Origin of the sequence: Undibacterium sp. Tian12W, from assembly GCF_049339405.1 — a bacterium.
Taxonomy (GTDB): Bacteria; Pseudomonadota; Gammaproteobacteria; order Burkholderiales; family Burkholderiaceae_D; genus Undibacterium.
This window is the reverse complement of the sequence record NZ_JBMPPK010000024.1, coordinates 1-111,887: the sequence shown is the minus strand read 5'-3', so window position 1 is coordinate 111,887 and position 111,887 is coordinate 1. Positions and strand designations below refer to the sequence as shown.

Sequence of the window (111,887 nt, the reverse complement as noted above, 5' to 3'; positions counted from 1 at the left end):
CGTCAATACGGCACGGTCATCCGTCGGCTTGCGTCCTGCATATTGTCTATGGCGAGACGCTCTCTTCGGTAACAAAGGCTCGATTCTGCTCCACAGTTGGTCATCTATCAGTTCTTTTGGCATCGCTTTCCACCCTGACAAAACAAGATAGAAAGTTAACACTACTCATGAAAAGTTAACAGCACTTTTTTTCAGTCGTTTTAATTTCGCAACAGCCTCTTAGATTGCAGGTGGAATGCAATCTGCCAGGCGGCGGGCGCTGGTAGAAGCGAGTTCGGCGTCTTCTGCTTCTACCATCACACGTACCAAAGGCTCGGTGCCGGATGCTCGTATCAATACCCTGCCCCGGTCTCCGAGTTCAGCCTCGACCTTTTGCTTTTCTGCAACCAGCTTTTCATTTTTTTGCCAGTCGAAACCGGCTGGCACTTTGATGTTCAATAAGGTTTGCGGGAACAGTTGCAGATCATCGAAGCAGGCATCAAGGCTCTTGCCGTTGCGCCTCAAAGCCGACAATACCTGCAGTGCCGAGACGATGCCGTCGCCGGTAGTATGTTTATCCAGGCACAGGAGATGACCAGAACCTTCACCGCCTAGCAACCAGCCACGTTCCTGCATTTGCTCCAACACGTAACGGTCGCCGACTTTGGCACGGGCGAAACCCACACCGAGTTTTTTAAACGCAACTTCAACTGCCATGTTCGTCATCAAGGTGCCGACCACGCCCTCAATCTTGCCTATCGCCATGCGGTCCAGCACCATCAGGTACAAGAGCTGGTCACCGTTATAAATCTTGCCGTGTTTATCTACCATCAGGAGGCGGTCAGCATCGCCATCTAGGGCGATACCCAGATCAGCATGATTGGCGCGCACTGCCAGTGACAAGGCATCTGGTGAAGTAGCGCCAACCTTGTCATTGATATTCAAGCCATTCGGTTGATTACCTATGGCGATAACGTCTGCACCCAGTTCATGGAAAACATGCGGGGCGATGTCATAAGCTGCACCATGAGCGCAATCGATAACGATCTTCAGGCCACGTAAATCCAGCTCTGCCGGGAAGGTGCTTTTACAGAATTCTATATAGCGACCATTCGCATCACTCAGACGACGGGCTTTACCAAGTTTCTCAGAGCTCACGCATTGCATGGGGCGTTCGAGCTCAGCTTCGATAGCCAGTTCAACTTCATCAGCCAGCTTGTTGCCGTTGGCCGAGAAAAATTTGATGCCATTGTCATCAAACGGATTATGCGAAGCCGAGATAACGACACCTGCCGACAAACGCAATGCCCGCGTCAGGTAAGCTACTGCGGGTGTTGGTGCCGGGCCAGACAGCATGACATCGACACCTGCGGCGGCAAAGCCGGCCTCCAGCGACGCTTCCAGCAAATAACCTGAGATACGGGTGTCTTTGCCGATCAGGACTGTGGGGCGAGCATCGCCAGTGACATTGGCTTGCGCCAGCACTTTACCTGCCGCATAGCCCAGGCGCATGACGAAATCAGGCGTGATCGGTGCGACACCCACTTTGCCACGTATGCCATCTGTACCAAAATATTTTCTGCTCATATTCTTCCTGCTCATCAAGGGGATAATGCATCCCAGATTTTGTATGCATCGACAGTTTCTGCAACGTCATGCACACGGATAATGTTTGCGCCCATCTGCTTTGCGAGCAGGGCTGCTGCGATACTGCCTGCCATGCGTTCAGGTGCTGCTCTGCCAGTCAAGCCACCGATCATGGATTTGCGGGATACCCCGACCAACACAGGCAAGCCCAGCTCTTGCTGGAATTGCGGCAAGTGCTTGAACATGGCTGTATTATGTTCCAGAGTTTTGCCAAAGCCAAAACCAGGATCAAGACAAATACGATTGGCTTCTATGCCAGCATCTGTCAATGCTGTCAGTCTATCGCGCAAAAATGTCTTCACGTCCTGATTGACGTCTATATATTCGGGACTGACTTGCATGTCTTCTGGCGTGTTCTGCATATGCATGACGCATAAGGCAGCTTCTGCATTTTGTACGGCGGCGATAGACTCAGGCGAACGGAAGCCCTGGATATCATTGATCATATCGACGCCCGCAATCAGCGCTTCGCGCATGACCTGAGGCTTGTAAGTGTCTATGGACAAGGGCTTGCCGCAGTCACGCAAGGCATAGATGACAGGCATAACGCGGCTCAACTCTTCATCCAGCGGTAAAGGAGCAGAGCCAGGGCGGCTTGATTCACCGCCGATATCGATGATATCAACACCGTCTTCTATCATCTGTTCAGCATGGGCAATGGCGCTTTCCAGGTTCAGGTATTTACCACCATCAGAAAAAGAGTCAGGCGTGATGTTGAGCACACCCATGACCAGGGTTCTGGACTGGGCTCCACTTAAGGGATAGCGGAAACGGCCACATTGGAAATATTTCATTTTTTAAAAAGACTAAGGGTGAGGAATAACCCCCACCCTTGTACAAGAAATTCAAAAATTAATTGTGTGTTTTTTGTACGTCAGCTCAGGCTGGCGCTGTCGCACTAGGAGATACGCCACCAGAAGACTTGTCGGATGGAGAGCGGTTAATCGCCTGACTTTGTTTTGGCGGACGTGGGTCAACACCATTCATGATGTCACTGACCTGATCTGCATCGATGGTTTCCCAATCCAGCAAGGCCTTGGTCATGATTTCAACTTTGTCACGATTCTCTTCCAAAAGTCTGCGTGCCAAAGCATATTGCGCATCCAGGATATTACGGATCTCAGCATCCACTTTCTGCTGCGTCACTTCGGAAATCGTTTTGGATGAACCACCAAAATAGCCATCATTCTGATTGTCTTCATACACCATCACGCCCATGCTGTCAGACATACCCCAACGTGTAACCATCGCCCTGGCGAGTTTGGTCGCATGAGAAAAGTCACTTTCCGCACCGGATGACATTTGACCAACGAAAATTTCTTCAGCGATACGGCCACCAAACAACATTGAAATTTTGTCGAGCATTTTATCTTTGTACAAGCTCACAGCATCATGTTCAGGCAAAGACAGAGTCACACCCAAAGCAGAGCCGCGTGGCATGATCGTCACTTTATGAACAGGATCAGACGTAGGCAGCAATTTTGCCACTACAGCATGACCAGACTCATGATAAGCCGTAGCTTTGCGCTCTTCCTCACGCATGACCATGGAGCGGCGCTCAGGACCCATGTAGATTTTGTCTTTGGCATCTTCAAAATCGATCATTTCGACCAAACGTTTATTGCGTCTTGCAGCAAACAAAGCTGATTCATTAACCAGATTAGCCAGGTCAGCACCAGAAAAACCAGGTGTACCACGTGCCAGGATGTCAGCTTTTACGTCAGCAGAAATAGGTACCTTGCGCATATGGACGTTAAGGATTTGCTCACGACCACGTACATCCGGCAAACTAACGGAAACCTGGCGGTCAAAACGACCTGGGCGCAGCAAAGCTTTATCCAGTACGTCAGCACGGTTAGTTGCAGCAATCACAATAACACCTGAGTTCGCTTCAAAACCATCCATCTCCACCAGCATCTGGTTCAGGGTCTGCTCACGCTCATCATTACCACCGCCCATACCAGCACCGCGATGGCGGCCAACAGCATCAATCTCATCGATAAAGATGATACAAGGTGAATGTTTTTTAGCATTCTCAAACATGTCGCGGACACGGGAAGCACCCACACCAACGAACATTTCAACGAAATCAGAACCGGAAATCGTGAAGAAAGGTACCTTTGCCTCACCTGCAATAGCGCGTGCCAGCAAAGTTTTACCAGTACCTGGAGGGCCAACCATCAACACGCCGCGCGGGATACGGCCACCAAGTTTCTGGAACTTGGTAGGATCACGCAGAAAATCAACGATTTCGCTGACTTCTTCTTTGGCTTCATCGCAACCGGCGACGTCAGCAAAGGTCACATTATTGTTGGTGTCGTCCAGCATTCTGGCCTTGGACTTGCCAAAAGAGAATGCCCCACCCTTGCCACCGCCCTGCATCTGGCGCATGAAGAATACCCAGACGCCGATCAGCAACAGCATCGGGAACCAGGAAATGAAGACTTGCGACAAGAAAGACTGCTCTTCAGGCTGTTTGACATCAAACTTTACGCCACTATCGACCAGATCGCGTATCAGGCCCTTGTCCAGCACAGTGATCTGGGACTTGACTTTTTTACCTTCAGAATTGGTCGCCACAATGGTACGGTTGGCTTCATCAATGGTCGCTTCCTTGATGTGCTTGGACCTGACCTCATCGAGGAATTCAGAATACGGAATTGGTGCAGCACTGGCGCCGACACCTTTCGTGCCAAACTCTTTAAACAGCATAAAGAGCACCAGGGCAACAACTACCCAGACGGCAGCTTTTGAAAACATATTATTCACGAGAACTCCTTGGAGGCAGGATGCGCCATTTGATACTGTAAACGTTCATTCTACCCCCATTGGGTAGAGCTTGCTAGCCAGCATATGTTGGCAATATTGATGATTATCAAGAGGTAAATTCAATTATTCGGGGTTTTTCAAGCCTTTTCCAAGCAAAAATATCTCGGAAGACTTGTCTTTGCTGGCTTTTGGCTTCTTGTTGATCACTGTTTTGAATTCATCTTTAAATAGTGTGAAAATATTGTTATAACTAGGCCCGTGGAAGCATTTCACCAATAAAGCACCGCCTGGTTTCAGATGTGCCTTAGAAAAAGTAACTGCCAATTCGATAATATATTCGACACGGGCAGAGTCAACGGTTGAGTTACCAGAAAGATTTGGGGCCATATCCGATAAAACCAAGTCAACTTTGCGCCCTAACAATTTAGATTCCAATTGATCAAGCACTTCATCCTCGCGAAAATCGCCTTGTATGAATTGCACGTCAGCGATAGGGTCCATGGGTAAAAGGTCCAAGGCAAATATTTCGCCCGTGATACCGCCACCCTCTTTACCTGCGAGTTTATTCCTTACATACTGAGACCAGCTACCAGGTGTTGCACCCAAATCAACAATAATCTGTCCTGGTCGTATCAGTTTTTCTGATTCATCTATTTCTTTTAGCTTGTAAACGGCGCGCGCACGATAGCCTTCCTTTTGTGCAAGTTTCACATAAGGATCATTAATATGGTCGTGAACCCAATTTTGATTGAATTTATTCTTTGCCATTCGCGTAAAATACTGCTTTTAAAGGAATTACTATGTTAAAACTTACGCCCGCTGAAAGAAGCGAACTCCGCTCCGAAGCACATGCACTGAAACCTATCGTATTAATCGGCGAAGCTGGATTGACTCCTGCTGTGATCAAAGAAATTGATGCTGGCCTGAATGCCCATGGCCTGATCAAGGTACGCGTATTTGGCGATGATAGAGAAGCACGTATCGGTATGTACGATACCATCTGCGCCGAGCTGAATGCAGCTCCAGTACAACATATTGGAAAACTTTTGGTAGTTTACCGTCCAAAACTGGAAGGCACGAAAGAAACCAAACTGGTTAAAAAAGGCAAAGGCATGCGCGAAGTCACTATCGTCAAACCTAGCCCAAGTGGCACCAAAAAACCGACTGTATCCAAAGTCATGGTTAAAGGCAATGAACGCGTTACCCAAGGTGGCAACATCAAACGCGCCAAACCACGTCAAAGCAGTGCAAAAAAATCATCTCTGGCCAACAGCTAAGCCTGAATACTTCTGATATCTGATCAGTACTCAACCCGGCCAAACCAGGCCGGGTAATATTTTTGCCAGAAAATACATCCTTCTAGTCACTCTACATCGCTTTCTACTTCACTTTACAGCTATTCATATTCATTGACTGAATATGAATTTAAAACGTCATATCAGACGTACAGTACATCCAGCACTTCATATTCACGCACGCCTGCGGGTGCCTGCACACCAACCACGTCACCAGCATACTTGCCAATCAAGGCACGTGCGATAGGAGAAGTGATGGAGACTTTGCTCAATTTCAAGTCTGCCTCGTCTTCGCCAACGATCTGGTAGCTGACTTTTTGTGAAGTTTCCAGGTCTTCCAGATGTACGGTAGAGCCAAATACGACACGGCCTTCTGCATCCAGTGTAGTTGGGTCGATGATTTGTGCAGAACCCAGCTTGCCTTCCAGCTCAGCAATACGGCCTTCGATAAATGCCTGGCGTTCTTTGGCGGCATCGTACTCGGCATTTTCAGACAAATCGCCTTGTGCGCGTGCTTCTGCAATCGCATTGATAACATCCGGGCGTTCTTTGGTCTTCAAAAGATGCAATTCTTTTTTAAGCAATTCTGCGCCGAACTTAGTGACAGGTACTGTACTCATATCATTCACACTCATAAAAGTAAAAATACAGAGGCCACGTCAGACACCAGCATTACCGATGCCTTTTGTGACCTCTGTATCGAAGTTCAAGCTTCCCTGGGCTTGCAATCAGTACTCAGGGACACTGTTATTTCTATCAGTTTAAGGTTTTATGCAGACCTTGTAAATCATAAACGTGCAATTCATTGAGATGACGCATGCCTTCTACCGCAGCCTCAGCACCGGCGATGGTAGTGAACGTTGTTGCGCGGGCAATCAATGCAGAGGTACGGATAGCGCGTGAATCAGTAATGGCGTTACGCTTTTCTTCTACTGTATTGATGACCATGGCAATATCATTGTTCTTGATCATATCAACAACGTGTGGCCTGCCTTCGACAACCTTGTTCACGATAGAAACCGGTATGCCTTCAGCCGCAATCGCCGTTGCCGTACCACGTGTAGCAACGATGGAGAAGCCCATCTCCACCAGATCACGTGCCACTTTGACGCCACGTGGTTTATCGCTGTTCTTGATACTCAGGAATACCTTGCCAGACGTTGGCAATTTCACGCCAGCACCCAGTTGCGACTTCACGAAAGCTTCACCAAAGGTTTTCCCCACACCCATGACTTCACCAGTCGATTTCATCTCAGGGCCGAGGATGGTATCGACACCAGGGAACTTCACAAACGGGAATACCGCTTCCTTGACGCTGAAGTAAGGCGGCACAACCTCCGCGCCTATACCCTGTGAATCAAGAGACTGACCAACCATGCAACGGGCAGCAATCTTCGCCAATTGCAAGCCAGTGGCCTTGGATACATAAGGGACGGTACGCGATGCACGTGGGTTCACTTCCAGTACGAATACTACGTCCTTGCCATCTTGCTGCTGAATCGCAAACTGTACGTTCATCAGGCCAACAACATTCAAACCTTTTGCCATCAGCGCAGTCTGGCGCTTGAGTTCAGCAATGGTTTCTTGCGACAGGGAATATGGCGGCAAGGAACATGCAGAGTCACCAGAGTGTACGCCAGCCTGCTCGATATGCTCCATGACGCCACCGATGAAGGTGCGCTCGCCATCAGACAGGCAATCAACATCGACTTCAATCGCATCATTCAGGAAGCGATCGAGCAAGACTGGAGAGTCATGCGACACCTTGACGGCTTCACGCATGTAACGCTCAAGATCACGCTGCTCATGCACGATTTCCATCGCACGGCCACCGAGTACATAGGATGGACGCACCACCAGCGGATAACCAATCTCTTGCGCCAGTGCCAGCGCATCAGTTTCAGTACGCGCAGTGCGGTTAGGCGGCTGACGCAAGCCCAGGTCTTGCAGCATTTTCTGGAAGCGTTCGCGATCTTCAGCAGCATCAATCATGTCTGGTGAAGTACCAACGATAGGCACGCCATTGGCTTCCAGATCCAGTGCCAGTTTCAAAGGTGTCTGACCACCGTATTGCACGATCACGCCAACTGGTTTTTCTTTATCAACGATTTCCAGTACGTCTTCCAGCGTCAGCGGTTCAAAGTACAGACGGTCGGATGTATCGTAGTCGGTAGAAACGGTTTCAGGATTGCAGTTGACCATGATGGTTTCATAGCCATCTTCGCGCATCGCAAATGCCGCATGTACGCAGCAATAATCAAATTCAATACCCTGGCCGATACGGTTAGGGCCACCGCCCAATACCATGATTTTTTTCTTGTCGGTCGGATTCGATTCGCATTCTTCTTCGTATGTCGAATACATGTAAGCTGTATTCGTCGCGAATTCGCCAGCACAAGTATCCACGCGTTTGTAGACTGGGCGCACGTTCAAAGCCTTACGCTTTTCACGGATCGCTGTATCAGTGGTTTTCAACAATTTTGCCAGGCGGCGATCAGAGAAACCTTTTTGCTTCAGTTGCAGCATGAGGGCTTTATCAACACTGTCGAGTGACTGTTCATCGAGCCACAATTCGATATCGACGATGTCCTTGATCTGCACCAGGAACCATGGGTCGATATGCGTCAGTTGATGGACTTCTTCCAGCGTAAAGCCTTGAGCGAAAGCATCGCCGACATACCAGATACGGTCAGGGCCAGGCTCACCAAGTTCTTTTTCCAGAGTCTCGCGGTCCTGGGTTTTTTCATTCATGCCATCGACACCAACTTCGAGGCCACGCAGGGCTTTTTGGAAAGACTCCTGGAAGGTGCGGCCTATCGCCATCACTTCACCAACAGATTTCATCTGCGTCGTCAGGCGGTTATCTGCCTGCGGGAATTTTTCAAATGCGAAACGCGGGATCTTGGTAACGACGTAATCAATCGAAGGCTCGAAAGAAGCAGGCGTAGCACCACCGGTAATTTCATTACGCAATTCATCAAGCGTGAAACCAACTGCCAACTTGGCAGCGATTTTCGCGATAGGGAAACCTGTTGCCTTGGATGCCAGCGCAGATGAACGCGATACACGCGGATTCATCTCAATGACGATCATGCGGCCGTCAGCAGGGTTGATGGAAAACTGTACGTTGGAACCACCGGTATCCACACCAATTTCACGCAACACTGCCAAAGAGGCATTACGCATGATCTGGTATTCTTTGTCAGTCAGTGTCTGTGCTGGTGCAACCGTGATGGAGTCACCGGTATGCACGCCCATAGGGTCCAGGTTTTCGATGGAGCAGACGATGATGCAGTTGTCGGCCTTATCGCGCACGACTTCCATCTCATATTCTTTCCAGCCTATCAGCGATTCTTCGATCAATAATTCATTGGTAGGCGATGCCTCCAGACCGCGTTTGCAAATCGTTTCGAATTCTTCCGGGTTGTAGGCAATACCACCGCCAGTACCACCCATGGTAAATGACGGACGGATGATGACCGGGAAGCCGACATCCTTTTGCACGACCCATGCTTCATCCATATTATGGGCAACGCCGGAACGTGCAGAACCCAGACCGATCTTGGTCATGGCGTTCTTGAATTTCAGGCGGTCTTCAGCCTTATCGATGGCTTCTGGTGAAGCTCCGATCAGTTCGCAATTGTATTTGGTCAATACGCCATGGCGATGCAGGTCAAGTGCGCAATTCAGCGCAGTCTGGCCACCCATGGTCGGCAAAATCGCATCCGGTTTTTCTTTATCGATGATGCGTTCAACAACTTGCCAAGTGATAGGCTCGATGTAAGTTACATCGGCCATTTCCGGATCAGTCATGATGGTTGCCGGATTGCTGTTGACCAGAATCACGCGGTAACCTTCTTCACGCAAAGCCTTGCAAGCCTGTGCGCCGGAATAATCGAATTCGCAAGCCTGGCCGATGATGATGGGGCCAGCGCCGATAATTAAAATACTTTTTATGTCGTTACGTTTTGGCATTCTCTTATTCTCCTGTCTTTGCCTTGGCCATCATCGCGGTGAAGCGATCAAACAGGTAGGCAATATCATGCGGACCTGGTGAGGCTTCAGGGTGACCCTGGAAGCAGAAAGCTGGTTTATCAGTACGGGCAAAGCCTTGCAGCGAGCCATCAAACAAAGACACGTGGGTGACACGGCAGTTGGCGGGCAAAGTTGCCGCATCCACTGCGAAACCGTGGTTTTGGGATGTGATCAATACCTGCTTGGTATCCAGATCTTGCACTGGATGATTGGCACCGTGGTGACCAAATTTCATCTTCAATGTTTTTGCACCGGATGCCAGCGCCATGATTTGATGTCCAAGGCAGATACCAAAGGTAGGAACGCCCTTCTCTATCAACTCTTTAGCAGCAGCAATCGCGTAATCGCAAGGCTCAGGGTCACCAGGACCATTCGACAAAAACACGCCATCCGGGTTCAGCGCCAGCACATCAGCAGCGCTGGATTGCGCAGGCAATACCGTCACCTTGCAGCCGCGCTCTGCCAGCATGCGCAGAATATTGCGCTTGACGCCAAAGTCGAAAGCAACAACATGGAATTTTGGATTTTGCAACTGACCATAACCCTGGCCCAGCACCCACTCAGCTTCTGTCCAGTCATAAGCCTGTTTCACAGACACAACCTTGGCCAAATCCATGCCAGACAGGCCAGGGAAAGACTTGGCCAGTGCGATGGCTTTTTCAGCATCAGCACCTACCAGGATAGCGCCGCCCTGCGCACCTTTTTCACGCAAAATACGTGTCAGCTTGCGGGTATCAATACCAGCAATAGCAACGATGTTTTGGGATTTGAGGTAATCAGAAAGGGTTTGTTCAGAGCGGAAATTCGATACCAGCAAAGGCAGGTCTTTAATAATCAAACCAGCTGCATGGATTTTGTCAGACTCTACGTCTTCGGCATTGACGCCGGTATTACCAATATGCGGATACGTCAGGGTAACTATTTGGGAACTATAACTGGGGTCAGTCAGAATTTCCTGGTAACCGGTCATTGAGGTATTGAAGACAACTTCACCTATGGTTTGACCGGCAGCGCCAATCGAATATCCAGTGAAAATGCTTCCATCGGCGAGGGCAAGTATAGCGATGTCCTGGCCGGAACGAAGAAGGGACTGCGGAATGGGCAGCAAGGGCAACTCCTGTATTGTTACCGCCGCTGCGACGCCCCAAGCTGTCGTTTCCCTGGCCGCGCAAGAATTGCCGCGTGGTCTGGAAAGATGATGGAGCGATGTGAATTTGGGTAGGCGCTACGGCGAGATTTCGGATTAGTTAAACCCTCGAATTATAGCGCGAAACGGCCCATCAGGCAAATACGAAATGCCTGACGGGCCGTGAAATTGCTTGCAAACTCAATATTGTACGAGCGTTCGCTAATTATTCAGCAATGAATTTCTGGAAATTATCTTGCGCGCAATCCCGTAAAAAAGAATGTGTTATTCAATTTGAATATTTTGAATCACAGTTGAATCGTATTTGAATCGCATTTAAACTAAACGCCCAGCGCAGCAATGCCCGCTTTGGCAATTTGCGCGTCTTCTGCCGACTTGACACCAGAAACACCAACTGCACCGACGCATTGACCATCAACAATAATAGGCACGCCGCCCTCAAGCATGCCTTCCAGAGGTGCGCTCAGGAAAGAGAAACGGCCATTATTGATAATATCTTCATAGATTTTTGATTCACGTTTGCCCAGCGCCGCAGTAGTCGCTTTTGCAGGGGCGATTTGCGCAGAAATTGGGGCAACACCATCCAGACGCTGCAACCACATCAAATGGCCACCATCATCCACAATAGCGATCACGACAGGCCAGTTATTGGCTTTGGCTTCTGCCTCGGCGGCGGCAGCAATTTTTTTGACATCATCCAATGTCATCACAGGTTTTGTTTGCATAAATACCTCTCCATTAAAGTCAGCGGATTGTACGCCAAGCAATTGCGCTTAGGTATACAAACAGTTTTTACCAATTTAGCGGACTCGCGATTAACAAGTTCGAACAAGTTTGAACGAGTTCGACTATTGAGTTTGATCAGGCAGCTCATTCGACCCGCTCATTTGGTTCACTCATTCAGCCCGCTTAACCATACCCAAAAATTAAAATTTATACAAAACCCCTGCCTACATTCATCAGAATTGTCTTTATTTCAATTGAATGGCTGAAACTTATTGTTACGCAGAAAGGTATCCCAAATAGTTTACATTTTTTCAGAGTTCGCTTACAGTTGAGCGGTTTTTCCAACCAGGTGCAAAGATGCTAATAACCGTTTCCAGACTTTCAAGGAAAGCCAAGTTAGTGCTTATCTTGACTATGCTGCTTGCCGCAGCGGCCAACCCAGCCTGGAGCGCAGACAATCCCTTCCCCGAATCATCGACCGCCTACACTAAACTACAGGAAATCAAGCAACGCGCATCTGACCTGACAGTCAAAGCCATGGATTTGATGGGCATACGTTACAAGCGCGGTGGCAACTCCCCGGAAAATGGTCTCGATTGCAGCGGTTTTGTCAGGTATGTATTCAAGGATGTGGTCGCCGCCAATTTGCCGCGCACCTCAGCAGAAATCAGTAAAGTAGGCGAACACGTAGAGCAAAAAGATTTACAGCCGGGTGATCTGGTTTTTTATAACACGCTCAAACGCGGTTTTTCTCATGTAGGTATTTATCTGGGTGACAACAAATTCATCCATTCCCCTTCAGCAGGCGGCCAGGTTAGAGTAGAAAGCATGGACATCGCTTACTGGAAAAAACGCTTCAATGGTGCCCGCCGCATCAATGATGATGACGCCAAATAAGTTATAAATAAGTTATAAATAAATTATTTAGCTCAAAGCCAACTTAAACCCGCACTTACTGCACGCTTCCCCATCCTCAAAAAACAAAGGCAGAGCAATAATGCCCTGCCTCAGATTACTACCCATCAGTAAGATCAGCGCTCCTGCATCGCTTTAATTTTTTGCTTAATCTCTGGCATCATCGCCATTGTCGCTTTTTCACCCGCCAGGATAGCCAGGTTGCGTCCATTAAAATCGTTACCCTTCATACCCGGCAATTCCGGGCGTATGACTATCTCGGCCTGCTTCAATTCAAACTGATTGATGCTCTGCCCCATGATGGCTACGGTTTGCAGTAACACATCGAGGGTCGCATTGGAAACCAGCGGCTCAGGCGGGGAAGAAATATTCACGGCAATGACCAGGTCAGCCCCCATTTCGCGGGCAAAACGCACCGGCACCGGCGATACCAGACCACCATCGACATACAGGCGATCATTGATTTTCACCGGTTGAAATACACCAGGCACAGCGGATGAAGCACGTACTGCCGCACCAGTATTACCGCGCTGGAAAAGCACCGCATGGCCAGTTGCCAGGTCGGTCGCCACAGCACCAAATGGCTTACGCAGTTTTTCTATCGGTGCTTGCACCACCAGACGGTTTACATAGGCTTGCAGGGCATCCCCCTTCAATACACCACTGGACTTGGAAAATAAAGGCAGTGACCAGTCAGAGATCGTCACTTCATCCATGTCCAGGGCCATTTTTTGCAGGGCAAAACCATTGTTCCCAGCCGCATACATGGCCCCAACCACACTGCCCGCACTGGTACCAACCACAAGATCAGGATTAATGCCTTGCGACTCCAGCGCCTTGATGACGCCTATATGGGCAAACCCACGTGCAGCACCACCGCCAAGCGCCAGGCCTATGCGTATGGGCTTGAGTGTCTTGGCCACAGGTATGACGGGCGTCACGGCAGGTGTCGCCTGTTGGGGTGAGGTATTGCAGGCAGACAAGCCAAATGCCAGCATGACTGGCAAGGCGAGGCGAACAAGAACAGAGTTTTTACCAGCAGCCAAAGCTGATGGACGGGAAAATATACGCGACATGTGATTTCTAAGTTCCAACGGTAAATAAGGTGCAAATTCCGGCGAGCGGGATTATTTTTGCAGGTGCGTGATTATATTTCTAAAAGAGCCATAGCACCGGGCATGCTGAAAAAAACTGCTGAACCAGGCAAACCATCATAGACAACTATAGATTTGATGAAGTCAATGCTAAGTCAATGCCAAATCAAATATCACAAAATCATGATACACACCATTCGTATACCTATATGTCATGCCATAGAAATAATTAGTATTGATAATCCCGCACTTGTCGCGTAATTACCGACCCAATTATCCGGAAAGTCCCGCAGCTTGCGGAGACGCCATTCGTTAAACATTTGATGTCTGAAGCTACTTGAAAGATTTTATGAAAAAAATTTCCTGGTTACCGCCACTCACCCCAATCGCGGCACTGGTAGCTATTGCTCTGGCAGGCTGCGGCAGCAGCAATCCTGCCACCACAACCAATGTGACACCTGCTGTCGATCCTAACAGCATCCCCGAGGGAACCATCGTCAAACTGGCCTTGCTGGAAACCACGGATATTCATCAAAACATACTCAGTTACGATTACTACGGCCTGAAAGCCGACACCAGCCTGGGCCTGGAAAGAACGGCAACGCTGATCAATGAAGCGCGTGCAGAAAATCCCAATAATATTTTGCTCGACGATGGCGATGTCATACAAGGAACTTTGCTAGGCGATTACCAGGCGCTGGCCGCCCCCGTCACCTGCAGCGGCACACTGGCCATCTATAAGGTCATGAATGCCTTGAAATATGATGGTGCAGGTTTGGGTAATCATGAATTCAATTATGGCCTGGGCTTTTTGAGCCAGATCACCAATACCGATTTTGGCTTGCCCGATGTCAGCAAAGCCGGCACTTGTGGCGCCCCCAACTTCCCGCTGGTTTTATCCAACGTTGTCGGTGCCACCAGCCAAAAACCTATCTTCAATCCGACATCCATCATCAACAAACAATTCACTGCTACCAAGCCAGATGGCAGCAGCATGAATGTCAAACTCAATGTTGGCATCATGGGCTTTGTGCCACCACAAATCATGGATTGGGATCAAAAATCCCTGGCGGGCAAAGTTGTCGTCAATGGCGTGCAAGAATCTGCCAACAAATATGTGCCTGAGCTGCGTGCAAAAGGTGCGGACCTGGTCGTTGCACTGTCCCATGGCGGGCTGGATGCATCGCCATATAGCCCAAAAATGGAAAACGGCAGCCTGCACCTGAGCACGACTGGTATCGATGCACTGATGCTGGGTCACGCCCATTTGATTTTCCCGGCACCAAAAGAAGTTGGCGCACCAGCGATAGATGCTTCGCTGGCTGCCCTGCCCGCTGCGATTGTCGATACCAAAAAAGGTTTGGTGAATGGCGTGCCAGCCGTCATGGCACAAAGCTGGGGACGCCGTCTGGGCATCATACAAATGACACTCAAATACCAGAGTGGCAAATGGGTAGTGCAAAAAGACCTGACGAATGTAGAAGCGCGCGGCTTCAAATATAAAGATGGCACCAATATCATTGATGCAGATGCTTCCATCGCATCCCTGGTTGATACTGAACACAAAGCTACGATTAACTACGCAACACAAGCACTGGGCACGACGACAGACTTTGAAATGTCCGCCTATTTTTCTCTGGTCGGCGATGTCTCTGCCATACAAATCGTCAATCAAGCTCAAATCGATTACGTAAAAAACTTCATCGCCACTTCAAATGATGCGACGATAGTCAGCTACAAATCCATCCCCGTCATTTCATGCAGCGCGCCATTCAAGGCAGGCCGCAATGGACCAACAGACTTTACTGACGTTGCTCCCGGCGCCAGCCCAGCATCACCATTTGGTTTGCAAGTACGCAACCCTGGTGATCTTTACCTGTATGGCAATAACAATCTGCAAGCCGTTAAAATCAAGGGCTCTGATCTGAAGAACTGGCTGGAAACTGCTGCAAAACAATTCGGCCAGATAGACCCTACCGTGACGACTGAGCAAGACCTGGTACCGTCTTATTCAACCATCTATAACTATGATGTGTTTTATGCAGACAATAATGCACTGATCTACCAGATCGATGTTACCCAGCCAGCAGGCAAGCGTATTGTCAACCTGACGTATGCTGGCAAGGCCATAGGCGACAATGATGACTTTATCGTTGCAACGAATGACTATCGCGCAGGTGGTGGTGGTAATTTCCCTGGCATTGATGGCAGCAAGACCATTATCAAATCGCCAGACGCCAATCAGGCTGTGGTGAGCAATTTTGTCAAAAAACAAGGCAAGATCACCAGCGCCGCCAATGGCACAGGCCAAAGCTGGAGTTTTGTCAAAGTAACGACCAAGGGACCAGTGATTTTGCGCTCTGCACCAGGCAAGATTTCGGTTGCACAAGCCCTGGGCCTGGGCCGTGTCAAATCTGAGGGCGCTTTGGATGCCAGCGGTTTTGCCAAATATGCGATAGATTTAAGCAAGTAAATACGCTGAAATTTAGCAAGAAAGTTTAGCAAGAAGAATAAGCACGCACTTTAGACTGAAGTGCGTGCCTACCATGATGACAATATGCTCCACAAATTAAGAATCAGTGCAGGCCTGTTATTGATATGCAGTCTCTGCGCCTGCGCACCGGTGCCAACCACGGCAGAAATAGAATCTGCCGGCATACAGGCTTTGCACGCACAACTGCCCTCCGCCATCGCTGCTCTGCAAAAATGGGCAAATGCTGGCAATGCAGTAGCCCAGCGCGAACTGGGGCTGGCGTATGCAATACATCCTGAGCAACAAGCCCAGGCTTTGCTGTGGCTGGAGCGTGCCGCAAAAAATCAGCATGGTGATGCTGAAGCGCAGTTCCAACTGGCAGAAGCCAATTACAAAGGCCGTTTGGGATTGACAAAAAATGAGTCGCAAGCCTGGAAATGGTATGAGCTTGCAGCCAACAATGCTTATGGCAAGGCCAGTTTCATGCTGGCACGCATGGCAAAATATGGTCAAGGCGTGCCGCAAGATCTTGCCTTATCTGTCAAATGGCTGGAAAAAGGGAGTGAGCAAGGCAATGCACAAGCCATGTTCTTGCTATCGAACGCCTATGCAGCCGGTGAAGGCGTTCAGCAGGATCAGGCATTAGCCAGAAAATGGCTGGAAGAATCTGCAGAGCTTGAATACCCAGTCGCAATCCAGGCCCTGGCCATGGAACTGGAAAGCGGCAGCAAGCATGTCGAAAAAGACCCGTTAAAAGCCAGGCACCTGATCAAGGAAGCCTCGGACGAACGCCTGATGCGCTGGAACCGCTATCAATAAAAAAACGTCGCCAGCATGGACACAACTGCAAGCGCCATCATGCCAGTGGCCAGCCAGCCTAATATCTTCAGCCTGCGGGTAATCACAAATTTACCCATGATGTCGGCCCTTGCCGCCATCAACATCATGACCACCATGATGGGAACAGAAATCACGCCATTGATGACTGCACTCCAGTACAAGGCCTTGATGGGGTCAATCGCAGTGAATCCAAGCGCGATGCCTATCAAAGTAGAAAGCGCGATGATGGCGTAGAACTGCCTGGCCTGCATGGGCTTATCTTCCAGGCTGTTTTTCCATTTGAATGCGCCAGCCATGGCATAGGCAGATGAACCTGCCAGCACAGGTATCGCCAGCAAACCCGTGCCTATGATACCCGCACTGAACAGCATGAAAGCCAGGTCGCCGGCGATGGGTCGCAAGGCCATTGCCGCCTGCGCAGAAGTCTGGATATCGGTCACCCCATGCAAATTCAGCGTAACAGCGGTAGTCAATATGATGAAAAAAGCCACCAGATTGGAAAATGCCATGCCTATGTAGGTATCAAGCTTGATACGCTTGAGATTGGCTGGCGCCTGTTCAGGCGCCTGAATCAGTGGACGTGCCTGATGATCAGCGCGCATATCTTCCACCTCTTGCGAGGCTTGCCAGAAAAACAGATAAGGGCTGATGGTGGTACCGAACAATGCCACTACCGTCGTAATGTATTCTTTTTTCCAGGACAGCTGTGGCATGACCGCACTCCTGGCGACTTCCAGCCAGGGCGTATGTACGACAAACACAGTGGCAACATACGCCAGCAAGGCCAATGTCAGCCATTTTAAAATGCGCACATAGCGCTGATAAGGAATAAACACCTGCAACAACAAGGACAATATACCGAAACCAATTGCATACAAATGCGCCTTGCCACCGGTCAGCAACTTCAAGGCCTCGCCCATGGCAGAAATATCAGCCGCAATATTGATGGTATTGGCGATCAGCAAAAGACCCACCACTGCATACAATAACCAGGCAGGATAATGGCGGCGTATATTGGTGGCAAGACCATGGCCACTGACCCGGCCTATGCGGGCACTGACTACCTGTATCCCCACCATCAAGGGATAGGTAAACAAAACCGTCCACAGCATATTAAAACCGAATTGCGCACCTGCTTGTGAATACGTAGCAATGCCACTGGGGTCATCATCAGCGGCTCCCGTAATCAGGCCAGGTCCCAGTTTTTTTAACAGGGATGGTTCCCTGGCGTCTGCTGGTGAACCTGAAATCGGTTTATTCATGGCGTGGTTCTTGAATGCGAGTGATTGCTTTTGATCTTATGGTCTTGTGGTCTTATGGACGCCTATGAGTGACATCCATACCGACGCCGCGGTATCCGGCAAAACGGCTGGCCGAATCAAAAAAAGGTTCACCACTAACTTGCAGATATTGTATTGTGCCATCCGGCTTGCTGCGCCGGTAAATGAAATCCAGAAATGGCCGGCGATTGGCAATATTGTCGTCGAGTTGTTCACGCTCATCGACATCCCAGCCTTCCATTCCCCCCTTGGGTGCATCACCCAGCATCTCTTCTGCCTGTATGCCCAGCATTTCAAATACAGGCCCGGATACACTGGTGAAATTGCCGAACTGATCCTGCTCCCAATACCAGTCAGATGAGAGTTGGGTAAAACTTTTAAAGCGTGCCTCACTGACGCGCAACTCTGCAGTGCGCTCCAGCACGGTTTGCTCCAGGTGCCTGTTGTAAGTATCCAGTTGCTGGTACAGCAAGCGCACTTCCAGCATATTATGTATGCGCGTTTGCACTTCCTGCAGGTCAAAAGGTTTACTGACAAAATCCTTCGCACCTGCCTGCAAGGCACGGATCTTATGCCCCGGCTGAGCGGTGATCACCAGTACTGGCAAATACGCATCAGCAGCGATGTTCTTCAACTCTTCCATGACTTCAAAACCATCCATGCCCGGCATTTGCAAATCCAGTAATATCAGGTCGTAGTTATGCTCCATATGTAAGGCACCAACGGTGCGTGCATCCATGGTGGTCGTGATCGCGGTGTAGCCTATGTTGCGCAACATTTGCTCCAACAACATCACATTAGCTTTTTGATCATCGACGATCAGGATGCTGGCCTTGAGAATTTCAACTGTTTCAAGCATTTCACTCTTTCAAAATCGTTCCCACCGCAATACTACATTTTTAACTCTGGTACTTTTTCTTTTGCCCTGGATTCGGTTTCGCTCTTCTTGCGATCCAGTCCATGCTCTTTGGCATAGTGCAAAGCCAGATCCAGCGCATCCATAAATTCATTGACCTTGATGGGCTTGGTCAGATAACGAAAAAAGCCCGCATCCAGGCCTTTTTCTATATCACGCGGCATGGCATTTGCAGACAAAGCCATGACAGGTATATGTGCCGTCAGCGGATCATTGGCTAAAATCTTGAGCGCGCCAAAGCCACTGAGGCCAGGCAGATTAATATCCATCAAAATCACATCTGGCTTGCATGCCTTTGCTGTTGCAATGCCTAGATGTGCATCCACAGCCGTCAACAATCTGAGATCGTTACGGCGAGCAATTAATTGCTCCACCAGTGCCAGGTTGGCTGGATTATCCTCCACATACAATAAGCTGGATTGCGATGAAGCCCGACCTGGCAATTGCCCAGCCGATTGATCACTCACAAAATCATCATGCCCATCATCATGCAAAGCCGGTGCGGCAGCCAGGGCAAGCTCTATCCAAAATACACTGCCAACTCCAACATTACTCTCGACACCAATCGCACCACCCATGAGTTCGACCAATTGCCTGGTGACTACCAAGCCAATGCCGGTGCCTTCTTCATTACCGGCATCCTGCCCCAGACGATTAAAAGGCTGAAACAACTGCCCTACCTGCTCAGGCGACAAGCCCTTGCCCACATCTTTGACGCTGATGCGTATGCGGTTATCGTCACGCACAATATACTCAACCGTCACCGAGCCTTCTTGCTGATTGTATTTAATCGCATTTGACAGCAAATTCACCATGACTTGCTTGAGCCTGGTACGGTCGGCCAGCACATACAGCGGAACATCAATGACTGGAAAGATCATGGTGATGCCACGGGTCTGCGCTTGCGGCTCTATCATGGACTGGCAATCCAGCAAGACATCGGCAAGCGGTATAGATTCTTTTGAAATACTGACCTTGCCTGACTCTATCATCGCCAGATCAAGGATTTCATTGATCAGGCGCAGCAGATACCAGCCAGCTTGCAATATCTGGTCTATCGACAATTTCTGGTTATCCGTCGGCGGGGGATTATCTGATGCCATCAATTGCGCGAAACCCAGCACTGCATTCAAAGGTGTACGCAATTCATGGCTCATGCTGGATAGGAATTCTGACTTCGCCAGATTCGCTTTTTCAGCAACCGCCTTGGCCAATTCCAGTTCGACATTATTATTCTGCAGTCTTTGCTCGAATAATTTATATTCAGTGACATCACGGGCAGATGCAAACACGCCCTGCAATCTGCGTTCACGGTCATATATCGTGCTGGCATTGTAGGAAATCTCAGTTTCCTTGCCGTCTTTTGCTATCGCTGTCAGTTCACAATTACTGACCTTGCCGGTTTGCAGCGCGCGCTTCATCGCCAGTTCTGCAGCAGCGGGCTCGGTAAAATAATTTTTGAATGGCGCACCGATCAATTCATCGCGCGTACATCCTGTGATCGCTTCCATCTGATGATTGACGTCGCTGATGACACCATTCAAATCAGTGGTGATCAAGGCATCAATATTGGCTTCAATTAAAGAGCGAGTATAAAATTGCTGATCACGCAAGCGCTGATCCAGCAATGCCTGCTCTGCTTCCACTTGTTTGCGGGCGGTGTTATCTGTGCCTATCAAGAGGCTGCCGATAACCACACCCTGCGCATCACGCAATGCAGTGACAGAAACGATAGCCTGCAGACGGCTGCCATCACGACGGATATAGGTCAGCTCATGAATATCCTCAAGACTACGCATGGCCTTAAAGATCAAGGCATCAAAACCTAAAGCAACCGGTGTATTGAATTCGGCACTGAGCGCCGCCGCCCTGGCAGCCAGTTCATCAGCATCAGAGATATCGGCAGGACTGATCAGGTTGACGACATCAGCCGCGTCATAGCCCAGCATGTGCTCGGCTCCGACATTAAAAATCTGGATAAGACCTTGAGCATCTGTCGCAATGATGGAAAAGTTCGGACTATTAAAGATGGCGTCCTGCAATGCTCCCATCTTGAGTAACACTTCACGTACCTTGAGTGAGGTTTGCTCACCTTCCAGACGCCCGAGTGTGGCGCGACGAATCTGCAAAGCCCAGAGCAATAAAAACACCAGCAAGAAACCAACGCTACCGACCACAAGTTTGATGCGAAATGCGGCCTTTAATTTACGCTCATCAAGCAAGACCTGCTCATCAACGACCGCTTCAGTCAGAATATTCTGGATTTTGGAAGATGCCAGCAAACCCGCATGAAACAAAGCTTTGGCGGCAGGAAAGCCATGCGTATCAAATTGTTTTTGGCTTTCTTGCATGATCGTCACTCGCTCTGCAATAGCCTCTTGCAACTGCTTTATGCGAGCCTGCTGCTGAACATTGTCGAGTGTCAGCCCCTGCAAATGTTGAATGACTAGCGCAATGTCATCAAACCGACTATTGCGCTGTTTGATGAAAGCGTCTTCTTTTGTCAGGAAATAAGCTTTTTGCCCATTCTCCGCCTCAGACAGTCTGACACTCAGTTCACTGAGATCATCTATTACCTTGCGTGTATGGTCTATGGATTTGACTGCATCAAATGGAACGGCAATATTCCAGGCAATCCCACCTATCATCAACAAGGCCAGCAAGGTAATGCCAAAGCCGATTAAGGTAAGACGCTCTACCGAGATTGCCTTCATATATTTTTATTCACAGCAATCCTTCAATAAATTTCGAAATTCACGACAGCATTTACAAACCGATATTGCCTGGCATGCCGCCTTGCATATAGCCAATTTTTCTGACACCCGTAGCCGGAGCAACGGGCACAGACGTGCCCTGACGCTGCAAGACATCTGACAACAAGCGGGCAAACTCTTTCTTGACCACGCCATAGCATTCACACACGTGGTCTTCCAGCCCTGCCCTGTTTACCACCGTAATATGCCCGCGACGATAGCTGATAAAACCATGGTTTTGCAATCTGCCAGCCGCTTCCGTTACCCCTTCGCGCCGCACACCCAGCATATTGGCAATCAACTCTTGAGTGATGGTCAGGTCATTGCCCTTCATGCGATCCATAGTTAATAGAAGCCAGCGACATAGCTGTTGCTCAACTGAATGGTGGCGATTACATACCGCCGTTTGGGACATTTGCGTAATCAATGCCTGGGTGTAGCGCAGTAATAAGCGCAAGACTGGGCCGGCGCGGTTAAATTCTTCCAACAAGATATGCGCTCTCAAGCGATATCCTTGCCCACCAGTCTGCACAATTGCGCGGCTAGGTGTGGTGTCACCACCCATAAATAGCGAAATACCGACCAGGCCTTCATTGCCGACACCGGCAATTTCTGATGAACCACCGTTTTCCAGCAAATAATGCAGTGAAACAATTGCCGTCACGGGGAAATACACGTACTGTAATTTGCCACCCGACTCATACAAAACATCACCCAGCAACATAGACACCAATTCCAGATGCGGTGCCAGTCGATCAAACTCTGTATCCAGTAATGCCGCTAGCAAATGGTTTTGATTCGGGTCTATCTGACTGTCCATATCGAATTCCTGCCTATTTTAGAATGAAGGACAAGGCACAAAATCTACCCAGAAAAATCTGTTTAGCATGCCCGCGCCCGACTCTATGGCATTTATGCTTATAGTGTCTGTTCGATATCACACATATAGAAAAAATAATGCGAAAAAAACTCAGTGGCTCTCGCCTGCTCAGTTTATTTCGCATGCATAACCAGTCAGAATCCCGACTCTGCATTAGAAGCTGCAATATGCCAGCTTCGAGAAAATAGTTACGTACGTTAGCGCACATACAGTCGCAAAAACAGATCTTAATTTTCTCGACATTGCTCCTTAGGTTTAATTGAGAAAGCATTGACGGCAAAACACTTGCATCAATTTTGAATTTAATTATCTTTTCGTCCCTGGCCTTGCCCGGCAACAGGACGAAGTACGGCTGCCCGCCGGTCTGACTCCCCCAATATATGCAAGGGATCACCACGAGGAATGTCAGCAAGCAGGCGATCGAACTCCAGTTTAACGACGGCATAACATTCACAGACTACCTTCTCCAGTCCGGGGCGATCGATTACATCAATACGCCCGCGACTGTACCGTATCAAACCCAGCCTTTGTATATTGCCCGCTGCAGACGTCACACCTTCACGCCTGACCCCAAGCATATTGGCAATCAATTCCTGCGTCATGGAAACAGAATCTGAAGGCAAGCGATCCAGACTCAGCAACAGCCACCGGCACAGTTGCTGCTCTATGGAATGATGGCGATTGCAAACAGCGGTTTGCGTCATTTGCGTTATCAGCGCCTGGGTATATCGCAACAAGAGACGCAAAAATGGGCCGGCGCGATTAAATTCATCCTTTAAATACCGCGCTTTGAGACGATAACCATAACCAGCACATTGCACCACAGCACGACTGGGCGTGGTTTCACCACCCATAAAGAGAGAAATACCAAGTATTCCCTCATTCCCAACAATGGCTATTTCAGCAGAAGCGCCACTTTCAAGCACATACAGCAGGGAAACGATAGAGGTGGTTGGAAAATACACGTAATCCAAGGTGCCGCCTGCTTCATACAGAGCCTGCGCCAACGGCATTTCCACCAATTCCAGATGCAGGAAAAGGCGATCAAACTCTGCTTGCGGCAAAGCGGCGAGCAGGTGATTTTGCAGAGGGTTATGCGGAATGATCATGGGTAGGGCTCTGAACAGCCAACTCAATTGCGAGTGACAGGGATTGTATAGACTGGATTATCTATCCACAGAGTAGCAGGTATGAGACTGACGTATGTGCGGCATCGCGCATATACGTTCGATTTATATCAACTTATTGATCAAACAAGAGGGCAGGTTTGCTTTGACAGTGAATATGCTGGTCAGCAACAATGTATTTGCAACTGGAGCAGACCAAACTCATTATTGAAAAGGGATGGAAGTAAGCAGCCGCATATATTCTTTTTGCACGACGAAATAACATTCACAAACCACTTTTTCCAGTCCCGGCCTGTCCAGCACGGTAATGGCACCACGGCTATAGAAAATCAAGCCGGCGCGCTGTAAATTACCTGCCGCCTCTGTTACTCGCTCACGACGCACACCGAGAGCATTGGCAATTCTTTGCTGGGTAATATTCACCGACTCTGAAGGTAGCCTGTCCAGGCTCAACAATAACCAGCGGCACAATTGTTGCTCTACCGTATGATGAAGATTACAAATGGCGGTCTGCGTCATTTGCGTGATCAGCGCTTGGGTATAACGCAATAACACCCTCAGCAAAGGGCCAGCGCGATCAAACACTTGTTTCAGCAATTGCCCCTGGAGTCGATAGGCAAACCCTGCACTTTGAACGACTGCACGGTTAGGCGTAGTATCGCCACCCATAAACAGAGAGATGCCGACCACGCCTTCATGGCCGACTGCGGCAATCTCGGCAGACACGCCATCTTCCAGCACGTACAGCAATGAAACAATGGCAGAGGTAGGAAAATACACAAACTGTTGACGCACACCAGATTCATACAAGACATCACCAACCGCCATGATGACCAGCTCAAGACCGTCAGACAATGATGCAAACTCTGCTGCAGGCAAGGCCGCAAGCAGATGATTGTGCAAAGGACTGGGGGATGTGTGCATTAACGTTTTTGGCCTCAAAACTCCACCAGGGATTTTGTCACACAGACAAACACGGCTAGCGGAGCGCAAGCCTATCATGTCATGCAAAAATTTTATGCGCGCTTGCGCACACATACCATCAGTAATAAGTGATTTAGCGAAATATTATCTAAATCATCGCTAGAAACCTGATATCCATCAAAATATGCACGGAACATTTTCAGTATCGAGGCCAGGCGAACGCTGACATTTGAATAGAAACCGGGAAAACAAAAAAGCCCGGTAATGAACCGGGCTTTTTGAAGCTAAGCTTTGATTTGCTTCGCGAAATTTTGGGGTGACCGATGGGGTTCGAACCCACGACAACAGGAATCACAATCCTGGACTCTACCAACTGAGCTACGGCCACCACTGTATCGAGCACAAATATTGCAGTGCAAGAGAGCTACGCATTATACGAGGAATTTGGCTTGCTGGCAATAGCATTCTTGGTAATCAGGCTCATTGCCACTTAAGCCATCAACCTCACAAATCCTCGCGAAACCATGTTACGCCCTGCCGCATGCGATAGATTGATCAGAATTTACCACCACCACCCGCGCCCTCACGCTGGCGCCCCATACCGCCTTTGCGCTGTGGAGCCTCGCCGCTATCCGGGCGCTTGGCTTTAGGCGCATCTGCGGTGGTACCGGTGGTACGCAAGGATGCATTGATAAACAATTGCAAGGCCTGGCGTTGCTTGTCATCCAGCGCATCATTGAGCGTCAACACCAGTTCACGCATTTGCTTGTTTTCTTGCAAGCTAGTTTGCTCTTCCTGCTCTATCTGCGGGTTCAGCTCACGCAATTCGATATTATTTTGCTCCAGACGCAACTCCAGCTCGGATTGCAGACGGTTCCGGCGGACATCGCGCTGATGCTGCATGGACTTCAGCTTGTTTTCCGTCTGCTGCCATAGCAATTGCTGATTGGCATTCAGGTTTAATTCTTTCTTCAACTCTCCTGCTTTGGCGAGCAAACTATCCAGGCGAACTTCCATGACTGGCGTTGCGTGTGCGAGGGAGGTAAACAGGGTGAAACAAGCGGATAAAGCTATCTTGCGTAAGTTGATAGTGTGCATATCATTCCTGCCAATAAAAGTAGCGGGCATAAAAAAGCCCACGCAAATAAATGCGTAGGCGAAATCTCACTGAGGTAGTGAGTTGAAGGAGCGTGCAATGAAACATAATCAATATATTCCGACAAGAACCCAACTCCACCATGTATTACAAATTCTTACGAATACTCGCGTTTCATTTACAAATTAGCTCATGTATCAGACTTGAATTTGGCACTCTCAAGCACATTCAACCATGATCATGCAGCAGAGGCTTGGACTTCTTGGCCGCGGTCGAAGGTAGTTACACTTTTCATGGCTAACGCAGCCTCCAGCAGCAACTCTGGTTGACCAGATGCAAGCCTTTTACTGTCTGACAGTATCTGGCGGAAAACACGTGCACCGACCAGACCCATCATAAGCCCCAGCATGTGCCGGATAACCGTATTCAGGCGCAGGCCTTTGCCGCCATTGCCATACAATTCCAGTTGCTGATAGATGTAGGGAATCATGTGCTGCAGAATTTCTTCCCTGCTTTTCACCGGAGTAGCGTCGCCATAATAGCGCTCGTCAAAACTCGCCATGAAGTAAGGGTTATGATAAGCCTCGCGACCTATCATGACACCATCAACATGCTGCAAATGCAAGTCCATGTCTTGCAGGGTCTTAATGCCACCGTTGAGAATGATTTCCAGATCAGGAAATTCTTTTTTCAGGCAATAGGCATAGTCATATTTAAGCGGCGGGATTTCACGGTTTTCTCTTGGCGAGAGGCCTTTGAGTATCGCATTGCGGGCATGGACAATAAAGGTCTTGCAACCCGCATCAGCAACGGTGCCCACAAAGTCACGCATGAACTCATACGAATCGACTTCATTGATGCCTATACGGTGCTTGACCGTGACATCAATCGAGACCACGTCTTTCATCGCCTTGACGCTATCAGCAACCAGTTGCGGCTCTGCCATCAGGCAGGCACCAAATGCGCCTTTTTGCACACGTTCAGACGGGCAACCGCAATTAAGGTTGATTTCATCATAGCCCCACTGCTCACCCAGCTTGGCAGCATGCGCCAGATCAGCCAACTCACTGCCGCCTAGTTGCAGGGCAACGGGGTGTTCGCCAGGATTAAACTCAAGATGACGTTGGACATCACCATGCAAGAGTGAACCGGTTGTCACCATTTCGGTATAGAGCCAGGAGTTGCGGGTGATATGGCGGTGAAACTGGCGGCAGTGTCTGTCAGTCCAGTCCAACATGGGGGCCACAGAAACGCGGCGCGGGGGTAGTGCTTTTGTATTCACAATAAAACAAGACGGCAATTTACAATGCCGTATTGTACCTTGTCATTGGAAAATCGCCTTTGAAAGGCGCATGTGTGGGAAAACCGACTACAACAGGAATCTCAATCCCATCGTTAATTAGCTGGAAAACTTCGAAAATACTAAACTTTCACCTTCAGAGTGTCCATCGAATGGCATCTAAGGCAATACGTCAATGCTTGTTCTTAGAGTATCGGTTGGAAATTTTTTTACTATTATTCCATATCGAACAGGTCATCAAGTCGTGTTAAAAGGGTATATTTCCCCCTAATTTATAGCCGATTTAATCATTTCAATTGCATATGGGTTATACGCTCAGGACTTCCACGTAACCAATTTGTGTCGGTACAATAAATCTAATTTTGCTAAAACCCGCAAAATCCCGAGCCTCGACGACTGCTGCTTGTGCTTCTCCTTGGTTAAGCAACCCGCCAAAAAATATAAATGACAACTTTTTGATCGGTAATGGACGTGAAATTACGATCAGTTCTCGTTGGTTGTTAGGCATAACAGATTTGAAATGATCGATAAACCCGTGATTTATTTGAGCAATCAATTCGTCACTGTTAACAGTGTCAGTAATGCATATCTGGTAACTACAGCCGTCAAGATAATTAGTTTGATACACAATAAAGTGTGTGTCTGACATCTTGGCAATATTGCAGGACTGATTGTGAAGCCTGCGCAACCAATCGATAAGCGCCTCCTGGTTATAGAGCGATATTTGATCATTGATTAACGTCGAAGTGGGATACCAATTCGACGAGGAAAAAGGTGTCCAGTCTACTGGCATAGAATTCAATGCATTGGCCGCCGCCTCCAAAGTTTCCTTTTCAGCAACTTGCTTTACTTGTGCCAAAGTTTCTTCAGAGATGGCAAACCCACTCAGGTACTCTCCAGCATATTTTAGGAAATCGTCGCCGGAATACATCCAAAATTTTTCTGCGTTTGTGTTTTCCAGAAATTCAGAAACTAATTTTGGGTTAGGACCTAACGTTTTCTTTGTTTGTTTTTTGTCAAAAATCCACCACCAATCTGACTTTGCGTCTGAAGTAACAAACACAACTTGTTTGATATCTGATTTCTTTACATAGTCCATTGTTTGGCGCCAGATTACAAGGTCGCCGTACTTGTCCGGGAATGATAGGTCGGGCCTTATTTTAAACTCACCAGCTTTTGCCTTGTCTCCAAATCCTGGTGGGATATTCGCGTCGTATCGTGATTCACCATCTGCATATAAAGTATTAAGATCTTCTTGATTAGCGGGAATTCTCCCCGTCTTTCCTTGAAATAAATCGGCGATCTGATCACCAATAGCGTCGTCCATGCTCAAATTTGGCAATTTCTGACACGCAATTTTGACAGCGTGTTCAAGGTCTTTTATGGCAGTTTCTGCAGCTTCAAGTTTACTATTTATATCTGAAATTCCAGTACTGCGCCTTTCAAAATCTATTTTCTTAAAATCAGATCTCAATTCGCTCGGAAGACTCTTTAGTCTTGCAGAAAGAGTGTTTACTGATGCATTTGAATCAACAATTACTTCAAACCGATTTTGATGAAATTCAAACGCAACATGGTACGGAATCCAAATTCTACTTCCCAATTTCGAAAGCGCGGACAACAGTGAATTCCTCGCCTCGTCTGGATACCTATATAGGTGAAGCAATACATTGGTATCAAAAATAAAAGTAGCGTTTTCCCACAAGTTTTTAAAATCAGATTTGTTAGGCAAATAATGCCCAGGGAAAAGATCTCGCATAAATATCTCCTATCTATCATCTCTGACTTAGAATATAACAAAAGAGACCCTAATTGATCATTTATCAATGATCAATTGACCTGAATTTTCAATGCTGTGAAATATTTTTTGAAATTGAATATGTACACACATTACGCGCCAACCAGACTCGAAAAACTTGAACACCTCAAAGCCACTGGTCGCCACCTTGAAGACTGGCATCGGAAGACCTGGCCAGACTACAAAGCGCCAATAATTCGATACTCGTCTATGGAACAGGTAAAGAAAGGACAAGTGCCAAAATGGAAGAGTTTAAAATCACGGAGCACCCGAAATATTTCTCGCTACAAAGCGTGCGACCAGCGGCAATCACAACAAAATTGAGCAAGCGTGCTGCTGATGCATATGACTTTGCAGCCCATGTAAACCCATCCACAACACATAAGCACTACGATCACCGTACGGCGAAAAAAGCCAAGGCGACAGAATAGCCATTGGAAAAATTAAAATTCCGTTGGAAATAAAGAAAAAAGGCTTACGCACATTAAACGTAAGCCTTTGATCTTCAATGAAATTCTTGGGTGACCGATGGTGTTCGAAACCACGACAACAGGAAACACAATCCTGGACTCTACAAATGCCCTTCACAACTCACAATTAACCCTTGATCACAGGCTTATGCTGCGTACCTTCGCCTCGTGTCATGAACAACATACGGCTTTCTGCAAACACCTTAGCCGTATGCCAGCGCCCCTTGGGCACCAATACTGCCTCACCTGCTTTCATGTGTATATGTTCAACGGTATCTTCCAGCTCAATAAGAAAATCAGCGCGGCCAGATAGCAAATACACGAATTCATCTGCCTGCGGATGCATCTCCCAGCTGGGCCAATCTGATTCGCATGTGAATTCACTGATCAGCCAGTGTTTGCCGTAAGCCTCGATTTCTGCTTCGGGCAAACTCCAGAATGCGGGACCTTGCTCCAGCACAGTCGCCAGGCCGTCAGCCGCCAGCGCCACATAGGTTTTTTGAGCTTCTATTTTCATGCCTGATCTCCCTGGGAATACGGATCATCTGCAAAAGACTGCCTGAAAAGACTGCCTGTATGGATTAAAACCTCATATTACCAATATGACAACACTAACTCAATAAGTTCAATGACCAACAGATAAGCATGGCAAGTGCCAGGCAATTTACGATGACTGTGGCATTAAATGCGATCCGGAAAGAAGTTTTGATGGTCTTGTGACGAAACCACCTTTGCGCCAGCATGGCACCCGGCCAGCCACAGGCCAGGCCACACAGTAATAAAGTGCGTTCAGAAATTCTTGAATCAAGCCTTCTGGCTGCTGCCTTATCCAGGGCATACATGATGAGTGTTACGACGCTCATACAAACATAGATGACGACTATGCCCAGCATTTGCAGTTGCTGATCGGTGCGTACCAGCGAAAATGCTTCTGTCATTTGATCAAAAAAGTCCACGCAAGCCCGGTGAGAGTATGAGAAGCCGGATTATTGCAGACCAAACATCGCCAGTCCATTCTTATAGGCAATGCGCTCGGCTACATCCGCTGGCAACTCACTGAGCATGCGGCGATAAAAAGCCATCAACTGCGGCACATCATCCCAACGCGAAGTCACCCAGGTATCGGTGCCAAGCACGAACCTGTCGGGGTAGCGCAAAAACAGGCGCCTCCATTGTGGATTGAGACTACCGTTTTGCTCAAGATCAGAGCGGAAAGACAGCTCACCAACTAGGTTGGGGTGCTGGGCAAACATGGCCTCGACTTTATCCAGCGAAGTGCTCATGCCAGTGTGTGCCCAGATCAGTTTTACGCCGGGTGCGTGATGCAAAATACGTTCTATCGCATCTTCGTCAGAATGTGCGTGCAGCCACAAATCACGTGCCTTGCCCAACCTGGCGATTTTTGCCATATACGGTGCATCAGCGTCCTTGCCAAAGATATGGAATTCACCTATGCCGCGGTAAATGCCGCGCTGCAGTTCTTTTTCTACAAAGCGTTCTATCTCGGGATTGGCAAACCAGTCATGCCTGTCAGGCTGCACTCTATAGGGACGCAGGAAGGGGACGATCTTGATATCAGGTGCATTTTGCGCAATCAAATCCAGCGTGCCATCATTTGGCCGACTGGTCGCCAATACGGCACGTATACCAAGCTGACGCCATAAGGCAATGACACGCTGCGGCGACCAGGTGCTGCGTGCTTCCATGTTGTAATGCATGTGGGCATCAAATATGGGCAAGGGCTCAGTTGCTGATGCAATAGCCGACATCATGACCAAAGAGCAGGCCAATAAGAAATTCTGTAAACGCATTTTCATAGTCATTCTCCCTTGCCAAATTTGATGCGGCTTTCGAATCAAGAATACACGCTATGAAGGAAGCGTCAACTCCATGATTACAACATCCTCGCAATCAGGGCTTTTTCATGCCTGGCATCCAGCGGGATACGTACCTTATGCCCGGCACCACCTACGATGCTCAGAGGCTGGTTATCGGCATTGCGCATCTCGGCCAGCCGCATCATTTCATTGCCATTCGGCGAAATGATTTCTATCTCATCGCCAACAGCGAAGCGGTTTTTGACTTCCACTTCTGCCCAGCCATCTGTCACCTGCAAGACTTGCCCCACATACTGGCTGCGGTGCGCCTTTGATACACCCTCCATGTAATTTTGATGTTCTTGTGTATGGTGGCGTTGATAAAAGCCATCGGTGTAGCCACGATTGGCGAGGCCATTCAACTGGCCTAGCAAGTCAGTGTTGAATGGACGACCAGCCACTGCATCATCAATTGCACGTCTGTAGGTTTGGGCGGTGCGGGCAACATAGTAGATAGATTTGGTACGGCCTTCGACTTTCAAGGAATCAATACCGATTTTCGCCAGACGCTCCACATGCTCAACGGCGCGCAAGTCTTTGGAGTTCATGATGTAGGTGCCGTGTTCGTCTTCGAGTATAGGCATGAACTGACCGGGCTTGCCTCCCTCTTCTATCACATAAGGGCGGTCAGCGAGGGGATGACGCGGCATATCACCCATGGCAGAAAAAGATTGATTGGCTTCTTCCAGCGCCTGCTGGTAATTGAATTTGATACTTTCGACCGGTATACGTGCCAAATCACCGGTTTCATTTTCCGTGGCATTTTCGACCTTGTAATCCCATCGGCAGGAATTGGTACATGTCCCTTGGTTGGGATCGCGATGATTGAAATAACCGGACAACAAACAGCGCCCAGAATAGGCGATACACAAGGCACCGTGCACGAAAACTTCCAGCTCCATATCCGGGCATTGCTGGCGTATCTCTTCTATTTCATCAAGCGATAATTCGCGCGAGAGAATGACACGGGTCAGCCCCATCTTTTTCCAGAATCTGACATCAGCCCAATTCACGGCGTTGGCTTGCACTGACAGATGCACGGGCACCTCTGGCCACTTTTCACGCACCATCATGATGAGGCCAGGGTCGGCCATGATAAGCGCATCCGGCTTCATGTTGATGACCGGCTCCATGTCGCGCAGATAGGTTTTAAGTTTGCTGTTATGCGGGAAGATATTGCTGGCGACGAAAAACAATTTACCGCGCGCATGGGCACCGTCTATGCCTTGCTGTAATACATCGAGAGTAGAGAATTCATTATTGCGGGCACGCAGGCTATAGCGTGGCTGGCCTGCATACACTGCATCGGCACCAAAGTCGAAAGCGGCATGCATTTTTTCCAGCGAACCGGCGGGTAGGAGAAGTTCCGGGGATTTTATTGCGTTTTTTACTGAGGAGACAGTCATGGCAGGGTAATCCGAAAAGAAAAATGTTCGCGATCATAAATCCCTGCCCTGCCATTTCAAAATTTACCTTTACAAGATTTGATGCGGATCAATCACGCCGCATGTCAGTCAATTCATTGAAGACCAGTGCTGTCAGCACGATAGCTCCGCCTACTATGCTGGATTGCGCAGGCACCTCACCAGCACCCAGCCATGCCCAGATCGGTGCAAGCAAGACCTCCAGCAAAGACAGTAAGGATATCTCCGGTGCGGACAGGCTGTTGGATGCCTTGACCATCAGCATGCAAGGCAGGCCCAGTTGAAAAAATCCCAAAATCGCCAATATGGCAATGTCGTGCAATGAAGTCTGAAATGGCCAGGCCAATGGCAGCATGATCAATGCAGACAGGCTGCCACCGACAAATACAGCTGGCACCAGATCTACTGCATGCCCACCCTTTTTCAGGATAATGACATTGATTGAAGAAGCGAACGGTATGCCGAGCGCAATCAGCATGCCAGTCAGGCCACGGCTGTCCACCCCGGTCAAACTGCCAGCAAACATCCAGCACATACCCGCACCAGCAGCAGCAATTGCCCACCAAGTGCGCGCAGGAATATGCTGGCGCAATATCAACCATGCCAGGAAGGCTGTGAACAGAGGCGTCAGGCTTTCCATGATGGAGGTATTGGCAACCGTGGTCATGGTCAAGGCTATCATGAAGCAGCTATACATGGTGGCCCACATGCAACCAGACAAAAAGCCTATCTTGCCGAGCAATTTAAGGCACGGGACGAAGGCCCATTTGTATTGTCTGAGCATGACGCCAGCAATAAAAACTGCAGCAAAAAAACTGCGCCAGAAAGTCACCTCAAAATTACGCGCAACTTCGAGGTGACGGGTAAATACACCGGCAATACTCCACAAGGTTGCAGCGCAAATCATCAGCATCACCGCTTTGCGGTGAGACATTTTATTTTGCATATGGGGTCCAAATAAAAAAACCCGTTTGACCCTTGCCAGACTGGCTAGAGCAAAACGGGTTGATCTTCATGCGGCAGTACTAAAACACTAGCTACCGCATTAGTCAGAACAGATCACGTTAATCGCGTGATGCCTTTTTACGTTCGTGCTCTTTCAGGAAGCGCTTGCGCAGACGAATGCTCTTAGGTGTAACTTCAACCAGTTCATCATCGTCAATAAACTCAACCGCGTATTCCAGGTTCAACTGAATAGGTGGAACCAGGCGTACCGCTTCATCCGTACCGGAAGAGCGAACGTTGGTCAATTGTTTGCCCTTGATCGGGTTCACGACCAGGTCATTGTCACGGGAATGGATACCGATGATCATGCCTTCATACACTGGGTCATTGTGGCTGACGAACATACGACCACGGTCCTGCAATTTCCAGATAGCGTAAGCAACTGCTGCGCCATCATCTTGCGAGATCAGTACGCCATTGCGACGGCCACCGAGTTCGCCTTTGGAATTATCAACTGGCGCATATTCATCAAACACGTGGCTCATCAAGCCTGTACCGCGTGTCAATGTCATGAATTCGCCCTGGAAGCCGATCAGGCCACGTGCAGGAATACGGTATTCCAGACGTACACGACCTTTGCCGTCCGGTTCCATGTTTTGCAGATCGCCGCGACGACGACCCAGCTCTTCCATGACACCACCCTGATTGACTTCTTCTACGTCAACTGTCAGGTTTTCATATGGCTCATGACGTACGTCACCGACCATTTTGAAGACCACGCGTGGACGGGATACTGCCAGCTCAAAGCCTTCACGACGCATGTTTTCGATCAGGATAGTCAGATGCAACTCACCACGGCCAGAAACTTCGTACGTGGAATCATCGCCTTCAGCCTGCACTACGCGCAAAGCCATGTTGGATTTCAATTCACGTTCCAGACGGTCACGGATTTGACGTGTCGTCACGAATTTACCTTCGCGGCCAGCCAGTGGGGAGCTGTTAACCATGAAGTTCATGGTCAGAGTTGGTTCATCGATTTTCAACATCGGCAAGCCATCCGGCGTATCTGGTGCGCAGATAGTGGAGCCGATACCGATTTCTTCAATACCGTTGATCAGGACGATGTCACCTGCCAATGCTTCATCAACCAGAACGCGGTCCAGGCCTTTGAATGTCAATACTTGATTGATACGTGCCTTGGTTGGCTTATCATCAGGACCATTCATCCAGACTACGTCTTGCAATGCCTTGACGCGGCCACGCAGGATACGGCCAACGCCGATTTTACCAACGTAGGAAGAGTATTCCAGGGAAGTGATTTGCAATTGCAGAGGACCATCTGGATCATCTTCACGCGCAGGAACGTGTTCCAGGATAGCGTCAAACAAGGGCTCCATATTGCCTTCGCGCACGGAGTCTTCCAGACCTGCATAGCCTTTGAAACCGGATGCATAAACGATAGGGAAATCGAGTTGTTCATCGGTTGCGCCGAGTTTGTCGAACAATTCAAAAGTCGCGTTGACGGCTTTTTGTGGATCAGCGTTTTCACGGTCGATCTTGTTGACGACAACGATAGGTTTCAAACCCAGAGCCAGTGCTTTACGCGTTACAAAACGCGTTTGTGGCATTGGGCCTTCTTGTGCATCTACCAGTAACAAAACGCTGTCCACCATGGACAGAACACGTTCTACTTCACCGCCAAAGTCGGCATGGCCTGGCGTATCGACGATGTTGATGTGTGTGCCCTTGTATTCAACAGCACAGTTCTTGGACAAAATAGTGATACCGCGCTCTTTTTCGATATCATTCGAATCCATAACACGGGCATCAACCTGCTGGTTGTCGCGGAAAGTACCGGACTGACGCAATAACTGGTCAACCAGAGTGGTTTTGCCGTGATCGACGTGAGCGATAATGGCGATGTTACGAATAGCGCGTTTTGAAGTAGACATGATAGCGTTCTTATTGGGTAATTCTATGAGGTAAATCGGATAACCTGCGATTATAACATGTTGCAGCGCAAAAGTAGAAAAACTCCTATTATTTCAAGGAGTTGCTACCGCGCGATGACACAATTAATGTTCAGTGGCAATCAAACGCTCGGGCGCGAGTATGCCGTATTCCTGTAACTGGGCAGAGCCCAGCAACTGCCCGTCTGATTCACGATAGACGCGAACGCGGCCAGTTTCAATGGGCAATGTGACTTCTTCTTTATTTAATGCCAGCCGCTGGCCATGCAGAAAGCGGCGGGACAGCTCATCTGTCAGGCAAACCGGGTCAAAGCTGGACAACAAAGCATCAACCGGGTCCAGCAATGCCAGACGCTCAGGCTCTGGCAGACTTTCAAGATACTCCAGGGTAATGGATTTTTCCAATACCAAATGACCCACACCGATACGGCGCAATTCCTTCAGATGCGCGCCACAACCCAGCGTTGCACCTATGTCTTCACCCAGCACCCGCACATAAGTGCCTTTGCTGCATTTGACTTTGAGACTCAGGAAAGGCGCTTCGTAAGCCAATAATTCCAGCTCGTGAATGATAACGCTGCGCGCTTCACGTTCCAGCGTAATGCCGGCACGCGCATATTCATACAGGGGCTTGCCGTCACGCTTGAGCGCAGAATACATGGGCGGCACTTGCTGTATGGGGCCGGTGAACTGCTGCAATGCCCGCTGGATTTGCTCCAGACTGACATCAACCGGCTTTTCTTCCAGCACCTCACCTTCAGTATCCCCCGTTGTCGTGGTGACACCAAGGTGTACGACCGTGGTATAGGTTTTATCTGCTTCCAGCAAATCCTGGGAAAACTTGGTAGCTTCACCAAAGCACAAAGGCAGCAAGCCTGTGGCAAATGGATCAAGCGTACCAGTATGCCCGGCTTTCGCGGCATTCAAAAAACGCTTGGCCTTGATCAGGGCATCATTACTGGAAAAGCCAACTGGCTTATCCAATAGCAATACGCCGTGCACAGGCACACGTTTTCTTTTTATCTGCGGAGTCGTCATGTTGTCAGCAGCCTGTTACCAGGCTGCGCAATGTATCGTTCAGAATTTACTCTTCGCCATCGTCTTTGGCGCGGGTGGCATTGGCTTCATCGATCAATTTCGACATCGCCATGCCACGGATGGTGGATGTGTCATGCACAAAATGCAGTTGCGGCAAGGTGTGAATGTGCAAACGCAGACCCAGTTGATTGCGCAGGAAGCCAGATGCTTTGACCAAGGCCTCAACAGTATTCTTGACGGCCACAGGATCATCTACCAGTGTAGTGAAATACACTTTTGCATGGGCGTAATCGGGAGTCAACTGCACTTCAGTCAGCGTGATCATGCCTACACGCGGATCTTTTAATTCAGACCAGATGATTTCTGCCAGGTCTTTTTGAATCTGGTCTGCTACACGCAGGCCACGACCGGGGATATTTTTGCTATGTTTTGCCATAATTTTCTTACATCTCCATAAACCACAACCCCGGAACTAGTCCGGGGTTATCTTGAGTTACAGAGTACGTGCTATCTCTTGTACTTCAAATATTTCAAGCTGATCGCCAACCTGAATCTCGTTGTAGCCTTTCAGTGAAAGACCGCATTCCAAACCGGCTTTGACTTCTTTGGCATCGTCTTTGTAACGCTTGAGCGAATCCAGCTCGCCTGTCCAGGTAACCACGTTGTTGCGCAGCAAACGGACAGAAGATGTACGCCTGACCACACCATCGGTAACCAGACAGCCGGCAATCGCACCAACTTTGCTGACCACGAAGACCTGTCGAATCTCGACCATACCAATGATCTGTTCGCGCTTCTCTGGAGCCAACATGCCGGACAATGCTGCTTTGACTTCATCTACTGCATCGTAAATGATGTTGTAGTAGCGAATGTCAACGCCGTTAGACTCTGCCAATTTACGGGCAGATGCATCAGCACGGGTGTTGAAGCCGATGATGACCGCTTTGGAAGCGACAGCCAGATTGACGTCGGATTCGGAAATACCACCAACTGCTGCATGTACAACTTGTACACGCACTTCGCTGGTCGACAATTTGACCAGGGATTGCACCAGCGCTTCTTGCGAACCTTGTACGTCGGTCTTGACAATGATAGGCAAGTTCTTGACTTCGCCTTCGCCCATGTTTTCGAACATGTTTTCGAGCTTGGCCGCTTGCTGTTTCGCCAGTTTGACGTCGCGGAATTTACCTTGACGGAACAAGGCGATTTCACGCGCTTTGCGCTCATCAGCCATAACCATGACTTCTTCACCGGCGGACGGCACTTCTGTCAGACCTTGAATCTCTACCGGGATGGACGGGCCAGCCTCAGAGATATTCGCGCCATTTTCATCCAGCATCGCACGGACACGGCCATAAGCTGAACCAGCCAATACCACGTCACCACGCTTCAAAGTACCGGACTGCACCAGGATAGTGGCAACAGTACCGCGACCTTTATCCAGACGCGCTTCCACGACCAGGCCTTTGGCAGGAGCATCTTTCGGTGCTTTCAATTCCAGCACTTCAGCTTGCAACAAAACGTGTTCCAGCAAGGCATCTATACCCAGACCAGTTTTTGCAGATACCTGTACGAATGGTGAATCACCACCGTATTCTTCAGGCACAACGCTTTCAGCGATCAACTCTTGTGTCACGCGGTCTGCGTTGGCACCTGGCTTATCAATTTTATTGATGGCAACGACCAAAGGTACGCCAGCTGCTTTCGCATGGGCAATCGCCTCTTTGGTTTGCGGCATGACGCCGTCATCCGCAGCTACCACCAGAATAACAATATCCGTCGCCTTGGCACCACGGGCACGCATCGCGGTAAACGCTTCATGGCCTGGCGTATCAAGGAAGGTGATCATGCCACGTGGTGTTTCTACGTGATAAGCACCGATATGCTGCGTAATGCCACCGGCTTCACCAGACGCGACTTTGGCGCGACGGATGTAATCCAGCAGGGATGTTTTACCATGATCAACGTGACCCATGACCGTCACCACAGGTGCACGCGGGAAGGATTCATATTCACCGTGCTCTGTGGTATCCGTCAGCATCGCCTCAGGATCATCCAGTTTTGCAGCAAAGGCTTTATGACCCATCTCTTCAACCAGGATCATTGCTGTTTCCTGATCAAGTACCTGATTGATCGTGCACATCTGGCCCAGTTTCATCAAATGCTTGATGACTTCGGAAGCCTTGACTGCCATTTTGTGTGCCAGCTCAGCCACTGTCAGGGTTTCAGGTACAAACACATCTTTGACGATGGCTTCTACCGGCACCTGGAAATTGCTTTCGCGGTCATCATGATGGCTATTGCGACGGCCCTTAGGACCACCCTTCCAGCCATCACGGCCACCGGAAGTGTCACCACGAGTTTTCAGACCGCCGCCACGTTTCTTGGCTGCGTCGTCTTGCCAGGTCGAAGACACATTGGCAGATTTGATTGCCTTCTTGTCGCCAACGGCTGGTTTTTTCTCGTCTTTTTTCTCTACTGCTGCGCCAGGCTTTTTCTCAGCTACTTTTTTATCAGCAGGCTTGTGCAAAGTACCTTCAGCAACCTTAGGTGCCGCTGCAGGAGCTGGCTCTGGTGCTTTGGCCGGGCGACGAGCAGCGTTCATCATTTCTTTGATTTGCGCAACTTCGTCAGCTACAGCTTTTCTGGCTTTTTCAGTCGCAGCAGCGCGCTCAGTTGCTTCCTTGGCGTCGGCTACCGCTTTTTTCTTCGCTTCTTCTGCTTCGACACGCTTTTTATCTTCATCAGCAGCGGCTTGTGCAGTTTGAGCGGCCTGCACAGGTTTTACCTCTGCAGGTTTAGCATCTGAAGGTTTGGCGTTAGCGCTGGCATTGAGTGCCTTGGCGACAGCAGCGGCTTGCTCGGCTTTGGCTTTTTCAGCTTCAGCTTTGGCGGCCTCTGCCAACTCGGCTTCACGCATGGCTTGCGCCTGGGCTTCTTTTTCAGCTTCGAGCTTGGCCAGACGCTCTTGCTTCTCAAGCAATTCTGCTTCCTGACGTGCGATCAGCTCTGCTTCGCGACGCGCTTCTTCATCAAGACGCGCCTGCTCAGCAGCATCCACTGGTGCAGCAGCCTGCGCTTCATCTGCGGGAGCATCATCACGTTTAACGAAAGTGCGTTTTTTACGAACTTCAACCTGAATGGTACGAGACTTCCCAGTCGCATCGGCTTGCTTGATCTCGGTCGTTTCCTTACGAGTCAAGGTTATTTTTTTCTTTTCGGTGTCCGCAGAAACGCCGTGGGAACGACGCAGATGCTCCAGGAGCTTATCTTTGTCTTCCTTTGTCAGCGAATCTGACGTCGAGCTCTTACTGACGCCCGCTGCACGCAATTGCGTGAGCAGCAAATCTGCTGACATCGTTAGCTCGGTGGCAAATTGGGCTACATTGTTACTCGCCATTCAGTCCTCTTTTTCTATGTGCGCGTTATGAGATTGAAACCCGTGAATTACTTAGCTTCTACGAGTTTCCAGGCTTTGGCTAACAAAGCCTTGGCCTGATCATCATATTTAGCGTCGATGAGTTTCATCTCATCATCGGTCACATCTTCAAATGCATCTTTAATTAATTGACGGGTGCGGTCGGCAGACAATGCCAAAATCGCGCCAAATTCGTCATAAGCCAATCCAGCGAAAGCCGCCAGGGTTTTAATACCAGCCAAACCCAGCTTACCTGCCGTCACGCGGGTCATACCTTCGAGATTGACTAATTCATCTTCCATACCTTCGAGACCTTCTTCAGAAGCAATTGCCTCTGTCAACAAAGCATCACGAGCGCGGTTACGCAACTCATTGACGGTATCTTCATCAAAGGCTTCGATTTCCAGCATTTCGCTGATAGGTACGTAAGCGATTTCTTCCAGACTGGAGAAACCTTCATCTACCAGAATGTCTGCGACTTCCTGATCAACGTCGAGTTTTTCCATGAACAGGCTGCGGATGCCGGCAGTTTCTTGCTCGGCTTTATTCGCAGACTCTTCAGCAGTCATGATATTGATTTGCCAGCCTGTCAATTCAGCTGCCAGGCGAACGTTTTGTCCACTGCGGCCGATAGCAATTGCCAGATTTTCTTCATCCACTACCACGTCCATGCCGTGTTTTTCTTCATCCACCATAATGGACGAAACATTGGCTGGTGCCAGTGCGCCGATCACGAATTGCGCCGGGTCTTCAGACCACAACACGATATCAACACGCTCACCACCGAGTTCGCCAGTCACTGCCTGGACGCGTGAACCACGCATACCAACGCAAGTGCCGATAGGATCAATACGTTTGTCGGCAGTAAACACCGCAATTTTTGCACGCACACCAGGGTCACGCGCAGCAGACTTGATGATCAGGGAACCTTGTTCGATTTCTGGCACTTCCAGCTCGAACAATTTCATAATGAATTCTGGCGCCGTACGCGACAGGATCACTTGCGGGCCACGTGCATTGCGATCAATACGCAAGATGTAGGCGCGGACACGGTCACCAACGCGCAGATTTTCTTTAGGGATCATCTGGTCACGTGGCAGGCGCGCTTCAATCTTGCCGGACTCAACCACGGCTTCGCCGCGTTCCATACGCTTGATGGTACCTGTTACCAGGGAATCACCACGCTCCAGGAAATCAGCAAGGATTTGTTCACGTTCGGCATCACGGATACGCTGCAAAACGACTTGCTTGGTATCTTGCGCAAAACGACGGCCAAAATCGACCGATTCAATTTCTTCTTCGATGTAATCATCAACCTGAATTTCAGGATCGTCTTCCACTGCTTCGAAATGCAGGATTTCCTGATCTGGCAATTGCAGACCTGCCTCATCCGGCACTACGTGCCAGCGGCGGAAAGACCTGAATTCACCAGTATCACGGTCGATTTCTACGCGAATATCGACTTCACCGGGAAAACGTTTTTTTGTCGCTTGCGCCAAAGCATGCTCCAGCGATCCGAAAACAACCTCTTCATCGACGTTCTTTTCACGCGCCAGCACATCCACCAATAACAACAAATCACGACTCATGCTTTGCGACTCCTAAAATCCACTTGCGGCACGAGACGTGCCTTATCCACATCGGCGAGCGTAAACTCCAGCATGGCCGACCCATCTTTTACTTCAAATTCCAGCTTCAGATTTTCACCTTCAGGTTCGTGCAAGACGCCTTCGAAAGTTTTGCGATTTGGTGTGCCCGGCATGGGCATACGCAATTTCACATTGGCTTTCTCACCAGCAAAACGCACATAGTCAGCGATTTTTTTGAGTGGCCTGTCGAGGCCGGGAGAAGAAGTCTCAAGGCGGCTGTAATTGACGTTTTCCACCGTGAGCACATGCGATAACTGGTGACTGACTTTTTCGCAGTCTTCCACCGTGATATTGCCGCGCTCCAGATCTTCCGGCAAATAATCAATATAAACCCTGAACAAGCCGCGCTCGGCCTGCTCAAAATCTACCAGATCATATCCGGTACCGTTGACGGTCTTTTCTATCAAATCCAACAAAGCCAAACTTATTCTCCGAAAAACACACTGACAATTTGCAAACCGGGCAAAACCCGCTACAGGCCTTGCGATTCGGGCTATTGAGCGTTGCGCCGCAACTCACTCAACACGATATCAATCGCTAAAACCAAAAAAAAATGGGCAACTGCCCATCTTTTTTTGTAGCGCCTCGATTTTAAATTCAAATAAAGGCTAAATCTGCTAACTACAAGATTATAAACGATAAATTACCTCGTCGCAATGGAAAACGAGGTAATTTCAACACGTCCCGCTACTGCAAAACGCTTAAAACGACCGAAAAACATTATGCGCCACGTGAGCGCCTGCGCGCTGCAATTCCCTGACCTATGGCCTGACCACTACCACGGGATGTAGGGCCACGACGCTGCCCAGCATCAGGAAAACCCAATGCCGTTTGCAATGGATCTGGCTGGCGGCTACGTTTTTTGCCGTTAGCGTTGTTGGCATTGTTGCCAGCACCGTTGCCAGGTCCATTACCTGCGCCATTACGCGGATTACCTGCGTTACCGCCAGTTTTGTTGCCGTATGCATTGTTGCCGTTAGCATTACCGCCACGACCCGCACCATATTCAGCACGCTCACTACGGCCACTAGACATAGGGAAACCGACTTGCTTCTGGCTAAATGGGCCGGTACCAAAACCAGGCGCCTTATTACCAAATGGTTTGCCGCCCTTGGTTGGCACTGCGGGTTTGTCGCCACCGGCTTTTTCCAGGCCACTCAACTTCAACAAGGCACGAACTGCATCCTCTTCCAGCTCTTCCCAGCGACCACGCTTGAGGTTGGCAGGCAGGGTCATAGCGCCATAACGGGTACGGATCAGGCGTGAAACTGTCAGGCCGACAGCCTCAAACATGCGACGCACTTCACGGTTACGGCCTTCACCAATGATGACGCGATACCATTTATTGACACCTTCACCACCACCGTCAGTGATTTTGGAGAATTGCGCCATACCATCTTCCAGCTCAACACCGGCCAGCAAACGCTGACGCATGCCTTCTTCGAGCTCACCTAGAGTACGCACAGCGTATTCACGCTCAATACCATAACGCGGATGCATCAGACGGTTTGCCAAATCACCGGATGTGGTGAACAGCAACAAACCTTCAGTGTTGTAATCGAGACGCCCTACTGCCAGCCATTTGCCAACCTTCATGCTTGGCAAGCTCTCGAACACGGAAGCGCGGCCTTCTGGATCATTAGTACTGACGATTTCGCCAGCAGGCTTGTGATAAATCAGTACGCGTGGCGGTTTTTTACTGACTTTGCGCATAATGGGCTTGCCATTGATACGTACTTGATCAGTAGGCAAAATTCTTTGACCAATATGGGCTGGCTCACCATTCACAGAGACACGACCAGCAACAATCAGCTCTTCCATGTCGCGGCGCGAACCCAGGCCTGCTTCAGCCAGTACTTTATGCAACTTAGGCGCATCATCATCTGCAGTCAGATCACGGCGCACTGGCTTGCCACGGCCCTTGCCTTTGGCATCATCAGCAACACCGGAATCAAATGCCTCGGAAGTAACAAAAGAAAACACGTCATCGGCATTATTGCCAGCACCAGGGCGACCGCCACGAGTTTGTTGCTGCGGACGCTTGGATTTGTTAGCGCCTGGCTGGCCAGCGTTTTGACGTGGGCCACGATCATTGCGGTCACCGCGATCGGTACGCTCACTGCGTTCACCACGATCTGGACGCTCTGCGCGGTCGGCACGCTGGTCGTTACGCTCACCACGATCAGCGCGGACTGGACGTTCAGTTTTTTCGCCGTTTTCAGTTTTTTCACCGCGCTCTGTGCGCTCCGTTCGCTCCGCACGATCCGCCCTTGGCGCACGTTCTGTGCGGGGTGGGCGTTCGCCGCGCGGTGGACGTTCACTACGCTCGGCTATTTGCTCAGTACGCACAACTGGCTCGGCAACTACAGGAGCTTCGGGAGCGACTGCTACATGCTCCTCGACAACTTCCGCAGGCTTGGCTTTGGCGCGGCTGGCGCGTGGCGCTGCCCCAGGCTCTTTAGGAGTACGCGGCGCGCGCGGTGCACGTGCTTTTTTAACTGGCGCTTCTGCAACATCATCGGCGGATGTTGTCACCGCTACAGTTGCTACTGCTGCCTCAGTAGCGCCTGCTGATTGCTCTGCATTCTCTTGCTTAGGCTTGGATCGGCTTACTCCAGTACGCGGGGCACGCGCAGCGCGCTTTGCCGGTTTTGCGTCATCACCACCAGCAGCGCCATTATCATTTGCGCCCGCACCATCAGCTTGGTCAGCATTTACATCTTCAGGATTCATTGGATTCATTCTTCAGTTCTATTGAAGGCAACTGACTCGCTGCAGCGCCCGGTACACTATCCGGTGCCGCAGTATCGGCTACCTGATCACTCAATTGCGTGACAGGTTGAGAGTCTCCCCCAACCTCACTTATTTCTTCGCTTACTTCGTCAATTACTTCTTCGCTTATATCTTCGGCAATTTCTTTTACTATCACTTCTGATACTTCTGCAATTTTTGTTTCGCCTGCGGTCTCGACTGACTCTTCAGCGACAATATCTGCAGCATCATCCATTGCAGGCAGCGCGCTGTCCGTCACAACATCAAAAGTTACAGCATCTGGCTCAGCGCTAACGTCAGCTCCCTCTTGAGACCCTTGCCCAGATGCAATTTTCGCATCCTGTGCGGCCTCAGTCTGCTGTTGCTGCTGCGCATCTTGTGAATCTTGTGCATCATTTATTTCTTGCGGCAATGGCTCCAATTCAGCATCTGCAAGTACCTCTATCTCTGCAATATCCGCTGACTCTTGCGTGAGTTCATTGCTTGAATCCACCATTGCTGCCGGCTCAGCATGCTCAGCATGCTCAGCATCAAGGGTATCCGCATCAGGCAAAACCACATTCACAGCTTGCTCAGAAACAGTTTCGCCATCAGTTACAGGCTCCGCCACCAATGCATCGACCTCAACAGCGGCAAACATTCCACCATCCAGAGCCGCCAATTCAGGAACCAGCTCCTCTTCAGCATCCCGTTTCACTTGCTGCAGAGGCGGCAACTGATCCAACGAAGACAGACCCAGATCATCCAAAAACTGCTTGGTAGTGGCGAACAAGGATGGGCGGCCTGGCACATCCCTGTGGCCTATGGATTCTATCCAGCCACGGTCTTCCAGAGTTTTAATCATCTGCGACGCCACGGTCACGCCACGAATTTCTTCTATGTCGCCGCGCGTCACCGGCTGGCGATAAGCAATAATCGCCAGGGTTTCCAGCGTTGCTCTTGAATACTTTGGTGGCTTTTCCGGGTTCAGCCTGTCTATATAGGCGCGCATCTCGGGCTTGCTTTGAAAGCGCCAGCCAGTAGATAAAGCCACCAGCTCTATGCCCTTGTCGGACCAGTCCTGACGCAAGCCTTCCAGCATCAGTTTGATAGTATCTGCGCCGACCACATCACCTTGATCATCCGCATCCTGGAACAGCTTTTTCATCGTATTGACTGTCAGCGGCTCTGGCGCGCATAACAAGGCTGTTTCGAGGACTCGTTTTGCCTCAGCAGTATTCATGCAATATTAAAGTACACGGGTTTATTTAGTTGATGTCATGCAACAAGACAACTGATACCTCAGTTACCATTTCGCTATTGTTCACATCAGTTTTGTATTAAATTTGTTGCCACCAACCTGGCAGCAACGCCCCTTATGCGGGCGGCTGGGACTGCATGGAGCGCGCAAAGAACTTAGCAGCGCACAATCCCTAAAATTAGTAGACACTGGATTGTAGTCCAGAAATTCGCAGACGATCAAAAAATATCGTCAACAAACAATAAAAAAGCCACGCTAAAACGTGGCTTAACTCATTATTTCCGTCTGCAAGCGGAAAATCAAGCACATTAACCGCTCGCATCCCCACTCCTGCCATTTCTGAACCCAAACCGGAAAGCCAACCACAAGCCCTCCAACAACATCTTGCATATGATTGCAAGGGTGCGAGAGTACCATGCATTTAAAAAGTCCGCATGGGAAAATCTGGACAGATTGCATGCGACTTAAGTAAAACAAAGATTAAATTGCATTTACATTAACAACATTAAATAAGATTTTATGAAACAATGGCCAATGATTTTCAATCAAACTGATGACAAGCCATGTGCTTCATGACCATCCTGAGCACCAGTTCAGACTCCGATCTTTCTCTTGCCAGCAATGAGCTAATTCAGTTCGCAAAAAAGCTACCTGGCATTCCAGAAGAAAAATATCTACGCTTCGAACATAAATGGTTCCTTGCCTCAAATGCCGGATGCAGTTGCAATTTCAGGCATTTATCTGACGACAGCATAGAGCTCGGATTTGGCGAACCAGAAGCATGGTTTGAAGAAGATCACGATACTATTGAAGCAACACGTCAAATTGCAGCAAGCATACGCACACTGATACAACAAGGCGCACATGTAGATTGCTTTGATGCATGGGCACATGGGCAAAGCGATGCAGCAGCGCCCATCGGCGACATTGAAGTCGATCTGACCGAGGTCAGCGACGCGGCATTCCGCTTTTTTGGGGAATACCAATTTACTTTCACGATCAAGCCTTAAGCTGACTGCCGCGCATAACTGACCGTCAGCATTTCCCACTGGTGACCATCAGGCTCATTCCAGTAAATCATGTTCCCGCCATAATCAGTATTGATTCGCATATCTACAGGCCCGCGCACAGAGCTGCGATAAGAAATGCCAGCCCGCTTGATACGCCCGAGTATGTCATCAAACGTCTGCTGGCTGACGCGAAAACAAAAATGATAAACAGGGAAGTCCTCGTCAGTCTGGATGAAGTCCAGCGTCAAGCCTTCGTTCACAAATACCGGGGCAAACGGACCCAAGGCTGTCGGCGACCAAGGCACACCCAGCAATTCAGCCAACAGTTTTGCCGAAGCCAGCTTGTCGTACGAAGGGACAATAGTGTGATCGAGTTCGATACTCACGGCATTTCTCCTTACCACATCAGATTCAGGATTTACAATAATAGTTTGCATTTTACTTATTCTTAAGTAATCTGGACAACATGCAAAAATTGGTTGAATTTACAATAAATTGCAACTTTTGCATAAAACATACACTTTGATTTTTCACGTGGACTTCAATCAAAGATGATGCGTAAAATGCAATTCAATGCCATTAAAGCAAGCAACATTTGTACATCGTTACCTTGGCAAGAAACCTGATATCTCGCATTAGCAATTGCCAGCAAACTTGCCACACCATTTTTTGAATTACTGTCTTCAAGGACGACCCGCTTCAGCCGCCGCTCATTGTCAATCGCATCCGACCAGCAGCACAGCCTTTCAGGGGATAAAAAATGTTTATTGCAAACCTCAAAATCAGTCAACGCCTGTATTCAGGTTTTGGCTTAGTTATCTTGATGCTGATCGCCGTTGTTGCCATAGGTGCTTCCCGCCTGACTTTACTCGACAGCGAAATTAACCTGACCGTCAATGATCGCTATCAAAAAATATATGTACTGAACGACGCTATCAAAAACCTGAATCTACAAGCCAGAAATTTGCGCAATATCTTGCTCATGAGCGACGAAGCTGAAATTAAAAAGGAAATCGACAGCGTACAAAAGTCTTCTCAGGTTATTACCAGCGAACTCGATAAACTGATCCCCACCATACGCAACCCAAAAGCCAAGGAATTACTCAGGCTCACCATAGAGCAGCGCGCACAATACATTCCCGTCAGAGACAAAATGATCAAGCTCGTGACGGATGGCAACAAAGATGAAGCAAAAGATTTTCTGTTTAAGGAAGTCCGCCCCAAACAACTCAGCTACCTGGAAGCGATGGAATCACTCATCAAGTTTCAAGAGGGATTGATGGCGGAGTCAGCCATAGAAACCAAGGAAACAGCTGAATCGGCGACTCAACTGATGATCGCTACCGGCATACTTGCAGCTATCATCAGCAGCTTTATCGCCTGGTCAATCACAAGGCGCATAGTCACTCCACTCAATAGTGCAGTAGAGATCGCCAAAACCGTCGCCAGTGGTAATTTGACCAGTGATATCGATGTTACTGGCAAAGATGAAATGGGTTCCCTGCTGCGCGCCCTGGCATTGATGAACAACAACCTGATAGACATCGTCGGACAAATACGCAGTGGTACGGACACGATAGCCACCGCATCCACACAAATCGCATCAGGCAATCAGGACCTTTCCGCACGCACGGAAAAGCAGGCGAGCGCACTGGAAGAAACCGCGTCATCCATGGAAGAACTCACGAGTGCCGTCAAGCAAAACTCCGATAACGCCCTCGAGGCAAATCAGCTTGCGAAAAATGCGTCTGAAGTAGCGGTCAAAGGTGGCAATGTCGTCACACGGGTGGTCGATACCATGTCATCCATCAGCGAATCATCCAGGAAGATTGTCGATATCATCAGCGTCATTGATGGCATCGCCTTCCAGACAAATATTCTGGCACTGAACGCAGCCGTTGAAGCAGCGCGCGCTGGCGAGCAAGGCCGGGGGTTTGCCGTGGTTGCTTCTGAAGTACGCAATCTTGCCCAGCGTTCTGCAACCGCAGCAAAAGAGATCAAACTCCTCATCGATACCTCTGTAGAAAAGGTCAATGCAGGAACCCAGCTTGTTGATGAAGCCGGGCTAACCATGAGTGAAGTTGTCAGCAGCGTCAGACATGTAACCCATATCATTGCAGAAATAAGCTCCGCCAGCGCAGAACAGACTGCCGGCATAGAACAAATCAACCGGGCCATTGTGGAACTGGACAATACCACCCAGCAAAACTCTGCCCTCGTAGAAGAAATAGCCGCCGCCGCCGAATCCCTGCAGGATCAGGCAAGAAGACAAGCCGATGTCGTCAGCGTATTCAAAACCGACGACAACACACCTGCCACCGCCGCCAGATTACACAATATTTCCGAACACCCAAAAGCCGCAAGGCAAACGAATGCACGACAAGTCATTCCGCTACAGATATCTGCGTCAGCAAGAGAGAAATAAGCATCGGAGAGAACGATGGGAGAAGAAGCGAAAAAAGAAGAACGCAGAAAAGCAAAAAGTCCTTGATCATTTCTGATCAAGGACTTGAATACTTGGTTGCGGGGGCAGGATTTGAACCTACGACCTTCGGGTTATGAGCCCGACGAGCTGCCAGACTGCTCCACCCCGCGTCTGAAGAATGAAACTATACATGATTTTGCTGCTCAGCGCAATTCTTTTATAGGACATGGACTTTTGCCGCGCTTTTACGGACAGGTGTTACACTCTGCAGATTCGCCAATTTTGACTCTTTTTTGCCCATGAAATTCTGCTCTGAATGCGCGTCCCCGGTGGTCTTGCAAATTCCTGTTGATGATACCCGCGAGCGTTTTGTTTGCCCGGCTTGTGGCACTATCCATTATCAAAACCCAAAGATGGTCGTAGGTTCTATTCCTGCTTGGGAAGAAGATGGTGTCACCAGGATATTATTATGCAAGCGAGCCATAGAACCGCGTCTGGGCTTCTGGACCCTGCCTGCCGGCTTCATGGAAAATAATGAGACAACGGCACAGGCTGCACAACGTGAGACCGAGGAAGAAGCTGGTGCCAATATCAAATTACATGAGCTGTTTTCTATCTTGAATGTGCCACATGTACATCAGGTGCATTTATTTTATCGCGCCACCTTGCTGGATCTGAATTACGCCGCCGGGGTCGAGAGCCTGGAAGTGGCGCTATTCTCTGAAGAGCAAATTCCCTGGGATGACATCGCCTTCCCTACCATAGGCCATACACTGAAGTTTTTCTTTGAAGATCTGGCGAAAGTAAAAAATGGTGGGCGCTTCCGGACGCATGAGCATGATATTTTCAAGCCCATGCGGGATGGCTGAAATAACATTGGCCAGGCTAATATCAAAAAAAATGGGCAAATTTTAATTTGCCCATTTTTTTCGACATTATTTTCGTCATTACCAACTGGTTTCGCGTTCTGCAGTCGATGAGATTTTGTGTATAGCCAAATCTGCACCTTCAAATTCTTCTTCAGGATCAAGACGTATGCCTACGAGTTTTTTCAAACTGGCGTAGATGATATAGCCACCGATGAAAGCAATCGCAACACCCATGACGGTGCCCAGCAATTGCGACATGAAGCTGACGCCGCCAAGACCACCCAGAGACTTTAAGCCAAAGATACCAGCAGCAATACCACCCCAGGCACCGCATAGCCCATGCAGGGGCCAGACACCGAGTACATCATCGACTTTCCATTTGTTTTGCGTCCAGGTGAACATCCAGACAAAAATGGCGCCAGCCATGCCACCAGTAAACAGTGCGCCCAGCGGATGCATAAGGTCAGAACCGGCACAAACTGCCACCAGACCCGCCAGAGGGCCGTTGTAGACGAAGCCAGGGTCATTCTTGCCGAGGATGAAAGCGACCAGCGTACCGCCCACCATGGCCATGAGAGAATTCATGGCAACCAGGCCATTCATCTTTTCCATGGTTTGTGCACTCATGACATTGAAACCAAACCAGCCCACAGTGAGTATCCACGCACCCAAGGCCAGAAAAGGGATGCTCGATGGTGGGTGGGCGGCAATTGCGCCATTCTTCATATAGCGGCCACGGCGTGCACCCAGTAACAATACTGCAGGCAAGGCCACCCAGCCACCAAAGGCATGCACAACCACAGAACCGGCAAAGTCATGGAATTCTTCAGAGAAAGCTGCTTTTAACCAAGCCTGTATGCCAAAACGCTGGTTCCAGGCTATGCCTTCAAAGAAAGGATATAACACACCGACCAGCAAGGCTGTCGCGATCAGTTGCGGGTGAAATTTTGCCCGCTCGGCAATGCCGCCTGAGATAATGGCGGGAATGGCGGCGGCAAAGGTCAGCAAGAAAAAGAACTTGACCATTTCAAAGCCGTTTTTGGCGACCAGCACTTCGGCACCAGAATAAAACTGCACGCCGTAAGCAATGGTGTAACCGACAAAAAAGTAGGCGATGGTCGATACGGCAAAATCAACCAGTATCTTGACAAGGGCATTGACCTGGTTTTTCTTGCGCACAGTACCCAATTCTAAAAACGCAAAACCCGCATGCATTGCTAAAATCATGATTGCGCCAAGCAAGATAAACAAGGCGTCCGCGCTGCTATTTTGTGCATTCATGCAAAATATCTCCCAATTTAAGTGCAAGTTTGAATTAAAGATACACTGATAAAGCAAAATGCATTCCAATTTGGTGCAAACGATAAGTGATTGATTTAATGCGATTTTTAGAAACTGATTATTTGATGGCCAAGTTTGGCGCACTGAAAAATGGCGTTTTTTTGGTGCAAGCAATATTGGGGGCTGCGTGATCCCCTGGCTGGAAACTGATAGCCCCTTCCCTCATCCCAGCAACGCACTTACTGAAAAAGACGGTGCGGCAGGCTTGCTGGCAGCGGGTGCCGACCTGTCAGCAGGACGCTTGCTATATGCTTATAGAAATGGCATCTTTCCCTGGTTTTCTGATGGGCAACCTATTTTGTGGTGGTCCACCGATCCCCGCATGGTCTTGCAGGTGGAGGATTTCAAACTATCCGCAAGTCTGAAGAAGCGCTTGCGCCAGATCAGCAAAGACCCGCGCTGGGAGGTGCGCTTTGATACTGCCTTTGAAGATGTCATGCGGGCTTGTGCCGCGCCGCGCGGTGAAGAGCATGGCACCTGGATTTCTGACGACATCGTTGCTGGTTATTGTGACTTGCACAAGCTGGGATATGCCCATTCGACCGAGGTATGGCTGGATGGTGAACTGGTCGGTGGTGCCTATGGCGTTTGCATAGGCCGCATGTTTTATGGCGAATCCATGTTTGCCAGAGTCACGGATGCATCAAAAATAGCCTTGGCACACCTGGTATTTTTCTTGCGTGAACATGGGGTGAAAATGTTAGACTGCCAGCAAGAGACGGCACATTTGGCATCTCTGGGCGCAAAAGCGATTAGCAGAGCCGAGTTTTTGCGCTGGGTAGAACATGCCAGTGCCTTGCCAGCGATTAGCAATTGGACCATAGTCAACAAGATCAGCCCGTGACCCAGCTTAACGAACTCCCCTTCGCCAGCATACAGTTTTATGCGACAGCGCCCTACCCTTGCAGTTATCTGGAAGGCTTGCAGGCGCGTTCACAGGTGGCCACGCCTGCGCATCTGATTAATGCGGATGCATATTCAGAGCTGGTGAAGAGTGGCTTTCGCCGTAGCGGCATTTTTATTTACCGGCCGCATTGCGATAACTGCCAGGCCTGTACACCAGTGCGCGTACGCGTCAATGAGTTTGAAACCAACCGCAGCCAGCGCCGCGCCTGGAAAAAACATGGCAATCTGCATGCACGCGTCAGCAGCCTCAGTTATGTGCATGAACACTATGAGCTCTACCAGCGCTATCAGGGTGCGCGCCACTCTGGCGGCGGCATGGACAATGACAGCCGTGACCAATATGCGCAATTTTTGCTGCAAAGCCGGGTAAATACACGCCTGGTTGAATTCAGGGATGACAACAATATCCTGCGCATGGTCAGCATCATTGATGTGCTCACAGATGGCTTGTCGTCCGTGTATACCTTTTATGACCCGGATGATGCGACTGCATCCTACGGCACCTACAATGTCTTGTGGCAGATAGAGCAAACGCGCTTATTGAAGCTGCCCTATGTTTATCTGGGTTACTGGATCGCTGCCAGCCCCAAGATGGCTTACAAAACCAATTTCCGCCCCCTTGATGCCTTGATGCAGGGGCGCTGGCAGACTTTGCGGGAACTGTGAAGCTCTCCTTTCTGTTTGTCTCTCAAATTTTATTTTTAACTTTTCTTTCCCACCTATTTACATGTCTGCAAAACTTCTTTACTCCCTGATCCGCCCTGCCCTGTTTGCCATGGATCCGGAAAATGCCCATCACCTGACCTTACCTGCGCTGCAGCGTGCCAATAAACTTGGCCTGGGTGGCTTGCTGGGCAATAAACCTGCAGAAGATGCGCGCACTGTCATGGGTGTGCGTTTTCCCAATCCCGTGGGTCTTGCTGCTGGCCTGGACAAGGACGGTGCGTATATTGATGGCCTGGCGGCAATCGGTTTTGGTTCCATAGAAATTGGCACAGTCACACCGCGTGCGCAAGCGGGTAATCCCAAGCCACGCATGTTCCGCCTGCCGCAGGCAGATGCGATTATCAACCGCATGGGTTTTAACAATGGTGGTGTCGATGCCTTTGTCAAAAACGTACAGGCTTCGCGTTTTTACCAGGACAAACAAGGCGTGCTTGGCCTCAACATAGGCAAGAATGCCGATACACCGATAGAACGTGCGGCAGAAGATTATCTGCATTGCCTGGCCAAGGTGTATCCCTATGCCAGTTATGTGACAGTGAATATCTCTTCCCCAAACACCAAGAACCTGCGGCAGTTGCAAGGAGCGACTGAGCTGGATGCCTTGCTGTCGCAACTGAAGGAAGCGCAGCAAAAACTGGCGGATGAACATAAACGCTATGTGCCAGTTGCCCTGAAGATCGCTCCAGATATCGATGCAGAGCAAATCAAGACCATAGGTGAAGCCTTGTTACGTCACAAGATAGACGGTGTCATTGCGACCAATACCACCATTACCCGCGATGCGGTGCAAGGCTTGCCACATGCAGAAGAAACGGGTGGCCTGTCTGGCAAACCCGTGTTTGAATTATCCAACCGCGTGATCCGCGCCCTTAAAGCAGAACTGGGTAATGAAATCCCCATCATCGGCGTGGGCGGGATTTTTTCTGGTGCCGACGCCGTGGCTAAAATGCAGGCAGGTGCGGCGCTGGTACAAGTGTATTCTGGCCTGATTTATCAAGGCCCCGCATTGGTCAAAGACTGCGCAGATGCCTTGCGCGGACATAAATAATTTACTCCTATCATCATGAAGAAAATTTTACTTGGCAATAGCCAGCTGAATGTAACCACCATCTGCCTGGGCACCATGACTTTTGGCGAGCAAAACACTGAAGCAGAAGCGCACGAACAGTTAGATTATGCGCTGGAGCGTGGCATCAACTTTATTGATACGGCAGAGATGTACCCGGTCATGCCACGTGCGGCGACACAGGGCAAGACTGAGCAATACATCGGTAGCTGGATCAAAAAATCTGGCAAGCGTAATGAGATCGTGCTGGCGACCAAAGTAGCTGGCCCCTCACGCGGCATGGGCTGGATACGCAATGGTGAAAATGATTTGAATGAAAAGAATATTCGTGCCGCCATTGAGACCAGTTTGCAACGCCTGCAAACAGACTACATCGATCTGTACCAATTGCACTGGCCCAGCCGCAATGCCCCCATCTTTGGGCAAAAACAATTTGATCCAGCAATGGAAAGACCCTGTACAGATATAGCTGAAACAGTGGCAGTATTGAATGCCCTCGTCAAGGAAGGCAAGATACGCGCTTTTGGCGTATCGAATGAAACATCCTGGGGTGTCAGTGAATTTATCAAGCAGGCAGAATTGCAAGGCACGGCGAATATCGCCAGCATACAAAATGCCTACAACCTGGTGAACCGTGCATTTGAACAGGGCCTGGATGAAACCTGCTTCCGTGAAAATGTCGGCTTGCTGGCGTATAGCCCTCTGGCATTCGGGCAATTGACAGCCAAATATACTGACGATGCCAAAGCCCATGGCCGCCTGACAATATTTCCGCCAACGTGGAGCCCGCGCTACATGCGTGCCAGCGTATTTGAAGCCAGCAAACGTTATGCCGCTCTGGCACGTGAACACGGCTTGACGCCAGCACAACTGGCTCTTGCCTGGTGTTATTCGCGCAGCTTTGTCGCCAGCACCATCATAGGCGCAACAAACCTGACACAGTTAAAAGAGAATATTGATGCGCTGGAAGTGCAACTCAGTGATGCCCTCCTGCAGGGCATCAATCGCATTCATGAAGAGCTGAACAACCCCGGGCAGTAATGTTATTGCGATGGTACATCAATAAAATGATGCCTCCGGCAGGAAGTTTTCAACTGGCATAAAATACAAGCGCAATTGCAACAAATGCCTATTGATCCTTTTACCGGAGAACCAAGATGTCCCAATTGCGTATTAATATTTTCAAGTCCTTCGTCTGCTTTTTTGCCATAGCTGCTCTGCTGGTCATTTTTCTGCACAAGCTCTTACCTAATGTCTCACCCTCACACACATTTCCTTATATAGCACTGGGTATTTTTGTATTTATCTTTTCTTTGTATCTGACTATCATCATCAGAAGCGGCTTTAATCAACGCAGCATTAATAAGGGAATTATTGACCCAGCCTGGCCATGGCTTTCAGTGAATTCACCCGGTCAGGAATTCATTACCAGTAGCAATAACCCCGTAACACTAGCGCAAGATATAAACAGTGCCACTTCAGCGGCCATTATTGCTTGCAGTGTTGACATAGGTAATTCTTGCCCAGTATCGGGCATGGACAGCTCGAGCTATTAATCATTTCTGTTAGAGCAAGCACATGTGACGCCTGAACAGGGCGTCACATACTTCAGGCGTTTGATTACTTTTGCGGCCTGACTGGCAGCGGCACATTACACAGGTCGATATACCCTGCCGGCACCTTATACCAGTCACCGCCACGATTTCTTTGCGCATCGATAATTGATTTGAAAGTTGCAGTATCAGTGCGGATGATTTCCAGTTTGCTGCGTTCAGACTCGGGCACATCGGCAGCTATTTTCATACTCTTAATGGGCGTGCGCTCTTCGGCTTTTTCATAAAATCCCAAGGGCCCTGTACCACGTGGCAAGGTCGTCAGTAATTCCATGCCTTGCACAACACGACCAACTACCGTGATATTTCTATCCAGCTGTCTTGGCGCATGCCCGGTCACCACGTACAAAGATGTGCCGTTGCCGCTGTTCGCATCAGTGCCACGGGCAACGCCTACACTGGCATAACAATGTGCCAGCCAGGCTGTGCCGGTCCTGGGATCACGCCCCGCCGGAAAACTGTTTGCATGACCCGCTTGCGGCGCATAGCCATCAACATCAGGTAATTGCGTAAACGGTAAATTGGCTGGGTATTTGACGGTGAACTCACCTTCAAGCTTGCGTTTGGCAGTTTTAACTTCACGCTTCTCATCCGGGTCTGCCCATTGCGCGACATAGTTCTCTTGTGAACGTACGATAGCCAAACCATCAAAATAACCCTCGTGTACCAGTGCCTTGATATTTTGTGCATGATTGGGGGCAAAATTGGGTGCCAGCTCAATGACGACACGGCCTTTGTCCAGATTCAGGTACAGCGTATTTTCAGGATCAAGCGGCCTCCAGTCAGTGGCCTTGGAATCTTTAAGGATATCGCCAAGATTCAGTTTGGATGCCTGCACTGCCTTGACAGGCGGGTTCTTGGCTTTAGCTGGTGCAGCTTGTACGGTAGCAGACAAACACAGGCCTGCGACCAGGCAAGTTATCAAGGATTTTCCAGCGGGCACAGCAACAAAACGTAAAGACATTATTCGACTCCGGTAAAGTGCACAAAGAAACAGAAGACCATTGCCGCTCAGGCAAGAAGGGGTGACCTTACGCGAATGAATTAATTTTGTCCATATACCCCAAATATATCTAGCTGGCTACTTGGCTTATTATTTGGGCCAAATATGCTATTTCCTGGCTCTTCTCATTGTAATATTGCAAAATTCCGGCGAATCCGGTAAAACCTGATTCAATCTTTTATTTCAAGGAGTCCTTGTTTGAAACCTCAACTTCACGCACCTACCGGTGCATTTGTGGGCGCATCATGGGCCGCATTGTTTATAGGTGCAGCCACTTATTTTGCTGGCGTCTGGAATGCAGAGATGCAATTGAATGAAAAAGGTTATTACTTTACCGTCTTGATGTATGGCTTGTTTGCTGCCGTTTCCCTGCAAAAATCAGTGCGCGACAAACTCGAAGGTATTCCTGTTACCGGCATCTACTTTGGCCTTTGCTGGCTGTCGCTGGGTTTATCCATACTGTTACTGGCTGTAGGTCTGTTCAACGCAGCACTGGGCTGGAGTGAAAAAGGTTTCTTTGCCATGGCATTTTTGCTGAGTCTGTTTGCTGCTGTTGCAGTACAAAAAAATGTGCGCGACATCAAGCTGTTCAAACCTGATTCAGATACCTTGCCCATGCACGATGGCCACGAAAACTGATTTCTGGCTAAAACCATAGAACGAAAAGCTCATCGTGAATAATGATGTTCCCAAAAACGGTGACTTTGCCGCTTATCTGGAAAGCCTGGGCAAACAAAGTACAACAGGTGCGCCACAATATCCTGAGCCAGACTATGGCTTACCCTCCTTTCAAGCCAGTCCAGAATTGACTTTCGAGGAAAAATTACACCTGCAAGAACTTGCTGAACTCCCGCCTGTAGCAGACGATGATTTATTGACGCAAGCCCTGGCAACTGCTGGAGATGGGCTTGAATATGATCTGGATGGAGAGTCTGGTGACGATGCTGACAATGAAAACTTGAATGCGCATGCCAGTCCGCAGGAGAAGCCAGAAGATGAGCGGGATGGCCTGGCATTTCTGGGTGAGCATGCCCTGAACCTGGCACATCAAGCCAGGCCAGAAGAACTGAATGAGTTGCCGCCAATCTCTGAAGAGGATTTGATACAGCAGGCACTGGCTAATCCGGCAGGAGAGGAAGATAATCGACCAGACTAAAACAGTCGCCGCAAAAACAGTCGTCACAAAAAAAGAGCCTGCATTTGAAAAAATGCAGGCTCTTTACATTTTACTGGAATCAGCCGTAAGCCAGCGACAAATGCCCAGCACGGACACTTGCAGTGGATTTCACTTCCACCTGCATGGAGTTTTGCAGGGAAGCGATGGAACCACCAGCACGATACTGGAAGCTGACTTGCAACAGATCACCTTCTTTTACCGCAACTGGCTGGGCCAGTGGCAAGGCCATATAGTGATTCAACCAGTCTATGGTCGATGAAGTTTCCATCAATACCGCCAGGATATTCTTGGTCACAAAACGCAAGGCGCTGACCGTTCCCGATTTTTCTATCGTAAAACTGCCTTCCCATTTGATTTGCAAGTCATTGGGTTGACTGAAGTCAATAATGCTGTACAAGGCTGGCTGCGCCAGCTCTATCGTGTCGGCAGAAAAAACGCCCGCCTGCTGAAACTGGATAATCGGCGCCTGATAGCCAGAAAAATCATAAGCCTGCTGCAAAGGCTGGACTGCCATGACGACGGCTTCTGGTATGAATATTGGCAATGGCCCGCCAAATTTGGCAGCATAACGTTTCTTGAAATTTTCTATTACTTCAACCTGCTTTTCACGCAGCATGGCGACATGGATCATTTCGCAAATGACGATATCAACGGGCTCGGGTGGCAGGTATTCAAAAGCATCGGCGTGAATGACTTCAACTTTTTCACCATCACGGTTCATGGCCAATAAGCGACGTGCCTCATCCACCATGTCAGGATTGAATTCTACGCAATACACCTTGGAGGCAGCTTGCGCCGCAAACCAGGACAACACGCCTGTGCCACCGCCAAGCTCCAGCACTTTTGCGCCTTCAAATACCTGACGTCGTATCGCCGCCTTGAAGTTATCCATGCGGTTTAAATCCATCAACATATTGTGATGGTATTGCAGGGGGATAAACTGTCCGAGGTAGCAGCTCTCTGCCTCACGTTCAATCAACATGCTCACTCCTTCATTTCCTGGTTTCATCATGTGGCTGCCATCTGAAAGTAAAAGGACAGTCATCTCTATCGCCGACCATAAACAAATACTGCATTTGTTTTATTGATGGCTCTGGAAGCTGATTATCCTAGTGTTGTAAGGAAATGAAACGGGGAGTTGAACAGCGAATCTGCATCAATTCTTGCTTATGGCAAAGACAGGGAATGCAAGATAGATGTAATGTCAACTTATGCGAAGAATCGTGTATTTGCAATACCTGTTTTGAAAAAACGAGTGTCAAAAATCTTGGGGACGATCCGGGAGGTCCTGCAGATCCTGCAGATCCGACATCGGCGCGGGATACTTCAGCTTTTTTTAGGACGCTCGCAGCGTGCATCAAGGTAAGCCCTCGGTTGTTGCTCCCAGCCCTCGCCTGGCGAAGTTTGGGAGCAGACTACGTGAGCATTGAGCTTACTGTACCATTTATACCAGGCGGCAGGCTCGGCCTGCACCGCGGTGACGGCCAATAACATGGTCAGCACCACAACTTTTCTGAATATGTTCATGGCCTCACTCCTGGTATCAATACATGTAATTACCCGCTCAGGATACTACACAGCAGTTGATGCGCGATAGCTGGCAAGCTCATCAATCGTGAGTATCACGATATCGTGGGTCACTGCATATTCTATGATTTGCGCGCCTTTGGCCATGCTGCCATCCGGGTTCATCAATTCACATAATACAGCTGCCGGAGACAACCCTGCCATGATAGCCAGATCAACAGAACCTTCGGTATGCCCACGACGGCTGAGTACACCACCGGGCGCAGCCCGTAAAGGGAAGACATGGCCAGGCCGGGCCAAATCCTCAGGTTTAGCATCTGCTGCGATGGCAGTCAGGATAGTCGTGACGCGGTCAGCCGCAGAAACACCGGTAGTCACGCCTTGTTTGGCCTCTATCGACACCGTGAAAGCTGTGCCATAACGGCTTTCATTGTGACTGACCATGGGGGGCAGATCGAGTTGCTGCAACTTGTCGTCAGTCAGGCACAGGCAGACAATACCGCTGCAATCGCGTATCAGCCTGGCCATGGATTCAACGGTGATTTTTTCTGCGGCAACAATGAGATCAGCCTCGTTTTCGCGGTCAAAGTCGTCCATGAGCAACACAGGACGGCCATTGCGCAAGTCTGCCAACGCTCTGGACAGGCGCTGCTCAAAAGGACTAAGGGATAAAATTTCCGGCGGGGAGGAAACAGAGGATGGGACAGTAGTACTAGTATTACTAATAGTATTGAACATAATGAAACGCTCCGGCAAAAGTGAATGTGCAAAAGACGTTTCAGGGAGTAAAAAACGAATAGCCAAACACCAACGCCCACGGCTTTGACCATAGGAGTTTTGTATAAGGCGCATCTTCTCTCATCCGGACTATGACCGTCGGCCCTGGAATCTCACCAGATCTGCTGACCTTGCAAACTGATACAAACTCATTGCAACAGTTTTTACTGCAAGCGCTCGCGGGCTTGTTCACTCGCATTGCCAGGGCAATACTGTGAATTTACCGCCGGTGGGGAATTACACCCCGCCCTGAAGACGTACAACCTGCCGAGATATTCGGCCATTGAATTATACGCAAAAATAAAATGGCTGCTTGAACATGCTTTAATCGACAATTTTCACTAAATACGAAAAACAGATATCAACATGAGGATTATTAAAAATATTGTTCGAATAGCCTCGCATTTCCACAGAGCAACATCTATGCTTGTTTTTAAGTAGCTTCTGGCGTTTCTACTCAAAAACCACATGAATTTTTCAAACCACGCCACGTCAGTAAATAAAAACACATCAAAAGCACAAGCTTTTCTGTATAAATTGTCTCTTGAATAATTTATTTATTTTTTACGAATTAAACTAAAGGCAATATCAGTCCAGCGATTTTGCATATATCAAATACGTATATAAGCAAATGAATACTAAGTAGTTTGGAATAAAGCCTGTATTCATTACGATGCACCTACTTTGCGCGAGGCGACATGACGTTAACCTATATATTTTCAGGATTTGCAGTGGGCACTCTGGTCGGCCTGACCGGTGTAGGTGGCGGCTCGCTGATGACTCCCCTGCTTACCTTGCTGTTTGGTGTTTCACCATCAGTGGCAGTAGGCACCGACCTCGCCTTTGCATCGATTACCAAGGCCGCAGGTACTTTTACCCATAGATTGCGCGGCACGGTTGAATGGCATGTAGTACGCCTGCTGTGCTACGGCGCTTTGCCTGCCGCCGTCGTTGCGACGCTGTTCCTCAAGCACTTTGGTGCACTGGACAAGGAAATAGGCCAGCTCATACGCTACTCCATCGCTGTTTCTGTGCTGCTGACCGTGGTTGCCTTGCTGTTTAAAGGCAAGATGTTGAATTGGCTCAACAAGCACCCTGAAAAACAACTGCAAGGCAAAAAACTGGCTGCAGCCACGATCATCGCAGGTGCAGTGTTAGGTACGCTGGTGACCATTTCTTCTATCGGTGCTGGCGCGATCGGTGCGACTTTGCTGGTCATGCTGTATCCACGCATGTCTGCCGCGCATATCGCCGGCACGGATATCGCCTATGCTGTACCTCTAACGGCCATTGCCGCTTTTGGTCACTGGTGGCTGGGTTCGATAGACTGGGTCTTGCTGGGCAGCCTCTTGATCGGCTCATTGCCTGGTATTACTTTGGGCTCAATGGCAGCACGCGCAGTACCGGAAAAATTTTTACGTGGCCTGTTGGCAACCACTCTGACTTTGGTTGCTGCCAAGCTTGTCCTCTGACTCTGTTTGCAATCGCGTACTTACAGACGCATTTTATGGGTAATTAAAGATGTATCGTTACGACCAGCACGATCACCAAATCATCAAGGAACGTATTGCACAATTCCGTGACCAGGTTAGCCGTCGGCTTTCGAATGAATTGAGCGAAGATGAATTCCGTATTTTGCGTCTGCAAAACGGCCTGTATATGCAGCGTCACGCCTATATGCTGCGGGTAGCAGTGCCTTACGGTATGCTGTCGTCGAATCAGGTACGCAAATTTGCCCATATTGCCCGCAAATATGATCGTGGTTATGGTCACTTTACGACCCGTCAGAATATCCAGTACAACTGGATTAACCTGGAAGATACACCAGACATACTGGAAGAACTGGCATCAGTAGAAATGCATGCCATCCAGACTTCTGGCAACTGCATGCGCAATATCACCTCCGATGAATTTGCCGGTGTTGCTGCGGATGAAGTGATAGACCCACGCGCCTATGCAGAAATCCTGCGTCAATGGACGACCTTTCACCCTGAGTTTGCCTACCTGCCACGCAAATTCAAGATCGCCATCAATGGTGCAAAAGAAGACCGTGCCGCGATTGCAGTACATGATATAGGCCTGACTGTAGTGCACAATGAAGCTGGCGAAGTCGGCTTTAAAGTCATGGTAGGCGGTGGTATGGGGCGTACCCCTATTCTGGGCAGCGTGATACGTGATTTCCTGCCATGGAAGCATGTCATGACCTACCTGGAAGCGATACTGCGTATCTATAACCAGTACGGTCGTCGCGACAATATCTACAAAGCCCGTATCAAGATTTTGGTGAAAGCCATAGGTGCTGAAGAATTTGGTCGCCAGGTAGAAGAAGAATGGCAAGACATCAAAGATGGCCCGGCTACTTTGACAGACGCTGAATTGAAACGTGTAGCGAGCTATTTCACAACGCCAGACTATGAAAACCTGCCTGCGCAAGATGCCGCTTATGAACAGCATTTGCAAGACAATAAATCCTTCGCCAACTGGGTCAAGCGTAATGTCAAGCCACATAAAGTGGCTGGTTATTCTGCTGTGGTGCTGTCGCTGAAAAAACCAGGTGTGCCACCGGGCGACGCCAGTTCTGAACAACTGGACTTTATTGCTGATCTGGCTGACCAATACAGCTTTGGTGAATTGCGTGTCACGCATGAGCAAAACCTGGTGCTGGCAGACGTTAAAGTTGCTGACTTGTTCACCGTCTGGCAAGAAGCCAAGGCCCATGGACTGGCGACACCAAATATCGGCTTGCTGACCGATATGATTTGCTGCCCTGGCGGTGACTTCTGCGCGCTTGCAAATGCCAAGTCCATTCCTATCGCGCTGGATATCACTGACCGCTTCAACGACCTTGATTACCTGCATGATATCGGCGACATAGAACTCAATATGTCTGGCTGTATCAATGCCTGTGGCCATCACCATGTCGGCAATATCGGCATCCTGGGTGTGGACAAAGATGGCAGCGAGTTTTACCAGGTGTCCATCGGTGGCGCACAAGGCAATAATTCGGCAATAGGCAAGATCATAGGCCCGTCTTTCGCTGCAGGACAAATGCCGGAAGTGATAGACCGCATCATCCAGGTGTATGTGCGTGACCGCCTGGAAAATGAGCGCTTCATCGATACGGCACAACGCCTGGGTATCGCGCCATTCAAAGAATTTGTGTATGCAACGCCGATACGTACCAATGAACATCATGGTGAAGACGCCGGTACTGCAGTCAGCTACTGAAATTAAGAAAGTGCATCATGCGAGAAATTATTAAAGATAAAGCCATCGTAGCCGACGACTGGACAGTACTGCGTCTCACCGAAAATGAAACACCGGATGCTATCAGCGTACCGGCAGGCAAAGTCATCATCCCTTTGAAAGTATGGTTGCTGCAACGCGAAAGCCTGCTGAACCGCACTGATATCGCCGTCTGGTTCAGCAGCGATGAGCAAGCAAAAGAATTGAAAGAAGATATCAGCCGCTTTAGTCTGCTGGCAGTGGATTTCCCTAAATTTGCAGATGGCCGTGGTTATTCCATCGCCTATAACCTGCGCTCACGCCTTAACTTCACTGGCGAATTGCGCGCCATCGGTGATGTCTTGCGCGACCAGTTGTTTTACATGCAGCGCGTGGGCTTCAATGCCTTTGCCACACGTGAAGACAAAAACATCCATGACGCGATCAAGGGTCTCACCGATTTTTCTGAAAAATACCAGACTTCCTGGGATGAAAAAAACCCCTTGTTCCGCCGTGCGGAGCGCACCGGAGCGCAGGCATGAGTGATTTTTTGGAGCGCCTTGCCGCAACACAGGCTATATTGGAAAGAATCGCCAGCGACTTTGAGCCAGCCGTGTTTGCATCCAGTCTGGCGGCAGAAGATATGGTGTTGACTGACTTGATTTTACGCAAGAAACTGAATATCACGATTTTCTCACTGGAAACCGGACGCCTGCATGCAGAAACCCTGGGCATGCTGGATAAAGTCAAGGAAACCTATGGCACAGAAATCAAGTTGTTCAAACCTGATGCAGCCGCAGTAGAAAATTATGTCAGCCAGCACGGCAAAAACGCGTTTTACGACAGTGTGGAAATGCGGAAGGAATGCTGCCGCATACGCAAGGTAGAACCGCTGAAACGTGCCCTGGCAGGCAATAAGGCCTGGGTCACAGGCCAGCGCCGTGCGCAGTCTGCAACACGTACTGAACTGGCGATACAGGAAGATGATGCAACACATGGCCTGCAAAAGTTTAATCCTTTGGCAGATTGGTCAGAAGATGATGTCTGGCACTATCTCAGAAGCAACAATGTGCCTTACAATCCTTTGCACGACAAAGGTTATCCATCAATAGGCTGTGAACCCTGCACCCGCGCCATACAGCCAGGTGAAGATGTCAGGGCTGGACGATGGTGGTGGGAAAACCCCGATTCCAAGGAATGTGGCCTGCATGTAGTGGATGGCAAGCTGATCCGAATTAAACAAGCTGTCTGAAGAAGAAAAATCATGAATACTGTCGTGGAAAACCATTTTATTGATGCTGCGAGCAATCGCCACCTGGATTGGCTGGAATCCGAAGCCATCCATATCATGCGCGAAGTCGCGGCTGAATGCAGCAACCCTGCCCTGCTGTTTTCTGGCGGCAAAGACTCCATCGTCTTGCTGCGTCTGGCAGAAAAGGCTTTCCGCCCGGGTAAATTCCCTTTCCCGCTGGTGCATATCGACACTGGTCATAACTTCCCTGAAGTCATCGCATTTCGCGACAAGCGCGTGGCGCAACTGGGTGAACGCCTGATCATTGGTTCGGTAGAAGAATCGATACGCCGTGGCACAGTACGCTTACGCAACCCGGCAACTGATTCACGCAATGCAGCACAAGCCGTGACCTTGCTGGAAACCATTGCCGAACATAAGTTTGATGCCTGCATAGGCGGTGCCCGTCGCGATGAAGAAAAAGCGCGTGCCAAGGAAAGGATATTCTCTTTCCGCGATGAATTTGGTCAATGGAACCCGAAAGCACAACGCCCAGAACTATGGGATTTGTATAACACCCGCGTACACGCCGGTGAAAACATGCGCGTCTTCCCTATTTCCAACTGGACCGAGCTCGACGTATGGCAATACATCGCCCGTGAAAAACTCGAATTGCCACAGATTTATTTTGCCCATGAACGCCAGGTCATACCGCGCAATGGCTTGCTGGTGCCGCTGACGGATTTGACTCCGCCACGTGATGGTGAAACGGTAGAAACGCAAATCGTGCGCTTCCGCACTGTTGGCGATATCTCCTGCACCTGCCCGGTGTCTTCTGACGCTGCAACGGTTGAAGCCATTATCGCTGAGACAGCGATTACCCAGATCACAGAACGTGGTGCCACACGCATGGATGACCAGACATCAGAAGCATCGATGGAAAAACGTAAAAAAGAAGGATATTTCTAATGAACGCCGTAGAACAATTGACTGCCGCCGTTGGTAGAGAACGTGGCCTGTTGCGCTTCATCACGGCGGGTTCAGTGGATGATGGCAAGAGCACTTTGATCGGTCGCCTGCTGTTTGACAGCAAGGGTATTTTTGCTGACCAGCTTGACGCCATCTCTCGCGCCAAACACAAGCGCACCGTTGGCGATACCATAGACTTGTCCCTGCTGACGGATGGCCTGGAAGCAGAACGCGAGCAAGGCATCACCATCGATGTGGCCTATCGCTATTTCGCGACGCCAAAACGCAAGTTCATCATAGCCGATACACCAGGCCATGAACAATACACGCGCAATATGGTGACTGGTGCCTCCACTGCAGATGCAGTGATCATTTTGATCGACGTCTCCAAGGTCAAACTGAATGATGATGGCAGCGTCGATTTGCTGACGCAAACCAAACGCCATTCCACCATTGCCCATCTGCTGCAAATTGAGCACGTGATTGTTGCCGTCAACAAGATGGATCTGGTGGACTATGACCAGAAGGTATATGAGCGCATCATTGGTGCCTACCAGGAGTTTGCTGATCAATTGGGTTTGAAAGACATACGACCTATCCCGCTGTCTGCCCTGGCGGGTGACAACGTGGTCACAGCCAGCGAAAAACTGGCGTGGTATAAGGGCCCAACGCTGATAGAGTTGCTGGAATCATTGAGCGTCTATGATGCCTGCCATGACGAGCCTTTCCGTTTCCCAGTACAACTGGTGGCGCGCCACAATGGTCATGAAGCGAATGACTTCCGTGGTTATATGGGCCGTATTGAAGCTGGCAAGGTCAGCAAGGGCGATAAACTCCTGGTGCAACCTGGTGGCCAGACAGCTACTGTCAAAGACATTCTGACGCTGGATACTTCACTGGACACTGCCGTCGTCGGCCAGTCAGTGACTATCTTGCTGGATGAATATGTGGATATTTCACGCGGCGACATGCTGGTTGGCGCGGACCGCCCGGCCACGCTGCTGAAAACCGTCAAGGCTGATTTGTGCTGGCTGTCAGAAGATGCGCTGGATATACGCCGCAAATACTGGCTTAAGCACACCACCAGGCAAGTCGCTGCCCGAGTCACCGGCATTGATACCCTGCTTGATATCAATACGCAAGAACGCCGCCCTGCAGACAGCCTGAAGCTCAATGATATTGCAACCGTCACGCTGAATGTGGCGCAGGCACTGGCAGTTGATGATTACAATGACTTGCGCTCTACGGGTGCATTCATCCTCATTGATGAAGTCACGCATCAGACAGTGGCGGCCGGCATGATACATCTGGCTTGATTCATGCAACAGACTCAGGGCAAGGTTTATCTGATAGGAGCAGGTCCAGGTGCTGCGGACCTGATTACGGTACGCGGCGCCCGTCTGCTGGCACAGGCAGACGTGGTGCTGTATGACGCACTGGTCACGGCAGAGATGCTGGATCTGTGCCCACAGGCAGTCAAAATCTCGGTAGGCAAGCGCAGCGGACAACGCTCTGCTGCGCAGGAGCACATCAATCAGCAAATGCTGGAATGCGCGGTGCAATATGCCCTCGTCGTTCGCCTCAAGGGCGGTGATCCCATGCTGTTTGGCCGTGCTGATGAAGAATTGACTGCGCTGGAAGCTGCAGGCATAGACTATGAAATCGTCCCTGGCATCACGACGGCACTGGCGGCCGCAGCCAGCGTCAGACAACCACTGACCAAGCGTGGCGTGGCTCGTAGCGTGGCTTTGTTCACTTCCAGCACAGCCCCTGGCGAAAGCGCAGATACCCGCATACCCGAATGTGACACCCTGGTGCAATACATGGGTGGCAGAGAAGCCACGCTGACAGCGCAACGCATGCTGGCGGCCAATTTCCCTGGCAATTTGCCTGTGGTCATCATAGAAAACTGCAGTCGTCCCAATGAATGCAGCCAGGCCCTGAGTCTGGATGAATTATCCAAAGGTCTGCCGATGAGCACAGGACCGGTATTGGTGATGATGGGTGAAGCAATGCGGGCTCGTACTGGCAAATTATCGTGAGAACAACGACAACCCACAGGCCCCACAGATGAGGCTAAGGGGGCAAGCGCACGCCAAGTCTGCGTGCCATTAATTGCAATATCCCACCATCCCGCAGTTGTTCATACAATTCATCGTAGCGCAGGCGTAATTGCTCGCAATTGGCATTTTTACAGTAAGCCAGATAACCATCCTGCATATCCATGAAGGGTTCTATCATCATCAATTCATTGCTGATGCCCATGGTCTTCATGGCCGCTTCGGTATTGCGCATATTACTGGCCAGGTAATCGACGCGCTTTGCCAGCAACATATTGAGGCCATTGGTCAGGGTGTTGGCGACCACAGGTTTGATGGTGGTGCGAAGGTTCTCAAACTGAGGGCCATATACCCAGCCGTTGATTACACCGAGTTTAAGACCAGGCATGCTGGCATAATTGCCATCCCAGTTCAGGTCTGAACCTTTGCGTATATACAAGGCCATGATGTCGCGATAGAACGCACGTTTGGCAAAGCCGTATTTACTTTCTCTTTCTACTGTTTTATACGGACCTATGAGTATCTGCGCCTGCTCATGTTCGACCATCCATTGCGCCCTTGCCCAAGGGTAAATTTCGAATTTGACTTCATCCCCATTTTGCCTGGCAAGCGCACGTATGATGTCGGCACCCAGCCCAGTGAATTCGCCAGTGGGAGTACGTTCAAATACATTGGCGAATTCGGTACCGACAGCCAATACCTGGCCAGCATGGGCTGGCGTGACAGGCAGCGCAACAGCAAGTGCCAGCAAGGCAATTGAAAATACAGTTTTCAATTGGATCATACTTTTTCCTGCATTCGGGGTCAGCACAGAAATAGCATTATTGATGAACTACTGATGAACAATAACCTTGCACTCATTTACCAGGAATAGTGACAGCCTTCATAGCAAATTGAGGCAATAATCACGTATAGCCTGCAAAACCGTTTCATCTTCGCCAACAGCATTTACTATCTTGAACTGCAAACCAGGATGGCTTGCACGTATCGCGTCTGCCAACACAGGTAAGTCCCGCAGAACATGACCGCCCTGCCCTAAAAATACCGGAGCCAGGGTGATATTCTCACATCCGTCTGCAACCAATTGTGCAGCCAGTTCTGGCAGTGATGGCGTCATGAATTCCAGGAATGCCAGAGCCACGGTGACGTTTGGCAAACTCGCTTGCGTCATCGTTTGCAGACGCTGGAAAGGTGCAGCCCAGCGCGGGTCGCGGGCGCCGTGGGCAAACAGGATCAGGGCTGATTTATTTGCCATCAGTTTCTTTCAACATAGCGCAGGCCTAGCGAGGCAATAATAAGGAACAGGATACTCGGCACCACGGCAGTCACCAGCGCAGGCCAGGTATTGAGCAAACCCACATGCGAAAACAAGGCATTGATGAGGTAAAAAGTCATACCTATCATGATGCCGCTGAAAATCTTAAGACTGACGCCACCGCTGCGCACATGCAGGTAAGCAAACGGTAGCGCCAGCGCCATCATGACCAGCGCCGCAAATGGATAAGTGATCTTTTTCCAGAAGGCGATTTCATAGCGCTCACCATCCTGTTTATTGTCTGCCAGATGTTTGGTGAACGCGGCCAGATCGGTTGCCGACATGCGGTCAGGATCAGCAAACAGTACCGACAAGATATCCGGAGTGACTTCTGATACGACGTCACGGCTGGCCAGCTTCTCACTCTTGACAGCGGCAATATCTTCACTGGTCAGAGTTTTGGGGAAAGAAGTTTCTATCACGTCAGAAAGACGCCAGATATTCTTGCCCATGTATTCAGCATCCGTCGCTGTCATTTCACGTGACAGGTGGAAGTTTTTATCAAACTCGAATATCTTGACGCTCTTCAAATGGCGATTCGGCAGGATTTCTTTGACATTCAAAAAACGGGAACCGATGATGTCGCCAGTCAAACCATTTTCCCGCACCAGGTCCTTGGTCCACAAGCCGGTACGGAATTCCTGCTCTAGTGATTCACCGATGGCACTGAGCTTCATTTTCTCGGCAAACTTGCTGGAAACCGGCGAAATGACTTCGCCAAACAAGAAGGTCAACAAAACGAAGATCATGCCAATCTTGAGCAGGATACTACCCGCCATCATGGTGGACATGCTGGAGGCACGCATGATGGTGAATTCAGAATTGGAAGCAAACTGCGCCAGCACATAAATCGTACCGATCAGCACCGCAATAGGCATGAATTCATAGATGCGGCCAGGCCAGCCCAGCAATACATAAATCACTGCGTGCTTGAGCTGATAGCCGCCCCTGTTCACCGAAGACTGTAATTCATTGACCAGGTCAAAGAAGGAAAACAAGGCCAGCAAAGCCAGCATAACGAACAGGACTGAGCGTAATATCTCAACGCCAAAATATCTTTGTAAAATTTTCATGCTGGGCACTTTTCCTTACCGCGCAAACCTGATTTAAAACGTACCCACAACATCAAAGGGTGCCAGCGGCTATTCACTTTCAAACGCCATAAAAACATGCAGAGAGTCAGGACAGCCACGAACAAATGATGTGGCCACCAGGCCATGCCGAAACTGCTACGTTCCTGCACCACCAGCGCCTGCAGGATGTTCGTGATGGACAGGTAGATCACTACCAGCAACAGCGCAACGATCAGATTGGCAGAACGCCCGACGCGGGGATTAACATAGCCCAGCGGGATAGCCAGCAGCAGCAACACCGCGCACATCAAAGGCAAAGATATGCGCCACAACAGCTCGCCGAGTTTGGTACTGTCAAGATTTTCGATCAGGGCTGTCAAGGGCATGGATTTGGCTGATTTGTCTCCGGCGATACTGGCATTCTGGCTGGATATCAGCACGCCATATTTTTCGAACTGCATCATCTGGAAATCAGGCGCCGTTGGCACGCCATCGTAACGGCGCCCTTTGCTCATGACCAGAAATTTGTCACCAGCTTTGTCGATTTCTACCATACCCTCTTTGGCAACGACGATGCTGGAACGGCCATCTTTATAGGTATTGATGAAAATGTTTTGTACTTTACTGAGATCGCCAGCCACTTCTTCGACAAAGAAAATGCGGTCGGATGAGGCAGATTCCTGAAACTTGCCAGGTGCCACCTTGGCAATATCGGAGCGCTTTTCAAACCGCTCGCGGAATTCCACATTTTGTTGATTGGCCCAGGGCGTGACAATAAAACTCAGCAAGCCAGTCAGAATGACCAGCGGACCACCAAAGCGCAAAACCGGCTTTATCCATTGGGTCAGGCTCAGGCCAGAGGCAAACCAGACCACCATTTCAGAATCCTGGTAACTGCGGGTCACCACCAGCAAGACCGAGATAAAGCCGGTCAGCAGCAACAAGATATGCATGTTCATCAATGCAGTAAACCCGATCAGGGCAACCACGTCAGCAGACGCAACCTTGCCTCCTGCTGCTTTTCCAAGGATGTTAATAAGCATCACGGATATCGTGATGGTGAACAGAGTTGTGAAGACTGCGCCGGCGGCACTGTTTAATTCACGTCGAAGCGCGCGCTGAAAAATCATGAGTAGGATTATAATGTCTGTTTTACGAGACTTACAAAGAGGAGTAATACGTGGACTTTAGCATAAAAACAATCGACGCAAAAAGTGCCTCGACTGCCCATAAAGCAATTAAGACAGGCTGTATCGTCGTTGGCGTCTATGAAAACAAGAAACTTTCTGCTGCAGCAGCAGGTCTGGACAAGTCCGGCGACATCGCCGCCGCCCTGAAATCTGGCGATATCACAGGCAAAGCGGGCACATCCCTGCTGTTGCGCAAACTGGCTGATGTCGCTGCAGAGCGCGTATTGCTGGTAGGTTTGGGTGAAGAAGCAGCTACTGTTGGCGAAAAAGCCTACAACCAGGCGGTACAGGCTGCTGCCCGTACCCTGGCTGGTCTGGGTGCCAATGATGCAGTGATCGCCCTGCCTGCGGTCAAAGACCGTGACCTGGGCTGGTCTGTCCGCGCTACTGTGCTGGCTTTCCGTGAAAGCATTTTCCGCGCTGATGGCCTGAAAAGCAAAAAAGACACATCCACTGCTGGCGTTAAAAAAGTCGCCATCGCTGTTGATGCAGCAGACGCAACTGCTGCCAAAAATGCACTGGTACAGAGTGTAGCCCTGGCCAATGGCATGGATTTGACCAAAGAACTGGGTAACCTGCCACCTAACTTCTGTACCCCGACTCACCTGGCCAATACTGCCAAGAAAATCGCTACCGACTACAAAATGGTCGCCGAAGTGCTGGACCGCAAACAGATACAAGCCCTCAAAATGGGTAGTTTCCTGTCTGTCACCAATGGTACGGTAGAGCCACCGAAGTTCATCGTGCTCAAGCACAATGGCGGCAAAGTCAAGGATGCCCCAGTTGTTCTGGTCGGCAAAGGCATTACTTTTGATTCCGGCGGTATCTCGCTGAAAGCCGGTGCTGGTATGGATGAGATGAAATACGACATGGGCGGCGCAGCTTCTGTGCTGGGTACCATGCGTGCCATCGGTGAAATGAAGCTCAAGCTGAATGTCATCGCCGTTATCCCTACTTGCGAAAATATGCCTTCCGGCAGCGCAACACGTCCTGGTGACATCGTCACTTCCATGTCTGGTCAGACTATTGAAATCCTGAATACGGATGCCGAAGGCCGCCTGATCCTGTGTGACGCCTTGACATATGCAGAACGTTTCAAGCCAGCAGCCGTGGTCGATGTGGCAACACTGACTGGCGCCTGCGTGACTTCCCTCGGTCACCACAACTCTGGCCTGTTCACCCGCCATGACGAAGCGCATGACCAACTGGCAGCAGAATTGCTGGCAGCGGGCAAGCAAACTGGTGATACAGCATGGCGCATGCCTATAGAAGAAGCGTACAACGAGCAACTGAAATCCAATTTTGCAGACATGGCAAACATTGGCGGCCCAGCTGGTGGCAGTATCACGGCAGCCTGCTTCCTTGAGCGTTACACCAAGAAATACACCTGGGCCCATCTGGATATCGCCGGGACAGCCTGGAAATCTGGTGCAGCCAAAGGCTCTACTGGTCGTCCAGTGCCTTTGCTGACCACATTCCTGATCAATCGCGCAGGCTGATACCTGTCCGTGTTGAGATGAAATGAAAAAGCCGGGGTCTGATCTGTTCAGACCCCGGCTTTATTTTTGCTGACATCAGGGCTTGAACCAGAGCTCGGTGCGGTTCAATGGCATATTCGCCGGATTCAGGAAAGGATTTTGCAGCTCCAGCACCATTCTTTGCTTCAGAGCCGCCCTTTGTATGGCGACCTGGTGATATTTGAGGAAAATTTTCTCGAACTGGCCATTACGCACCATGTTTTCCAGCCCGTTGTTCAGGTCTTCAGCAAACTGACGCTTGCTGGGAGTGACAAAGAAGTAGTAGGCAGCGGGGTAATGCAGAGCGATGTCCTGGCTGATGACAAGATTTTTACCGGCATGCAAGTCCTGTTCTCTCCAGATTTCCATGATAGATCTGGGGAAGTAATCAAAGCGACCGGCTTCCAGCATGCTGAACAAAGCTTCATAAGAATTAGCTGTATTCACCTTGAGGCCATTGTGCTCCAGGATTTTGACGTCTGGCCAATCCTGTTCTTGCCCTGCCGAGTAATTCTCCATATCCCGCAAAGTTCTGATGGTCTTGAACATCTGGCGGTTTTCACTGAGAACAAAGGGGATGCGCCAACCGAGCAAGCCTTTGTCTATCGGTATTTTAATGGCGATCAGCGCTTTTTCTCTTTCATCCGTGGACATGCTCCACAAGAGATCAACTTCACCCGTGCCATATTTCATCTCATGCACGGCCCGGCCTTGCTGCATGGTCGCCTTGCTCGGCAATAGCTGGTATTTATTAGCGGATAAAGTCAGGGCCTCGGCCAGTAATTCGTGGATATAATCAAAATGACTATCTGTCTTGGCCGACGGACGTGGATAACGTATGACTGTCATATCTGCGTAGACAGCCTGGGAGCCAAAGATCAACATGGCGAAAAACAGGATTACTGAGCACTTACGCATAGTGTGTCTATAAAGAAAGCTCGCTACTGCATTTTAGTCTCTTTCCAAGATGAAATAAATTGCAGGCTCAATGAAAAAGTCAAAGATTGAAAAGTCTTGCTCCCTTCTGGTAAGCTGCTTCGCATACTAGCAAGTATTCACAGCGAATTCCAAATGCACAACATCGTATAAAATACCGTGCATATAAATTCGTTCAACAACCCAGCCTGCTTCCCGGTAAATTGAACGACACCTCACACTAAAATAAGTAAAACACACATGAAATTAGTCACCTGGAACGTAAACTCCCTGAAAGTCAGATTGCCACAAGTCTTGCAATGGCTGGAAACCAATCCTGTCGATGTGCTATGCATACAGGAAACCAAGCTCACCGACGACAAGTTCCCTCAGGCAGAGATAGAAGCGGCAGGCTACCACGTTGCTTTTACTGGTCAAAAAACCTATAACGGTGTGGCGATTTTATCGAAGCACGCGATGACGGATATTCAAAAGAATAACCCGCAGTTTGAAGATGAGCAGCAGCGCATCATTGCCGCCACCATAGAAGGCATACGCGTCATCTGTGCCTATGTGCCGAATGGCCAGTCACCGGATTCAGACAAATTCCAGTACAAGTTGAAATGGTTTGCAGCGCTGGAAAACTGGGTCAGGGAAGAAATGACACGCCATCCAAAACTGGCTGTCCTGGGTGACTACAATATCGCCCCGGAAGACCGGGATGTGCATGACCCAGCCGCCTGGGTGGGCATGAACCTGGTGTCACCAGAAGAAAGAACTGCGCTCAAGAACCTTATAGCTCTTGGATTGAGCGACAGCTTCCGCCAGTTTGAACAGGCAGAAAAATCCTTCAGCTGGTGGGATTACCGCGCCCTCGGCTTCCGCCTGAACAAAGGTGTACGCATAGACCATATCCTGTTGTCTGCAGAATTGGCTAAACAATGTACTTCCTGCGTCATTGACCGCGTACCACGCAAGTGGGAGCAACCATCGGATCATGCACCGGTGATTGCTACCCTGGCTTAAGATTTAGCCAACAAATTCAACAAATTTTTCGTCAACAAGTTTAATCGTCATATCCCAGACTGGGTGCAGAAGCCTTGTTCTTCGCCCAGCTTGATTTGGCTGGCGCTATACGTGGACCAGCAGCTGAATCTTCCATACGGAAGGCCGACATTGCAGTTTTCAGCAAGTTGGCCTGCTCTTCCAGTGAACCCGCTGCTGCCGCAGCCTCTTCTACCAAGGCAGCGTTTTGCTGGGTTGCCTCATCCATGTGCGCCAGTGCCACATTGACTTGCTGAATACCGTCGCTTTGTTCTACCGAGGCGGTGGTAATTTCATTGATGATCGCGGCAACCTGGTCAACCGCAGAGACAATACGGTTCATCGCAGCCCCGGCTTTATCCACCAACTCAGAGCCTTCACTGACTTTATTGACCGAATCTTCAATCAGGTTCTTGATCTCTTGCGCCGCTGCAGCACTGCGTTGCGCAAGAGTACGCACCTCACTGGCAACCACCGCAAAACCGCGGCCCTGCTCACCTGCTCTGGCGGCTTCCACCGCTGCATTCAATGCCAGGATATTAGTCTGGAAGGCAATGCCTTCGATGACGCTGATGATGTCGACAATCTTGCGTGAGCTGTCACTGATGCCCTGCATGGTCGTGACCACCTTGCCCACTACTTCGCCGCCCTGAGTCGCTACATCGGATGCATTGACCGCCATCTTGTTGGCTTCACGCGCATTGTCGGCATTATTGCGCACGGCTTCGGTCAGTTCCTCCATGCTTGCAGCGGTTTCTTCGAGGGATGAAGCCTGTTGCTCGGTTCGTCCAGACAAATCCATATTGCCAGTGGCAATTTCTGTCGCACCCACAGTAATGGAATCGGTCGCCTTGCGTACATCAACAACCATGACGCGCAATTGCTCCAGAAAGCGATTGAAGGCTGACGCAGTCTGGGCCACTTCATCATCGCCCTCGACATCGATCTTGCGGCTCAGATCACCGCCACCAGCGGCGATGTCCGACATGGCATCGCGCACCCTCTGCAAGCCAGCCAGCATACGGCCCACCAGCAAAGTCGTCAAGGGCATGATTACACCCAGCAAGACCAGCAGGACAACGGCAGAGAGTATCAGCAACTGATCCAGCGCTTCCAGCGCTTTTTTCTTGTCAATGACCAGCGCCAGGTAAATATCAGAACCGGTAATTTGCTGCAAGAGCATGAAGTGCTGCTTGCCACCTATCTCGGTCAGTATCGGGTCTTTTTGTTTGGACAGGTTTGCCAGATTATCGAGTGCCAGATCAGGGGTAATTTCCTTTGCCATTTTCATGACCCTGGCCTGATCTGCATGGGCCAGCACTTGGCCGCTCTTGTCCAGCAAGAAGGCATAACCGCCACCCGCCAGTTTGATGGTCAAAATCTGGTCAACAATCTTGGTCAGAAAAACGTCAGCACCCACTACACCACCCTCACCGCCTTTGACAGGTGCGGCAAAAGTGATCATCAGGCCAGGTGGCGCGACGCCCATGTACGGCGATGTTACGATGGGCTTTTTGGCCTCCATCGCAGCTTTATACCAGGGACGCACAGTAGGGTCGAAACCTGCAGGTGGTGGGTCAGGCGGGATATTGGTGAATTGCTTGTCGGGCTGGCCTTGATAAACACTGAGGAAGCTGCCGCCACCCCGCATCATGGTCAGGCTGGCCTGTAGATCAGCGCCGTTACCCAGGCCTTGTGACAAGCTGTCCATCATGGACAAATTGGTTTGTATCCAGTTACTCAATACCGCGTTATAACCTGCTGCAACACCGCGCATTTCATTGTTCAGGTCATTCTCTATCTGCGACTTCATCCTTAGATAACTGCCTATAGTCAGGACTATGGTACAAATTGCGAGCAATAATCCTATAACAACAATGAGTCTGGCCTTGAGTGATTTCATAGCTTCCCCTGAGTACGGATATGGATAAGTAACAAGACTTTGCTCAAGCAAATCCAGATGCGCGCAAGCACGCATATAGAAAAGCTTAATGCCTTACAACAATATTACGCCGCAGACTACGCAATGTGAGAAAAATTTTATCCAATTTACCACTTTGTAAAACAAGTTCACAAGTCTGTCGGTTTGCAACATCAATCCGGCTCAAATCAGCTTGATTCAATTCTTACTCAAACACAAAGAAAAGCGACTAGGCTTTTTAAAGCTAGCGCTTTAAACTAATCGTTTCTAAGGAGACAATAATGACCATCATCATCACGACAGAAAGGCTCTATCTGCGCACTATCACAACAGATGATGCCGCCTTTTATCTGGCACTGGTGAATGATCCTGCCTTTATCACCAATATACGTGACAAGGGCATACGCACGCTGGAAGAAGCCAGGACAGATATCATCAATGGCCCCATGGCCAACCAGGAAAAGATAGGTTTTAGCCTGTATGTGATGGAACGCAAGGAAGATGGACAGGCAATTGGCCTGTGCGGTCTGGTCAAGAGGGAAACCCTGAAGAACGTGGATATAGGCTATGCCCTGTTACCGCAATTTACAGGACAGGGCTATGCCAGAGAGGCAGCCAGAGCGACGCTAGATTACGCGCATACGCATCTGCGCATAAACAAACTGGCCGGCATTACTTCACCTGACAATGGCCCCTCCAATCAATTATTGCATGACCTGGGCTTTCAGTTGGAAGCTGTGGTGGTGTTGGCAGGTGAAAGCAGAGATACCAATTTATACGGCTATGAGTTTTAAACTGGTACCAATGCAATCACAAAGAAGTATTACAAGAAGCGGTCGAGTATCTTGCGGCTATGCTTGTCTATCTCATACATATCACGTATCAGGAATTGTATGCCGTGATTATCGGTAATCAATAAAGATGTCTTGCCGATGCGGCGTATATCTTCATCACCCTTAAGCACAAAATCGGTCTCGCCACGGTCGGTTGCTACCTTCCAGGTACATGGCAGGGCAAAGCTGGTGACGCTGATGATGTTGTTGATTTCAGGCATGAATTCGCGCCCTTCCAGCTCTTCCATGACCAGTTCACGTGCATCTGCGGCCAGATCATCAAGCTGATCTATCCATGCGACTTCCCGGCCATCTGTCATGACCAGCGAGATGCCCACCAAGGGTGACTGGATAGGAAATGCCCGCACCGGGCTGACGCCTTCAAACACTTCACCAGCCTCGTTGCTGAGTATCAGTTTGCCGAAAAAATTGCGGGTCAGGGTAAATTTTGTCGTTGTCATCTTCTTTTACTCCTCAACCAGTTCTGCATTACGGGCTTGCGCCTGGTAAAGCTTGTAGTAAGCACCTTCTTTGGCCATCAATTCATCATGGTTGCCCACTTCGACTACCTGGCCTCTGTCCAGCACAACCAGACGGTCGGCCTTATGCAGAGTAGATAACCTATGCGCAATCGCTATGGTGGTACGGCCTTGCACCAGGTTATCAAGGGCTTTCTGAATTTCTTTTTCTGTTTGCGAATCCACGGAAGAAGTCGCTTCATCCATGATCAAAATGCGTGGGTCTATCAGTAAAGCACGGGCAATCGAAATACGTTGACGCTCACCACCCGACAAGCCCTGGCCGCGCTCGCCAACCATGGAGTCATAACCTTGCGGCAGGCGCAAGATAAATTCATGCGCATGGGCCGCACGCGCCGCCGCGATGATTTCATCACGCGTGGCTTCTGGCTTGCCATAGGCAATATTTTCGGCAATGGTGCCAAAGAACAGGAAAGGCTCTTGCAAGACCAAGCCGATATTTTGGCGGTAGTCAGATACTACAAATGAGCGTATATCAACACCATCCAGCAAGATCGCACCTTCCGAGACATCATAGAAGCGGCAAATCAGGTTCACCAGGGTACTCTTGCCGGAGCCGCTATGACCGACCAGACCTATCATTTCACCTGGTTTGATGTTCAGATTGATGCCACGGTTGACCGCACGGTTACCGTATCGGAAGCCAACTTCGCGCAATTCTATCTGGCCTTTGACTTCTTTTACCTTCACCGGATTTTGCGGATCAGGCACGCTCGATACATGGTCAAGGATATCGAAAATACGCTTGGCAGCCGAAGCAGATTTCTGCGTCACAGACACGATACGGCTCATGGAATCAATACGGCCATAGAAGTTACTGATGAAAGCGACTGCAGCCACCAGCGAACCAACGGTAATATCACCCTTGGAAATCTGCCAGATACCAAAGCCCCAGACCACGAGAATACCGAGATCTGTCAGGAATGACACGGTAGGTGAAAACAGCGACCAGACCTTGTTGAGCTTGTCGTTGACGGCCAGATTATGCTTGTTGGCTTCGCGGAAGCGCCCTGCTTCGCGCTTTTCCTGGGCAAAGGCTTTAACCACACGTATGCCAGGGATGGTATCGGCGAGGACATTGGTCACCTCGCCCCATACCCTGTCTATCTTTTCAAAACCGGTACGCAACTTGTCGCGCACCAGATGGATCATCCAGGCGATGAATGGCAACGGCAACAAAGTCACCAGGGCCAGCTTGGTATTGATCTGCAACAGGAAACCAGCCGTCATGATGAACATCAGCACGTCAGTTGCAAAGTCCAGCAGGTGCAGGGACAGGTAAACGCAAATGCGGTCACTTTCGCTCCCTATACGCGACATCAGGTCGCCAGTGCGTTTGCCGCCAAAATATTCGAGAGACAATTTCAACAAATGTTCATAGGTAGCGGTACGCAAATCGGCGCCTATGCGCTCTGACACCAGCGCCAGGATATACGTCTTGCCCCAGCTCAGCAGCCATGCAACAACCGCAGAACCTAGCAGGCCGCCAATGTAAAACACCACCAGCTTGGGGTCGACATAGGTACCGTTTTGATAGGGAATCAGCACCTCATCCGTCAACGGCTTTGTCAGGTAACGCGGGATCATGTGCGCAGCCGTGCCCAGCAACATCAGCGAGAAGCCAATGAACAGTTGCAAGCGGTAAGGATGGGCAAACCGCCACAGGCGCAATAGTGTCCAGGTAGAAGGTGGTGTGTACGTTACTTTGGTGCAGACCGGGCATTCTTCCTGGTCCGGCTCCAATACAGCTTTACAGCTAGGGCAGATATTTTGTTCGGCGCGCACTACAGGCATGCCGGTAACATGACTTAACAATTGTTCCTTGAAGTGGTCCAGCAGGCGTATCGCATGCAAATTCTGGCCCAGGGTAAAACGCCAGCTCGCCTGCAAGCCTTGCTGATCCACCAGTTCCAGGTGGCCGACACCGGCATGGTCATGATGACTTAATTGCAAACCGTGGCGAAAACGCCATTCTTTCCACTCAGTTTCGCCGGGTGATTTGGTCAGCAAGCGCTGCTCTGTCACCACCAGCAAGCCCTTGCGGAAGCGAAGTTTGTTGTCGAGGTCAACCTCCAGAGCAGCTAAAACGTTCTCGCCCTTGGCGATCTGACTATTGAGGTCAGACTGCCAGGATACTGGAAGTGATGTAACAGGCTGTTCGGGGCTGAATTGTGTTGTAGTCATCGTAAAATGAACTCCTGCTCAAGAGCTGGTCCCGAATCAAATCAGGACATAAATTTTAGTAAAAGAGATCACTTGGTTTCCGTTTCCGGCATAAGCCATGTCACGGAAGCAGCAATTTACGGTATTCTATCGAAAGAAAAATAATCAGATAACTCTGATCAAGAGGATGAACTGCTTTTGCGCTGGCGCGCAAGTATATCAGCAGGCGTGCCTTTCACAGCCGCTTTCAATATGATATACAAAGTAACATTGTGGCGATGACAAGATTTTCAAGACACCAGAAAATTTTGCATGGCCGGCCAGCCCAAGATGTTGTGCATTCAGGGAAAACGAAGAAACGCTCTAAAATGACAAGACCTGGTCTGCATAAACCTGGCTTATAAAAGTTTACATACATGACAACAAACAAGAAAGACATCCGCATTCTCAGCGCAACGCACTTGCGGGGCCCGAATATCTGGACTTATCGCCCTGTCATTGAAGCAGTGCTGGACATAGGTGAGCTGGAAGAATTTCCATCGAATAAAATCCCTGGTCTGTATGAACGCCTGACGACCTGGTTGCCCGGCATCATAGAGCATCGCTGTGGTGTCGGTGAACGTGGCGGATTTCTGGAACGCCTGCGTGAAGGCACCTGGTCTGGTCACATTCTTGAACATGTTGTACTCGAACTGCAAAACCTGGCAGGCATGCGTACCGGTTTTGGCCAAACCCGTTCTACCAACGTGACTGGCGTGTATAAAATGGCTTTCCGCACCCGTGAAGAACAGGTAGGCCGTACTGCCCTGCAAATTGGCCGTGATCTGTTGATGGCGGCGATTGAAGATCAGCCTTTTGACCTGCAAACCAAAGTCACCGAATTGCGCGAACTGGTGGATGACCGTTGCCTGGGCCCAAGTACGGCCAGCATTGTTGATGCCGCCACTGAACGCCGCATCCCGTCCATACGCCTGACAGATGGCAATCTGGTGCAACTGGGCCATGGCGCAGCGCAGCGCCGTATCTGGACCGCAGAAACTGACCGCACCAGCGCCATTGCTGAAAGCATTGCGAGCGATAAAGACCTGACCAAGACCCTGCTGCAATCTTGCGGCGTGCCTGTGCCAGAAGGCTCCTTGGTGCGCAGTGCTGAAGAAGCCTGGGAAGAAGCACAGGATATAGGCCTGCCCGTTGTCATCAAACCTTATGACGGCAACCATGGTCGTGGTGTGTCACTGAACCTGATGAGCAAGGAAGACGTGATTGCCGCCTATGAGCTGGCTTCACGCAAAGGCGACAGCAAGAGTGTCATCGTTGAGCGTTTTGTCACTGGTGACGAGCACCGTGTGCTGGTCGTTGGTAACGAGGTCGTTGCTGTAGGCAAAGGTGAATCGCTGTGGGTCACTGGCAATGGCAAATCAAATATTACTGAACTGGTCGATGACCAGATCAATACTGATCCGCGCCGTGGTACGACTGAAGACCACCCCCTGAATGCGCTGGACCCGGCAGCAGGTGCAGAGATCATCCTTGAATTGAAACGTCAGGGCATGGATGCCAATTCCATCCCGCTGGCAGGTCAAAAGGTATTGATACAGCCTAATGGCAATGTCGCTCTTGATGTCACCGATAAGATCCATCCTGATATCGCCTATGCGGCGACACTCGCTGCACGTATCGTCGGTCTGGATATCGCTGGCGTTGATCTGGTGGCAGAAGACATTTCCCGCCCCATGGCAGAACAAGGCGCGGCAATTATTGAAGTCAATGCCAGCCCAGGCTTGCTGGCCCATATCAAACCTGCCAATGGTGAAGGCCGTCCGGTTGGCAAGGCCATCATCAATCATTTGTTTGCGCCTGAAGAAAGTGGCCGCATCAGCATCGTTGGCGTTGCCGGTACCAAAGGTTGCAGCCTGATTGCCCGCCTCATCGGTGCCCTGATCAATATCAGCGGCAAGGAGACCGGGGTCGCTTGCGCCCAGGGCTTGTTCCTGAACAAACGCCTGGTCACCGATGGCGATTGCGCGAATTGGGAAGCAGGCCAAAGACTGTTGATCAACCGTTCTGTAGAAGCTGCCGTATTTGAAACCAATGCCAAAGCCATGCTCAGCGATGGTCTCGCCTATGACAAATGCGCCGTTGGCGTCGTCACCGATCTGGATGGCCATGCCGATCTGGGCCCTTATTACATAGACAGCCCAGACCAGATGCGCAAAGTATTGCGCACCCAGGTGGATGTGATTTTGCCTGACGGCGTCGCGGTATTGAATGCTGCCGACTCTGCCGTGGCAGACCTGGCTGAGCTCTGCGATGGCAAGGTGATTTTTTATGGCAAGGACCCGGCACTGGAAGCCATCGTCAACCACCGCGCCCTTGGTGAACGCGTGGTGTTTTTGCGTGATGACAATATCGTACTGGCAGATGGCGAGACAGAAACTGCTCTGCTGCCCCTGAGCGCCTTGAAACCTGCAAAAGTCGCCCAGGCAGAGAGTGTACTGGCAGCAGTTGCAGCAGCATGGGCCTTGAACATCACACCAGAACTGATAGGTGCTGGCCTCAGGACTTTTGACTCAAGCAAGAAAGCTCCTTACTGATTGCTTTAAGCATAGTGCGGATGTCAAATCTGGCCTCCGCACAAATACAAGATATATTGTTTACTCTTAGAATTTGCTATTTATCTGATGGTGTGATTTCTGGTGCTTGCATGCTCAGGCTGTAAAAATCAGTACACCCTCGTTTGACGCCTTTTTCAACAGGACTAAGTTTTATGGAAGTATCACGCATCCGTGCCCTGCGCGGTCCCAATCTCTGGAGCCACCATACGGCCGTAGAAGCGATTGTTGCCTGCACAAATGAAGAGATGTCAATTGCTGGCCTGAACGGCTTTGAAGACCGTTTGCGCGCCCTATTCCCGCAACTCAGTATTTTGCAACCGACTGGCCATGATGATGCCATCCCCATGGCTCATGTATTTGAATTGCTGACCCTGGGCCTGCAGGCAGAAGCCGGTTGCCCGGTCACCTTCAGCCGCACTACGCAAACCCTGGAAACAGGTATTTTCCAGGTCGTCGTTGAATATTCTGAAGAAGCCGTAGGTCGTCTGGCCGTAGAACTGGCTGAACAACTCATCAATGCCGCATTGAAAGACCAGGCTTTTGACCTGGCTGCTGCGCTTGAACAATTGCGTGATCTGGATGAAGACGTGCGCCTGGGGCCATCGACTGGCTCCATCGTCAATGCCGCCGTCGCCCGCAATATTCCTTACCGCCGCCTGACGGATGGTAGTCTGGTTGCCTTTGGCTGGGGTAGCCGCCAGCGCAAAATACAGGCAGCGGAAATGGATGGCACCAGCGCCATTGCCGAAGCCATTGCGCAAGATAAAGAACTGACCAAGAAGCTCTTGCATGCTGCTGGCGTGCCAGTGCCTTTGGGGCGCTCAGTATCCGACCCGGATGATGCCTGGGCAGCCGCCCTTGAAATCGGCCTGCCCGTCGTCGTCAAACCCAAAGATGGCAATCAGGGTAAAGGCGTCACCGTCAACGTGACGACACGCGAGCAACTGGATGCAGGTTTCCATGCTGCCAGCGAATTCCGTGATGACATTCTGGTCGAGCGTTTCTTGCCCGGCAATGACTTCCGCCTACTGGTGGTGGGCAACAAACTGGTTGCTGCTGCCCGCCGTGACCCGCCGCAAGTGGTGGGTGATGGCAAACAAAGCGTGCGTGAACTGGTTGAGCAAGTCAATAAAGACCCGCGCCGTGGCAGTGGTCATTCCACTTCCCTGACCAAGATTCGTTTTGATGATATTGCCCTGGCCAGCCTGGCCAAGCAGGGTTTTGTGGCTGACTCCATTCCGCCCAAGGGCCAGCGGGTGGTCTTGCGCAATAACGCCAATCTCTCTACTGGTGGCGCAGCGACCGATGTAACGGATGATGTGCATCCAGAAGTTGCGGCTCGCGCAGTGGCTGCCGCGCAAATGGTAGGTCTCGACATCTGCGGTGTTGATCTGGTCTGCGACAGCGTCTTGAAGCCGATAGAACAGCAAAATGGCGGCATCGTTGAAGTCAATGCTGCGCCAGGTTTGCGTATGCATCTCTCGCCTTCCTTTGGCAAAGGCCGCCAAGTTGGTGAAGCTATTATCGCCTCGATGTTTGATGATAATGACGATGGCCGCATCCCTATCATTGCGGTTACCGGCACGAATGGCAAAACCACGACAGTACGCCTGATCGCCCATCTGCTGAGTGCCAGCGGCCTGCGTACAGGCATGACCAATACGGATGGCGTGTATGTTGCAGGCCGCCAGATTGATAGCGGCGATTGCAGCGGCCCACGCAGTGCCCGCAATGTTCTGTCCCACCCGGATGTCGATGCAGCCGTGTTTGAAACTGCCCGTGGCGGCGTCTTGCGTGAAGGCCTGGCCTATGACCGTTGCCAGGTTGCTGTCGTCACCAATATAGGTTCTGGTGACCACCTTGGTTTGAATTACATCACCACGGTAGAAGACCTGGCCGTATTGAAACGCGTCATCGTGCAAAACGTTGCCGACAACGGCTATGCCGTGCTGAATGCGGCTGACCCTATCGTTGCGGCCATGGCCAACAATTGCCCGTCTGCCGTCATCTTCTTTGCAGCGGACCACCAGCACCCTGTCATGGCAACACACAGGGCTCAGGGCAAGCGCGTGGTATATATAGAAAACGGCCATCTGATCGCTGCAGAAGGCAAGACACGCCATAGCGTGCCACTGGCTGATATCCCTATCACCCGCAATGGCAGCATAGGATTCCAGGTCGAGAACGTCATGGCATCCGTCGCTGCAGCCTGGGCAATTAATATTGACTGGGACAGCATACGCGCAGGCTTGTTGTCGTTTGCCAATGAAGCCGACAATGCGCCTGGCCGCTTCAATGTCTTCAACTTCCGTGGTGCAACCCTGATTGCTGATTACGGCCACAACCCGGATGCGATACTGGCACTGGTACGTGCAGTAGAAACCATGCCTGCCAAACGCCGCTCTGTCGTCATCAGCGGTGCCGGTGACCGTCGTGACCAGGATATACGCCAGCAGACTGAAATCCTTGGTGAGTCCTTTGATGATGTAGTGCTGTACCAGGATCAATGCCAGCGTGGCCGTGCAGATGGTGAAGTTGTCGCGCTCTTGCGTGAAGGCTTGAAGCAGGCAACAAAAACCTCGCGCATAGATGAAATCAACGGTGAATTCATTGCGATTGATCTGGCCATGGACAGGCTGGAAGCAGGCGACCTGTGCCTGATCCTGATTGATCAGGTAGAAGAGGCACTGGCGCATATCGCCATGCGTGTTGCAGCCGGTTAAACTCGCTGCACGCATCAAAAAAGCCGGACCAGTTTACAACTGGCCCGGCTTTTTTAATTACTGATGTCTTCAACTATTGCGGCCTGCCTCTCATGCAGCACAGACCCGCTAATCCATTTATCCGCTTGCTCATCAAATCATGAAACCCTTGGTTTCAGGTTTGACATTGTGCAAACCTGCCAGCGGCAGATGTTTGTCAGTGGTGATCTCACCGTCCAGCATCAGCGAGGTATAACGCAAACAGCAAACCCGCAGGAAGGACGAAAAATTGTCAATTTGGCCGCGGTAGGCAATCAACTCATCATACAGCTTGGTGATGAGTTGATTGGTATTCATGCTATCGCGCTGGGCAATCTCTTCCAGCACATTCCAGAATATATTTTCTAGTCTGATGGAAGTCACCACGCCATGCAGGCGCAGGGAACGCGCCCTGGATTCATACAGACCAGGGTCAGCTTTGATAAAAATCTCGCACATTTTTCCTCCCGCATATCGTCAAGAAAAAGATTTCCTGACGATTATACGGCACTTGCCTGATTTGCAAGCCAAGCCATAATATAGTTACAACTTGATTTCCGTTCCCAGCAATTGCAGGAACTGCCCTATCCAGGCTGGATGTGCAGGCCATGCGGGTGCAGTGACAAAATTCTTGTCTGTTACTGCATCGGTAACAGCAATATTTGCGTAATGGCCACCGGCCGCCTCTACTTCTGGCTGGCAAGCAGGGTAAGCTGAGCATTTGATACCCTCAAGCACCTTGGCGGCAGCCAAAATCTGAGCACCATGGCAAACTGCTGCTATCGGCTTCTTTGTCTGCGCGAAATGTTGCACGATAGCAATCACTTTCGGATTCAGGCGCAGATATTCAGGTGCGCGGCCACCAGGTATCAGCAAGGCATCATAATCCTGCGCATTGATACTGGCAAAGTCGTGGGTGATGCTGAATCTATGGCCTGGCTTTTCGGTATAAGTCTGCCGGCCTTCAAAATCATGGATGGCGGTAGCCACATAGTCACCTGGCTTTTTGTCAGGGCACACTGCGTGTACTGCATGCCCGACAGCCAGCAGGCTTTGGAAAGGCACCATTGCCTCATAATCTTCTACAAAATCACCGACCAGCATAAGAATTTTTTTGGCTGCCATGATGTCTCCTGAATATTGGTTTGAAGGAGACCCATTGTTGAGCAAATTTCAGCATCGCAGGTAATGACGGGTTACTACATGAATGAGAAAATTTCCACCTGGAAATTAACTATATTTTGCGCATTCTTATTGATATTTTGCGACGTATTAATCAAACAGTAACAGGAACTCGTATAAAATCAAATCATGCTCTGGAATTCGATCATACGGGGCGGGTATCGTTTATAGCCTGGAGACAACATGGCAGAAGCAGGACCGCTGTATAAAAATCGGGTATTGCTGCTCACGCAAACCTTTTTCATCATCGATAACAAGAAAGAATTGTTGATCGGTGCTCATAAGTACGACTTCGATATACTGTTTTTTGACCAGATGAGTGACTTTGTGAAGGCTGTACAGACTTCCGAAGGTCATGACCTTTTCGTGATTGACCTTGATGTGCTGTACAACATGCAGGATGACATGCAGCACACCCGCCGCCAGACCATGTTCCTTAGCGACTTGTTGCAGCGTCTGCCAGATGATCAAAGCTATATCTACCTGCAGACCGTGCGCCAGGGTGAGCGTTTCTTGCTGCAACAAAAACTGGTTGATAGCAATTGCATGGCCTACGCAGAAAAACCCATCACCAATGAGGTGCTGGTTGATAAGCTGTTCAACATCTTCGCCCGCCAAAAGCGCGGCGAGAACAATACCATCGTCCTTTGCGGTGAACTGTCTTCACTCGATACTGCCCTGCTGGCAGAAAACCATATAGAACTGCTGCACAATCCTGATGCCCGCTCTTTGCATGTGCGCGTCAAGGAAGCCCAGCCAGATATCGTCATCATCGATGAAGCACAATATTTGCAGACCGAAGCCCTGGTGCGTGTACTCAAAAAGAATATAGAATTTGACCCCGGCCGCGAAATCATCCTGCTGCAAAGCCGCCCTGACCCGGCCATGGCCAGGCGTGCACTTGATAGCGGCTTTGATGAAATCCTGACACCCAGCGACGCCGATGTACTGACACGCCAGCTACTGAACCGCGTCAATAAAATACGCGCCAGCAAAGACCTGATCAGCCGCGACCGCGCCACTGGATTGTTAAATAAAGTCGGTTTGCAGAAAAAAGCCCAGGAATGGATACGCCGCGCCAGTCGCGAAGACAAACCTCTGGCCTACGGCATCATCGACATCGACAAGTTCAAGAACATCAATGACACCTGGGGCCATTACTTTGGTGACATCGTCATCAAGCGTTTGTCTTTGGTCTTATCCGCACAACTGGGCGAACAGGATTTGCTCAGCCGTTTTGGTGGCGAAGAATTTGTCGTGGTTTTCTGGGATTGCACACCGGCACAAGGCAAACAAAAACTCGACGCCATGCGCGAAGCCTTTGGCAAAATCGTCTTCGAAGTCAAACCAGGTGAAAATAAAAATTTCAGCTTCAGCGGCGGCATCGCCGACTTCCCGACCTGGAATACCGAAAATGCCATGTTCTTGCAGGCAGATGCGATGTTGTACCAAGCCAAGCAAGGTGGGCGGAATCAGGTTTGTGTTAGTGGGAAATGATAGCGTTCCCAATCCTCGGTAGGTTGGGCTACGCCTTATCAGCCCAACACTGGGCCTCAACAAACGCATACCTTATTTAAGCGCCAAGTGTTGGGCTGATGAAGCGTAGCCCAACCTACAATATAAGCCCACGCATCACGTTTCACAAAGAAGCAGGCAATGAGAGTAATTTTCCCGTCCCTGGCCACTTTTTTCCACGTGGAAGAGTTCTTTTAAAAACCAACGCACTTACAGGTTCATACGCCAGAACATATTGTCTCGCGAGGCGCAATCGCCTCCTGCGCAACTGGTGCATTGATACTGGCTTTTCCCATCCCCAATGGGGAAAGGGTTTACTTTTCCCGTTGTTATGCTCAAGCACCAGCACCCTAAGCAGTTGCCGTTTCAACGCAGACCGGCTCATGCGCACAACTGGTTTTCTCCAAGGGCGCACAGGCCGGAATTCACGCTGTTTCAGCATAGGCAAGCAGCATCAAAGCACAGAATCGTGCCCACCCGCCCCAAACAACTGCTCCTTGACATGCGCTAACTGATCCCTGACCTGGGCTGCTTTTTCAAACTCCAGATTCTTGGCATGATCGAGCATGAGTTTTTCCAGGCGCTTGATTTCGCGGCTGATCTGTTTCTCGCTCATGACTTCATAACGCGCCTGCTCTTGCGCTACTGCCAGGTCTTCTTTCGCTTCTTGCGGATTGTAAACGCCATCGATGATGTCCTTGATCTGCTTACGTATACCTACCGGCGTAATATTATTGGCCAGATTAAAAGCCAGTTGTTTATTACGGCGGCGCTCGGTTTCTCCCATGGCGCGGCGCATGGAATCAGTGACCTTGTCGGCATACAAGATAGCCTTGCCGTGCAGGTTACGCGCAGCACGGCCTATGGTTTGGATCAAGCTGCGTTCAGAACGCAGGAAACCTTCTTTGTCTGCATCAAGAATAGCCACCAGCGACACCTCAGGGATATCCAGACCTTCGCGCAGCAAGTTAATACCGACCAGCACATCAAAAGTGCCGAGGCGCAGATCGCGGATAATTTCCACACGCTCTACCGTATCAATATCGCTATGCAGGTAACGCACCTTGATGCCGTTTTCGTTGAGGAATTCGGTCAATTGTTCTGACATGCGCTTGGTCAGGGTAGTGACCAGTACGCGCTCATGCTTTTTCACTCGCTCGATAATCTGGTTCATCAAATCATCGACCTGCGTCAGCGCTGGGCGCACTTCAATTTCCGGATCGACCAGGCCAGTAGGCCTGACCAGTTGCTCTACTGTCTGGTCAGAATGCTGGTCTTCATAATCACCTGGCGTGGCTGAGACAAATACGGTCTGGCGCAGCTTGCTTTCGAATTCTGCAAACTTCAACGGGCGGTTATCCAGTGCCGATGGCAGACGGAAGCCATAATCGACCAAATTAGTCTTGCGCGCCCTGTCACCGTTGTACATACCATTCAACTGGCCTGTCAGCACATGCGATTCATCCAGGAACATCAGGGCATCTGGCGGCAGGTAATCGACCAGGGTTGGTGGCGGTTCACCGGCCTTGGCACCACTGAGGTGACGAGAGTAATTTTCGATCCCCTTGGTGAAGCCAATCTCGGCCATCATTTCCAAATCAAAGCGGGTGCGCTGTTCTATGCGCTGCTCTTCGATGAGTTTGTTTTCACGGCGGAAGAAGTCGAGGCGCTCACGCAATTCCTCCTTGATGGTCTCAATGGCACGCAAGACGGTTTCACGCGGTGTCACATAGTGAGAACTTGGATAGACTGTAAAGCGCGGTATCTTTTGTTTGATACGCCCGGTCAGCGGATCAAACAATTGCAGGTTTTCGATTTCATCATCAAACATTTCGACGCGCACAGCCATCTCGGCATGTTCTGCCGGGAAGATATCAATGGTGTCACCACGCACACGGAAAGTACCGCGTCCAAAATCAACTTCATTGCGCTTGTACTGCATCTGTATCAGGCGGGCGATGACATCACGCTGGCTGACCTTGTCCCTGGCACGCAGGGTCAATATCATCTTGTGGTATTCATTCGGGTTACCGATACCATAGATGGCGGAGACAGTTGCCACAATGATGACATCCCGTCTTTCCATCAGCGATTTGGTACAGGACAAACGCATCTGTTCTATATGTTCATTGATAGCAGAATCTTTCTCAATGAACAAGTCGCGCTGCGGCACATACGCTTCTGGTTGATAGTAATCGTAATAACTGACAAAATACTCTACCGCATTGCGTGGAAAGAATTCCCTGAACTCACTGTACAACTGTGCTGCCAGGGTTTTATTAGGTGCAAAAATGATGGCCGGCCTACCTGTCCTGGCGATCACGTTTGCCATCGTGTAAGTCTTACCCGACCCCGTCACTCCCAGCAGTGTCTGAAAAAACAAACCGTCACTGATACCCTCGACCAATTGTGCAATTGCCGCTGGCTGATCACCCGCTGGCTGGAACATTTGATACAACTGATAAGGTGAATCAGGGAAACTGATAAATTTTGATTCGTCCAGCTGTTCTGACAAAGCTGTTGAATTAACTGGTGCTACGGCCATGATGCGATTACCTTTGCTAAAATAGGTGGCTGTACTATGCAATCTGCCTCATTCCAACCATTACTGTCGGCAACGACAAATATTTCCATATTATCACGATGACTGCTTCCACATCTTCACCCCTGTTTTCCGCCATAGAAATGGCCCCCCGCGACCCTATCCTGGGCATCACTGAAGCCTTTAATGCTGACCAGAACCCTGCCAAGGTCAATCTGGGTGTAGGCGTTTATTATGATGACAATGGCAAGGTACCATTGCTGGAGTGCGTCAAAAAAGCTGAAGCTATTTTGATGGAAAAATTCGCCCCACGCACTTACCTGCCTATCGAAGGCCTGGCTGCCTATGATAAAGCGGTACAGGAACTGGTGTTCGGTGCTGACAGCGATGTCGTAAAGGAAAAGCGTGCAATTACTGCCCAGGCCATCGGCGGTACTGGCGCGCTGAAGCTGGGCGCAGACTTCTTGCAGCGCTTTACACCAAATTCTGAAGTCTGGATCAGCGACCCAAGCTGGGAAAACCACCGCGCCCTGTTTGAATCGGCTGGTTTTAAAGTCAACTCCTACCCTTACTATGATCCAGCGACACGCGGCGTCAATTTCGCTGGCATGCTGGATGCATTGAAATCCATGCCTGAAGGCTCCATCGTATTGCTGCACGCTTGTTGCCACAATCCAACCGGTGCTGATCTGACTGATGATCAATGGACAGACGTCATTGCCGTAGTTGCCCAGCGTAACCTCATCCCTTTCCTCGACATGGCTTATCAGGGCTTTGGCGATGGCATTGAAGCAGATGGCAAAGTGGTACGCCGTTTTGCCGAAGCAGGCGGTGCCCTGTTTGTCTCCAACTCTTTCTCCAAATCCTTCTCCCTGTATGGCGAACGTGTCGGTGCACTGAGCATTGCTGCCTCCAGCGCAGAAGAAGCAGCGCGCATCATGTCACAACTGAAACGCGTGATCCGCACCAATTACTCCAATCCACCTACCCATGGTGGCCAGGTAGTGGCAACCGTGCTGGCAACGCCAGAGCTGCGTCAATTGTGGGAAGAAGAACTGGCTGGCATGCGCGTACGTATACGCGAAATGCGCAATGCCTTTGTTAGCAAACTCAAGGAACAGGCTCCAGGCCATGACTTTGATTTTGTCGTCCAGCAGCGCGGCATGTTCTCGTATTCTGGCCTGACCAAAGAACAGGTTGGCAAACTGCGTGAGAACAATTCCATCTACGCTGTTGATACAGGCCGCATCTGTGTAGCTGCACTCAATAACAAGAATATTAACAACGTTATTGCGGCAATTACTGCGGTTTTGTAATTCGATTTGACTTGCGTATTGACAAACAGGGGTCGAGAGAATATAATTTTTGTCTCTGTTCCCTGATAGCTCAGTTGGTAGAGCGACGGACTGTTAATCCGCAGGTCCCTGGTTCGAGTCCAGGTCGGGGAGCCACAGAATTCGAAGTAAGTAGTGAACTTATCAAAAAATCACTGCGAACGAAGTAACAAGTATTAGATTATAAAGTTTAACGAAGATCATCAAATCTTCTATTCCCTGATAGCTCAGTTGGTAGAGCGACGGACTGTTAATCCGCAGGTCCCTGGTTCGAGTCCAGGTCGGGGAGCCAAATTTATAAAGACAGAGTTACTTGCTCAAGCTTGTAACTCTTTTTTTTCCACCGGAACTGTCCGGTGAAGTATGAAAAGTAAAATCCTGAAAGGGTTTTGCAGCAAGAGATTGAAGTGAGCAGTGAACTTGACCATAATCACTGCCGAAGAATAGTTTTACAAGTTTAATGAAGATCATCATATCTTCTATTCCCTGATAGCTCAGTTGGTAGAGCGACGGACTGTTAATCCGCAGGTCCCTGGTTCGAGTCCAGGTCGGGGAGCCAAATTTAGAAAAGAGTTACTTGCCAAGGCCAGTAACTCTTTTTTTTCCGCCCTGCCCTTATCAGGCATGACGGACAAGTAGCACAGAGTTCAGAGTTTCAAAGTGCCAGGCTTTTATGTACGCGGCGTAAATAGCAGCTCACAACAACTCAAAAATTCAGATGAACAAATACCGGTTGACGTACTATCCCGGGCAAAGAAAATCGTACAAGTATTTCCCCTTCCTTTCGCAGCAAACTCCCACGAAGTTTTGAAAAAAACTTATCGACGATTTTGATAGTTAACTATCAAACGACTATCAAACGGCATTCAATCGACATCACCAGGTTCTGGTGCTGCTTTGTTACCCGTCAGCATGGCCTTGACGAGGTTTTCGCGGTGTTGCCAGCCGGTATAGATGGCACCCAGCACATGCAGGGCAATCAGGCCAACCATGCTCCAGGCGATAGCGACATGCACGCGTACTGGCCATGCATAACCCCAGAGCAAGTCCGTGCCCATGGCCCAGCCGGTCAAAACCAGCAAACCCACGCAGGATAAAAGTGCGAGCATCATCCAGCCACCCAGGGGATTGTGGCCTATATAACGCGGAGCTTTGGAACGAATGACCAGACGCAGATACTGCAGGGTTGCCGGAACCGGCTTGAGGAATTGGCTGAAACGTGCGTAGCGGTTGCCGATGCCGCCCCAGAACAGGCGCATGAGTACCAATACGCCAGCACTGTAGCCCACGTATTCATGGACAGAATTGGTCATGCCGCTGGTGACCCATGCGGCGATGATAGCAATGACCTGCGCCCAGTGTATCAGGCGCACAGGCAAGTCCCATACGGGTATATCCCGTAGGGATAGACTATTCTTCAACGCGTTCGAATGTGACCGGGTTGAAGAAGGCTTCTACACGCTTGCCCTTAGGGTCTTTGGCATACACTTCGTAGCAGCTAGTGGTTTTTTCCATGCGGCGGATTTGCCAGCCTTCCTTGGTCAGCTTTGCTTCCAATTCTGTATGTGGACGCCATTTTTCTTTTGGCTCGGTGGTGCATTTGACGTCGCCGTGCGCCCAGGCGCTAGCGGAAAACATGGCAAATACCACTGGAACGATTGCAGCAAAAATAGCTTGTTTATTTAATCTCATGGATAACTCCTGACAGTGTAAAGTAAATTAAGTAATTGCCCAGCGGCGCAGCAAGTTATGATAAACGCCCGTCAGCCTCAGTAGCGCAGAATTTTGCGCATCCACCAGGGGCGTCAATTTTTGTATGGACTGATCCAGATCGTACAGCATACTGCGCTCGGCCTCATCACTGACCATGCTTTCTATCCAGAAAAAGGACGCCACTCTTACCCCCTCGGTGACAGGCGTAACCCTGTGCAAACTGGAAGAAGGATAGAGCACCATGTCGCCAGCTTCAAGCTTGACAGTCTGCGCGCCAAAGTCGGTTTCAATTTCAAGCTCCCCTCCTTCATATTCATCAGGCTCGGCCAGGAACAGAGTTGCAGATATATCGCTGCGCAGGTTTTGGCGAGTGCCGGGCATCAGCATGACGGCACTATCGACATGCAGGCCATAGCCACCACCATCCTGATAGCGATTGAATTTTGGTGGATAGATTTTTTGTGGCAAGGCGGCGGAAATAAACACAGGATGCTCGCCGAGTTTGCGCAAGATATGATTGCCAAGCTGAATTGCCAGATCTGATTCATCATCTATCTGCAGATTGTTTTTGACCTGCAAGGCAAGCGTACCCGCAGTACGGGCGCCGTTCTGCCAGTCAGCCTGATCCAGGTAACTACGGAACTGTTGCACCTCATCCTTGCTCAATACCCCTTCAATCACATTCAGCATAAATCCATCCTGTTTTTATTGCATCATACATTGCGCAGCAAGGCGGTATTATTGATATCAGCCAGGGTCGCACATCCGGCCTGAGCCATGCATATCTCCAACTCTTCCCGCAACAGCTTTATCATGTGCGCCACACCCAGAGCACCGGCAACACTGAGCGCATACATCTGCAGGCGCCCCACCAATACCGCATTGGCACCCAAAGCCAGGGCCTTGAAGATATCAGCGCCTGAACGTATGCCACCATCCAGCAACAAGGGAAAATCTTCGCCGACTGCAGCGCGTATTGCAGGCAATACGACGAGACTGGCAGGCGCACCATCGAGGCTGCGGCCACCATGATTGGAAACAACAACACCCGCCACACCTGCCACCTTCAGAGCCAGTGCGTCATCGAGATGCAAGATACCCTTGACCCAGACCGGCAAGGATGTCTGAGCCAGCAACCATTCCATATCTGGCCAACCCGGAGCAGCATGCATCGCCCCCTGGAAGATACGGCTGTCGTCAGCGGCAAGTTGCACGGGCACATCGGCATCTGTCGATTGCAGGTTAAGCGCAACGCAGTCGGCTGGCATGCGGAATCCTGCCGCCATGGCGCGTGCACTTGCCACCTGTATCGATGCGTCCAGAGTCACGACAATCGCGCTATAGCCCGCCGCTTCTGCCCTTGCCAGCAAATTGCGGGTAGCGTTGCGACTGGTCTGAAAATACAGCTGGAACCATTTATGCGGGCCAGCAGCTTGCGCAACATCTTCCAGCAGGCTGGAGGACAAGGTGCTGCATACCATGCAAGTGTCAGTTGCACTGGCAGCGCGGGCCGTGTCGATTTCGCCAGCCGGATGTGCCAGCTTTTGAAAAGCAACAGGTGCCAGCAAAATGGGATGAAGGAAACTTTGATTGCCGAGGCTAACTCGCGTATGCCCGGCAGTGACATCGCGCAAAACGCGGGGATAGACTGACCATTGTGAAAAGGCTGCCAGGTTGGCAGCAACAGTCAGGTCACGCCCGCTTCCGCCTGCCACATAGGCGTAGCTGGTTGCGGCCATGCTACGCTGTGCTGCAAACTCATAGTCCTGGGCACAGCGTATGTCTGGCGGAATAACAAGAGCAGCAGGAATAGCAGGGTTTTTCATCACTGAAAATTATGAATAAAGAACCCGTATTCTAGCTGAATCGCAAGAACCCACTGCTGTAGATGACATGGGCTCTTGCTCTCCATCAAATGATTACATTTCGTAGTTCAGAGTAAAGCGAACAGCGCGTGCATCACCTTTGTACAGGAATGCGCCAGAACGGTATACCGCTGTGTAGTAGTCTTTGTTAGTCGCATTCAGGACGTTGACACGAACGTCAAAACGGCGGGAGAAGCGATAAGCAGCGAACACGTCATACGCAGTGAAGCCAGGTACTGGTTGTGAGCACAGGCCGGCAGTTGTGTAACCAGCCGCCGTATCTGGCTGACCACCGCAACGGTCACTCTCGTGACGGGCAACGCCGCCAAACGAGAATGCATTCGTCAATTGGTACTTGGCTTGTGCCGAGAAAGTCTTCTTGGCAAAGTTACTCAAAGGATTGCCAATATTGGCTGCTGTTGTCGATGCCAGCACTTTGGAGTCCATGAATGCTGCGCCAAACTGTACAGACAAATCTTCAGTCAGGTTACCGCTCAGGCCAAATTCCACACCTTGTACACGGTTTTTACCTGTATTGAATGTACCGACCGTATCGTAGTTGGCACCTTCCATCACGTCTTTTTTCGTAGTTTGGAACAAGGCTGCTGTTGCCAGCAATTTGTCATCCATCAAGTTCCATTTCAGGCCCAACTCATAGTTGACTGAGGTTTCTGGCTTGGCACCGGCGATCTGGTTTTGGTACAGCACTGCGCCACCGTAACCACTGCTGGTACCGGCATCAGCTTCACCACCATTGATGTCTTGTGCACTGGCGACAGAACCATAGGCGATCAGTTTAGGAGTGATCTTGTAGCTCAGGCCAAAATGACCGTTCAGCAAAGTATCTTTGTAACCATAGTCACCAGTGATCACGCCAGTAGTGTTGTTACGACGAGTCAGGCTCAGGTCAAACGAGTCTGCACGTACACCGCCGAAGGCAGTAAATTTATCAGTCAGATCAACTGTGTCCATCAAAGTCAGGGCCAGCGCCTTGATGTGCCAATCCTGGTTCCAGCTCAGACGGGTGGAATTACGGCCAGCCAGGTTGCTCAGATTGGCAACAGGTGTGCCGTTGCTGTCTGTGAAGCAGAAGCCATTGTTAGCACCAATACCTGCTGTGGTTTTGCAATTGAATGTGCCTGTGTTGGTGATGCCATAAGTACCGGAGACAACTTTGTGGTCAGCATATTCAGCACCGAAGATGAATTCATGCTTCATGCCACCGATTTGCTTGTCCCAGCGGAGGTTGGTCTGGTGAGCAAAGTAATCGATATCTTGCCAGCCAGTGTGGCCGCCATCAAGAACGCCGGTTGTGTATGCCACACCTGTCGTGCCGTTGTAACGAGTTGCAGAAGATGCACCTGTCGTGACATAGCCGTTACTGGATTTGCCATAACGTGTCAGGCTGGTGATTTTCATGTCTGGAGCAATGGTCCAGTTGACGCGCGCTGTGACAGTATCGACATCAGACTTCAGGAAATCATTTGCCTGACCATAGACAGGCACATTGGTCGCAGGGAAGCGACTTGGTACGGTACCAACCAGGTAGTAACCCAGATCTGGTGATGTATCTTTGGTGCGCAGGCCATAGTAGTCCAGTGTCACAGACAGGTCTTTGCTGACTTCATACAAACCAGACAATGCAATACCTTTGCGTGAACGGTTGGCTGGTGAACGGTTAGGTACATCCTCATCGCCGTACAACAAGTTGGTGCGCAATGCGAAATGCTCGCCAAAACCTTTGTTGATGTCAGCAGAAATACGTTTTTGTGAATCGCTGCCTATGCCTATGGAAACACGCTCAAAGTCATGATCCAGTGTTGCTTGTTTGGTGATCGCATTGATCGCACCACCGGCAGTACCACGGCCAGCGAAGCTGGAATTTGGACCTTTGGAAATTTCTATTTGTTCAACGGCGAAACTTTCGCGAGTGGACATACCTGGGTCACGCAAGCCATCGACGAACACGTCGCTGCGTGCTTCCTGGCCACGGATGATATAACGGTCACCAAAGGCATTACCGTTTTCACCAGTACCCAGTGTGATACCTGGCTGTGCACCCAGCACTTGTTTCAAGTCTGTCAGGCCAGAATCATCCAGCGCAGCACGGGTCAGCACAGAAATTGTCTGTGGTGTTTCTGCCAGTGGACGTGTGTGACGGGAATCAGCAGAAGTCCTGGCTTTGTATGGGGAACCAACTTCTGCATTTGGATTGGACTCTACTCGCTTGCCCAGGATTTCTACTTCTGGCAATTTTTCTTTTTGTGTCTTGGCAGCAGGTGGCGTTGTGTCTTGAGCCATCGCAACCATAGGCATCAGCATCGCGCTGGAAATACCCAAGGCCAAAGTAGTTTTTTTCATGGAACCAAATACCAGATCGTCTGTATCACGTAGGCTTTTTGGTTTCTGCGCTTGCGAGTGTTTCATGTAAGTCCCTGATTTTTTACGAAAATTATTGGAAAGATTTTTCTACTGCAGATGTATTACGAATTAATACGAATGATACAATTATTGACAATGAGAATCAATATCATTTGCGTTTGCAATTGTTAAATACCTTTTCTTTTAAGGGATTTACAACAAAGAGGTGGGCAGTACGCAAGCTCAGTCTTGATACCAGCTTAAAAAGCTGGTAAGACAAAACAGATGAGGTAGGCAGAGTGCGTTTATTACTGATAGAAGACGATCCGATGACAGGTGAGAGCGTGCAGGAAGGTTTGCGCAGCGAAAATTACGCAGTTGACTGGGTGCGCGATGGCCGCAATGCAGAGCTCGCATTGCTGGGCTTTGAATACGATTTATTGTTGCTTGACCTTGGCTTGAAACTGCACGAACGCCTTGAACGCAGCGCACATCTCGTACGGCAACTATCGAGCCTGGCCAGACATGAAACCGGATATGCGGCGACGAATATCCATGCTGTTGATCTTAGGTTGCTATTGCAGACTGCAGTCATTAATCATTCAGCTTATGCAGACAGCCGCTCAATTGATCTTGGTACTGAGGTTTCAGAGACCATCACAGTACAAGGCAATAAGGAAAGCCTGCATGTCATGTTGAATAACCTTGTTGATAATGCCTTACGCTACACCCAGCAAGGTGGCAAGGTAGATCTCACAGCCACCTATGAAAACGGTCATGCTGTCATGCTTGTCACAGACAATGGCCCCGGTGTAGAAGAACAATACAGGGCCCGGTTGTTTGACCGTTTCTACCGCCCGGATGGCAACGAGGTCTGGGGCTGTGGGCTGGGCCTTTCCATCGTGCGCAATATCGCTGATCACCATAGTGCAGAAATCGATCTGGCTGGCAACCCAGCCGGAAGTGGCTTGGTAGTCACAGTCAGGTTTCCATAAATCTGGATAAACCGGGCAAGCATGAATGCAGCTGTTTGCATTCCAAACGCCACACCGGAGCACCCTTGAACGAGCAGCCGGCATAGACAAGCAGCCTGCCTACTCTAATTTTATTGCGAATGATTCTCATTAGCGATAAAATACTTTGATTCCATTTTATTTACTGCCATTTTTATTTGCGACTATACCACCTCGCATGCCCCCTGTTTTGCCCGATTATCACCGCCAAATCGCACCTGATCACTTCACATAGAGAGAGTTTTTGCATCATGCCCAAGTGTCATCCACATACCCTGCTTCCTTTGGCAACTTTACTATCCATCATCTATGCTCCTGGCCGGGCAATTGCCCAGGAAGCAGATGAAGCTATCTTGCAGTCTGTCAAAATCACCAGCACCCGGGCAGATGGCCTGCTCCCCAAAAGCACGGCAGCAGGCAGTTTTCGCGGATCAAACATGATGGACGTGCCATCTACCGTAAATGTCATTACGCGGGAAATGCTGGAGCTGCAAGCAGCGGCAGGCCTCTACGATGCACTACGCAATACGGCTGGCGTCACCCGGCAGCAAAATGGTGGAGATACCTGGGACCAGTTGGTGATACGTGGCATCGCAGTCGAAAACCGTACCAACTACCGCTTGAACGGCTCACTCCCCATCATGAACTTTTCCCAGATATCGATGGAAAATAAAGAAAGAGTAGAAGTGCTGAAAGGGGCATCGGCCTTGTACTACGGCTTCACTTCACCAGCAGGGGTTGTCAATTTCGTGACTAAACGCGCTGGCAGTATGCCCGTCAGCAGCATAGGGCTGATGGCTGACCAGAATGGCAGTGTCATTGCAAATACCGATCTCAGCCGCCGCTTTGGCTCAGAAAAGGAATTTGGCATACGCGTTAATGCGGCAGGCGGTGCGCTGGGCTCTTACCTGGAGAGGGCTAATAATGGCAATCGCAGCTTTGCATCGGCTGCGCTGGACTGGCGCGTCAACAAACAGTTTTTATTGAAGGCTGATCTTGAATACGATACCCGCAAACTCATTGAGCAGGCTGGCATAGCCTTACCGGTTGCTGTGAATGGACTGATCCAATTACCGATAGCAGTGGACCCAAAACGTCTGATAGGGCCTGAATGGGCAAGGTTTGAAACCAGGACTAAAAATGCACAGTTGCGTGCAGACTATGCCATCACGGATGACTGGGCTTTTACCCTGGAGACAGGTAGTTCGGAAACAGCGCGTGACCGCAGCTTGCCGATTTTTCGCTTCAACAATACTGCGGTCATCAATACTGGCGCTGGCCGCATTACCGGCAACATGCAACACCAGGTGACAGCATCGAAACTGATACGCGCAGAACTTGCTGGCAGCCTGAGCACAGGCCCACTCAGACATGAACTGACTTTGGGTGTGACACGTACTACCAAAACCCAGGACCCGATTTACCAAAGCAACTACACGATTGCAGCACAAAACCTGTATGACCCTACGCCCATTACTGCTGTCACTTTTGGCGCTGTGCCCACCAGTCCGACTACGGTAGCACTGGATACGCGCGACAGCGGCGTGTATTTGCTGGACCGGATAGAAATTACGCCACAATGGCAGAGCGTACTGGGAGTGCGTCGCGCCAGCTATCAAAGCAATCAGGGCAGCAGCCATTATGATGTGAGTAAAACCACGCCCATGGCCTCTGTCATTTACAAACTATCCCCTGCCCTGTCGTTTTATGCTTCGGCAGCGCAGGGATTGGAAGAAGGGGAACCTGGGCCCACAGGCACAGTGAACCAGAATGAACGCCTGGCACCTGGCGTCAGCAAGCAAAAAGAACTGGGGCTACGCTGGCTGACGTCCGGCGGTACACTGGTTTCTGCTGCCCTGTTTGATATCACCCGCCCCGGTTATTACACCAATGCCAGCAATGTCTTTGTTGCAGATGGCGAGCAGCGCTATCGTGGCATGGAATTATCGACACAGGGCAAATTGACATCCCAGTTATCGTGGCAAACTTCCTTGCAACTCCTGAATCCGGAATTTCAAAAAATCAGTACCGCCTACAATGGCAAGGCACCAGAAAATGCAGCCAGGCAAACAGCGAGCGCCTTCCTGTCGTATGAATTTGATTCCGTGCGTGGACTATCCCTGAATGGTGCGGCCTACTATAACGGTAGCCGACCTGTGAACGATCTGAATCAGGCTTATCTCGGTGGCGTGACGCTGTTCAGTGCTGGCAGCCGTTATGTCACGCAAACCCTGGGCAAGCGGACGACCTGGCAGTTAAACGTAGAAAATGCTACCGACAAGCGTTACTGGGCCGGTGCAGGAACACGCCTGGCATCTGGCATGCCCAGACTACTCAAACTGTCTGTGAAGATGGATATGTAAAACTGAACAGGTAAAACTCAAAAGACCCGCATCGTTTTTGGTCATGCGGGTCTTTTACATCAAATCACGAATCAGAAATTCGCGTGCGGGCTGACACGGTATGCGCGAGGCGAGCCAAGAGTGATGTTGTTATCGCCATTGGCAAAAGCATAGTATTTCTTGTCCGATAAATTTTCCACATTCAGTTGCAGCTTGAAGTTGGCATTCACCGTATAAAACAAGGCGGCATTGACCGGCAATTGGCCAGTATAACAATACAGGTTACCTGCAATAGCTGCGCTGCCTTGGCGACATAATTACGCTGCCAGATTGCAACCCCATATTTGCCAAATAATCCTGACTGCGCCAGGCGCAGTTTTTAAAGCAAAAGGGATATTACGGCAGTGAGCTACAAAGTGGGGTTACTCATGAACTATGGCTCATTGATTGACAAATAAGTAGCCACGGTACAAGAACCTTTAGAACAAGGGTTCTTGCACGTCTTTTAAGATGCCAAGAAAATGTTGAACGCCGGGCAAAGTCCTTGACTAGTCATTTGCCTGGTTATCCACATATTTTTTAACATGATCATTCATTTATTGAATGAAGCTTGCAATTTATTTTTTTTAATTTCTGGTAACGCTTGTTCAGCAGTGACTTCCTGCAAAATCCATTGCATGCCGAGAAGGCCATACGTATTAGTATGAAAGCGATAGTAATAAGTTTTTCCAGCTTCCCAATTGACGTATCCCTCTTGCAAATTCTTTGCATTGACTGCATCAGAATCTCCCTGCCTTGACCAGCGCCACAAATTGATGGCCACCGACGACGTGCCAATATCAGCGGGCCATTTTTGACGGAAGGTGTGCTCACCCGCAGGTACATGGAACCAGGTATAACCCTCTACACTCAGGTCGACAATATTCTTTTTGTCGACATAAAAGTAAGCATCTCTGCCCCCGGCCGCAAAAGTATTGACGCGATAAATATAGACTCTCGCGTGATTTTCAGCTGGCGGTGGGGCCGCTTGATAAATCGGGCCACTGGCCGCGCATGCCGTCAGCAGTATGGAAAAAATTAATGTAAGGATGCGTGTGATCATGGAATAAGCAGCGGTCCGCTATGGTTGAAAATGAATGATGTGCGACACTAACAGATAACTAATGCACAAGCAATGCTTTGGTCCGGATGCCAATTAATGACACATAGCCATATGGCGAAGTTGACTTAAACTTTACTAATTACCTGCCCATCATTTTTATCATGCTCATCATTTCATAATGAAATCAATTCTGATGCGTAAACAAAAAAACCGTGCAACATGAAATCGTTGCACGGTCCTTATCTAACTCGCTTTATGTGATTATTTCACTAAGAATATAGCTGCTAATTACATATTCAACCAGCTTCAACTGAGGCAACTGTGGAAGAATTGCCAGATAATTTGCGTCTGATTTTCCCCAGTAAATGTTCAAAGTCATCAATGTAGGTGAACACTGCGGGTACCACTAACAGGCTCAACAAAGTTGAGGTAATCAAACCGCCGATTACTGCAATCGCCATCGGTGAGCGGAAGCTGGGGTCAGCACCCCAACCCAGGGCCAGCGGCATCATGCCGGCACCCATGGCAATGGTAGTCATGATAATGGGGCGACTACGCTTGTGGCAGGCATCGACCAAAGCATCAAAACGGCTCATACCTGCATTCCTTGCCAGTACCGCATAATCGACCAGGAGGATGGAGTTCTTGGTGACGATACCCATGAGCATGATCAGACCTATCATCGATGGCATGGACAAGGCACGACCAGTGACCAGCAAGGCCACGAAAGCACCACCTATACTCAAAGGCAAGGCAGCCAGGATAGTCACCGGTTGCAGGAAGTCTTTGAACAACAGAACTAGCACACCATAGATACACAGCACACCAATCAACATGGCAATACCGAAGCTGGCAAACAGGGCTTGCATCTCCTGCGCATCGCCAAGCTCAGCAATACTGACTGACGGTGGCAGGTTTTTCATGCTGGGCAAGGCGCGTGCCTCTTCATTGACTTCACCCAACTGACGGCTGCCAAGTTCCACATCCAGCGTCACATTACGTTTGCGGTTCAAACGGTCTATCTGCGCAGGGCCAGATTCCATGGTGACAGTAGCAACGCTACCCAGCATGACAGGCCCATTTTTACCAGGCACGGTCAGACGCTCTATCTCAGCCAGGTTTGCTCTGAAGCTGTCCGGCAACTTGACGCGGATAGGCACCTGGCGTTGTGACAGATTCAGCTTTGGCAAAGCCTGATCATAATCACCTGCTGTCGCCACCCGCACAGTTTCACCTATGGCAGATGCAGTCACACCCAGGTCTGCGGCCCTCGCTGAATCGGGACGTACAATGATTTCTGGACGTACCAGTGAAGCACTGGAACTGACATTACCCACACCTTTGAGTGTACGCAATTCCCTCTCCACTTTTTGTGCCGCTTCGAGCAAGGCCAGCGGGTCTTCACTTTGCAAAACTAACTGCATCTTGACGCCGGTATCCGGTGGGCCAACGTTAAACCTGGCACCAGAAATATCTGCTATCTCGGTGCGGATTTTGGCGTCAATATCAGCAATCGAATCTTTGCGTTTATTTCTATGTACTGCAGTCACGGTCAAGACTGCGCGCCGGGCTTCTGCTGCCGCACCAGGAGCAAAAGCATCACCGCTGGAACCACCACCGACAGAACTGAAGACATTAATAATCTCTTTGTTCTTCATGATGGCGATCCGGGCTTGCTCAGCGACTGCGCGGGTTTCTGCCAGGGTACTGCCTGGTGGCAGCTCGATATTGACCTGTGTTTGCGCGCGGTCTGCAGAGGGAACGAAACCGGTTGGCAGCAAACCTACCAAGGCAATCGAGCAGACAAAAAATACCGTGGCAGCCGCCATCGTGATGAAGCGGTGACGCAGGCACCATTGCATGGTTTTCATGTAGCGCGTCATGAGCCAGCCGTCGGCCTGACCATGTTCACCAGCCTTCCCAGGCTTGGGTGACTTCATGATGTAAGCGGCCATCATCGGCGTCAGCAAACGCGCCACTACCAGCGAAGCCAGAATCGCGATCACCGCCGTCCAGCCAAACTGCTTGAAGAACAGACCCGGCACACCACCCATAAAAGCAGTTGGCAAGAACACGGCAACCAGAGCAAAGGTGGTGGCGATAACGGCCATACCAATTTCATCTGCCGCTTCCATGGCAGCCTGCATAGGGGTTTTACCCATGTGCAAATGGCGGGCGATGTTCTCAATTTCCACAATCGCATCATCGACCAGCACCCCCACCACGAGGGCCAGGGACAACAAGGTCACGGTGTTGAGGGTATAACCAAAATACTTGAGACCAAGGAAGGTAGGTATCACGGACAAAGGCAAAGCCGCCGCTGCCACCAGCGTTGCACGCCAGTCACGCAAGAACCAGAATACCACCAGGATGGCCAGAAAAGCACCCTCGTACAGCAAGTCCATCGATCCATCAAAGTTTTCTTCTACAGGCTGGGCATTGTCTATGGCCTGATGGAACTTCATGTTCGGATGCTCAGCCTGCAATTCATCGACCGCAGCATGGGAGCCCCTGGCGACATCAACTTCACTGGCTCCCTTGGTACGGAACACTTCAAAGCCGACCACTGGCTTGCCATCAAGTGTTGCCACAGAACGTGGCTCGCTGACGGTATCAAGCACACGTGCCACCTGATCAAGACGGATATGCCTGCCATCTGGCAAAGGAATATCCAGTACAGCCAGTTCAGCCGCTGTCTTGACAGTGGCAATGGTACGCACAGATTGCTCGGCGCCACTGACGTCACCACGACCACCCGGCGCTTCTTGTTGCACCAGCTTCAAACGACGCGATACATCAACCGCAGCGACATTGAGTGCCGCCATTTTGTCGGTATCGAGTTCAACCCGCACTTCGCGGCTGACACCACCCATGCGCCTGACTGCACCGACACCAGGCACAGCACGCAGGCGTTTTGCTACAGTATTAGCGACGAACCAGCTCAGCTCTTGCGCATCTGGTTTGCTGCTTTCGCCAGCGACGACTTTGCTGTCCTTGCCATCTTCGGCAGCTTCTACCGTATAAGTCATGATGACACGGCCAGCAGTAGATGCCTTGGTGACGGTAGGGTCACGCATTTCGCTAGGCAAGTCCGCGCGCACGGTTGCCACCGCATCACGCACTTCATTGACTGCGTCTGAAATCACTTTTTCCAGAACGAATTCGACCGTGACTTCAACATCACCATCGAGTACTTTGGTGTAAACGTTTTTCACGCCCTGCAGTGAAGCGACCGCATCTTCTATCTTGCGGGCGACCTCAGTTTCCAGCTGTGCCGGTGCAGCACCAGACAAAGGTGCACTGACGGTGACGATGGGTAATTCAATATCCGGGAAATCCTGGACTATGGTAGAGCGAAACGACAATATCCCTGCCAGCGTCAGCAAGATAAACAGCATGATCGCCGGTATGGGATTCTTAATGGAGAGGGAAGAGAAATTCACATGAACCCCTTAGTTTTTTGCAGCAATGGCTGGCTTGGTTGCAGCCACCACTTTGACGGTATCGCCATCATTCAAGAAGCCCGCGCCGCTGGAGACGATGGTGCTGTCTGCATTCAAACCAGAGACGACCTCCACCAGATCGCCTTGCGCATTGGATACCCGACGCCCGGTCTGCAATTTGATTTGCGTGACGCGGTTGTCTGCATTAACACGGAAGGCATAGCTGAAACCATCCCTGACGACCACAGCCTGCTGCGGTATGGTCAAAGCTTGTGAGCTACCCATGACAAAATCACCCTTGGCATACATGCCGGGCTTGAATGCCAGCGATGCCGTGGCTGCCGGTGGTTTGGCTGTACTGCTTGCATCTGGCAGCAGATCAACATACACCAAACCCATCCTGGTTTGTGCATCTACCGTCGGTGATACCACCCTGACCTTACCCTTCCATTGCGTGCCACCTGGTGCAGTAACAACGGCTTCAGTACCGGGCACTATTCTTGCCATTTCACTGGCCGTTACTTCAGCACGCCACTCCAAACGGCCTTGACGTATCATGCGGAACAATTCTGCTCCGTTACCAACGACAGAACCCAGCGTAGCCGCACGTGCAGTAATGATGCCGCTGTCAGGCGCCAGAACGCGGGTATGGCGCATACGTAATTGCTGTGCTTCTACACTGGCCTTGGCCGATTCCACTCTGGCCTTAGCAGTTTGTTCTGCCGTCAGGTATTGGCCTACCTGCTGGGCACTGAGTGCGCCGCTGGTTTGCAAGGCACGGGTACGTTCTGCATTGGCTGCAGCATCAGCCAGATTAGCCTGCGCTTCTGCCAGGCTGGCTTGTGCCAGTGCCAGATCAGCTTTGACGGTTTCGCTGGCAAAGCTGACCAGCAACTGGCCGTGCTGCACCACATCACCTATATTGGCATGCAACTCCTGTATGCGCAGGCCTGTTGCCTCTGAACCGATCAAGGCTTCCTGCCAGGCTGCGACACTACCATTGGCAGCCAGTTTGATGACGAGATTGCCGCTGCTGGCTTTGGTCGTCGTCACTGTCAAAGCCGGCTTGACCTTGGCAGCAGATGCAGATGCGCTGGCTGTTTTGTCTGTTTTGGCCGGCTCATCAGCCGCATTGGACGTTGCTGACAGCCAGATACCGCCAGCACCAACAGCAATCATGCCAGCCAGGCTCAGGGATAGTGGTTTGCGTGAAATGAGTTTCATCATGTCTGATACGCTTTCTGTTTAATTTTTAAATTCAAGAATTTGTTTGGCGCTGCGGCTAAGATTAAGGCTAGGATTGCGGCTGGGTAGCTGCTTGTGCATTCAAGTCCCAACCACCGCCCAAGGCGCGGTATAGCGCGATCCAGGCACGATTTCTTTCCAGTTGCAGGGCAATAAGGGCAGACTGAGAAGCGAAGGCCGTACGCCGCGTATCTTCCAGTTCCAGCAAGCTGGCCATGCCCTTGTTGTAACGCTGGGCAGTGGCTTGCAAAGACTGGTCATAGCCTTTGGCAGAAATTTCAGAATCAAGGCGGCGGGCATCTGTGCTGTTCAGGTTCACCAGTGCTTCTTCGACTTCGCGTACCGCCTGCCTGACCTTGCCGTGATAATTGCTGCTGGCATTCAGGTAGCGTGCTTTGGCAGCTTCAATATTGGCCGTGGTCTGGCCGCCGTTGAAGATGGGCAGGGTTAAAGCCAGTGGGCCGACAGACCAGGTATCCATCCTCGTCGTACTGCCAGCAACGTCATAGCGCATGGTGCCGATGGACCCACTCAGGGTCAGACGCGGATAACGCCGCGCCTCCGCAGCGCCGACCTGGGCACTGGCGGTTGCCACTTCTTTCTCGGCCGCATACACGTCCGGCCTTTGTGCCAGCAATTGTGCAGGCAAGGTGGTGACAGCCAAAGGCAGCAGGTTTTTGAAACTGGCCTGGGCAATTGTCAATAATTGCCTGAGGTCTGGTTCTGGCTTGGCAGTCAGCGCGACCAGGGCTTTGATATCCAGATCACACAATGCCGCTTGCTGTATCGCACGGCTATTACCTTCAGCAGCGCTGGCGCGTGCCAGAGCGGATGTCGCACTGGATGACATGCCTGCCTGGGCACTGAGCTCTGTCAGCCTGGCAGTTTCTGCGCGTGACTTGGCGTCTTGTCAGGTCAGGTCTGCCGTTTGCTGGCAGCTGATGACAGAGAAATACAGTTGCGCTACTTCAGCCGCTACCGATATCCGCGCATCATGCCAAAGCGCCTGCGTACCTTCCAGTTCTGCCTGGGCCGCCTGATTCGTTGCGCGGTTGGCGCCAAATACATCGATTTCCCAGGCTGTCTGCAAGCCAGCTTGCGACGTAGTGCTCACTGGAAAACCTGGCTGGTTTTTTGCCCGCGTCGCATTGGCGACAGCGTCAAGTGATGGCAACAGCGCAGCGCCACTGGCGACTCTTGCTGCCCTGGCTGTTTCTATACGCGACAAGGCCTGTGCAATGGTAGGACTTACCTTCTGTGCCGACTCAATCAGCTCCAGCAAACTGGCATCGCCATTGGCTTGCCACCAGTTACGCAAGTCAGTATTTTTTTCTGCAGTGGGCAATACCGCCTGCCATTGCGCAGGCACGCTGCCATTACTGGATGTCACAGGACTGGTAGTTGAACATGCTGTCAGCGCTACGGCAATGGCAGGTAGTAGAATAGAACGTCGTATAGTCATATCGCTGTCGGAGAAGTTAATTTATCAGTATCAGTTTTTGCTATCAAGCGGCGCCGCTTTTCATCTTCACACATGGCAATGGCGTAATCGACCAGGCGTGAAGCATAGGCATCAATTGCCTTGGGTTTGGCGATCAAAGATGGTCTGGTCGCCTGTATCACGTCACCGCTGATCAGCAGTGAAATCGCCAGGCCGGTAATTGAAATCGCCAGTCTGTGTACATCGTCATCTGCCTTGGTGATGCCAAGATAACGGCACAAGAGCCTGACAAATCCCTGGTGCGAAGGTTTGATGACGGTGTCGATTTCTTCCATCCACAGGCCTGTGGGTTCCAGCATTTCGCGGAAATGCAGCTTCATGCAGGTTTCCATGATTTCCCCCTGCTTTAGCGAATCGGTAAAAGTGCAGATCAGTTTCAGCAAAACAGCACGCATGTCTGCAACGTCCGCTTCAAATATCTCAGGATCGACATTTGGATTGGTACGCGGGTCATTGAACACGGCATGGTACAAACCGGCTTTATCAGAAAAATAATAACTGATGGCAGAAATATTGACGTCGGCCGCTTTGGCAATTTCACGTATCGAGGTTTTGGCATAGCCTTTTTCGGCAAACAAGATCAGGGCCGCGTCCAGCAGACGTGTACGCGCCTCCATGCCATCAACACGCAAAATCTTTCCATCAGGAGTAAGGGCCTGGCTATCTGGCTGGGCCCGCTGAGCTTGTTGCGCTTGTTGCGATGAGGTTTTTTTCTGGCTGGGTATTTTCATGCGATGCATACTAACATATAAATCAAACGTTTGATTTAACTATTCCATTGAAAAATACCAGGCATTAACAAATTGCAATCCAAAAACTCTATGCGACGCTCAAACAAATCCTTGTTATTCATAAGGATGTTGCCTGCTGTCACTGCATAGTCACATTGCCCGTTTAGGCTTCGCCCTAATGCCTTCACAAACTCATTTGGTACCTCAAAATGACCTTGCTTACCTCCCCTGCCATCCGGCTATTACGCAATTTTAAAATTGCCCACAAACTCAGTTTTGTCGCCCTTGCCTTTGCCATCCCCCTGTTTGTGGTACTGGCCCTGCTGTTTCAAAACTTGCGCGAAGATGTATTGCAAACCAGGGCAAAGCAAATTGCCATTAAAAGCATCGCCGCAAAAAATGATCTGCGCCTACTGATACAAAAGCAGCGCGCCTTGCAACACATGCGACTGCTGGGCAACAAGCAACTCGCAGCCAGCATCACCGAAAACCAAGGCAAGATAGACGCACTGCTAAAGCAAACTGATCAGGCCAGCCCGACCAAAAATCTGTGGGCTACGCTACTGGCAAAAGAGCCGCAACTCAAGTCAGCAGAAAGTTTTATTGAATATGGCAAGCTGTTAAATTCGCTGGAACTTGAGATGACAGAAATTGCCAATAGTTCAAAGTTGGCACTGGACAGTGATTTAACAACTCATCAACTGGTCAGCATCTATATCAATACCCTGCCGCAGATAGAAGAGAAATTGTCCGTCATTGCCGGTCGTGGTGCCGCTTACATAGATACAGGTTTGTTTGAGGCTGGCGAAGATGTCATGCTCAATTCCCTGCATATGCTGGCAAAGCTGAATTTATCCGAGCTTGCGCTGAGTATGCAAAACCTGGGCGCGCATGGAAAAGAATATGCATCGACAAACACCACCATGCAGGCCAGCATCGCTGACGCAAAAAAATTCCTGGAGCGCTCACAGGATGAAGTGCTGGCATCCGTCAATCAAAGCAGCGGTGATGCATTTTTGCAAGCTGGCACAGATAATCTGAACAAACTGGCCGCGACGAAAACAGCGATCGCCGGCCTTATCGCTAGCAATCTCGCACATGAAATTGAAAAGGCGAACCGATATGCATGGCAAATGTCAGCAGGCATTATCTTGCTCTTGCTGATCGCCAGCTATCTTCTGGTGGCGATCTATCAGGCCTTAACAATGGACGTCAACACTCTGACAAAAGCCATCGCAGAAACAGCCGCCGGTAATTTACAGAACCGCGTCAGCAGCCGTGGCAAAGATGAACTGGCGCAGTTAATCAATGCCGTCGGCAGGATGAATGTGGAGTTGAGTAACCTGGTTGCCAATATCCGCCACAGCGCACAAACGGTGGATATCATAGCGAGGGAAATTCACGATGAGAATACTGACCTGGCCAACCGCACAGAAAGCCAGGCAACATCCCTGCAACAAACCGCCACGGCCATTGATGAACTGACCGCCACCATTACCGAGAACGCCGGTAACCTGGCACAGGCGAACAGCCTCATGCATAGCTCGGCAGAGCGCGTGCAACAAGGGCTGGAAGTGATGGAGAGCAGCATCTTGTCCATGCAAACCGTCAGCGCAAGCTCTAAAAAAATCACCGAAATCATCGGCGTCATGGACGGCATCGCCTTCCAGACCAATATCCTGGCGTTGAATGCTGCGGTAGAAGCCGCCAGGGCCGGGCAGGAAGGCCGTGGCTTTGCCGTAGTGGCTGCAGAAGTACGCAACCTGGCGCAACGCAGCGCGAATGCAGCAAAAGAGATTAAAGGCCTGATCGCTTCTTCAGGCCAGGCAGTGGAAGCTGGCAGCAAAATGATTAACACAGCAGGCCAGACCATGCGCAATATTTCTGACAATGTGGAAGTGGTGACCGAACTCATCAAGCAAATCGCCAAGGCCAGCCAGGAACAAAGCACAGGAATTTCTGACGTGAATCAGGCGATAGGCGATATCGATCAGATCACGCAAGATAATACCCGACTGGTGGAAATGGCGAGTGAGTCCACTGCAAAGCTGGAAGAACAGGCCGCCTCCCTCGGTGCCGCCGTCAGCGTATTCAAAACCCAGGAACTGCTTGTCACAGAAGTGCAGCGCCTGCATCTGGCCAGCAACGCTGAGGATCGCCTGGCGCTGACTGTACAAGTCGCGAAAGTGCCTGAGAAGAAAAAACTGGCAGCATAAGACTATGCCGCCTTCTGGGTGGCATTTGCTGCATTTGCTGCATATGAAAAAAGCCACCAGGCAAATGTGAAGTGACCCCGTAAAGTTGGACGTTTAATTATTTAAGTAGCCAAGGACTGAATTCTGTATTGCACAGGACTCAGTCCTTTTAGTTTGACCTTGATCCGGTCGTGATTATAGTAGTGAATATAATC

General features: G+C 50.1%; 93 protein-coding genes, 5 tRNA genes, 1 pseudogene and 1 riboswitch. Of the genes and pseudogenes, 35 read left to right on the top strand and 64 right to left on the bottom strand.

Annotated features, from left to right (window positions below; genetic code table 11):
• The 5 genes and pseudogenes from ACO0LI_RS25790 to ACO0LI_RS25770 all read right to left on the bottom strand — a co-directional run.
• Nucleotides 1-123 (bottom strand): annotated as a pseudogene (locus tag ACO0LI_RS25790) (IS5/IS1182 family transposase); the annotation flags it as partial.
• Nucleotides 124-219: 96 nt separating this feature from the next.
• A complete protein-coding gene (glmM, locus tag ACO0LI_RS25785) occupies nt 220-1,566 on the bottom strand; it encodes a phosphoglucosamine mutase (protein WP_423036230.1) in 1,347 nt (448 codons plus the stop codon).
• Between the two features lie 14 nt (nt 1,567-1,580).
• On the bottom strand, nt 1,581-2,420 hold the full coding sequence (folP, locus tag ACO0LI_RS25780; protein WP_422950957.1) for a dihydropteroate synthase: 840 nt from the start codon (nt 2,418-2,420) through the stop codon (nt 1,581-1,583).
• An 85-nt stretch (nt 2,421-2,505) separates the two neighbouring features.
• The gene (gene ftsH, locus ACO0LI_RS25775; RefSeq protein ID WP_422950956.1) at nt 2,506-4,395 is read right to left on the bottom strand and encodes an ATP-dependent zinc metalloprotease FtsH; all 1,890 of its coding nucleotides are present in this window, start codon (nt 4,393-4,395) and stop codon (nt 2,506-2,508) included.
• Nucleotides 4,396-4,518: 123 nt separating this feature from the next.
• Nucleotides 4,519-5,163, bottom strand: coding sequence for an RlmE family RNA methyltransferase (locus ACO0LI_RS25770; RefSeq protein ID WP_422950955.1), 645 nt, complete (start codon nt 5,161-5,163; stop codon nt 4,519-4,521).
• 32 nt (nt 5,164-5,195) lie between these two features.
• Between ACO0LI_RS25770 and ACO0LI_RS25765 the strand changes: the two genes are divergently transcribed.
• Complete coding sequence (locus ACO0LI_RS25765) at nt 5,196-5,672, top strand: YhbY family RNA-binding protein (RefSeq protein ID WP_110253841.1); 477 nt, start codon at nt 5,196-5,198, stop codon at nt 5,670-5,672.
• Nucleotides 5,673-5,833: 161 nt separating this feature from the next.
• Here the strand turns inward: ACO0LI_RS25765 and greA are convergent, their stop codons facing one another.
• The 4 genes from greA to ACO0LI_RS25745 form a co-directional block, all read right to left on the bottom strand.
• Nucleotides 5,834-6,310, bottom strand: a complete 477-nt coding sequence (gene greA, locus ACO0LI_RS25760) for a transcription elongation factor GreA (protein ID WP_110254249.1) — start codon at nt 6,308-6,310, stop codon at nt 5,834-5,836.
• A 136-nt stretch (nt 6,311-6,446) separates the two neighbouring features.
• Nucleotides 6,447-9,665, bottom strand: coding sequence for a carbamoyl-phosphate synthase large subunit (carB, locus tag ACO0LI_RS25755; RefSeq protein WP_422950954.1), 3,219 nt, complete (start codon nt 9,663-9,665; stop codon nt 6,447-6,449).
• 4 nt (nt 9,666-9,669) lie between these two features.
• On the bottom strand, nt 9,670-10,824 hold the full coding sequence (carA, locus tag ACO0LI_RS25750; protein WP_423036234.1) for a glutamine-hydrolyzing carbamoyl-phosphate synthase small subunit: 1,155 nt from the start codon (nt 10,822-10,824) through the stop codon (nt 9,670-9,672).
• Nucleotides 10,825-11,192: 368 nt separating this feature from the next.
• On the bottom strand, nt 11,193-11,597 hold the full coding sequence (locus ACO0LI_RS25745) for a GlcG/HbpS family heme-binding protein (protein ID WP_423036228.1): 405 nt from the start codon (nt 11,595-11,597) through the stop codon (nt 11,193-11,195).
• A 400-nt stretch (nt 11,598-11,997) separates the two neighbouring features.
• On the opposite strand from ACO0LI_RS25745, the gene ACO0LI_RS25740 reads away from it, so the two are divergent.
• Nucleotides 11,998-12,495: a C40 family peptidase gene (locus ACO0LI_RS25740; RefSeq protein WP_423036226.1), complete on the top strand. Its 498-nt coding sequence runs from the start codon at nt 11,998-12,000 to the stop codon at nt 12,493-12,495.
• Between the two features lie 134 nt (nt 12,496-12,629).
• On the opposite strand, the gene ACO0LI_RS25735 is transcribed toward ACO0LI_RS25740, so the two are convergent.
• Nucleotides 12,630-13,511: a patatin-like phospholipase family protein gene (locus tag ACO0LI_RS25735; protein WP_423036232.1), complete on the bottom strand. Its 882-nt coding sequence runs from the start codon at nt 13,509-13,511 to the stop codon at nt 12,630-12,632.
• 445 nt (nt 13,512-13,956) lie between these two features.
• Here ACO0LI_RS25735 and ACO0LI_RS25730 point away from each other — a divergent pair, with 445 nt between their 5' ends.
• Entirely contained in the window at nt 13,957-16,080 is a 2,124-nt protein-coding gene (locus ACO0LI_RS25730) for a bifunctional 2',3'-cyclic-nucleotide 2'-phosphodiesterase/3'-nucleotidase (protein ID WP_423036224.1), read from the top strand.
• An 84-nt stretch (nt 16,081-16,164) separates the two neighbouring features.
• Nucleotides 16,165-16,899, top strand: coding sequence for a tetratricopeptide repeat protein (locus ACO0LI_RS25725; RefSeq protein ID WP_423036222.1), 735 nt, complete (start codon nt 16,165-16,167; stop codon nt 16,897-16,899).
• Here the strand turns inward: ACO0LI_RS25725 and ACO0LI_RS25720 are convergent.
• The 10 genes from ACO0LI_RS25720 to ACO0LI_RS25675 form a co-directional block, all read right to left on the bottom strand.
• Entirely contained in the window at nt 16,893-18,182 is a 1,290-nt protein-coding gene (locus ACO0LI_RS25720) for an NRAMP family divalent metal transporter (protein ID WP_422950949.1), read from the bottom strand. The two genes, ACO0LI_RS25725 and ACO0LI_RS25720, sit on opposite strands and share 7 nt — an antisense overlap.
• Nucleotides 18,183-18,234: 52 nt before the next feature.
• Nucleotides 18,235-19,059 carry a response regulator gene (locus ACO0LI_RS25715; RefSeq protein WP_422950948.1) on the bottom strand — a complete coding sequence of 275 codons (825 nt, stop codon included), beginning with the start codon at nt 19,057-19,059 and terminating at the stop codon, nt 18,235-18,237.
• A 32-nt stretch (nt 19,060-19,091) separates the two neighbouring features.
• The gene (locus ACO0LI_RS25710; protein WP_422950947.1) at nt 19,092-21,830 is read right to left on the bottom strand and encodes a PAS domain S-box protein; all 2,739 of its coding nucleotides are present in this window, start codon (nt 21,828-21,830) and stop codon (nt 19,092-19,094) included.
• 52 nt (nt 21,831-21,882) lie between these two features.
• Nucleotides 21,883-22,689, bottom strand: a complete 807-nt coding sequence (locus tag ACO0LI_RS25705) for a Crp/Fnr family transcriptional regulator (protein WP_422950946.1) — start codon at nt 22,687-22,689, stop codon at nt 21,883-21,885.
• A 362-nt stretch (nt 22,690-23,051) separates the two neighbouring features.
• Complete coding sequence (locus tag ACO0LI_RS25700; RefSeq protein WP_422950945.1) at nt 23,052-23,858, bottom strand: Crp/Fnr family transcriptional regulator; 807 nt, start codon at nt 23,856-23,858, stop codon at nt 23,052-23,054.
• Between the two features lie 222 nt (nt 23,859-24,080).
• The gene (locus ACO0LI_RS25695; RefSeq protein WP_422950944.1) at nt 24,081-24,800 is read right to left on the bottom strand and encodes a Crp/Fnr family transcriptional regulator; all 720 of its coding nucleotides are present in this window, start codon (nt 24,798-24,800) and stop codon (nt 24,081-24,083) included.
• 312 nt (nt 24,801-25,112) lie between these two features.
• A tRNA-His gene (locus tag ACO0LI_RS25690) sits at nt 25,113-25,188 on the bottom strand.
• Nucleotides 25,189-25,355: 167 nt separating this feature from the next.
• Nucleotides 25,356-25,898 (bottom strand): hypothetical protein, encoded by a 543-nt coding sequence (locus ACO0LI_RS25685; protein ID WP_423036220.1) that lies wholly within the window; start codon nt 25,896-25,898, stop codon nt 25,356-25,358.
• Nucleotides 25,899-26,134: 236 nt separating this feature from the next.
• Nucleotides 26,135-27,178 carry a tRNA dihydrouridine(20/20a) synthase DusA gene (gene dusA / locus ACO0LI_RS25680; RefSeq protein WP_422953229.1) on the bottom strand — a complete coding sequence of 348 codons (1,044 nt, stop codon included), beginning with the start codon at nt 27,176-27,178 and terminating at the stop codon, nt 26,135-26,137.
• A 325-nt stretch (nt 27,179-27,503) separates the two neighbouring features.
• On the bottom strand, nt 27,504-28,955 hold the full coding sequence (locus ACO0LI_RS25675; RefSeq protein ID WP_423036218.1) for a PIN-like domain-containing protein: 1,452 nt from the start codon (nt 28,953-28,955) through the stop codon (nt 27,504-27,506).
• Nucleotides 28,956-29,236: 281 nt separating this feature from the next.
• Between ACO0LI_RS25675 and ACO0LI_RS25670 the strand changes: the two genes are divergently transcribed.
• On the top strand, nt 29,237-29,425 hold the full coding sequence (locus tag ACO0LI_RS25670) for a hypothetical protein (RefSeq protein WP_423036216.1): 189 nt from the start codon (nt 29,237-29,239) through the stop codon (nt 29,423-29,425).
• Between the two features lie 166 nt (nt 29,426-29,591).
• Here the strand turns inward: ACO0LI_RS25670 and ACO0LI_RS25665 are convergent, their stop codons facing one another.
• The 13 genes from ACO0LI_RS25665 to scpB form a co-directional block, all read right to left on the bottom strand.
• Nucleotides 29,592-29,981 (bottom strand): cupin domain-containing protein, encoded by a 390-nt coding sequence (locus tag ACO0LI_RS25665; RefSeq protein WP_423036214.1) that lies wholly within the window; start codon nt 29,979-29,981, stop codon nt 29,592-29,594.
• Between the two features lie 94 nt (nt 29,982-30,075).
• Entirely contained in the window at nt 30,076-30,402 is a 327-nt protein-coding gene (locus tag ACO0LI_RS25660; protein ID WP_423036212.1) for a DUF1294 domain-containing protein, read from the bottom strand.
• Between the two features lie 48 nt (nt 30,403-30,450).
• Complete coding sequence (locus tag ACO0LI_RS25655) at nt 30,451-31,281, bottom strand: amidohydrolase family protein (RefSeq protein ID WP_423036210.1); 831 nt, start codon at nt 31,279-31,281, stop codon at nt 30,451-30,453.
• A 77-nt stretch (nt 31,282-31,358) separates the two neighbouring features.
• Entirely contained in the window at nt 31,359-32,747 is a 1,389-nt protein-coding gene (yegQ, locus tag ACO0LI_RS25650) for a tRNA 5-hydroxyuridine modification protein YegQ (RefSeq protein WP_423036208.1), read from the bottom strand.
• Between the two features lie 88 nt (nt 32,748-32,835).
• Nucleotides 32,836-33,699: a DMT family transporter gene (locus ACO0LI_RS25645; RefSeq protein WP_423036206.1), complete on the bottom strand. Its 864-nt coding sequence runs from the start codon at nt 33,697-33,699 to the stop codon at nt 32,836-32,838.
• Between the two features lie 130 nt (nt 33,700-33,829).
• The gene (typA, locus tag ACO0LI_RS25640; RefSeq protein ID WP_423036204.1) at nt 33,830-35,662 is read right to left on the bottom strand and encodes a translational GTPase TypA; all 1,833 of its coding nucleotides are present in this window, start codon (nt 35,660-35,662) and stop codon (nt 33,830-33,832) included.
• Between the two features lie 123 nt (nt 35,663-35,785).
• The gene (gene truB, locus ACO0LI_RS25635) at nt 35,786-36,718 is read right to left on the bottom strand and encodes a tRNA pseudouridine(55) synthase TruB (protein WP_423036202.1); all 933 of its coding nucleotides are present in this window, start codon (nt 36,716-36,718) and stop codon (nt 35,786-35,788) included.
• Between the two features lie 46 nt (nt 36,719-36,764).
• Nucleotides 36,765-37,154 (bottom strand): 30S ribosome-binding factor RbfA, encoded by a 390-nt coding sequence (rbfA, locus tag ACO0LI_RS25630; protein WP_422953236.1) that lies wholly within the window; start codon nt 37,152-37,154, stop codon nt 36,765-36,767.
• 57 nt (nt 37,155-37,211) lie between these two features.
• Entirely contained in the window at nt 37,212-40,118 is a 2,907-nt protein-coding gene (gene infB, locus ACO0LI_RS25625) for a translation initiation factor IF-2 (RefSeq protein ID WP_423036200.1), read from the bottom strand.
• Nucleotides 40,119-40,165: 47 nt separating this feature from the next.
• Nucleotides 40,166-41,725 carry a transcription termination factor NusA gene (nusA, locus tag ACO0LI_RS25620; protein WP_422970513.1) on the bottom strand — a complete coding sequence of 520 codons (1,560 nt, stop codon included), beginning with the start codon at nt 41,723-41,725 and terminating at the stop codon, nt 40,166-40,168.
• Complete coding sequence (gene rimP, locus ACO0LI_RS25615; RefSeq protein WP_422953239.1) at nt 41,722-42,207, bottom strand: ribosome maturation factor RimP; 486 nt, start codon at nt 42,205-42,207, stop codon at nt 41,722-41,724. The genes nusA and rimP overlap by 4 nt, the downstream gene beginning before the upstream one ends.
• A 298-nt stretch (nt 42,208-42,505) precedes the next feature.
• Nucleotides 42,506-44,518: a pseudouridine synthase gene (locus ACO0LI_RS25610; RefSeq protein WP_423036198.1), complete on the bottom strand. Its 2,013-nt coding sequence runs from the start codon at nt 44,516-44,518 to the stop codon at nt 42,506-42,508.
• Nucleotides 44,508-45,779, bottom strand: coding sequence for an SMC-Scp complex subunit ScpB (gene scpB / locus ACO0LI_RS25605; RefSeq protein ID WP_423036196.1), 1,272 nt, complete (start codon nt 45,777-45,779; stop codon nt 44,508-44,510). The genes ACO0LI_RS25610 and scpB overlap by 11 nt, the downstream gene beginning before the upstream one ends.
• Nucleotides 45,780-46,369: 590 nt before the next feature.
• Here scpB and ACO0LI_RS25600 point away from each other — a divergent pair.
• On the top strand, nt 46,370-46,807 hold the full coding sequence (locus ACO0LI_RS25600; protein WP_423036194.1) for a hypothetical protein: 438 nt from the start codon (nt 46,370-46,372) through the stop codon (nt 46,805-46,807).
• Here the strand turns inward: ACO0LI_RS25600 and ACO0LI_RS25595 are convergent.
• The gene (locus ACO0LI_RS25595; protein WP_423036190.1) at nt 46,804-47,193 is read right to left on the bottom strand and encodes a VOC family protein; all 390 of its coding nucleotides are present in this window, start codon (nt 47,191-47,193) and stop codon (nt 46,804-46,806) included. The two genes, ACO0LI_RS25600 and ACO0LI_RS25595, sit on opposite strands and share 4 nt — an antisense overlap.
• Before the next feature lie 374 nt (nt 47,194-47,567).
• On the opposite strand from ACO0LI_RS25595, the gene ACO0LI_RS25590 reads away from it, so the two are divergent.
• On the top strand, nt 47,568-49,232 hold the full coding sequence (locus ACO0LI_RS25590) for a methyl-accepting chemotaxis protein (protein WP_423036188.1): 1,665 nt from the start codon (nt 47,568-47,570) through the stop codon (nt 49,230-49,232).
• Between the two features lie 93 nt (nt 49,233-49,325).
• On the opposite strand, the gene ACO0LI_RS25585 is transcribed toward ACO0LI_RS25590, so the two are convergent.
• Nucleotides 49,326-49,402, bottom strand: a tRNA-Met gene (locus ACO0LI_RS25585).
• Nucleotides 49,403-49,531: 129 nt separating this feature from the next.
• On the opposite strand from ACO0LI_RS25585, the gene ACO0LI_RS25580 reads away from it, so the two are divergent.
• Nucleotides 49,532-50,101 carry an NUDIX hydrolase gene (locus tag ACO0LI_RS25580; protein ID WP_422953245.1) on the top strand — a complete coding sequence of 190 codons (570 nt, stop codon included), beginning with the start codon at nt 49,532-49,534 and terminating at the stop codon, nt 50,099-50,101.
• 78 nt (nt 50,102-50,179) lie between these two features.
• On the opposite strand, the gene ACO0LI_RS25575 is transcribed toward ACO0LI_RS25580, so the two are convergent.
• Nucleotides 50,180-51,382 carry an ammonium transporter gene (locus ACO0LI_RS25575; RefSeq protein ID WP_422953246.1) on the bottom strand — a complete coding sequence of 401 codons (1,203 nt, stop codon included), beginning with the start codon at nt 51,380-51,382 and terminating at the stop codon, nt 50,180-50,182.
• 187 nt (nt 51,383-51,569) lie between these two features.
• Between ACO0LI_RS25575 and aat the strand changes: the two genes are divergently transcribed.
• The 5 genes from aat (at nt 51,570) to ACO0LI_RS25550 (ending at nt 55,696) form a co-directional block, all read left to right on the top strand.
• Nucleotides 51,570-52,286: a leucyl/phenylalanyl-tRNA--protein transferase gene (gene aat, locus ACO0LI_RS25570; protein ID WP_422953247.1), complete on the top strand. Its 717-nt coding sequence runs from the start codon at nt 51,570-51,572 to the stop codon at nt 52,284-52,286.
• Nucleotides 52,283-53,014: an arginyltransferase gene (locus ACO0LI_RS25565; RefSeq protein WP_422953248.1), complete on the top strand. Its 732-nt coding sequence runs from the start codon at nt 52,283-52,285 to the stop codon at nt 53,012-53,014. The genes aat and ACO0LI_RS25565 overlap by 4 nt, the downstream gene beginning before the upstream one ends.
• Before the next feature lie 61 nt (nt 53,015-53,075).
• Nucleotides 53,076-54,122 carry a quinone-dependent dihydroorotate dehydrogenase gene (locus ACO0LI_RS25560; protein ID WP_422953249.1) on the top strand — a complete coding sequence of 349 codons (1,047 nt, stop codon included), beginning with the start codon at nt 53,076-53,078 and terminating at the stop codon, nt 54,120-54,122.
• Nucleotides 54,123-54,137: 15 nt separating this feature from the next.
• Complete coding sequence (locus ACO0LI_RS25555) at nt 54,138-55,181, top strand: aldo/keto reductase (RefSeq protein ID WP_422953251.1); 1,044 nt, start codon at nt 54,138-54,140, stop codon at nt 55,179-55,181.
• Between the two features lie 116 nt (nt 55,182-55,297).
• Entirely contained in the window at nt 55,298-55,696 is a 399-nt protein-coding gene (locus ACO0LI_RS25550; RefSeq protein ID WP_423036186.1) for a hypothetical protein, read from the top strand.
• Between the two features lie 64 nt (nt 55,697-55,760).
• Here the strand turns inward: ACO0LI_RS25550 and ACO0LI_RS25545 are convergent, their stop codons facing one another.
• A complete protein-coding gene (locus tag ACO0LI_RS25545; protein ID WP_423036184.1) occupies nt 55,761-56,717 on the bottom strand; it encodes a peptidylprolyl isomerase in 957 nt (318 codons plus the stop codon).
• A gap of 237 nt (nt 56,718-56,954) precedes the next feature.
• Between ACO0LI_RS25545 and yiaA the strand changes: the two genes are divergently transcribed.
• Both yiaA and ACO0LI_RS25535 read left to right on the top strand, forming a co-directional pair.
• A complete protein-coding gene (yiaA, locus tag ACO0LI_RS25540; RefSeq protein ID WP_422953254.1) occupies nt 56,955-57,395 on the top strand; it encodes an inner membrane protein YiaA in 441 nt (146 codons plus the stop codon).
• 34 nt (nt 57,396-57,429) lie between these two features.
• Complete coding sequence (locus ACO0LI_RS25535; protein WP_422953255.1) at nt 57,430-57,912, top strand: hypothetical protein; 483 nt, start codon at nt 57,430-57,432, stop codon at nt 57,910-57,912.
• A 79-nt stretch (nt 57,913-57,991) separates the two neighbouring features.
• Here ACO0LI_RS25535 and ACO0LI_RS25530 read toward each other — a convergent pair whose 3' ends face one another.
• The 3 genes from ACO0LI_RS25530 to ribB all read right to left on the bottom strand — a co-directional run bounded on the left by ACO0LI_RS25530 (nt 57,992) and on the right by ribB (nt 60,198).
• A complete protein-coding gene (locus tag ACO0LI_RS25530) occupies nt 57,992-58,915 on the bottom strand; it encodes a methyltransferase domain-containing protein (protein WP_422953256.1) in 924 nt (307 codons plus the stop codon).
• Between the two features lie 344 nt (nt 58,916-59,259).
• Entirely contained in the window at nt 59,260-59,460 is a 201-nt protein-coding gene (locus ACO0LI_RS25525; protein WP_422953257.1) for a hypothetical protein, read from the bottom strand.
• A 45-nt stretch (nt 59,461-59,505) separates the two neighbouring features.
• The gene (ribB, locus tag ACO0LI_RS25520; protein ID WP_422953258.1) at nt 59,506-60,198 is read right to left on the bottom strand and encodes a 3,4-dihydroxy-2-butanone-4-phosphate synthase; all 693 of its coding nucleotides are present in this window, start codon (nt 60,196-60,198) and stop codon (nt 59,506-59,508) included.
• Between the two features lie 108 nt (nt 60,199-60,306).
• Nucleotides 60,307-60,498: riboswitch (FMN riboswitch) on the bottom strand.
• A gap of 437 nt (nt 60,499-60,935) precedes the next feature.
• Here ribB and ACO0LI_RS25515 point away from each other — a divergent pair.
• From ACO0LI_RS25515 to cobA, 7 genes are read left to right on the top strand one after another with little or no spacing between them, the layout of a single operon-like run.
• Complete coding sequence (locus ACO0LI_RS25515; RefSeq protein ID WP_422953259.1) at nt 60,936-61,709, top strand: sulfite exporter TauE/SafE family protein; 774 nt, start codon at nt 60,936-60,938, stop codon at nt 61,707-61,709.
• Nucleotides 61,710-61,758: 49 nt separating this feature from the next.
• Entirely contained in the window at nt 61,759-63,465 is a 1,707-nt protein-coding gene (locus tag ACO0LI_RS25510; protein ID WP_423036182.1) for a nitrite/sulfite reductase, read from the top strand.
• A 17-nt stretch (nt 63,466-63,482) separates the two neighbouring features.
• Nucleotides 63,483-64,004, top strand: coding sequence for a DUF934 domain-containing protein (locus ACO0LI_RS25505; RefSeq protein ID WP_423036180.1), 522 nt, complete (start codon nt 63,483-63,485; stop codon nt 64,002-64,004).
• Entirely contained in the window at nt 64,001-64,714 is a 714-nt protein-coding gene (locus tag ACO0LI_RS25500) for a phosphoadenylyl-sulfate reductase (protein WP_422953262.1), read from the top strand. The genes ACO0LI_RS25505 and ACO0LI_RS25500 overlap by 4 nt, the downstream gene beginning before the upstream one ends.
• A 12-nt stretch (nt 64,715-64,726) precedes the next feature.
• Nucleotides 64,727-65,662, top strand: coding sequence for a sulfate adenylyltransferase subunit CysD (gene cysD / locus ACO0LI_RS25495; protein WP_422953263.1), 936 nt, complete (start codon nt 64,727-64,729; stop codon nt 65,660-65,662).
• The gene (locus tag ACO0LI_RS25490; protein ID WP_422953264.1) at nt 65,662-66,978 is read left to right on the top strand and encodes a sulfate adenylyltransferase subunit 1; all 1,317 of its coding nucleotides are present in this window, start codon (nt 65,662-65,664) and stop codon (nt 66,976-66,978) included. The genes cysD and ACO0LI_RS25490 overlap by 1 nt, the downstream gene beginning before the upstream one ends.
• A 3-nt stretch (nt 66,979-66,981) precedes the next feature.
• Nucleotides 66,982-67,704, top strand: a complete 723-nt coding sequence (gene cobA / locus ACO0LI_RS25485; RefSeq protein ID WP_423036178.1) for a uroporphyrinogen-III C-methyltransferase — start codon at nt 66,982-66,984, stop codon at nt 67,702-67,704.
• A 34-nt stretch (nt 67,705-67,738) separates the two neighbouring features.
• Here the strand turns inward: cobA and ACO0LI_RS25480 are convergent, their stop codons facing one another.
• The 4 genes from ACO0LI_RS25480 to lptF form a co-directional block, all read right to left on the bottom strand.
• Nucleotides 67,739-68,506 (bottom strand): substrate-binding periplasmic protein, encoded by a 768-nt coding sequence (locus ACO0LI_RS25480; RefSeq protein WP_423036176.1) that lies wholly within the window; start codon nt 68,504-68,506, stop codon nt 67,739-67,741.
• 99 nt (nt 68,507-68,605) lie between these two features.
• Nucleotides 68,606-68,977, bottom strand: a complete 372-nt coding sequence (locus tag ACO0LI_RS25475; RefSeq protein WP_422953267.1) for a sirohydrochlorin chelatase — start codon at nt 68,975-68,977, stop codon at nt 68,606-68,608.
• A complete protein-coding gene (lptG, locus tag ACO0LI_RS25470; RefSeq protein ID WP_162041764.1) occupies nt 68,977-70,110 on the bottom strand; it encodes an LPS export ABC transporter permease LptG in 1,134 nt (377 codons plus the stop codon). The genes ACO0LI_RS25475 and lptG overlap by 1 nt, the downstream gene beginning before the upstream one ends.
• Entirely contained in the window at nt 70,107-71,240 is a 1,134-nt protein-coding gene (lptF, locus tag ACO0LI_RS25465) for an LPS export ABC transporter permease LptF (RefSeq protein WP_422953268.1), read from the bottom strand. The genes lptG and lptF overlap by 4 nt, the downstream gene beginning before the upstream one ends.
• Before the next feature lie 50 nt (nt 71,241-71,290).
• Between lptF and ACO0LI_RS25460 the strand changes: the two genes are divergently transcribed.
• Nucleotides 71,291-72,799 carry a leucyl aminopeptidase gene (locus tag ACO0LI_RS25460; protein ID WP_422953269.1) on the top strand — a complete coding sequence of 503 codons (1,509 nt, stop codon included), beginning with the start codon at nt 71,291-71,293 and terminating at the stop codon, nt 72,797-72,799.
• A 75-nt stretch (nt 72,800-72,874) separates the two neighbouring features.
• On the opposite strand, the gene ACO0LI_RS25455 is transcribed toward ACO0LI_RS25460, so the two are convergent.
• A complete protein-coding gene (locus tag ACO0LI_RS25455) occupies nt 72,875-73,735 on the bottom strand; it encodes a substrate-binding periplasmic protein (protein WP_422953270.1) in 861 nt (286 codons plus the stop codon).
• A gap of 258 nt (nt 73,736-73,993) precedes the next feature.
• Between ACO0LI_RS25455 and xth the strand changes: the two genes are divergently transcribed.
• Nucleotides 73,994-74,758, top strand: coding sequence for an exodeoxyribonuclease III (gene xth / locus ACO0LI_RS25450; RefSeq protein WP_422953271.1), 765 nt, complete (start codon nt 73,994-73,996; stop codon nt 74,756-74,758).
• A gap of 40 nt (nt 74,759-74,798) precedes the next feature.
• On the opposite strand, the gene ACO0LI_RS25445 is transcribed toward xth, so the two are convergent.
• Nucleotides 74,799-76,679 (bottom strand): methyl-accepting chemotaxis protein, encoded by a 1,881-nt coding sequence (locus ACO0LI_RS25445; protein WP_422953272.1) that lies wholly within the window; start codon nt 76,677-76,679, stop codon nt 74,799-74,801.
• Nucleotides 76,680-76,978: 299 nt separating this feature from the next.
• Between ACO0LI_RS25445 and ACO0LI_RS25440 the strand changes: the two genes are divergently transcribed.
• Nucleotides 76,979-77,491 carry a GNAT family N-acetyltransferase gene (locus tag ACO0LI_RS25440; protein ID WP_422953273.1) on the top strand — a complete coding sequence of 171 codons (513 nt, stop codon included), beginning with the start codon at nt 76,979-76,981 and terminating at the stop codon, nt 77,489-77,491.
• A 29-nt stretch (nt 77,492-77,520) separates the two neighbouring features.
• Here the strand turns inward: ACO0LI_RS25440 and ACO0LI_RS25435 are convergent, their stop codons facing one another.
• Together ACO0LI_RS25435 and ACO0LI_RS25430 are read right to left on the bottom strand one after the other, a co-directional pair.
• Entirely contained in the window at nt 77,521-77,991 is a 471-nt protein-coding gene (locus ACO0LI_RS25435) for a DUF1854 domain-containing protein (RefSeq protein ID WP_422953274.1), read from the bottom strand.
• 6 nt (nt 77,992-77,997) lie between these two features.
• On the bottom strand, nt 77,998-80,253 hold the full coding sequence (locus tag ACO0LI_RS25430; RefSeq protein ID WP_422953275.1) for an ABC transporter ATP-binding protein: 2,256 nt from the start codon (nt 80,251-80,253) through the stop codon (nt 77,998-78,000).
• 395 nt (nt 80,254-80,648) lie between these two features.
• Between ACO0LI_RS25430 and cphA (ACO0LI_RS25425) the strand changes: the two genes are divergently transcribed.
• Together cphA (ACO0LI_RS25425) and cphA (ACO0LI_RS25420) are read left to right on the top strand one after the other, a co-directional pair.
• Nucleotides 80,649-82,826 carry a cyanophycin synthetase gene (cphA, locus tag ACO0LI_RS25425; RefSeq protein ID WP_422953276.1) on the top strand — a complete coding sequence of 726 codons (2,178 nt, stop codon included), beginning with the start codon at nt 80,649-80,651 and terminating at the stop codon, nt 82,824-82,826.
• A 173-nt stretch (nt 82,827-82,999) separates the two neighbouring features.
• Nucleotides 83,000-85,570, top strand: a complete 2,571-nt coding sequence (cphA, locus tag ACO0LI_RS25420; RefSeq protein ID WP_423036174.1) for a cyanophycin synthetase — start codon at nt 83,000-83,002, stop codon at nt 85,568-85,570.
• 132 nt (nt 85,571-85,702) lie between these two features.
• On the opposite strand, the gene ACO0LI_RS25415 is transcribed toward cphA (ACO0LI_RS25420), so the two are convergent.
• Nucleotides 85,703-86,047 (bottom strand): ribbon-helix-helix domain-containing protein, encoded by a 345-nt coding sequence (locus ACO0LI_RS25415; protein ID WP_162059322.1) that lies wholly within the window; start codon nt 86,045-86,047, stop codon nt 85,703-85,705.
• Between the two features lie 84 nt (nt 86,048-86,131).
• On the bottom strand, nt 86,132-86,713 hold the full coding sequence (locus ACO0LI_RS25410) for a DJ-1/PfpI family protein (protein ID WP_423036172.1): 582 nt from the start codon (nt 86,711-86,713) through the stop codon (nt 86,132-86,134).
• A gap of 240 nt (nt 86,714-86,953) precedes the next feature.
• Between ACO0LI_RS25410 and ACO0LI_RS25405 the strand changes: the two genes are divergently transcribed.
• The gene (locus ACO0LI_RS25405; RefSeq protein WP_422953280.1) at nt 86,954-88,267 is read left to right on the top strand and encodes a diguanylate cyclase; all 1,314 of its coding nucleotides are present in this window, start codon (nt 86,954-86,956) and stop codon (nt 88,265-88,267) included.
• Nucleotides 88,268-88,739: 472 nt separating this feature from the next.
• Here the strand turns inward: ACO0LI_RS25405 and uvrB are convergent, their stop codons facing one another.
• Nucleotides 88,740-90,830 carry an excinuclease ABC subunit UvrB gene (gene uvrB / locus ACO0LI_RS25400; protein WP_423036170.1) on the bottom strand — a complete coding sequence of 697 codons (2,091 nt, stop codon included), beginning with the start codon at nt 90,828-90,830 and terminating at the stop codon, nt 88,740-88,742.
• 98 nt (nt 90,831-90,928) lie between these two features.
• Between uvrB and ACO0LI_RS25395 the strand changes: the two genes are divergently transcribed.
• The 4 genes from ACO0LI_RS25395 to ACO0LI_RS25380 all read left to right on the top strand — a co-directional run bounded on the left by ACO0LI_RS25395 (nt 90,929) and on the right by ACO0LI_RS25380 (nt 92,720).
• Nucleotides 90,929-92,143, top strand: coding sequence for an aromatic amino acid transaminase (locus tag ACO0LI_RS25395; protein WP_423036168.1), 1,215 nt, complete (start codon nt 90,929-90,931; stop codon nt 92,141-92,143).
• Nucleotides 92,144-92,202: 59 nt separating this feature from the next.
• A tRNA-Asn gene (locus ACO0LI_RS25390) sits at nt 92,203-92,278 on the top strand.
• A gap of 99 nt (nt 92,279-92,377) precedes the next feature.
• A tRNA-Asn gene (locus tag ACO0LI_RS25385) sits at nt 92,378-92,453 on the top strand.
• Nucleotides 92,454-92,644: 191 nt separating this feature from the next.
• Nucleotides 92,645-92,720: transfer RNA gene (locus ACO0LI_RS25380), tRNA-Asn, on the top strand.
• 307 nt (nt 92,721-93,027) lie between these two features.
• On the opposite strand, the gene ACO0LI_RS25375 is transcribed toward ACO0LI_RS25380, so the two are convergent.
• From ACO0LI_RS25375 to ACO0LI_RS25355, 5 genes are all read right to left on the bottom strand, one after another.
• A complete protein-coding gene (locus ACO0LI_RS25375) occupies nt 93,028-93,582 on the bottom strand; it encodes a cytochrome b/b6 domain-containing protein (protein WP_423036166.1) in 555 nt (184 codons plus the stop codon).
• Nucleotides 93,572-93,853: a PepSY domain-containing protein gene (locus tag ACO0LI_RS25370; protein ID WP_423036164.1), complete on the bottom strand. Its 282-nt coding sequence runs from the start codon at nt 93,851-93,853 to the stop codon at nt 93,572-93,574. The genes ACO0LI_RS25375 and ACO0LI_RS25370 overlap by 11 nt, the downstream gene beginning before the upstream one ends.
• A gap of 27 nt (nt 93,854-93,880) precedes the next feature.
• A complete protein-coding gene (locus tag ACO0LI_RS25365; RefSeq protein ID WP_423036162.1) occupies nt 93,881-94,564 on the bottom strand; it encodes a Fe2+-dependent dioxygenase in 684 nt (227 codons plus the stop codon).
• A 23-nt stretch (nt 94,565-94,587) separates the two neighbouring features.
• A complete protein-coding gene (locus tag ACO0LI_RS25360; protein WP_423036160.1) occupies nt 94,588-95,700 on the bottom strand; it encodes an alpha-hydroxy acid oxidase in 1,113 nt (370 codons plus the stop codon).
• Nucleotides 95,701-95,793: 93 nt separating this feature from the next.
• On the bottom strand, nt 95,794-98,166 hold the full coding sequence (locus ACO0LI_RS25355; RefSeq protein ID WP_423036158.1) for a TonB-dependent receptor: 2,373 nt from the start codon (nt 98,164-98,166) through the stop codon (nt 95,794-95,796).
• A gap of 233 nt (nt 98,167-98,399) precedes the next feature.
• Between ACO0LI_RS25355 and ACO0LI_RS25350 the strand changes: the two genes are divergently transcribed.
• Nucleotides 98,400-99,095, top strand: a complete 696-nt coding sequence (locus tag ACO0LI_RS25350; protein ID WP_423036156.1) for a hybrid sensor histidine kinase/response regulator — start codon at nt 98,400-98,402, stop codon at nt 99,093-99,095.
• A gap of 269 nt (nt 99,096-99,364) precedes the next feature.
• The gene (locus ACO0LI_RS25345) at nt 99,365-101,476 is read left to right on the top strand and encodes a TonB-dependent siderophore receptor (protein ID WP_423036154.1); all 2,112 of its coding nucleotides are present in this window, start codon (nt 99,365-99,367) and stop codon (nt 101,474-101,476) included.
• A gap of 71 nt (nt 101,477-101,547) precedes the next feature.
• Here the strand turns inward: ACO0LI_RS25345 and ACO0LI_RS25340 are convergent, their stop codons facing one another.
• From ACO0LI_RS25340 to ACO0LI_RS25310, 7 genes are all read right to left on the bottom strand, one after another.
• A complete protein-coding gene (locus ACO0LI_RS25340; protein WP_423036152.1) occupies nt 101,548-101,715 on the bottom strand; it encodes a hypothetical protein in 168 nt (55 codons plus the stop codon).
• 332 nt (nt 101,716-102,047) lie between these two features.
• The gene (locus ACO0LI_RS25335) at nt 102,048-102,557 is read right to left on the bottom strand and encodes a DUF2846 domain-containing protein (RefSeq protein ID WP_423036150.1); all 510 of its coding nucleotides are present in this window, start codon (nt 102,555-102,557) and stop codon (nt 102,048-102,050) included.
• A 296-nt stretch (nt 102,558-102,853) separates the two neighbouring features.
• Nucleotides 102,854-106,000, bottom strand: a complete 3,147-nt coding sequence (locus ACO0LI_RS25330; protein ID WP_423036148.1) for an efflux RND transporter permease subunit — start codon at nt 105,998-106,000, stop codon at nt 102,854-102,856.
• Nucleotides 106,001-106,009: 9 nt separating this feature from the next.
• Nucleotides 106,010-107,227, bottom strand: coding sequence for an efflux RND transporter periplasmic adaptor subunit (locus ACO0LI_RS25325; RefSeq protein ID WP_423036146.1), 1,218 nt, complete (start codon nt 107,225-107,227; stop codon nt 106,010-106,012).
• Nucleotides 107,228-107,294: 67 nt separating this feature from the next.
• The gene (locus ACO0LI_RS25320) at nt 107,295-108,095 is read right to left on the bottom strand and encodes a TolC family protein (protein WP_423036144.1); all 801 of its coding nucleotides are present in this window, start codon (nt 108,093-108,095) and stop codon (nt 107,295-107,297) included.
• Nucleotides 108,096-108,155: 60 nt separating this feature from the next.
• Nucleotides 108,156-108,707, bottom strand: coding sequence for a TolC family protein (locus ACO0LI_RS25315; protein ID WP_423036142.1), 552 nt, complete (start codon nt 108,705-108,707; stop codon nt 108,156-108,158).
• Entirely contained in the window at nt 108,704-109,477 is a 774-nt protein-coding gene (locus ACO0LI_RS25310) for a CerR family C-terminal domain-containing protein (RefSeq protein WP_423036140.1), read from the bottom strand. Before ACO0LI_RS25310 ends, ACO0LI_RS25315 begins: the two co-directional genes overlap by 4 nt.
• Nucleotides 109,478-109,686: 209 nt before the next feature.
• Between ACO0LI_RS25310 and ACO0LI_RS25305 the strand changes: the two genes are divergently transcribed.
• Nucleotides 109,687-111,693 (top strand): methyl-accepting chemotaxis protein, encoded by a 2,007-nt coding sequence (locus tag ACO0LI_RS25305; protein ID WP_423036138.1) that lies wholly within the window; start codon nt 109,687-109,689, stop codon nt 111,691-111,693.
• Nucleotides 111,694-111,794: 101 nt separating this feature from the next.
• Here ACO0LI_RS25305 and ACO0LI_RS25300 read toward each other — a convergent pair.
• Nucleotides 111,795-111,887, bottom strand: a 93-nt coding sequence (locus ACO0LI_RS25300; protein ID WP_423034746.1) for an IS3 family transposase, incomplete at its 5' end; no start/stop codon positions are given.

Coding starts and splice junctions, on each gene's coding strand:
- ACO0LI_RS25715 (WP_422950948.1), bottom strand. CDS start 19,059: ATGCTTGAAACAGTTGAAATTCTCAAGGCCAGCATCCTGATCGTCGAT.
- cobA (WP_423036178.1), top strand. CDS start 66,982: ATGCAACAGACTCAGGGCAAGGTTTATCTGATAGGAGCAGGTCCAGGT.
- ACO0LI_RS25610 (WP_423036198.1), bottom strand. CDS start 44,518: ATGAATCCTGAAGATGTAAATGCTGACCAAGCTGATGGTGCGGGCGCA.
- truB (WP_423036202.1), bottom strand. CDS start 36,718: ATGACGACTCCGCAGATAAAAAGAAAACGTGTGCCTGTGCACGGCGTA.
- ACO0LI_RS25555 (WP_422953251.1), top strand. CDS start 54,138: ATGAAGAAAATTTTACTTGGCAATAGCCAGCTGAATGTAACCACCATC.
- ACO0LI_RS25735 (WP_423036232.1), bottom strand. CDS start 13,511: ATGCTGGCATTTGGCTTGTCTGCCTGCAATACCTCACCCCAACAGGCG.
- ACO0LI_RS25580 (WP_422953245.1), top strand. CDS start 49,532: ATGAAATTCTGCTCTGAATGCGCGTCCCCGGTGGTCTTGCAAATTCCT.
- ACO0LI_RS25405 (WP_422953280.1), top strand. CDS start 86,954: ATGGCAGAAGCAGGACCGCTGTATAAAAATCGGGTATTGCTGCTCACG.
- infB (WP_423036200.1), bottom strand. CDS start 40,118: ATGGCGAGTAACAATGTAGCCCAATTTGCCACCGAGCTAACGATGTCA.
- ACO0LI_RS25725 (WP_423036222.1), top strand. CDS start 16,165: ATGCTCCACAAATTAAGAATCAGTGCAGGCCTGTTATTGATATGCAGT.
- ACO0LI_RS25435 (WP_422953274.1), bottom strand. CDS start 77,991: ATGACAACGACAAAATTTACCCTGACCCGCAATTTTTTCGGCAAACTG.
- ACO0LI_RS25700 (WP_422950945.1), bottom strand. CDS start 23,858: ATGATCATTCCGCATAACCCTCTGCAAAATCACCTGCTCGCCGCTTTG.
- ACO0LI_RS25310 (WP_423036140.1), bottom strand. CDS start 109,477: ATGAAAATACCCAGCCAGAAAAAAACCTCATCGCAACAAGCGCAACAA.
- ACO0LI_RS25665 (WP_423036214.1), bottom strand. CDS start 29,981: ATGAAAATAGAAGCTCAAAAAACCTATGTGGCGCTGGCGGCTGACGGC.
- lptF (WP_422953268.1), bottom strand. CDS start 71,240: ATGATTTTTCAGCGCGCGCTTCGACGTGAATTAAACAGTGCCGCCGGC.
- ACO0LI_RS25305 (WP_423036138.1), top strand. CDS start 109,687: ATGACCTTGCTTACCTCCCCTGCCATCCGGCTATTACGCAATTTTAAA.
- ACO0LI_RS25590 (WP_423036188.1), top strand. CDS start 47,568: ATGTTTATTGCAAACCTCAAAATCAGTCAACGCCTGTATTCAGGTTTT.
- ACO0LI_RS25705 (WP_422950946.1), bottom strand. CDS start 22,689: ATGGACAGTCAGATAGACCCGAATCAAAACCATTTGCTAGCGGCATTA.
- ACO0LI_RS25315 (WP_423036142.1), bottom strand. CDS start 108,707: ATGACTATACGACGTTCTATTCTACTACCTGCCATTGCCGTAGCGCTG.
- ACO0LI_RS25670 (WP_423036216.1), top strand. CDS start 29,237: ATGGAAGAGTTTAAAATCACGGAGCACCCGAAATATTTCTCGCTACAA.
- ACO0LI_RS25480 (WP_423036176.1), bottom strand. CDS start 68,506: ATGATCCAATTGAAAACTGTATTTTCAATTGCCTTGCTGGCACTTGCT.
- carB (WP_422950954.1), bottom strand. CDS start 9,665: ATGCCAAAACGTAACGACATAAAAAGTATTTTAATTATCGGCGCTGGC.
- ACO0LI_RS25730 (WP_423036224.1), top strand. CDS start 13,957: ATGAAAAAAATTTCCTGGTTACCGCCACTCACCCCAATCGCGGCACTG.
- ACO0LI_RS25685 (WP_423036220.1), bottom strand. CDS start 25,898: ATGCACACTATCAACTTACGCAAGATAGCTTTATCCGCTTGTTTCACC.
- cysD (WP_422953263.1), top strand. CDS start 64,727: ATGAATACTGTCGTGGAAAACCATTTTATTGATGCTGCGAGCAATCGC.
- ACO0LI_RS25415 (WP_162059322.1), bottom strand. CDS start 86,047: ATGTGCGAGATTTTTATCAAAGCTGACCCTGGTCTGTATGAATCCAGG.
- ACO0LI_RS25510 (WP_423036182.1), top strand. CDS start 61,759: ATGTATCGTTACGACCAGCACGATCACCAAATCATCAAGGAACGTATT.
- ACO0LI_RS25335 (WP_423036150.1), bottom strand. CDS start 102,557: ATGATCACACGCATCCTTACATTAATTTTTTCCATACTGCTGACGGCA.
- ACO0LI_RS25745 (WP_423036228.1), bottom strand. CDS start 11,597: ATGCAAACAAAACCTGTGATGACATTGGATGATGTCAAAAAAATTGCT.
- cphA (WP_422953276.1), top strand. CDS start 80,649: ATGACAACAAACAAGAAAGACATCCGCATTCTCAGCGCAACGCACTTG.
- ACO0LI_RS25505 (WP_423036180.1), top strand. CDS start 63,483: ATGCGAGAAATTATTAAAGATAAAGCCATCGTAGCCGACGACTGGACA.
- ACO0LI_RS25765 (WP_110253841.1), top strand. CDS start 5,196: ATGTTAAAACTTACGCCCGCTGAAAGAAGCGAACTCCGCTCCGAAGCA.
- ACO0LI_RS25720 (WP_422950949.1), bottom strand. CDS start 18,182: ATGAATAAACCGATTTCAGGTTCACCAGCAGACGCCAGGGAACCATCC.
- ACO0LI_RS25545 (WP_423036184.1), bottom strand. CDS start 56,717: ATGTCTTTACGTTTTGTTGCTGTGCCCGCTGGAAAATCCTTGATAACT.
- ACO0LI_RS25675 (WP_423036218.1), bottom strand. CDS start 28,955: ATGCGAGATCTTTTCCCTGGGCATTATTTGCCTAACAAATCTGATTTT.
- ACO0LI_RS25660 (WP_423036212.1), bottom strand. CDS start 30,402: ATGACAGAAGCATTTTCGCTGGTACGCACCGATCAGCAACTGCAAATG.
- ACO0LI_RS25575 (WP_422953246.1), bottom strand. CDS start 51,382: ATGAATGCACAAAATAGCAGCGCGGACGCCTTGTTTATCTTGCTTGGC.
- ACO0LI_RS25710 (WP_422950947.1), bottom strand. CDS start 21,830: ATGAAGGCAATCTCGGTAGAGCGTCTTACCTTAATCGGCTTTGGCATT.
- greA (WP_110254249.1), bottom strand. CDS start 6,310: ATGAGTACAGTACCTGTCACTAAGTTCGGCGCAGAATTGCTTAAAAAA.
- typA (WP_423036204.1), bottom strand. CDS start 35,662: ATGTCTACTTCAAAACGCGCTATTCGTAACATCGCCATTATCGCTCAC.
- folP (WP_422950957.1), bottom strand. CDS start 2,420: ATGAAATATTTCCAATGTGGCCGTTTCCGCTATCCCTTAAGTGGAGCC.
- lptG (WP_162041764.1), bottom strand. CDS start 70,110: ATGAAAATTTTACAAAGATATTTTGGCGTTGAGATATTACGCTCAGTC.
- ACO0LI_RS25645 (WP_423036206.1), bottom strand. CDS start 33,699: ATGTCTCACCGCAAAGCGGTGATGCTGATGATTTGCGCTGCAACCTTG.
- ACO0LI_RS25345 (WP_423036154.1), top strand. CDS start 99,365: ATGCCCAAGTGTCATCCACATACCCTGCTTCCTTTGGCAACTTTACTA.
- ACO0LI_RS25515 (WP_422953259.1), top strand. CDS start 60,936: ATGACGTTAACCTATATATTTTCAGGATTTGCAGTGGGCACTCTGGTC.
- ACO0LI_RS25410 (WP_423036172.1), bottom strand. CDS start 86,713: ATGGCAGCCAAAAAAATTCTTATGCTGGTCGGTGATTTTGTAGAAGAT.
- ACO0LI_RS25325 (WP_423036146.1), bottom strand. CDS start 107,227: ATGATGAAACTCATTTCACGCAAACCACTATCCCTGAGCCTGGCTGGC.
- nusA (WP_422970513.1), bottom strand. CDS start 41,725: ATGAGTCGTGATTTGTTGTTATTGGTGGATGTGCTGGCGCGTGAAAAG.
- ACO0LI_RS25500 (WP_422953262.1), top strand. CDS start 64,001: ATGAGTGATTTTTTGGAGCGCCTTGCCGCAACACAGGCTATATTGGAA.
- cphA (WP_423036174.1), top strand. CDS start 83,000: ATGGAAGTATCACGCATCCGTGCCCTGCGCGGTCCCAATCTCTGGAGC.
- ACO0LI_RS25370 (WP_423036164.1), bottom strand. CDS start 93,853: ATGAGATTAAATAAACAAGCTATTTTTGCTGCAATCGTTCCAGTGGTA.
- ACO0LI_RS25320 (WP_423036144.1), bottom strand. CDS start 108,095: ATGTCATCCAGTGCGACATCCGCTCTGGCACGCGCCAGCGCTGCTGAA.
- ACO0LI_RS25525 (WP_422953257.1), bottom strand. CDS start 59,460: ATGAACATATTCAGAAAAGTTGTGGTGCTGACCATGTTATTGGCCGTC.
- ACO0LI_RS25655 (WP_423036210.1), bottom strand. CDS start 31,281: ATGAAAATGCGTTTACAGAATTTCTTATTGGCCTGCTCTTTGGTCATG.
- ACO0LI_RS25440 (WP_422953273.1), top strand. CDS start 76,979: ATGACCATCATCATCACGACAGAAAGGCTCTATCTGCGCACTATCACA.
- ACO0LI_RS25395 (WP_423036168.1), top strand. CDS start 90,929: ATGACTGCTTCCACATCTTCACCCCTGTTTTCCGCCATAGAAATGGCC.
- ACO0LI_RS25695 (WP_422950944.1), bottom strand. CDS start 24,800: ATGCACACATCCCCCAGTCCTTTGCACAATCATCTGCTTGCGGCCTTG.
- ACO0LI_RS25365 (WP_423036162.1), bottom strand. CDS start 94,564: ATGCTGAATGTGATTGAAGGGGTATTGAGCAAGGATGAGGTGCAACAG.
- glmM (WP_423036230.1), bottom strand. CDS start 1,566: ATGAGCAGAAAATATTTTGGTACAGATGGCATACGTGGCAAAGTGGGT.
- rbfA (WP_422953236.1), bottom strand. CDS start 37,154: ATGGCAAAACATAGCAAAAATATCCCCGGTCGTGGCCTGCGTGTAGCA.
- ACO0LI_RS25475 (WP_422953267.1), bottom strand. CDS start 68,977: ATGGCAAATAAATCAGCCCTGATCCTGTTTGCCCACGGCGCCCGCGAC.
- yegQ (WP_423036208.1), bottom strand. CDS start 32,747: ATGACTGTCTCCTCAGTAAAAAACGCAATAAAATCCCCGGAACTTCTC.
- ACO0LI_RS25550 (WP_423036186.1), top strand. CDS start 55,298: ATGTCCCAATTGCGTATTAATATTTTCAAGTCCTTCGTCTGCTTTTTT.
- ACO0LI_RS25560 (WP_422953249.1), top strand. CDS start 53,076: ATGTCTGCAAAACTTCTTTACTCCCTGATCCGCCCTGCCCTGTTTGCC.
- xth (WP_422953271.1), top strand. CDS start 73,994: ATGAAATTAGTCACCTGGAACGTAAACTCCCTGAAAGTCAGATTGCCA.
- ACO0LI_RS25360 (WP_423036160.1), bottom strand. CDS start 95,700: ATGAAAAACCCTGCTATTCCTGCTGCTCTTGTTATTCCGCCAGACATA.
- uvrB (WP_423036170.1), bottom strand. CDS start 90,830: ATGGCCGTAGCACCAGTTAATTCAACAGCTTTGTCAGAACAGCTGGAC.
- ACO0LI_RS25445 (WP_422953272.1), bottom strand. CDS start 76,679: ATGAAATCACTCAAGGCCAGACTCATTGTTGTTATAGGATTATTGCTC.
- ACO0LI_RS25455 (WP_422953270.1), bottom strand. CDS start 73,735: ATGCGTAAGTGCTCAGTAATCCTGTTTTTCGCCATGTTGATCTTTGGC.
- ACO0LI_RS25355 (WP_423036158.1), bottom strand. CDS start 98,166: ATGAAACACTCGCAAGCGCAGAAACCAAAAAGCCTACGTGATACAGAC.
- ACO0LI_RS25770 (WP_422950955.1), bottom strand. CDS start 5,163: ATGGCAAAGAATAAATTCAATCAAAATTGGGTTCACGACCATATTAAT.
- ACO0LI_RS25530 (WP_422953256.1), bottom strand. CDS start 58,915: ATGTTGATTGAACGTGAGGCAGAGAGCTGCTACCTCGGACAGTTTATC.
- ACO0LI_RS25600 (WP_423036194.1), top strand. CDS start 46,370: ATGACCATCCTGAGCACCAGTTCAGACTCCGATCTTTCTCTTGCCAGC.
- scpB (WP_423036196.1), bottom strand. CDS start 45,779: ATGAATACTGCTGAGGCAAAACGAGTCCTCGAAACAGCCTTGTTATGC.
- ACO0LI_RS25490 (WP_422953264.1), top strand. CDS start 65,662: ATGAACGCCGTAGAACAATTGACTGCCGCCGTTGGTAGAGAACGTGGC.
- ACO0LI_RS25430 (WP_422953275.1), bottom strand. CDS start 80,253: ATGACTACAACACAATTCAGCCCCGAACAGCCTGTTACATCACTTCCA.
- ribB (WP_422953258.1), bottom strand. CDS start 60,198: ATGTTCAATACTATTAGTAATACTAGTACTACTGTCCCATCCTCTGTT.